We start from the raw sequence: 115,343 nt of genomic DNA, 5'->3' as shown, positions 1-115,343 counted from the left end.
AAAGGATCGGCTTTATGGCCCCGCCTTTAATTATGAACAACGGCTTGTCGGCCCCTGTCCTGAGAAAGGGCCGCTTTGGCGGGTATTTGTCCGTTGTCATGGCGGTGATCCTGCTGCTTTTCGTGTGGAGTCCGGCGATGGCGGCGCCCTTGACCATCGGGGTGGTGATGGATGGCCCCTGGGCCGGGAACGAACCCCTGCTGGAACTCTTCAAGCGGGAATTAACGGTATTGACTCGGGGTGAGTTTCCACTGCATTTTCCATCGGACAAGACCCTCGTTGCCGACTGGACCATGGAAGGAGTCGAAAGAAAGGTCGATACCCTTCTGAATGATCCCAAGGTTGATCTGCTGCTGGGCATCGGTGTTCTGACGTCCCACCACCTGGCCCATCGGGGCCCCCTGCCCAAACCCACTGTGGCGCCCTTTACCGTCGACCATCTCATACAGGGCTACCCGAAAAAAGGAGACGGGAGCGGGGTGAGCAACTTTACCTATCTCGCCTCACCTTCGCCGATTCTTCGCGACCTGCGATACTTCACCGACCTCGTGAATTTCAAAAAACTGGCGGTGCTGACCTATCGTCCCTATCTGAACGCCATTCCGGAACTCAGCGAAAACCTTCGAACCGAACTTCACAGCCGAGGGATTGCCATGACCGCCGTCCCTGTCGAAGGCAAGGCTGCGGACGTTCTGGCCGCACTTCCCGAGGATACGGATGCCGTCTATGTAACACCCCTGCTCGGGCTTGCTCCAGAGGAATTCCAGGTCCTGATCGAGGGCTTGAAACAGCGCCGCCTGCCAAGCTTCTCTTATTTCGGACAAAAGGAGGTCGAGCAGGGAATTCTGGCCGGAGTGGCCTCGGAATCCGACTTTTCACGCCTGGCGCGCCGTACGGCCCTTACCCTTCAGAGCATTCTTCTGGGCGATGCACCCGGCAAGCAGCCGGTGCTGTTCTCCAGCGACGACCACCTGGTCATCAATATGGCCACGGCCCGCGCCATCGATTTTTCACCGACCTGGGCCCAGCTGGTGGAAGCGGAACTTGTCGCGGAAGATGTCAATCGCCAGGCACGCCCGCTGACACTGGCCAAGGCAGTCCACGAAGCGATGACTGCCAACCTCGAGCTGGCGGCAGCCGAGCGCCGCATCGCGGCAGGTGAAGCCGAGGTGCGCAAGGTCCGGGGCGCCCTCCTCCCCCAGCTCGGCATTGCCGCCAACGGACTGCTGATTGATGAGGACCGGGCGGAAGCGAGCTTCGGCACCCAGGCGGAAAGATCGCTGACCGGCGCTTTGGTCCTGGAGCAGTCCCTCTATTCAGAGCGGTTGAGAACCGGCTTCGACGTCGAGCGCCATCAGCAAAAGGCCAGGTTGCAGGAGCAACGGGAGCTGCGCCTCGACATTGCCCAGGCGGCTTCGACCGGTTACCTGAATGTCCTGCGCGCAAAAACCCTGCTATCCATCCAGAAAAACAATCTGCGCGTCACCCGTTCCAACCTGGAACTGGCCCGCCGCCGCCGGGATGTCGGCTTTTCCGGACCGGCCGAGGTCTATCGATGGGAAAGCCAACTGGCGACCGATCGCAATGAAGTCGTGCAGGCGGCCACCCGGCAATCTCTGGCCGAGATCGAGCTCAATCGGCTGTTGCAACGACCTGCGGAAGAGGCATTTTCCACCGAGGAAGTCGATTTGTCGGACTCCGATCTGCTGATCTCCGACCGCCGCATGGAGCCTTATCTCGCCACTCCAGCCGCCTACGCCCGCTTTCGCGACTTTATGGTCGAGGAAGGCCTGGCCGAGGTGCCGGAACTGCAGCGTATCGACCAGGCCATTGCCGCGGCCGAAAGGGTTCGGGTTGCGGCCCGGCGCTCCTTCTGGGCCCCCGACCTGACTCTGGGCGCCTCCCTTGGCCAACGGTTCTACGAGGGCGGCGAAGGTACCGATTCCCCCTTCGGCGACTTCCCCCTGCCTGTTGAAATTCCCGAAGACGACGACACCGACTGGAGCGTCGGGCTCAATCTCTCCCTGCCTCTGTTCGCCGGCGGCGCCCTGCGTGCGGAACTGGACCGGGCCAACCATGAGCTGGACCGGTTGCGACTCGATCGCCGGGCCCTGGCCGACCGTCTGGAGCAGCGGATCCGTTCGGCCCTGCAGCTGGCCCGCGCCTCCCACACCGGGATCGGCCTGGCCCGCCAAAGCGCAGCCGCTGCCGGCAAAAACCTCGAGCTGGTCACCGACGCCTATTCCCGAGGGGTGGTTTCCATTATCGAGCTTCTCGACGCCCAGAATGCAGCCCTGGTCGCCAACAGGGTCGCGGCCAACGCCGTCTACAACTATTTCATCGACCTGATGGCGGTTCAGCGAGCCACCGGGCGTTTCGATTTTTTCCTCGATGCCGATCAGAGGGAAAACTGGTATCAGCGCCTGGAAGAATTCTGGCGCCAGGAATCGTCCTCTACTCCCTGACCCCACTCTAACCCGGAGCCTTTGTACCATGTCAATGCGCCACCTGCCTGTCCTGTTTCTGGTTCTGTCCCTTCTCGCCTGCAAAAGCGAGCCTCCGGCCGAGCAGACATTGATCCGGCCCATCCGCTTTCAACGGGTGCAACCGGCGGAAAACCTGCTGACCAGGACCTTTTCCGGAACGGCCCAGGCCGGCCTTGAATCCCGGCTCAGTTTTCGGATACCGGGAGCGGTGGAAGAGGTTGCCGTCAAGGTCGGAGACCGGGTCAGAGCCGGGCAGGTTATCTCTCGTCTGGATGATACCGACTATGTGCTGCAGGCCCAGGAAGCCCAGGCCGCCCTGGCCAATGCCCGGGCCCAGGCCCGCAATGCCGAAGCCAATTACGAACGGGTCCGGGCTCTCTATGAAAACAGCAATGCCTCGCTGAATGATCTGGATGCCGCCCGTGCCGCCAGTGAATCGGCCAATGCCTCGGTCCGGGCCAGCAGTACCCGCCTGGAGCTGGCCCGCTCCCAACTGCGCTACACCCGTCTTTCGGCCCCCGCCGATGGCGCTATTGCCAGCGTGCCGATCGAAGTGAATGAAAACATTGCCGCCGGGCAGATGGTGGCCCTGCTGACCTCGGCTGACTCCACCGAAGTCGATTGCACCATTCCCGAAAGCTTCATCACCAAGATCAGCCGGGACATGCCGGTCAGTATCACCTTCGATGCCCTGTCTGGCAGAGAGTTTGTCGGAAGGGTCACGGAAGTCGGGGTCGCAGCAACCAGGCAGGCCACAACCTATCCGGTCACCGTACGCCTGGAAGACAACTCCCCTCAAATTCGGCCGGGGATGGCCGCCGCCATCACCTTTCGCCTGCCAAACGGAAGCGGCGACCAGGCGATGCTGGTGGCGCCGGAAGCCGTAGGCGAAGACCGGCAGGGCCGCTTCGCTTTCGTGGTCAAGCCCGGAGAGAACGGTATCGGCATTATTTCGCGGCGGTCGGTTACCGTGGGCGAATTGAAGTCCAGGGGGCTCGAAGTGTTGAGCGGGCTGCAGGCAGGTGAACTGGTTGTGACTGCAGGAATCAGCCGGGTGAAGGAAGGGCAGCAGGTCAGGATTCTCGCTTCCAACGAGGTCGCACCATGAATATCACCCGGGCCGCCATTGAAAAGAACAGGATCACCATCATTGCCCTGCTGGTCGTGGCTCTGGCCGGCCTATTCTATTTTTCGTCTTTGCCGCGCGCCGAGGATCCCGGCTTCGTGGTCCGGGTGGCCCAGGTTCTGACCTATTTTCCCGGAGCCAGCCCGGAGCGGGTCGAACAGCTGTTGACCGACAAGCTGGAAAAGGCCATTCAGCAAATTCCCCAAATCGACTACATAACCAGTGAATCGAAACCGGGCGTTTCCGTCATCTGGGTCAACATCCTTGAACGCTACGATGAGATGCGGCCTATCTGGGACGATCTGCGTCGCAAGGTGGACCGTGCCACCGCCGAACTGCCGGACGAGGTGATCGGTCCATTCGTCAATGACGAATTCGGGGATATCTTCGGCATCATCGTAGCCATCAGCGGCGAGGACCACAGCTACGCCGAACTCAAGGAGATTGCCGACGACTGCCGCAACGAACTGCTGCTCAATCCGCAGATCGCCAAGGTCGACATCCAGGGGATCCAGCCGGAACGGATCTTCGTCGAATACAGCAACGCCCGCCTGGCCGAACTCGGTCTTTCCCCATATCAGCTCAAAAGCATCCTCGAAGCCCGCAACATCATCATTCCCGGAGGAGAGATTTTTACCGACCGGGAGCAGATCGTGCTCGAACCGACCGGTAACTTCGATTCGGTGGCCGACCTGAAAAAAACCGTCATCACCCTGCCGGAAGGCAAGGGCGTTCTCTATCTGGAAGACATTGTCGATATTTCCCGCCATTATATCGATCCGCCTACCGCGCTGGTTCACTACAACGGCAAACCGGCTCTGACGCTGGCCCTGAATCTCCGCGAAGGCGGCGACATGCTGGCTCTCGGTGAAGACGTCAAGGCGGCCCTGGAACGTTTCCGGCAGGTCTATCCCATCGGGGTGGACTTCGATATCGTCGCCTTCCAGCCCGACCACGTGGAACGCAAGGTGGATGAATTTCTGTCCAATCTGCTGCAGGCCATGGCCATCGTTCTGGCCGTCATGCTGCTCTTCCTCGGCTTCCGCACCGGCATGGTGGTCTCAGCGCTGATCCCCATGGCCATGATCATGGCGGTTATGGTGATGGGTATGCTCGACATCGGTATCGACCAGATGTCGCTGGCGGCCATGATCATCGCCCTGGGGATGCTGGTCGACAATGCGATCGTCATGTCGGAATCGATCATGGTGCAGATGGCCGAGGGGAAGCCGGCCGTGCAAGCGGCGATCGATTCGGCCCGGGAATTGAAGATCCCCCTGCTGACCTCGTCCCTGACCACTGCCGCCGCCTTTCTCCCTATTTATCTGGCCAAATCCTCGACCGGGGAGTACACCGCGCCGCTGTTCAAAGTGGTGACCATCACCCTGCTCTCCTCCTGGGTTCTGTCTCTGACCATGACGCCCCTGTTCTGCGTTCGTTTTCTCCGCGTCCGTCACAGTCCGGAGGCCGGCAGCTTCGACACCCGTTTCTATCGCTTTTACCGGCGCCTGCTGCTCGCCGTCCTGCGCCACCGCCTGGTGACCGTAGCCGTTCTGACTTTTGCCCTGGCCGCCTCCCTGGCCGGGTTCACTCAGGTGCCGAGAAAGTTCTTCCCGCCCCACGACAAGGCCATCTTCAGCGCTGAGCTGCGCCTGCCGGTGGGAACGCCGCTGGAGCGGATGGAGCAGGTGGTGAGTGAAATCGAGAATTTCATGCTGAAGGAGATGATGGCCGATCCCGAAGAGAACAGTGATGGGCTGGTGAACTGGGTCAGTTACATCGGTTCCGGGGCCCCCCGCTACATGCTGCCCTACTCTCCCGAAGCTCCGAGTTCCGAATACACTTACATGCTGATCAATGGAACCAACCGGGAACACTGCCTGGAAGAGATGATTCCCCTTCTGGAGCGGTACTGCCTCAACCATTTCCCGGATCTGACGCCGAAGATCCGGCCCCTGATTCTTGGCCCGCCCATCGAAAATCCCATCGAAGTGCGACTTTCGGGAAAGGATGTCGATCGGCTTTTCGACCGGGCCGAGGGTGTGAAAGCCGAACTCGCCGCGTTTCAGGGCACCCGCAATATCACCGACGACTGGGGCGCACGCACCAAGAAGCTGGTGGTGCAGGTCAACCAGCCCCGGGCCCTGCGCGCCGGGCTGACCAGCCGGGACATTGCCATATCCCTGCAGACCATCCTCAGCGGCATCCAGACGACGGAATTTCGGGAGGAGGATGAACTGATACCGGTGACCCTGCGTTCGGTGGCTGCCGACCGCAAGGATATCGGCAAACTGGAAAGCCATAACATCTACGTGCAGCAGACCGGTCAGTCCGTTCCCCTGAAACAGGTGGCTGACATCGAGATCGCCTGGCAGCCGGGCAAGATCATTCGCCGCAACCGGGTGCGAACGGTCACCATTCAGGCCAATGTGGACGAGACGGCCAATGCCATCGACATCGGCGAGAAGATCGGCGACTGGCTGAACAAGCAGAGCTCCAGCTGGCCCTTCGGCGACAAGTACCAGCTTGGCGGCGAAATCGAAACTTCGGGGGAAGCCAACGCCTCGATTGCCGTCAACCTGCCCCTGACCGGGTTGCTCATTCTTCTGTTGCTGGTTGCCCAGTTCAACTCCTGCCGGCGGCCGCTGATCATTCTGCTGACCATCCCCCTGGGGATGATCGGGGTGACCTTCGGTCTGCTCGTTACAGGCTCGTATTTCGGCTTCATGACACTGCTGGGCATCATTGCTCTGGCCGGCATCGTCATCAACAATGCTATCGTCCTTATCGACCGCATCAACATTGAAATCGAGGAAAACGGGCGGGAACCGGCAGAGGCCATCATCGAATCGGCCCAGCGCCGCTTGCGGCCGATCCTGCTCACCACGGGGACAACCATGGGCGGCCTCCTGCCCCTGTGGCTGGGCGGCGGACCGATGTGGGAACCCATGGCGATCACCATCATCTTCGGCCTGGCGTTTGCGACCGTTCTGACCCTCGGGCTGGTTCCGGTTCTCTATTCGCTGTTTTTCCGGGTGAGATTCGATTGAGCCTTGCCGAGGATGCCGGATGGCCCCGGACGCCTTGACACACCGCACTCGAAGTATTAAAAGTATAGGTGTTTTTATCACTGACTTGGGGAGACATCTGCAACGATAACCAAAAAGGAGGAGTCCTATGCCGGGTTTCAGCAGTTCCTTTGCAGGCAACACCATCGGCCGCAAGATAACCGATGCGGAACTCATCCGGGCCATCAGGTTCCAGATTGCCGCGGAATATGAAGCCGTACAGCTCTATATGCAGCTTGCCGAGGCGACCGACAACGTTCTGGCCAAGGAAGTTCTGGTCGATATCGCCAACGAGGAAAGGGTCCACGCCGGAGAATTCCTGCGCCTGCTTTACCATTTGGCGCCCGACGAAGAAAAGTTCTATCAGGAAGGATTTTCCGAAGTCGAGGAAATCATGGCTGAATTGGGCATCCAATCCGGCAAGGCCGCATCTGGAAAATAAGTCGAAGGTGAATCAGCCCTCCCAGCAAACAAACGGCCGTCCTGATCCCTGTTTAGGGGAATGAGACGGCCGCCGTTCACTCGTCTCCAGGATCTTTTCAACCCATTCCTTTCCGCAACTCGCCCAACAAAAGGCTCCCCTTTTCCTTGAGGGATTTACTTAATCGTGCTATTTTGGCGGCGGTTTTTCTTATTAAAAACAAAATTGATGCTTTCGCAAGAAAGCAAAATTGTGAGTGGCTCCGCAAAAAGCGCCAAAAACAGGGTGATCAATTGGTCGCGGGATGAGGCATATTCCGGTCGTCGGCAGTGACGAGAGCAATTGTTTGCGACGCCATCACAGTTGTCAGGAGAGCAGATGAAGAGCGCAGAGCATTCCATGGTCCTCGGGACAGGCCATGCCGTTCCCGACAGGATTCTTACCAATGCAGATCTGGAGAAAATGGTTGACACTTCTGATGAATGGATCCTCGAGCGGTCCGGCATCCGTCAACGACACATTGCCGAAAAAGGTTCCGCCCTGTCCCAACTCGCCGCGGAGGCGGGACGCCGTGCGCTGGAGGATGCAGGGGTGGAAGCGAAAGACCTCGATCTGATCATTCTGGCCACGGTCACCGGCGACATGAAATTTCCGGCCACCGCCTGTTTTATTCAGGAGCTGCTCGGAGCCAAGAACGCTGCCGCTTTCGACATTTCCGCAGCTTGCTCCGGATTCATCTATGCCTTGCAGTTGGCTGACAGCCTGATCCGCAGCCAGGGGTATCGACGCGTTCTGGTACTGGGCGGGGAAATACTCACGTCCATCGTGGACTGGGAGGATCGCGGCACCTGCGTCCTGTTCGGCGACGGGGCCGGAGCGGTCGTCCTGGGGCCGGGACAGGGCGACAGGGGGATTCTGTCGACCTATATCCGCAGCGACGGCGGCTTCAGCAATCTGCTCTACAATGCCGGGTGCGGCTGCATCAATCCCCCCACGGTTGAAAACGTGAAGGACAAAATTCACACCCTGCGCATGGAAGGCAGGGAAGTATTCCGCCACGCCGTGGTTTCCATGACCACAGCCATGAAAAAAGCCCTGTCCCAGGCGGACCTGTCCATCGAACAGCTCGACCTGGTGATTTCCCATCAGGCGAATTTGCGCATCATCGAGGCTCTCGGCAAAAAGCTCAACCTGACCGAGGCACAGACCTATGTCAATGTCGATCGTTTCGGCAACACCTCGGCCGCTTCGATTCCGATCGCCCTGGACGAGGCGCGGCGCAACGGACGCATTTCGTCGGGGTCTCTGGTCGGTTTGGTCGCCTTCGGCGCCGGCTTCACCTGGGCGGCGGGCATTTTGCGTCTTTGAAAACCTTTATTTAACCGGGAGGGCCGAAATATTCAGGAAAAAATTCAAAATTTGAAGTTTCGACATCAGTCCCCTCTATCCTGAATATCCCTGGTTTTTGGATTTACACAGTCTCAGTGACGAAAAAGGGAGCCGGCGAATGCCGACTCCCTTTTTTGTTTTCCTTTTTGCCTCTTATCTTAGAAGGGCAGAGGCTTGCCGGCCAGCAGCATGAAGGCCGGATAGAGCAGACCGCAGGGAACCCAGATGATCAGGGACCAGGCCAGGGCCTTGGCGGAGAACTTGCCGTAAGCGTTCAGCCACACTTCGAGGGTCAGGACAGTGTAGCCGGCAGCGGCGAAGGTGAAGTAACCGTTCTTGATGACGGTGGCATAGAGAATCATGTAAACGAAGGAAATAATGGCAACGGTCAGGCTGACGTTGCCGACTGAAGCCAGGCTTTCCAAACCGGCCAACAGAGCGTAAGCGACCACACAGTACAGCAGACCGTGGGCAATCAGCAGACCGCCGGTGAAAGCATCCCCCTGAATGGCATTGACGAATGCACTTACAACAACGCAAATCCCTACAAATGCGGTAATGGCACCGGTACCCTTGGCTTCACCGAAGCCAAGGAAAAGAAGCGCAACAGGAAGCCACATCAAAGAGATCGCGATCAAAATTACCAGAGTCATTTCCTTCCTCCATTACGAGAAAAATGTTGATGGTGTGAAAACCAGGTTTGGTTTTGACGAAACACACGCAACTTTTCGCCACCGACGGATCTCATTGAGCATCAGCCGGCAGCCTCCCCATTCCGCCCGGCTTAACCTGCGACGACCGGGCAACATTTAAATAAACTGCCATTTTAAAGAACAATCCTAAAAAGAGGTGTCTCCCAAAAACCTGCACTGGCGACAGGATCCGTTCCCGTACCCGGTAGGGAACTTTTCCGAAACCGCCCGTACCTGCCTCGGGAGCTCCATCTTTAAAGGCTGCAGGCCTTACTGTCTGGCTCCGGACGAACAGAATGAAAAAAGAACACGAGCCTGCAACTTTTTCCTTCAGAATTTAGTCAAGGTGAAAACACGTGATGATTTTTCACTGGGTGCCGACTTCTGATGGCTCACCTCCTTTTCTACACCCCTTACCGCCCGGAATAAACTGTTGTTCTATTTGCACGCAATTTCAATGCCACAAAGACCTGGCTCCCGCAACCTCCAAGACAGCGAGAGTTTCCCCCTTTTTTATCAAAACCCGGAAAGGAGGTCCGTTGCCCGAAAGTCTTCTTATGGCACACATAGCTCCATTTCCTAACTATTCGTGTCTTTTCGTAACGTCCTTTCGTCTTCCTCTTTCCTGATACCGCTTGAGGGAAGTTTCTCTTTTCCGCTCCACGCTTCCCGCTTTTCTTCCGATGAGGTTTTTCAAACCGGAAAAGACACTGTTTCAAAAAATTGCGGCCTGCCCTTTTTGTTAACCGCCTCTATTCGACGGCCTGATGGTCCGCGTTGGCGGACAAATCGCGGGTTTTATCGCGGGGAAATTCACGTTTGCCTGGTCATGGACCTGTGCTATAGTTTTCCCGTTGAAATTACTTTTTGTGAATAGTTTTCAGGAGGTCAGCGCCTGCATGAAAATCGTCGTTATCGGGCTGATTGCAGCCATTCTGGGATTAGGTTGTGCCATGATAACCAGCTGGAAAGCCATACCGCCCCCCGGCGGTTGTGACCAGTGTCACTCCCTGCCCATCTCCGCCAACTGGGAGGTGGTCTATTCCCCACCGATCCTCAGTGAGGAAATGGGACGGTACACCTGGCAGCAGGAGACCTCGGTATCCTCTCCTGGACCTTCCCCCCTGGAGCAGCAGAAAGTTTCGGGAGAGCCCTGCTTCCGCTGCCATCGCGGCCCCAGCAAAGCGCACACCGAGCGGCTTGGCCGCTTTCACCATTGATTTAACCGAATCCGACCGGGGATTTGAAACTGCCCGGAGCAAGACCATGTTTATTTTAACAAAACCAAAAGGGTCCTGCCCGTCCGCGGGAAGGATCCTTTTCCGCTTAGGGTTTAAAAACCTTCTTTAAAAAAAAGGAAGAGGCGGATGAACAACCCCTTTCGCCATACGAAGATAATCGCCACGATCGGACCTGCGAGCCAGACCAGCGAAAAACTGGCGGCATTGATGGATGCCGGCACCGACCTGTTCAGGCTGAATTTTTCTCATGGCAACCATGCGGAAAAAGCGGCCGTAATCAGGGAAATCAGGTTCTTGTCCCGGCAGAGGCGCCAGGCCATGGCGATCGTGGGCGATCTGCAGGGACCGAAGATCCGGGTGGGGCAGATCCCCGGCGACACTGCGACCCTGATCCCCGGTCAACCCGTCAATCTGACGACCCGTCAGGATGCGGACGAGCCGCCAGGGAACATTCCCGTGGTTTTCCCTGCACTGCCCACAGTCAGTGCACCAGGGGATAAAATTCTTCTCGACGACGGCCTGCTGGAGCTGGAGGTGGTGCGGATTGCCGGTCCCAAGGTGGAATGCAAGGTTGTGACAGGCGGAGTTCTCGCCAGCCGCAAAGGGGTGAATCTTCCCGGAGCCGCCCTTTCGCTGCCGAGCATTACCGAGAAAGATTGGGAAGATGCCCTTTTCTGTATCCGGGAAGGGGTGGACTACCTGGCTCTGTCCTTCGTCCGCCAGGCTTCGGATATTGCCAAATTGAGGGACTTCCTCTCCTCCAACGGGGCCGACATCCCCATTCTGGCCAAAATCGAAAAACCCCAGGCGGTCGACAATTTCACGGAAATCCTGCATGTCGCCGACGGCATCATGGTTGCCCGGGGAGACCTGGGTGTGGAGATCGGTCCGGAACAGGTCCCGCTGATCCAGAAACGGATCATCCGTAAATGCCGGGAAGCAGGCAAGCCGGTGATCACAGCGACCCAGATGCTGGAAAGCATGGTGAGCCACCCGCGCCCGACGCGGGCGGAAACCTCCGACGTGGCCAATGCCATCATTGACGGCAGTGATGCCGTCATGCTTTCGGGAGAGACGGCCGTGGGCAGCTATCCGGTGGAAGCGGTCTCGCTCATGGCCGGGATCGCCCGCAGTGTCGAAGGGGATCCCATGCTTGCTTCCAGAATCTTCCACTACTATCCTGCTACCACCGGCCCCAGATCCCTGTCCGATGCCATTGGCGAAGCGGCCTGTCGCACGGCGGAAAATATCGGCGCGGCCGCCATCCTGGCCTTTACGCAAAGCGGCTCCACGGCTGCCCTGGTGGCCAGGAACCGCCCCCCGATCCCGATTTTCGCCGTCACCCCTTCCCGGGCTGTCCGTCGCCGCATGGCCCTTTATTCGGGGGTACGCTCCATCCAGGTCGACTTCCAGGGCAGCACCGAAGCCCAGATCCATTCCATGGAAGAATCGGTCATCGAAGCCGGGGTACTGCAGCGGGGCGACCTGGTCGTCATCACCATGGGCAGCCCTGTCGCGGCCAAGGGGACCACCAACCTGATGAAGGTGCACCGTCTGGGCACCGGCCCGTTGTATGAGATTGAGTGAGGAGTGAGGAGTGAGGAGTGAGGAGTGAGGAGTGAGGAGTGAGGCGATTTTGGATTTTCAGCCCTTGCCTGTCAATTCCCCTGTGACGCAGCCGGAGCGGAGTGGACGGTGGGCGAAAAAGGCGGAAAAACTGTCTGAGGGAGCGCAGCGAGCGAGTTTTTTTCCGCCCGCCCGACGTCTGCTCCGCGCAGGGAACCCGCCGCAGGCGGGCAAGGAGCCGGGGCGCGTTTTTCTGCTTACTCTTTTGACGCGCATCAAAAGAGTAAGGCGTCGTGCGGGGACGCAACCCCGCGGTGTTAGTCCGCCCCGCGGTATTGGTTTCTCTCTTTACCAACGAAAAAAGACCGGTATACGCCCGGTCCATGCAATCAAACGTGTGGACACCTTATCACGCCCCACCCAACCGAAGCAACCGCTACAACACCCCCCGATCCGCCAAACTGACATACCCCTCATCGCCGATGATGATGTGGTCCAGGACCCGGACCCCCATCAGCTCCCCAGCCTCCTTCAGTCGAATCGAAATCTCCCGATCCTCCCTGCTGGGGGTCGGGTCGCCGGAGGGATGATTGTGCACCAGCAGCACCGCCGCCGCCGAATCCCGCACCACTGCCGCAAAAACCTCGCGCGGGTGGACGATGCTCGCCGTCAGGCTGCCCTCGGAAATACAGACCTCCCTCAGTAAACGGTTCTTGCTGTCGAGCAGCAGGGCCAGAAATACCTCCCGCTTATAATCTCGCAACCGGGGCAGGAAGTGGCGGAACACCTCCTCCGGTGAGGTGTACCGGTCGCCGGGGCGCAAACGCTCCTCACTGAAGCGGCGGGCGATTTCAAACACTGCCTGGAGCTCGGCGGCTTTGGCCTGCCCGACCCCCTTGACCTTTTGCAATTCGGAGGCGGAGGCGGCGGACAGGGTGCGAAGAGAGCCGAACCGATGGAGCAACAACCTCGCCTGGTCGATGGCGGTCGTCTTGGAAGAGGCATCACCAGTGCGCAGCACGAGTGCCAGAAGCTCGGCGTCGCTCAAGGCCTGAGGGCCCTTCGCCAAAAGTTTTTCCCGCGGCCGCTCTTCGGCCGGCCATTGCTTGATGCCCCGCATGATCTCCTCAGGCTCTTTTTTAGGGTTTATTAAATTAAATGAAATTTATCACAGACGGCAGATCGAACCAATCAGAATTTAATGGCATAGAAGGAATCGATCTGATTTAATGTTCCCGTTATGAACGGGTAACCGGATCTGAGGGCTGTTTCTTGGGGGGCAGGAATCATGTTCGGCAGGTGTAAAATCGGACTCGCGCTGGGAGGAGGAGCGGCGCGGGGTTTATCGCACATCGGCGTGCTCGAAGCTTTTGAGCGGTACGGCATTCCCATCGATTGCATCGCCGGTACCAGCATGGGCGCCATCATCGGCGCCATGTATGCGATCGAGCCTGATGCGGCAGCGGTGAGACGGCGGTTCACGGCTTTTCTTGAAAGCAAAGCCTTTCGGGAATCCCGTTTCAATTACATGGTCGAAAAAGATCTCGCCGAAGCGAATCTGTTCGACCGGCTTTCCCAATTTGCAAAAAAAAGCATATTCTACACCCTGCTCATGACCCGCCGGTCGTTCATTGAACAGGCGGCCACCACAGAGAATTTCGCCTTTCTGATCGACGATATTCCTATCGAGAAAACCCGCATACCCTTCTGCACCTCGACCCTTGATCTCATTTCCGGAGAGGAGCACGTCATTCGGCAGGGCCCGCTGCAGCTTGCCGTGGCGGCCAGTTGTGCGATTCCGGGGGTTTTTCCCCCTGTTGAACTCGACGGACGACTGCTGGTGGACGGGGGCTGGATCGATGCCGTCCCGGTGCTTCCTGTCCGTAATCTGGGAGCCGATCTGGTCATTTCCGTCGACGTCAACAGCGACCTCGATCCTTTCCGATCTCCCGACAGCGCCTTCGACATTGTGGCCCGCGCCGAAACCATCACCCGATGGGCCCTGGGCACACGGGAAAGCCTGAAGGCCGATCTGCTCCTGAGACCGGAGACCGGAGGCAGCCACTGGGCCGATTTCTCTCTTTTCGAAGAGGCCATTGCCAATGGCCGGGAAGAGGTGGAACGGCATCTGCCCCAACTGCGGCGGCTGATCAGAAGGCGGCGCTGGCGGTCCTGGTTTTTGCCCTGACGATAAATGAGATCAGGCCCGGCGGGTTCGCTCACGGTCCTGCTCGTGTCCCATCAGCCTGACCAGATCGGTAAGCTGTTCGGCAATCAGATCGATCAGGTCGTCCACCGTCAGAATTCCGATCAGCAAACCGGCCTCATCCACCACCGGCAACCGGCGAATCCCCTTGTCCCGCATGCGCTTGATAGTGGGGAAAAGTTCGTCGTTTTCCCTGGCCGTGACCAGGTCGAAGGACATGCAGTCCCCAACGAGCATAAGGCCTACGTCCACCTCCTCGGCGATCAGTTCGACAACGATATCCCGATCGGTCAGGATCCCGATCGGATAGCGCCCTTCCGGTCGATCATCGACCACCACGACATCCCCGACATGCTTTTGGCGCATCAGCTTGGCGGTTTCCAGCAGAGTGGCGTTCCTGTCGGTGATCACCACCTCCCGGTTACAGACTTCTCCTACCCGCATCACCAACTCCTTTCCGGCAGATTCGTCGAGGTCTCGGGCTGGAATAATCTGCCTGTATAAATGCTAATCATTCCTTGCCTTGCGGTCAACGGCTCCGCCTGCCTTGACAGCATGAGCCAAAGAACCTACCCTGTTCGAAACCCTTCTTTTCACCAGAAAATGATTTGGGAAACTCTCATGCAATATCGCAAACTGGACCGCGCTGGAAATGAAGTCTCTATTCTCGGTCTTGGCTGCATGCGCCTGCCGGTCGTGAACGGGGATGAAGGACAGATCGACGAGCCACGCGCCACCCGTCTTCTGCATGCCGCCATTGAGAGGGGCATCAATTACCTCGATACCGCCTATCCCTACCACAAGGGAACCAGCGAAACCTTTCTCGGCAGGGCTTTACAGGGGGGGCTGCGACAGAAGGTGCGGATTGCCACCAAGCTGCCTTCCTGGGCGGTGGAAACGGCTGCCGATTTCGAGCGTTATCTCAACGATCAGCTCGAGCGACTGCAAACCGAGCACATCGACTTTTACCTTCTGCACGCCCTGAAATCGGACTGGTGGACAAAGCTCTACCACCTTGGCGTCCTCACCTTTCTGGATCGGGCCATTCGCGACGGCCGTATTGGTGCTGCCGGTTTCTCTTTTCATGACGAATTGCCCCTGTTCAAGCGCATTGTCGACGCATACGATTGGAGCTTTTGTCAGATCCAATACAACTATATGGACGAACAGATCCAGGCCGGCCGGGAAGGGCTGGACTATGCGGTTGCCAGAGGTCTTGGCGTAGTGGTCATGGAACCTTTGCGAGGCGGCCATCTGGCTCGGGAGAGTGCTGCGGACGTTCAGGCCTTGTGGAACAGCGCCCCGGTCAGGAGGAGCCCCGCCGAGTGGGCGCTGCGCTGGGTCTGGGATCACCCTGGGGTGACTTCGGTGCTGAGCGGCATGAACGATCTGGACCAGGTCGAGGAAAACTGCAGAATTGCCAATGAGGCGCTGCCAGAATCTCTTGCCCCGGAGGAGTTGCAGATTGTCGAACAGGTGAAGGACAAGCTGAGGCAGCGCATCAAGGTGCCCTGCACCTCCTGCGGCTACTGCCTGCCCTGCCCGGCAGGCGTCAACATCCCCCGCATTTTCGGCATCTACAACGACCGTTTCATTTATGGAGACGTCCGTTTTCCCCACCGCATTTACACCATCACGATGAATGCCACCGCATTGGCCTCCAACTGCATGCGGTGCGGCCTGTGCGAAAAACATTGTCCCCAGCAAATCCCGATCATGGATATGCTGGAGGAAAGCCACCGGGTTCTTTCAGAAAAACAGGAGGAATAAATATCGGTTTCACGATTCATCCTCATTCCTCACTCAAAAAGACTACTCCCTTGACATTCCTACTATTTTTCCACAGATGAAAACGAATTTCATTTTGGATTTATGGATAAGAGGGGGAAAGATGACGAATTCCGGGAAAGTGCGGCTCTGCCAGCTGAGGTTGATGATCCCTGCCGCTGCCTGATTCGTCAAGACCTCGAACACGCGGCGTAAAAAAGGGCCTGTCGCAGGACAGACCCTTCCAGTTATTTTCCACCTACCGCAGGTGCTTGCCGGCGGAATGAATACCGAGAGAATAGCGATGGGGCCCTGGAACTCCGGTGGAGATGAAGGCGACCTTGTCACCGGGATGGACGACTTCATCCAGCGATCGGGCGAAATTGTTGATGAATATCCCCTCGATCTTGTCCAACGGCAAGTCCAGCTCGTAAGCGATATCGAGCCCTGAACGGCCCTCCGGGGGAATGCACATCTCTTCGAAGGGGGGAAGACCCCGCTCTCGGCGGATCGTATGAAGGGCTCCGAACATGCGCACCGTGGTATTGGGCTGGCACTGGCAATTTTCCATAGGCATTTCTCCTCTTCCTTGACCTACCGGTGCTGCGGTAACGCCTGTTTCCGGACAGGATCAAAAGATCGAATGCGTTACCTGCGAATAGCGATGCGGCCCCGGTACGCCGGTGGAAATGATAGCGACCCGGTCGCCGGGACGAATCAGCGCCTCCAGCGAATAGACGAAATTGTTGATGAACACCCCCTCGATCTTGTCCAGCGGCAGACCCAGTTCCGCAGCGACGTCGAAACCGGTCCGCCCTTCCGGGGGAATACAAAGCTCGGCGACAGGGGCAAGACCCTGGTTTTTGCGCAGAGTGTGAAGGCTGCCGAACATGCGGACTCGGGTATTGGTTTCCTCTCTCATGGCTTTCTCCCTTACAATAAAAACAATGGCTCCTTCAAGTCAAATGATTTAAACTGATCGAAACTATCAACAAAAATGATATCGGAGCCCTTTATGGATGTTGGCAGTTTGCGCATTTTTATCGCAGTGCTGGAAGAAGGAAGCGTCTCCAGGGCTGCCGAACGACTGAACTATGTTCAGTCCAACGTGACCTCCCGCATCCGCAGCCTGGAGACTGAACTCGGCACCCCGCTCTTCATACGCACGGGCAGGGGCATGATTCCCACCAGTGCCGGAAAGACCCTGCAAAATTACGCCCGGCAGATTCTCAGAACAATCGATGAAGCCCGCCTGGCGGTCAAAGGGGAATCCCGGCCGAGCGGACCTCTGGCCGTCGGCACCATCGATACCGTGGCGGCAGTGCGCCTGCCTGCGATCCTCGCCCGCTACCACAGCCGCTATCCCGAGGTCGAGATCGGGATCGAAACCGGAGCCAGCCTGGAGCTGGTTCAGCAGGTTCTGAACCGAGAGCTGGAAGGGGCCATCGTCGGCGGCCCTGTTGCCAATGCCGAGATCGTGCAGGAGCAAATTTCCGAGGAGGAGATGGTTCTGGTCACCGCCCCGGGTGGTGCCATGCCGGAACCGGGAAACTTCAGCGCCATCCTTGTGTATCGCCCCGGGTGTTCCTGCCGGCGCAATCTGGAACACTGGCTGCGGGACCAGGGTATCACTCCGGTCAAGGTCATGGAATTCGGCACCTTCGATGCCATCCTTGGTTGTGTCGGTGCGGGCATGGGGATCACCATGCTGCCGCGCTCCTTTGTCGACCGCGAGCCTTTCCGCTCCATGGTCCGCATCCACACCCTGCCCGAGGTTTTTGCCCGGGTCCCGACCCTCTTCGTCCGCCGCAGGGAAATGAAGCCCTCGCCGGCCCTCAAGGCTTTTCTCGAACTCTTCGCAGCAGGGCAGGAGGCTTAACCCCGGGTGAGAAGTGAGGGGTATCCCCAGCAGGGGCGATTCATAAATCTCCCATACGCCTTTTCGTTGTCGTAGTCGTAATCGTAATCGTGCTCGCTTCAAGAGTGACTTTTTTCGATTACGACAACGACAACCGTTTCGCTATCGCTTCACTGACAACGAAGCTTCACTGACAACGAAAAGTAAGGCGCGCTGTGTGAGTCCCGGCAGTTTTGATTTTTTATTATGGTCAGATACTACTCTGGTGAGGCGGGCTGGGCATTGACGAGGATCAATTCCCAGCGGTCTTCGGAATTTTCGTAGCGAATGATATAGAGGATGCCGTCATCTCCCAGGAGTTTGAAATACCGGTGATCCGGCGCCAGCCAACGATCCAGGATCTCCGTCACTTCGACCTGCTTCCGGTCCAGGAAAAACCTGCGGGGCGTTTCCCGGCCCCGATAACCCTCGTAACATTCGACGCGGATCTCAATCAAGGCGCTTCAGTCCGGCGGCTTTCGCCCACCCGCGGGCGCGTTGAAACTCGGCTCCGGTCAAACGGCGATCCAAGGGAGGATGGCGTCCGGCACAATAGCAGGGCCGGTATTGATCCATCAGATTAAGGTAGGTTTCGGGGGATACTTCTTCGGCCAGAAAGGCGACGATGCGGTCGGTGCCGGCCAGGTTATCGGGGAGCACCAGGTGGCGCACCAGCAATCCGCGCACGGCGATACCCTGGTTCAGTACCAGGTCGCCGACCTGTCGATGCATTTCGAGCACCGCTGCCCGGTTGACCTCCGCATAGCCGGCCACGCCCGTGTATCGCCTGGCCGCCGTCGATTCGGCGAATTTCATGTCCGGCATGTAGATGTCGATCACCCCGTCGAGCAGGGCCAGGGTCGGCAGGCTGTCGTATCCTCCGCTGTTATAGACCAGCGGCAGTCTCAAACCCCGACGCGCAGCGATGGCCAGGGCTGCCAGCACCGGCGCCACCACATGGGTCGGGGAAACCAGGTTGATGTTGTGGCAGCCCTGCTCCTGCAAGGCGAGCATGATGGACGCCAGTCTTTCGACGGAAACCTCCTGGCCCCGGTCCTGCTGACTGATGTCCCAGTTCTGGCAAAAGACACAGGCCAGATTGCAGCCGCTGAAAAATATGGTGCCCGAACCGTTCCGACCGACGAGGGGGCGCTCTTCTCCGAAATGAGCACCGTAACTGGCGACCCTTGCCTGGCGGGAGGTCCGACAAGCTGCCCCCTGCCGGCCCATGATACGATTGGCCCGGCACCGATTCGGGCAGAGGTCGCAATTACCAAGATGCTGAAAGGTCTGCCTCACCCGGGAGGCCAGCTCCCCGGTGCGAAACAATTTCTGATATCCTGGAACAAAAATCTCCAAGATTCCCTTTCATTTCGACTGGATCAGTCCACCCGCACGAATTCATACCGCTCGGTCAGATTTTTGGTGATCCATCCGACTCCGCAGCGATCGCCGATGGTTTCGATGGCCACCACTACATCCGAATCCTCGAAATTTACCTGAGCGGAGTGGCCCATATCCGCCAATTCGTCAAGGATGAAGGCATCGAGGGCCTGTTCGACATCCGGAGAAACAATTTCTCCCTTCAATCCCCGCCGTTCCAACCGGACGTGGAAGCGGCGGTCCACCAATTGTTCCAGATGCGGTCGAATGACCTGACAAAGCTGGGGAAGGAAATCGTCAAGCTCGAAGGTGAAAACCGTTTCCAAGGGCACTATTCGGCCCAAATCCTGAAAGGCGATGAGTCGCTCCTGCCGTCTTTTGCGAATCGCCTCCAGAAACGGCTCAACCTCCTCCACTTGCCCCAAAATCACTCCATGAAACGTGGTCTTGTGAAACTCGCCCAGCTCGGACAGCTCATGCAGCAACTGGCCATATCGCCCTTGCTGGGCCATGGTCGCCAGGATATTGAATTTCCACATGGTTTCCTCCCCCGATGTGTCCTTTGAGTTTATCCAAGGGGGAGTGAAATGGCAACTTGGCGTCGCCTACCCGATCTCCTTGCCGATGGAAAAAGCCTGGCCGAGATAGTCTCCGATGCCGTGATAGGTCCGGATCACCGGGGTGAAGATCATCGGCCGCACCTTTTCGATATCGGGAAGACCCTTTTCCGTGAGGACCCCCGGATCGGCCTTGACGTCGACGATTTCGCCGATGAACTGTGTGTGGCCGCCGACCTCGACCGTCTGCTGCAGCCTGCATTCGATGATCAGGGGAAACTCGTCGACATAGGGAGCATCCACCAGATCGCTTTTGACGGCGGTCAGGCCCGCAGCGGCGAATTTATCCACATCCCGGCCGGAAGAGATGCCGCAGTAATCGGCCTGTTTGGCAAAGGCCACTCCGGGCACATTGACGGTAAAGGCCTTGCGGGCCAGGATACTGGCGTGGGAATGGGTGGCGGGCCGCAGGGAAATGGTCACGCAGGGCGGCTTGGAACAGCAGATGCCGCCCCAGGCAACGGTGGCCAGATTCGGCTTGCCCTCAGAATCGTAGGAACCGACGAGCCAGACCGGACAGGGCTGGGCCAGGGTCTGCACGCCGAGAGATTTTTTCATGAATTCCTCCTTGAGAATGTTTCCAGCACACGTCTGCTCCGCTCACCAAAGCCCAAAGTTAGGCCATGATTTTCTCTGTGTCCTCGGTGTGCTCTGTGGTGAAAGCTTTTGATCTTGAAGTAAAAATTCAGGGAACCAGCTTGCTCAGCGGCACTCCCCCCACACCGATGTTTTCCCGCGGGGTTTCGTCGATGACCACGATGAATTTCTCGGCGGGGATCCCCGTCACCTCGGCGGCGGCAGCGGTCAGGCGGGCGATAAGCTGTTCTTTTTTCTCTGTCGTCTGCGGGGAAATCCCCAGGGTGATGATCGGCATGGCAGCCTCCTTTGCAAAAGGTTTTCATCGGTATCGAAATCGCTATCGAAATCGGGATCGGACTGTGAGGGTCTCGGGGCACCCGCTCCAAGGGGCCGCATAAACCCATCCTTGGGGCTTGACTGTCGCCATCCAGGCGACAGACACCCCTTTACGCGGGCACCCCGAGACCCGCGCGTAGCGCAAGAACCTTCATCTCCGCTCGGCCAGCAGCACCGCCCGCAAGGGAGCGGGATAGCCCTCGACCGTCCGCCGGGGATCGGCCGGGTCGAGAAAATCGCTCAGAGTTTCGGTCTGAATCCAGTCTGTCTTCCGCTGCTCCTGTTCCGTGGTCCAGGTTCGGTCGACACAGCGGATATTGACGAAACCGGCCCTGGCCAACCAACCGGCCAGGCAGGAGACCGTCGGCAGAAAAAAGACGTTGTTCATTTTGGCGTAGCGGCCTGAGGGCGAAAGAGCGGATTCCTCCTCCCCCTCGATGACCAAAGTTTCCAGCACGAGTTCGCCTCCGGGCCGCAGCAGCCCGGCCAACTGCTTCAGGGCATCGAGCGGCGACCGCTGGTGGTACAGGACTCCCATATGGAACAGTGTGTCGAAACAGTCCTCGATCGCCGGCATCTCTTCCAGCTTCAATGGCAGGCAGTGAACGTCCGGATGGCGGATCATGCGCTGCAGGAGAAGATACTGGCAGAAAAAAGGGGCATAGGGTTCGATGCCGAGAGCCAGTCGCGGACCATGGGCGGCCATGCGAAACAGATAATAGCCGCAACTGCTGCCGACATCGAGGATCCGGCGGCCGGCAAGGGGAGCGATATGGTCCTTGAACCGGTTCCATTTGAGATCGGAACGCCACTCACTGTCCAGCTCAATGCCGAAGATGTCGAAAGGACCCTTTCGCCAGGGCTGAAAGGCCAGCAGAAGGTTTCTCAGCTCTTCTCTCGCTCGGGTCGAAAGGTCCTCCGCCCGGCCGATGCAGATCCGGTCCTCTCCCAGTTCGATCCGGGACGGTACGATATCGCCCAATTCCTCCAACAGCCGGAGCCGACGTTTGGCATTGCCGTCCACTTCTTGAAGAAAGCGGGCCTTTTCCTCGAGAAGGGTACGGAAATCCCCTTCCCAGGCAGATAGCCCCAACTCTCTGCATCTCTCCATGAAGCGATGCATCAAGCCGGCTCCTTGCGGCAGATCAGGGCGGCGAAATTGAACCACTTGAACCAGACATCGATCTGCCGGAACCCGATCTTCTGCAGCCGCTGCAGGTGCCCTTCGAGGCTTTCCGGGATCAGCACCCTTTCCAGGGCCTCCCGTTTCCGGCTGATCTCCAGTTCGGAATAACCCCTTTCCTTTTTGAAGCGATAATAGAAATCCTGCTGCAGGGCGTTCAGATCGGCATTTTCATGGACCACCTTTTCCGTCAGCAGCAGAATCCCGCCGGGCAGCAGAGCATGAAAAACCCTGTTTAACAGGTCTTCCCGCCCCTCCACGGGCAGAAACTGGAGGGTCAGATTGATCACCACCACCGAAGCCGGCGACAGCTCCAGAAGACCCAGATCGCCTTCGACCAGGCGAATGGCCTTCCCGCATGGCATTGCCGCCAGGCGTTCCCGGTAGACTTGCAGCATGGCCGGGGAGTTGTCCACCGCAATCATGGAAAAATCCCTGTTCCCCATTTCCTGACAGAGGCGAAAGCCGAAATTACCGTTGGAACAGCCGAGGTCGTAAATCAGGCTGTCAACCTGATAGAACAGGGCTGTCAGCTGGGCCTGCCGCCGAAGAATTTCCTCGTAGCCGGGGACCGAGCGGTGAATCATATCGTCAAAAACCCGCACCACTCCCTCGTTGAATTCGAAAGGCGGAACGGGATCCTTCATTCGGGTGAAAATATCGTCTTTATCCATGGTTCCTTGCTGATTTTGCCTGATTGCGAAGTGGTGGGATTATAGCAGAAGCAAGCGCTCAGGGCACTTACAAATAGGGGGAGAAGAGCTTGGCCACCCCGTCCCTGACCTGACCCGCCAGACCTTGCCGGTTCAGCTCATCAAGGGAAACCAGGCTTGACCGCTCGCAGGCTTTGTCGAAGTAATCGGCCAGTGTCTGGTTGAGGCCCCGGTCGTAAACCTCCAGGTTGAACTCGAAATTGAGCCGCAGGCTGCGGGGGTCGAGATTTGCGCTTCCGATCAGCACATATTGTTCATCGATCAGCGCCAGCTTGCTGTGGACAAAGGGGGGCGGCTGCAGGTACAGGCGAACACCGTATTCGATCAGTTCCCGGTAATAGGCTCGCGAAGCCCAACTGACATAGGGCAAATTGCTTTTGGCGGGCAGCAGCAGGATGACTTCCGCACCGCGCAGAGCCGCGGCATTGAGAGCTGCCATCAAGGTTCGATCGGGAATGAAATAGGGGGTCATGATGCGGATTCGCCGAAGGGCGCAGTTGATGGCGCCAAGATAGATCCAGCGCAGCTTTTCGAAGTCCTCATTGGGTCCCGCGCTGATGCCCCGGCAGAGCGCCTCTCCTCCCGGAAGAGGCGGGCGATAGGGGATGGAGGGGAAAACGTCTCCCGTCACGAACTGCCAGTCTTCCATGAAGGCTTCCAGCATCTGCCCGACAACCGGACCTTCCACCTGAAAATGGATATCGAGGGCCTGACGGCGGCCACTCAGGCCGGCCAGATGCCGGTCGCCGATATTCATGCCGCCGGTGAATCCTTTCTGACTGTCCACGATCAGCAGTTTGCGATGGTTCCTCAGATTGAAGTGAAGGCCCCGGCCGGACAGAGAGGGAGGAAGAAAGCGTGCGAAATGCACCGGGCTGTGGCGAAACAGACTTCGGGCCAGGGGCAGGGAATAGAGCTCTCCCAGGCCGTCGATCAACACCCGCACATCGAGCCCGCGTTCGGCCGCCGCGATCAGGACGTAGGCCAGGGCCCGTCCGCTGCTGTCGGTATCGTAGATATAGGTTGAAAGGTAGACCGATTCCCGGGCCCCGCGAATGGCCTCCAGCATGGCCGGATAGACGTCTTCGCCATTATGCAGGAGCGCAACCCGGTTCCCGGCCTGCAGGGGCCTGCGGGTAACCTTGTCGGCCAGGGCCAGCAGCGAGGCGTAATTTTCGTCACGAAGGGTGATGGATTCCTGCCGGCGGGAGGACCAGGAACAGTAGCCGGCCGGGGCGACGGTGCGGCTATCCCGGAGTTGGGCCTGCCAGTCCCGGGCCCGGGTGCGGATCCGGTTGACGCCCAGCAGCCAGTAAAACAAAGGCCCGACGATCGGCAGGGCGAAACATACGGCAACCCAGCCCAGAGCCGATCGCGGGTCCCGTTTGTGCAACAGGGCATGGCCGGCGGAGAAAAAGGCTGCTGCAGTGACCAGAACCGTAAAAACGATTTTCAGCAAGGGCAGCATTCCTGGAAGGCACCCCTGTTTAATGAATGGTTAGGGAAGGCGGTGGATGAAAATCAGCGCTGCAGGGTGGTGCCGCAACGCGGGCAGGTCAGCATACTGGTTGCCGGGACCTTGTGGCCGCAGGTGGGGCAGTTGAACCAGTGCTTGCAATATTTGCACTGGATTTCGGAAAGACCCTGTTTTTTTCCACATTTGGGACACTGGCGATACATCTTGCGATTCTGAATATAGTCCCGGAACAACAGGCCGCAGCGGGGGCAGGATTCCGCGTCTCGATTACGGATGACCGCACCGCAATTGGTCATGGGGCAGACAAAGACCGTTTTGCAGGCACTGCACCAGTATTTTCCCTTTTTGACTTCCTTGCAAACAGGGCATTTTTCCATGATCGAGAAGTGACTCCGCTTTTTTTCCACCCCAAAAAGACTCCGGGAGGACCCTCAGGGTCCTCCCGGAGTCGGTGATTGCTATAGGTATCGATCAAACGATTTTTTTGAAAGCCTTGGGAGCGGCGCCGCAAACCTCGCAGGGTCCCTGAGGTTCGGCCTCCAGGGTATGCCCGCAGACGCTGCAGACAAAGTAATCGACCGGCTCGGCATTTTCCAGGTTGTCGAGCATCTTCTGATAGAGGCCGGCATGCACTTCCTCGACGGCATTGGCAAAGCGGAAGGTGCGCTCGGCCGCTGCAAAACCCTTGGCCGCAGCCTCCTCGATCATGGGAGGATACATTTCCTTGAATTCATGGGTTTCCCCGCCCACTGCTTCCTTGAGGTTGTCGATGGTCTTGCCGATCCCGCCCAGGGCTCGTAGATGGGCATGGGCATGAACCGTCTCCGCTTCGGCGGCAGCCCGGAACAGCTTGGCGGCCTGCGGGTATCCCTCCTTTTCCGCCTGCAGGGCGAAAGCAAGGTATTTGCGGTTGGCCTGGGATTCCCCGGCAAAGGCTTCCTTGAGATCTTTTTCCGTCTGGCTGTTCTTCAGATCAGGCATGTCAACATCCCCCTTTTTTCAATAAATAAACGTAGTTACCGGCACAATGCCGCCATTTATTGTAACGCTTCCTACGGCGATGTCAACCGTGGTCCTCTCCCCCCGAGTCACGGTCACTTTTCCCGGCAGGCTTTTTCCACGTCCTCGGCCTTGCCGATCAGAACCAGCAGATCACTGTCCTTGATAATGTGGGTGGGGGAAGGGAGGGTGATAAATTCCCCGGTCAATACATCCTTGATCCCGATGACTGTCACATGGAACTTCCGGCGCAGATCGAGAGTGATCAGGTTTTTGCCTATGAAGTGGGCCGGTGGGCCAACCTCGGTAATTGAATAGTCCTCAGCAACAGGGATGAATTCGAGGATGTTGGAACTCGACAGACCTTTCGCCGTCTTGATGGCCATATCCTTTTCCGGAAAGATGATGTCGGTGGCGCCGACTTTTTCCAGAATGCGGCCATGATCCTCGTCTACCGCCTTGACCAGGATCCGCTTGAGATTCATCTCCTTCAGGTGCAGGACGATTATGGTGGAAAGGTGGGAACGCTCCCCTGTGGAAATGACCACCGCATCCATTTCCCCGACCCCCTGGTTCTTGAGGAAATCCTTGCTCGAGGCATCGCCGATGATCGCCACGGAAGAATAGTTTTTGATCCGCTGAACCTTGTCCCGGTCGAGATCGATGGCAATGACTTCGTGACCCTCCTGGTAGAGGGTTTTGGCAACATGAAACCCGAAATTTCCCAAACCGATGACACAGAAACGTGACATGACGAATCTCCTTGAAGCGAGCCGCCGCAACCTTGGCCGGACCGCTATCTGAATGAGCAGACGGCTAACCGATCATGATGTTTTCTTCCGCATAGCGAACGGAATAATCCCTGGAGCGCCGCAACATGGTAAAAGCGACCGTCAGCAGACCGACCCTGCCAATGAACATGAGCAAAATAATCAGCAATTTGCCGGCGGGCACCAGCTTGGTCGTCGCTCCCAGAGACAAACCGACGGTCGCGAAAGCCGAAACCGCTTCGAAAGCGTATTCAATAAAAAGTCCGCGGCTCGATCCGGCGGACAACCCCTGCAACTGCACGGCAAGCAGAAGAAAAATCGAACCCACCAGCACCAGCAGGGCGGTCATCACCAGGGTCATCACCTTTGACGCTGCCGCTTCCGGCAGGGTACGGCGAAAGACGTTGGTATGGGGATTTCCCTTCAGCCAGCTGTGCAGTACGGCGATGACCAGGGCCAGGCTGGTGGTTTTGATCCCTCCTCCGGAGGAACCGGGGGAAGCGCCGACGAACATCAGGAACATGATCAGAAACAGGGTCGGCACCTCAAGCAGATTGAGATCGATGGTATTGAACCCGGCCGTCCTTGCCGTTACCGATTGGAAAAAGGCTGTCCACAGGCTTTCCGCGACCCCCATTTCGATAAAAGAGGTGCGCCATTCCAACAATCCGATCAGGCCGGCCCCCCCGAAAATGAGGATGACGGTGGTCAGAAAAACCAGCCGGGTGTGCAGCGACAGCCGGCGACGGCCCTGACCCGGCTTGAGCAGATCAAACACTTCCTTCATCACCAGAAAGCCGATGCCGCCCAGAATAATAAGACCCATGATTGTCAGGTTGACCAGCGGGTTGGACCGGTAGGTGATCAGGCTGTCGGGAAAAAGGGAAAACCCGGCGTTGCAGAAAGCGGAGACGGCATGAAAAACGGCGTAGTAGATGCCTTTCCCCCAACCAAGATCGGGGATGAAAGCGAAGGCCAGCACCCCGGCGCCGATACCCTCGATGATCAGGGTCAGAACGAAAACCGCACGGATCAGATCCCGCATCGATTCCACCTGGGTGTGTACCAGGGTTTCCTGGAGCATCCAACGATCACGGAGTCCCACTCCCAATCCCAGATAGAAAAAAAGATAGACCGAAAAAGTGGTTATTCCCAGGCCGCCGACCTGGATCAGCGCCAGCACCACCCACTGTCCGAACAGGGTCAGCTTGGTCCCGGTATCCACCACCACCAGGCCGGTGACGCATTGGGCGGAGGTGGCCGTAAAAAGAGCGTCGAGGAAGGAGAGGGGTTCGCCGTTGGCGGCAATCGGCAACGAAAGCAGGACACCGCCAATGAGAACGGCTGCGGCATAATACAGGATCAGAGCCTTGCCGGGTTCCAGGTTTTTCATGCGCTTGGCGATTCTGTTCATGGTCTACCTTTGGACAACGGGTAAAAAATCGACACGTCAGACAGGCTATAGTTTCAGGAGCGATCGCAAGTAGCGTCCGGTATGGGACGCAGTCACCCGGGCCACATCCTCCGGTGTGCCGACAGTCACAATTTCGCCGCCCCGGCTGCCCCCCTCCGGCCCCAGATCGATAATATGGTCGGCGGTCTTGATGACGTCGAGATTGTGCTCGATGATCAGGACCGTATTCCCGGTATCGACCAATCGGTGGAGGACATCGAGCAGTTTCCGGATGTCGGCGAAATGCAGGCCCGTGGTCGGTTCGTCCAGAATATAGATGGTGCGCCCGGTCGCCCGCTTGCCGAGCTCCTTGGCCAGTTTGACTCTCTGGGCCTCCCCTCCGGAGAGGGTGGTGGCGCTCTGCCCCAGATGAATGTATCCCAGGCCCACATCCCGCAGCATCTCCAGCTTGCCGCGGATCCGGGGAATGTTTTCGAAAAACTTCAGCGCCTGGTTGACCGTCAGGTCCAGCACCTCCGCAATGTTCATCCCCTTGTAGCGCACTTCCAGGGTCTCCCGGTTGTAGCGGGCACCCTTGCACACCTCGCATTGAACATAAACGTCGGGCAGAAAATGCATCTCGATCTTGAGGATTCCTTCCCCCTGGCAGGCCTCGCAGCGCCCCCCTTTGACGTTGAAGGAAAACCGCCCCGGCTGGTAACCGCGCATTTTGGCTTCCGGAAGCTGGGCGAACTGGTCCCGGATATCGGTAAAAACCCCGGTGTAGGTGGCCGGGTTGGAGCGGGGCGTGCGACCGATCGGGGACTGATCGATATCGATCACCTTGTCCAGCATCTCCACACCGACGATGTCTTCGACCTTGCCGGCCTTTTCCCGGGAACGGTAGAGGCGCTGGGACAGGGCGCGGAACAGGGTGTCGATGATCAGGGTCGACTTGCCCGAACCGGAGACCCCGGTGATGCAGGTCATGACCCCAAGGGGGATGGCGACGTCCACGTTCTTCAGATTGTTTTCCCGTGCTCCCCGGATCTGAATAAAGCGCTCCCCCGTGCGGCGTTCAGCCGGAAGCGGAATGGTCAGTTCCCCGGACAGATAGCGTCCGGTCAGGGACTGGGGAGAGGCCATGATCTCCGCCGGTGTCCCCTGGGCGACCACCTCTCCGCCATGGATGCCGGCCCCCGGCCCCATGTCGATGACATGGTCCGACTCGAGAATGGTCTCCTCATCGTGTTCCACCACCAGCACAGTATTGCCGAGGTCGCGCAGGCGCTTGAGGGTGTCGAGCAGGCGCCGGTTGTCCCGCTGATGCAGTCCGATGGAGGGTTCGTCGAGGATGTAGAGCACTCCGACCAGGGACGAACCCACCTGGGTGGCCAATCGGATGCGCTGCCCCTCGCCGCCCGACAGGGTTCCGGAGGTGCGATCGAGACTCAGGTAGTCGAGACCGACGTAGGTCAGAAAAGACAGCCGCTGGCGGATCTCCTTGAGAATCCGGCGGCCGATTTCCGCCTCCTTTTCCGTCAGTTCCAGATGGGCGAAGAACGCCTCCGCATCGCGGATCGACAGGGCACAGATCTCGCGGATATTCTTGCCTCCCACCCGCACGAACAGGACCTCCTTGCGCAGACGGGCGCCGTCACAGGTCGGACAGGGCATCACGTTCATGAACCGGCCGAGATTTTCCCGCACCCGGTCCGAGTCGGTTTCGTGATAGCGGCGTTCGAGGTTGGGGATCACTCCTTCAAATGTCTTTTCATAGAAATGCCGCCGGCCGCCCTGATCAAAAAAGAATTTCACCTTCTCCCGGCCGGACCCGTACAGAAGAACACTCCGCAGCTTGTCGGGCAGGCTTTTAAAGGGGGCGTTGATGTCGAACTGGAAATGATCGGCCAGGGCCTCGAGCAGCTGGTGATAATAAAAACCGGTGCGGGTCTCCCAGGGAACGATGGCCCCCTCCCGCAGGGACAGGTCGGGATTCGGCACCACCTCTTCCGGATCGAAGTACATGCGGGTGCCGAGGCCGGCGCAATCGGGGCAGGCGCCGTAGGGATTGTTGAAGGAGAACATTCGCGGGGTGATTTCCGGGTAGGAGATACCGCAGTCGGGACAGGCGTGCTGTTCGGAATAGAGCCGGCTCTCCCCGTCCACCTCCTCCACCCGCACCACTCCCGAAGCCAGCCGCAGAGCCGTTTCCAGGGAATCGGCCAGGCGTCCCTCGATGCCCGGCTTGATCACCAGACGGTCGACTACAACCTCGAGAGTATGCTGTTTGTTCTTGTCGAGGCTGATCTCCCCGCCCAGTTCGTGCAACTCCCCGTCGATCCGTATCCGGACGAAGCCGTCGGCCTGCAGCTGGCGCAATTCCTTGCGATATTCTCCCTTGCGCCCGCGCACGATCGGTGCCAGGACCAGCAGACGGGTCTTTTCCGGCAGGGTCATGATCCGGTCGACCATCTGCTGCACCGTCCAGGACGCGATCTCCTTGCCGCACTCGTAACAGTGGATGCGCCCGGTCCTGGCGAACAGCAGGCGCAGGTAGTCGTAGATTTCGGTGACGGTGCCAACGGTAGAGCGGGGGTTCTTCGAGGTGGTCTTCTGCTCGATGGAAATGGCCGGCGACAGACCCTCGATGCTTTCCACGTCGGGCTTGTCCATCTGCTCCAGAAACTGCCGGGCGTAGGCGGAAAGGCTCTCCACGTAGCGGCGCTGGCCCTCGGCGTACAGAGTGTCAAAGGCCAGGGTACTCTTGCCGGAACCGGACACCCCGGTAATGACCACCAGCTTGTCCCGGGGGATCTCCAGATCGATCCCCTTCAGGTTATGCTCTCTGGCGCCCTTGATAAAAATGCTTTTGCTCATAATAAGAAAATCCCGGGTCCCGGGTCCCGGGTCCCGAGTCCAAGGCTCACTCCTTACCCCTCACTCCTCACCCCTCACGCCTCACTGCCTTACAGCCATCCCCGCCGCCATTCTGACCGCCGCCACCAGGCTGGCACTATCGGCGCGGCCAGTGCCTGCCAGATCGTAGGCAGTGCCATGGTCCACGGAGGTGCGGATAATCGGCAGGCCCAGAGTCACATTGACCCCATCGCTGAAATGCAGCAGCTTGAGAGGAATCAGGCCCTGGTCATGGTACATACAGATCACCGCGTCGTAATCCCCCCTGGCGGCGAAATGAAACAGGGCATCGGCGCTGTGCGGACCGCTGGCAAGAATGCCCTCGCGGCGCGCCGTCTCGATGGCCGGTGCGATGATGCGGGTCTCTTCGTCGCCGAACCGCCCGCCTTCGCCGGCATGGGGATTGAGGGCCAGTACCGCCAGTCGAGGACGGGACAGGCCGAAGAACCGCCGCAGGGAGCTGTCGGTGATCCGGATGGTTTCCAGAATGTCCGGTGTATTCAGCGCTCCCGGCACATCCCTCAAGGCCAGATGGGTCGTCACCAGACAGACCCTGAGACGTTCCCCGGCCAGCATCATCACCACCTTGCCTGCCCCGCAGCGGCTGGCCAGCAGCTCGGTATGGCCCGGAGCCTCGCAACCGGCGGCGAGTATGGCCTGCTTGCTGATCGGCGCCGTCACCATGCCCGACGCCTCCTCCGCGAGGCAGCGATCGCAGGCCCACTCGATGTACTTCACCATGGCCGCGCCGCAGGCCGCGGTCGGGCGCCCCCAGGCCGGATTTTCGACTGATAGATCCGAAAGGGCCCGCAGAGCGAGAAATCGCTCCCCGGCGCGCATTTGATGTGTAGCCAGCCCCGCCTTGTTTTCTTCAACCCTGATTTCTGCCTTCAGCACTTCGGCTGCACGACTCAGCACAAAGGGGTCGCCGGCCACCAGCAGGGACCCGGCCCACGCATCCAGCTGTCCCGCCAGCCAGGCCTTGAGAATGATTTCGGGACCGACCCCGGCAGGATCGCCCATGGTCAGAATCAGGGATTTTTTCATGTCCGCCTCGCCAAATGCGCAGTATAACTCCAAATCCCGACAAGGCTCAATTGGAAAACAGCAGGGAGTGTAAACGGCAGGAGTTAGATTTTCATCCAAATCGAAATCGGGATCGGGATCGAAATCGGCCTTTGGCTTTTGACTTGGGTTCGGACACCAAAACCCAGCCAAAACGAAAAGGCTTACACCCGATTTCGATTTCGATAGCGATTTCGATTTGGAAAAACCTAATCCCTCACTCCTCACCCCTGAATAAAAAAACCCGCCGGGGGGCCGGCGGGCGGGAAACCGGCTGAAGCCGGTCATTACAGCTTGATTTCGATATGGGCTTCCTTTTTCAGGTTTTCGGCCCAGCCCTGCAGAGCCTCCTCCCGCTTGCGCTCGAGGATCATTTTGCTGAGCTGGTCCCGAACTTCCTCAAAATCGGGAACTCTGCCCGGATTTTTTTCCTCCACATAGAGGATATGGAAACCTGCAGGGGTCTCGATCACCTCGCTGACCTGCCTAACCTCCAGATTTCGCACTGCCCCGGCAAAGGGCTCGGTCAACTCTCCCTCGCCGAAAGTCCCCATGGCGCCGCCATCGCCGCCTTTGTCCCTGGTGAACTTTTCCAGCACATCCCCAAAGGGAGTCCCAAGGCGCAACTCCTGCCGGGCTTCCTGGCAAAGGCTGCGCAGGGCCGCGATCTGGTTGGCGTCGGCCCCGGACGGAAGGGGGAAACTGAGCCGGCTAAGCCGAATAAAAGGCGCTTCCCGGTATTCGTCGATGTTTTCCTGGAAATAATTCCGCAATTCCTGGTTGGTCACTTCGACTTCGCTGCGAATCTCGCGTCCCACAAGCTTGAAATTAAGCAGCTGCCTGGCCAGTTTGGCCCGGTACTCCGGGAAGGTCATTCCCTGGGCAGTGAGGGCGGCTTCGAGCTGCTCCCGGTCGATGCCGTTCTGCCGCTGGACATCGGCGATGGCTTTGTCGATCTCCTCTTCGGCAACCGCAATGCCTATCTTTTTGGCCCGCTGGTCGACCAGCAGGTCGTCAATCAGCCTGGAAAGCAGTTCCCGACGAAGTTCCTGGCGTTTTTCTTCAGTCAGGTCCTCCTGCGGGTTTTCGGCCAGCATCCGGTCCAGTTCGCGATCGAGCTGTCCGGTTGTGATGATTTCGTCATTGACAATAGCGGCGATGCGACTGACGACCTGAGCTTCGGCATACGGGACGGCCGTCAGCACGGCAATTATCGCCATCAGAACAATACGCTTCATGTTTGATTCCTTGTTTTTTCCAGAAATTCCCAAGACCCAGTGACGGTCTACAGTAATGACCAGTCGACCTCTATGGATGCCTGGCTGCGAAGAGCCTGCAACCAATCCTGATAGGCTTTTTCCTCCTTGGTCTCCCGCAGTCTGGCGATGATTTCGTCACGAACCTCGGCAAGCGACATGCGACGGGCGGGACGGCGCTCCTCGACCAGGAATATGTGGAATCCGTATTCGGAGTGGACCAGATCGCTGATCCGTCCCGGCGGCAGGGAGAAAACGACCTGATCGAATTCGACCGGCATTTCTCCACGACTGAAGAAACCGAGATCGCCGCCCTGCTCGGCATCGGGCGAACGGGAGAACTTCTGAGCGGCGTCGCCGAAATCCATTCCCTGATGCAGCAGGCCCAGCACCCGCTGCCCTTCGTCCTCGCTGCCAACGGCTATCTGCCGGGTCCGCACCTGCTCGGTGTGGTTAAACTCCTCCCGATGCTCCCGGTAATAGTCGGCTATCTCCTGTTCGGTGATCGTAATCCGGTCGTAGGCCAGGCGCCGGGCGGCCGCTTCGATACGCAGATTTTCCTCCAGCTGCCTGCGCCACTCTTCGATGGTCAGGTGCTGTTCCCTGAGCATCTGTTCGAAATCTCCGGCCGAGTATTCAGCCAGATTCTCCTCAACAACCGACTGCAGCTGTTCCACCGGAATCTGGATACCGGCCTGGTCCGCCTGTTCCAGGACGATTTCGCGGTCGATCTTCTGCGCCAGCAGCGATCGCTCCAGCTCCTTGCGTCGTTCCTTGGACATACCGTTTTCCGCTGACATAAGGCGGGATACTTCCCCCTGGAACTGATCGAGCGTGGTTATCCGCCCATTGACCCTGAGCAGGACCGAGGACTCCAGCTTATCGGGCTCCTGGCAGGCAGCAAGAAGCAGGGCGAACAGAACGAGAAGGATCAGATAGGGGTTTCTGCCGCGAGACATGGCGAGGGGGTTCCTTGATTGGACGTTGTTCATAATAACCAGCTCGTGCCTGAGCTTGAAAAGCCGGTAAAAAATTTTCCGCCGGTTGCATGGGAAGGGCAAAAGCCGGCGAAAAACAGTCGAAAATGGGCCGGACAACGGGTAGAAGCTATCACAGCTGAAGAAAACCATGCAATTCTTTTTTGGCCGTTTCCAAAACCCCTTCCCCGGCCAGACGACCGCTGCGGACCGTCAGACGATAGTCCGGGGTAAAACGGTAGCGCCCGTCCTGCGCCCGCATCAGCCCCAGAATCTGATCGGGCGTCACGGGGGTGTCGGCACGGAATCCGAAAATCAGGTTGTGACCGTCGTATTCGGCCAGTTCGATCCGCAGCCGCTTCATCAGAACCCGCAGTTTCATGACCTCGAGCAGCAGCATGGCCGGAGGAGGCAGCTCCCCGTAGCGGTCCCGCAATTCGTCGGCGGTTTCGTAAATCACCCGATCATCGACGGCAGCCGCCAGTTTCTTGTAAAAAACCAGGCGCTGATTGGGATCAGGCAGGTATTTTTCGGGCAGGAAAGCCGAGAGTCCGAGCCGGATTTCGGGATCGATTCGTTCTTCCTTGTGCTGTCCCTTGAGCTCGAGGATGGTCTCCTCCAGAAGCTCGGCATACATTTCGAATCCGATGGCGGCGATCTGCCCGGACTGCTTGGCGCCCAGCAGGTCCCCGGCACCCCGCAATTCCAGATCGTGGCTGGCGATACGGAAGCCCGCTCCCAGTTCGGTCAGTTCCTGCAGTACCCGCAGCCGCTCCCGGGCATCCCGGGTCAGGGTGCCTTCACCTGGAATCAGCAGATAGGCGTAGGCCCGCTGATGAGAGCGGCCGACCCGCCCGCGCAGCTGGTAGAGCTGGGCGAGGCCGAAACAGTCGGCCCGGTTGATGATGATCGTATTGGCCCGGGGGATGTCGAGACCGTTTTCGATGATGGTGCTGCAAACCAGCACGTTGCTGCGCCCCTCGATGAAATCCATCATCACGTCCTCGAGGGCCTTCTCTCCCATCTGACCGTGGCCTACGGCGATTTTTGCCTCAGGCACCAGGGTGCGCAGAAAGCCGGCCATCCCCTCGATCGACTGCACACGGTTGTGAACGAAAAAGACCTGTCCCCCCCGCTGCAGTTCCCGCAGAATCGCCTGACGGATCAGATCGTCATCGAACCGGGTCACATAGGTGCGGATCGCCTGGCGGTCCACCGGCGGGGTATCGATGACCGACAGATTGCGCAGGCCGAGCAGACTCATGTGCAGGGTGCGGGGGATGGGAGTCGCGGTGAGGGTCAGCATGTCGACCTCGGCCCGCAGCTTTTTCAGGCGTTCTTTGTGGGTCACCCCGAAACGCTGTTCCTCATCGACAATGACCAGCCCCAGGTCCTTGAAGCGCACGTCCCGCTGCAGCAGTCGATGAGTGCCGATGAGGATGTCGACCTTGCCCTCGGCGGTTTTCCTGAGGGTTTCCTTCTGCTCGGCGGCGGTGCGGAAGCGGGACATCATGTCAACGGTGACCGGATATCCCTGAAACCGTTCACTGAAGGTCTGCAGGTGCTGCCGGGCCAAAACCGTGGTCGGCACCAGCACAGCCACCTGCTTGCTGTCCAGCACCGCTTTGAAGGCTGCCCGGATGGCGACTTCGGTTTTGCCGTAGCCGACATCGCCGCAGACCAGACGATCCATCGGCCGTGCGGACTGCATGTCGGCCAGCGACTCGTTGATGGCCACCAGCTGATCGGGGGTTTCCTCATAGGGAAAAGCGGCCTCGAACTCCCGGAACAGGTTGTCGGGCGGAGAATAGGCGAAGGCCTCGCCCATCTCCCGCCGCGCATAAATGTTGAGCAGGTCCCGGGCCAGCTCCTCGACCACCATCCTGGCCCGAACCTTGGCCTTTTCCCAGGCGCCGCCCCCCATGCGGTCGAGACGCGGAGCGTGCCCCTCGCCGCCGACGTATTTCTGGACCTTTTCGATCCGCTCCACGGGCAGATAGAGCTTGTCCTCCCCGGCATATTCCAGATGCAGAAAGTCGCCCTCGGTCTCTCCCGCCCGTAAGTGCAGCAACCCCCTGTAGAGGCCGATCCCCTGGTCGGCGTGGACGATATAGTCCCCTTCCCGCAGTTCGGCCAGGGAAGAAAGCATGGCCCGGGCCCGGGCCTCCGAAACCCCCCGACGATGGGTCCGCCGTCCGAAGATCTCCTCCTCGCCAATCACCGCCAGGCGTTCGTCAGGCAGGCGGAAGCCGGCCGACAGTTCGCCCAGGGTCAGGGCAACCTGTCCGGGATTCAGATCCGAGGGACGCAATCCCGGTACCAGGGTCAGGGAGAGGCCATGCGGTTCGACCAGGTCGCGCAGGCGGTCGGCCTGCCCCTGCTGGTGACAGACCAGCAGGACGCGCCAGTCCTGCCGGCGCCAGTCCCGCAGGCGATTGGCCAGCTGCGCAGCCAGACTGCCCGCCGCGTCCTCCCCCCCCTCCCGAAGATCGCCGTTGCCATTCACCTGAAAGCGGAAATGAGGCCTTTCCTCGTCGATTCTGAAAACTTCAAGCGATGCAAAATCGGTGCGGGGCTGGCGGCTCAGTTCCTGCTCAATCGTTGCTGGATCGAGGAACAGATCGGCGGCAGCGACATGGATCTCCCCCTTGTCGGCCATCCGCCGCTCCCCTTCCCGAATTTCGGCCGAAAAACGGTCGATGGCCTCCTCGACAGCGGGGGGATCGAGCACGATCCAGTGCCCCTGTCCGGAATAATCGAAGAAACTGTCCAGACCGTCGTAATTCAAGGGCATGAGAAAAGAGTGTCCCGGAGACAGGATACCGTCCCGGGCCTCTTCGAGAACCGCCTCCCTCTGGGGCCGGGCGATGTCCAGGGCGTCACAGCGCTGTTTCAGACAGCGGGCGAAGGTGTCGAGACATTCACCCGCCAGAATCATCTCGCGGGCGGGCAGTAACTCGAGGGTTTTCAGGGGGGTGTCCGTAGAGCGCTGAGAGGCCGTATCGAAGGGACGTATCCGCTCGATCTGATCGCCGAAAAATTCGATGCGGACCGCCGCCGGCTGGTTGGGCGGATAGATGTCGAGGATGTCACCCCGGACGGAAAAGGTTCCCTGATCCTCCACCAGAGGTACGGCTTGATAGCCGAGCGACACCAGCTGCCGCAGAAGATCGTCCCGCGGGAATTCCCCGCCGGCGATCAGTCTTCGGCAAAGGCGGTCCAGCACGTTGCGCGGGATGACCCGCTGCATCAGACTGCGCACCGTCAGCACCACAGCTTTGGCCTTGCCGACCCTAAGGGCGGCAAGGGTCTTCAGACGATCGGCTTCGACGTCGGGATGGGGGGTCAGGGCCTGGTAGGGACCGACGTCCCAGTGGGGGAAAAAATGGATCTCTTCGGGACGACCGTGATAGAAAGCCAGGTCTGCTGCGAACTGCCGGCCCTGTTTCTGATCCGGGGCCAGGATCAGCAGAAGGTCCTCGCGCTGCGTCAGCAGGTTGGACAGCAAGAACGCGCCGCTCGAACCGATCAGACCGTACACCTCACTGTGATCCGCCGGGCGTCCGGAGACGAAGGAATGGACCGTGGCGTGCAGAATTTCGGTATCGTGCAGATTATGTTCCATGCATCGCAAAAGGCCGGGGCGAACAAACGCCCCGGCCGGAAGAGTTTCTGGAGAGTAGGGTCAATCGCGGGGAACGGCCAGCATCCGTTCGAGAGCGAGTCTGGCCCCCCGGGCAACCTCCTCCGGGACGGTCACCTGCGGGCTGAGGGTCTGCAGACATTTCAGAACGTCTTCAAGAGTAGCATATTTCATGCTCTGGCAGAACAGCAGGGAGTTCGGCATGATGAACTCCTTGTCCGGATTTTCCCTGCGCAGACGGAACAGGATGCCGACCTCGGTGCCGAGGATGAACTGTTTCGCCGGACTTTTGGCGACGTAGTCGATGATCCCGCTGGTGGAGGCGACGTGATCGGCCAGCTTGAGGATCTGCGGACGGCATTCGGGATGGGCCAGGAACAGAGCCTCGGGATACCGCTCCTTCGCCGCCAGCACGTCCTCTTCCGGCAGTTGGTCATGGTAGGGGCAGTAGCCTTCCCAGAAATGGCATTTCTTGTCGCTGTTGGCGGCGATGTAGCGCCCCAGGTTGCGGTCCGGCACCAGCAGAACCTCGTCGGCCTCGAGGGAATTGACCACCTTGACCGCGTTGGCGCTGGTACAGCAGATATCGCTTTCGGCCTTGACCGCGGCGCTCGAATTGACGTAGGTCACGACCGGCCGTCCGGGAAACCGGGATTTCATCTCCCGCAGCTTTTCCACGCTGACCATATCGGCCATGGGGCATCCGGCATCGGGCCGGGGCAGCAGCACGGTCTTTCCGGGGGCGAGAATGGCCGCGCTTTCGGCCATGAAATGGACCCCGCACAGAACGATGACCTTGCGCCCGGTGCGGGCGGCCTCGATCGCCATGGCCAGGGAATCCCCCGTGATATCGGCTATGTCCTGAATCTCGTCGCGCTGATAGAAATGGGCCATGATCAGAGCGTCGCGCTCCTCGGCCAGGCGGCGGATCTCTTTTTTGAGCTGTTCCGGATTCATCCTCAACCTTTCTCAGACAGGGTTCAGTCTCGACTGCCGAATCATAGAGTAAAAGTCCTTTTATGTCAAACCCTTATCGGCTCCGCCCGATCTTGACAGAAACTCCGATTGGGGCTATTGTCCTAGGACCCAATGCCGAATACAAAATTCTGTATCCGGTTTGTCGTTCATTCCCTTTCCAAGGATTCATTTCATGTTCAACATGGGTATGACCGAGCTGCTGGTGATCCTGGCCCTGGCCCTGATCGTCATCGGCCCGCGCAAACTGCCGGAACTGGCACGGTCCCTCGGCAAGGGACTGGCCGAGTTCAAACGGGCCACCCGCGACCTGCACGAAACCTTCGACCAGTCGTATCAGGACCGGGACGATCCCGCGGAAAAATTACCTCCCCGGCCAACGCCGGCAACCTCCCCCGACGACGAGATCGACGGCGCCCCCGGAGTCACCGGTGACAAAACCGATGGATGAGCTTCCGGTCACCTCCCATCTCGAAGAATTGAGGCGCCGGCTGATTATCTGCGTCTGCGCCTGGCTTGTCGCTTTTCTGGCCTGCTACGGCTTCGCCGAGCAGCTGTTCCAGTTCGTGGCGCAACCGGTCAGGGCCGTGCTCCCCGAGGGGAGCTCGCTGGTCTTCATCAACGCCACGGAACCCTTTTTCACCTATCTGAAGATCGCCGCCTTTGCCGGCCTGCTGCTGTCCCTGCCGGTCATCCTGTGGCAGGCCTGGGCCTTTGTCGCGCCGGGGCTCTACGGGCACGAAAAACGTCTCGCGCTGCCCTTCGTGCTCTCCAGCTGCGCCTGTTTCGCCACGGGCACCTGGTTCGGATTTCTCTACGTCTTTCCGCTGATCTTCCGCTTCCTGATCGGGTTCGGCACCGGCACCGGGGACATCGACGCGATGCTGTCGATGGCGGAATACCTGTCCCTGTCCAGCAAGCTGCTGCTCGCCTTCGGGGCGATCTTCGAGCTGCCGATCGTCATTTTCTTCCTGGCCCGCCTGGGGATCGTCGATCACCACTGGCTGGCCAAAAACCGCAAGTACGCCATTCTGGTCGCTTTCGTGGTCGGCGCCATCCTCACGCCCCCCGACGTCATCTCTCAGCTTGCCCTGGCCATACCCTTCATCGTGCTGTACGAGGTGGGCATCATCGTGGCCCGCCTGTTCGGAGCGCCGCCCGTCGATGCCGTGGATGGTTCTGAGCAGAGCACGGATTAAGGACCTTAAGCCAAAAACATATCGAACGCAGATAAAGGCGGATTCTCGCAGATAGAGTCAAACCATAAAGATACTATCCGCCTTTATCCGCAGTTATCTGCGTTCCCAATCAGGTTTTGGCTTTAGATTATATTCCTTGCCATGCGCAGCGTTGATCCTTGTCAATCCTGGCCCGGCGATTGATCTTTAGTCCTCGGGGGAGTATAGTTCCGGCCATGGAACCTGCACTGGAAATAATCGATCTCTGCAAAAGCTTCGGCGGAACGCCCGCGGTCGACAACCTCTCCCTGGCCATCCAGCCGGGTGAAATCTTCGGCCTGCTCGGGCCGAACGGCGCCGGCAAAAGCACCACCATCAACATGGTCAGCGGCGTCAGCCGCATCGACCGGGGAGAGGTGAAGATCTTCGGGCACGACAACCGCCGGGAATATCGCCTCACCCGGAGACTCACCGGTGTGATGCACCAGGAGATCGTCACCGATCATTTCTTCACTATCGACCGGGCGCTGAAAATCCATCCCGGCTACTATGGGGTGCCCCGGGACGAGGCCTGGCGCCGTCTGCTGATCGAGCGTCTGGGGCTTGGTCCACACCTGCAAAAACCGATGCACAAGCTCTCCGGCGGACTCAAACGCCGCTTCATGGTCGCCAAGGCCCTGATCCACAAGCCGAGCCTGCTGATCCTCGACGAACCGACGGCGGGCGTGGACGTGGAACTGCGGCGCACCCTCTGGCAGTTCGTCCGGGAAATCAACCGGGCCGGCACCACCGTCCTGCTGACCACCCACTACCTGGAAGAGGCCGAGCAGATGTGCGGCCGGATCGCGATCATGAATCACGGCCGGCTGATCGCCCTGGAAAAAACCGCCGATCTGCTGGCCCGACTGGAAAAACGGCAGATGATCATTCACCTCGAGCACCCCCTGGAGGAGCTGCCTGCCGCATTGGCTCCCTGGCAGGCCTGTCTGGAGGAAGGGGGCCTGCGGCTGAAACTGGCTTTTCCCGAACAGGCCGGCATGAAGGAGCTGCTGCAGATGCTCGGCAGGCTGGAACTCCCCATCCGCGATATGGAACTGCCCCGTCCCGGCCTGGAGGAGGTATTCATCGAGCTGACCGGCCTGCGCAGCGACGCCGGCAAGGAGGAAAGCCCATGATCGGCCGTTACCGCAGTCCCGACCGGTTTGTCGGCTGGCTCCCCTTCGCCACCCTGCTGCAGAAGGAGGTCCGGCGCTTCCTGCGGGTCTCCTTCCAGACCCTGCTGGCCCCCATCGTCACCGCCTCCCTCTATCTCTTCGTCTTCGGCGCCACCCTCGGCGAGAGGATTTCCGTCCTCGAAGGCTTCAGCTACGCCCAGTTCGTCATCCCGGGCCTGATCCTGATGGGGGTCATCAACAACAGTTTCGCCAACACCTCGTCCTCGCTGCTGATCTCCCGCTATCTGGGCAACATCGTCGACCTGCTGGTGACGCCGATCACCCCGGCCCAGTTCATCATGGCCTATACCCTCGCCGCCATGCTGCGCGGCCTGCTGGTCGGCGGGGCGGTACTGTTCATCTCCGTCTTCTTCTCGCCCCTGCCCTGGGTCAACCCCTGGGCCGCCTGCGCCATGGCCGCCCTGGCCAGCTTCCTGTTCGCCCAATTCGGCCTGATCGCCTCCATCTACGCCAACACCTTCGATTCCCTGTCGATGTTCAACAACTTCCTGATCCTGCCCCTGATCTACCTGGGTGGGGTCTTCTACCCCATCTCCATCCTGCCACCGGTCTGGGCCAACGTCTCCCGCTTCAACCCGATGCTCTATCTCATCGACGGCTTCCGCCACGCCATCCTCGGCGTCGGCGATATCCCTCTCACCGTCTCCTTCGCCATCAGCGGCGGCATGGCTGTCGTCCTCTTCTTCTGGGCCGCCCTTCTAATCGGCAACGGCTACAAAATGCGGACGTGAATTGCCGCGCAGAAGAGATAGAATATTTCTATAGAAGGTAGAAGGGGTCAAATCTGCCGTTGACCCACGACCGTGGCCTGCTTGGGCCTGGTTTCCCGAAAAATTAATCCAACCTTTCCCTTTCTTCCCTTATCTATATGAAGTACACTCTTTAAGTATTTACAAAGGCGGACAAAAAATGAAATCAGCGGACATGACTCGTGACATCGTCGTTATCGGCGGGTCCATGGGAGCCATCGAGGGTTTGAAATCCCTGCTGGCCGAATTGCCGCCCGATCTTCCCGCCGCCTTCTTTGCCGTCATTCATACCGCGGCTTCGAGTTCCGGCGACCTGGGGGCGGTCCTGAGTCGGCGAAGCCGGCTGCCGGTGCGGTCGGCTCGTACGGGAGACGTTTGGCAGCCGGGCACGCTGACGGTCGCCCCGCCCGATCACCATCTGCTGATCCGCAACGACACCGTGCTGCTGTCCCGCGGCCCCAGGGAGAACAGAACCCGTCCGGCCATCGACCCTCTGTTCCGGTCGGCGGCCGTGTGCTGCACCACGCGGGTGATCGGGGTAATCCTTTCCGGCTATCTGGACGACGGCGCCGCCGGCCTTGCGGCCATCAAGCGCTGCGGCGGTCTGACGGTGGTTCTGGAACCTTCGTCGACCCCCTATTCGGCAATGCCGCAAAGCGCCCTGCGGGCCGTGGACGCCGACCACTGTCTTCCCCTCGGAGGCATCGGCGAATTGCTGCCCCGACTAATCGGCCGGCCCGCTCCGCCGCCGCCGGAGGTTCCGGAGGAACTCAAACTCGAAAGCCGGATGATGGAGAGATCCATGGTTGGTTTCGGACGAAAGAAAGCCCCGGGCAAATCGACGGCCCTCAGCTGTCCCGAATGCGGCGGGCCGCTCTGGCAGATGGACGAAGAAGAAAAGATCGTGCGATTCCGCTGCACGGTCGGTCATGCCTACAGCGAGGAGAATTTGCTGGCGAGCCAAAGCGAAGCGGCCGAGCAGGCCTTGTGGGTCGCTCTGCGCACTCTTGACGAGCGGGCCCGCTTCCTGCGCGGGCTGGCCGAAAAGGCCCGGCTGCGGGACCAGTCTTGTGAGAACTGGGATGCCAAGGCCGCCGAAACCGAGCAGCATGTCGCGGCGATCCGCAAGGTTTTGCTGGGTAGCGACCCAACGTCTTTCGAAAGTTAACATTCAGGATGGACACAGAGATCTTGAAGCAACGGTTCCAGGAGTGAGTTCATGAAGGAAAAGGAAGAAAAACCCCAGTCCCCGGCGGAAGAGACCGAGGAGAAAAAGCCGAAAAAGGGCAAAAAGGCCGTGGAGGACAAGCAGGAAACATCCGAGGAGAGCTTTCCCGTCGTCGCCGTCGGCGCCTCGGCCGGGGGGCTGCACGCCCTGGAAGGATTCTTGCGCCACCTGCCCGAGTCACCGGGAATGGCTTTCATCATCCTGCAGCATCTCGACCCCCGGCGGGAGAGCATCATGGGGTCCCTTCTGCAGGAATACACCGATCTGCCGGTGGTGGAAATTAAGGAAAACCAGGAAGTCGAACCCGACCGGATCTACATCCGCCCGGCGAACCGATACCTCGAGGTCCGCGAGGGGAAACTGATATTAATCGAGATCGCCGGCCACCCGCTGCGGCTGATCGACAGGTTCTTCTTCAACATGGCCGAGGCCTTCGGAGAGAATTCCGTCTGCATCATCCTCTCCGGGGCCGGAAGCGACGGAGCCCAGGAACTGCGGGCGATCAATGCCGCCGGCGGCCTGGTAATGGCTCAGGAAGAGCAGCAGGCCCAATACGAAGGGATGCCTCACTCCGCCATAGAGACTGGCCTGGTGGACTTCATCCTGCCTGTGGAGGAGATGGGGCGCCAGCTGGTGGAGTTTCGCCTCCAATCGCGCAAGACCCGGCGGGAACTTATGCAGGCCCGGGCCGAAAATGCTCTGGAACAAGGGATCAATCAGATCCTCTACCTGGTGCAGAAAGCCACCGGCCACGATTTCTCCCGTTACAAGAAGAACACCCTGCGCCGCCGCATAGAGCGCCGCATGGCCCTGCACCGCTTCGAGCGCCTCGAAGACTACCTCAGCTTCCTGCGCCGCGACGGAGCCGAGGCCCAGGCCCTGTTCGTCGATCTGCTGATCAACGTCACCAGCTTTTTCCGCGATTTGGAGGCTTTCGCCACCTTGGAGAATGAACTGGAGGAGATGCTCAAGGAACATCCCGCCGACCGGCCGGTGCGGGTCTGGGTGCCGGGGTGTGCCACCGGCGAGGAGGCCTACTCCATCGCCATCGTGCTGCTGGAGCTGATGGACAGGATGGAGCGGCAGTTCCAGGTCAAGATCTTTGCCACCGATATCAACACCCAGAGCCTGCAGGTCGGGCGGGAGGGGGTCTACCCGGAGAGCATCGCCGGGGAGATGGATGAAACTCGCCTGCGCCGCTACTTCAGCCGCAGCTCCGGTTTGTACAAAATTTCCGGCCAACTGCGGGAAATGGTCATCTTCTCCCCCCACAACCTCGCCAGCGATCCCCCCTTCAGCAACCTCGATCTGGTGAGTTGCCGCAACCTGCTCATCTACATGGATCAGCAGCTGCAGAAAAAGGTTCTGCCCCTGCTGCACTACAGCCTCAGACAGGGGGGGCTTCTGTTTCTCGGCACCTCCGAGGACGTCGGCGAATTCCACGATCTGTTCAATGTCGTCCACCGAAAATGGAAGCTTTTTCGCGCCCGTCCCGCCAGTCCCGAACGGCACCACGAAGTCTTCACCATCCTCGGGCGCACCACCATCGCCTACCGCCCCGAAGAAAAACGGGAAGATTTTGTCCCGGGAAGGCCTGTTGAGGAAGAAAAGAAACAACGGGCTTCGGTGCGGGAACTGGTGGAAAAAGCGATCGTCGAGGAATACGCCCCTCCAGGGGGTCCTGGTCGACGGCGAAGGGCGCATCCTCTACTTCCACGGCGATACCGGCCGCTACCTGACCCCTCCCCGCGGGGAGGCGGTCTTCAACCTGGTGCGGATGGCCCGCAGCGAACTCGGCGGCGAACTGGAGACCCTGCTGGAGCAGGTCCGCAAGCGCAAAAACCGTGTCGCACGCAAGGGGGCGAGGGTCTTTCTCGACCACCGGCTGCTGCTCGTCGATCTGGCCGCCCGCCGGGTGCCCGGGGGTGCGGGAGAATTCTACCTGATCACCTTTCAGGAACAGGAGGCGGAGATCCTCCCCATCGGCGACGAGGAGTCCGACTCGAGGGTGGCCGCCCTGCAGCGCGAACTCTACTCCACCCGTCAGGATCTGCAGGCGACCATCGAGGAACTGGAGACCATCAACGAGGAGCTGCAGAGCACCAACGAGGAACTGCAGGCCAACAACGAGGAACTGCAGAGCACCAACGAGGAGATGGAGACCTCTCGGGAGGAACTGCAGAGCACCAACGAGAAGCTGGAGACGGTCAACTCCGAGCTGCAGCGCAAGAACGAGGAGATGGCCCGGGCCAACGACGACATCCACAACCTGTTCGCCGCTTCCGACATCTGCACCGTCATCCTCGACAGCCGGCTGCGTCTGCAGCGCTTCACCCCCGCCGCCACCCGCCTGTTCCGTTTCATGGAACGGGACTTGGGGCGCCCCATTACCGACATCTCTTCGGTCCTGAATTACGATGAGCTGACCCGGGATCTGGACGGGGTGCTCAAGACCCTGGAGCGGTGCAAACGGGAGGTGAGGTCGAAGGAGGGGCAGTGGTTCGAGGTGCGCATCCAGCCCTATCGCACGGCCAAAAACGTCATCGCCGGGGTGGTTATGAGCCTGGCCGAAATCACCCACAGCAAGGAGATGGAAGCCGAGGCCCAGGAAAGAAAAATTCTCGTCGAAAGCATCCTGGAGACCATGCGGGAACCGCTGCTGGTGCTGGAGGAGGACCTGACGGTGCGCGAAGCCAACCAGGCCTTCTACGATTTCTTCCAGGTTAAGAAAAAATCCACCGAAAAGATCAAGGTCTACGATCTCGGCGGCCGGCAGTGGGATATTCCGTCGCTGCGCAGCCTGCTGGAGGATGTGGTGCCGAAAAACACAGAAATTCGCGACTATAGGGTGGAGGCAGAATTTCCGGGCCTTGGCGTAAAAACCATGCTGGTCAATGCCCGCCGTATCGATCGGGGTGAAGAGAAGCGCAAGCTGATTCTCCTCTCCTTTGGCCAGACCCTGCAATCGACGGAGTGAAAGGCGTTATGAATAACCATGACGAGGGAACCAACCGCCGCCGGCGCATGCGCGAACTGGCCCGGCAGACGATTCGGACCCGGGAACCGGATCCCGCCGAACTGGCCGGCCTTTCTCCCCAGGGTTTGAAGGAACTGTTCCACGAATTCGGCGTCTACCAGGTGGAACTGGAAACCCAGAACGAAGAGCTGCGGGAGACCCGGGAGCGGCTGCGGGACACCGGCGACCGCTACCAGGCGCTGTACGATTTCGCTCCCATCGGCTATCTCACCCTCGACGGCGAGGGCTTCATCCGCCAAAGCAACCTGGCCGCCGCCCGTCTTTTCGGCATGCCCCGCTTGGAATTGATCGGCCGCCCGCTGCAGCGGCTGATCGAAAGTTCCGGTTCCGCCCGGCTGGCCGAGTTGCTGGAGAAGCGAATTCCCGGCACAGTGGAAGCCGGCGCCGCCGACCGCAAAACGCAACTGCGCTTCGACCTCGCGGTTGAACGGCAGCAGGCCAACGAGGGATTCTGGGTGACGATCATCGACATCACCGAGACCCGGCGGGCGGAAGAGGAAAGGAACCGCAGCCAGCGGCGTTTCCGCATTCTGGCCGAGGCGGCCCCTCTGGGGATTTTCGAAGCGGACCACGCTGGCCGTTTCTCCTTTGTGAACCGACAGTGGGAGAAGATCACCGGTCTTTCGGCGAAAAACTGTCTCCATTTCGGGTGGAGCTCCGCCATTCACCTCGAAGACCGCCGCCGGGTTATGCTCGAGTGGAGCGACAGGATCGGGGAAGGACCCTGGGCCCAGGAATTTCGCCTGAACCGCGGCAACGGGTCCGAAGCCTGGGCCAGAATGCTTTCGGCCCCCTCAGGAATGGAGGGGGAGCGTCCCACGGGGTATGTCGGAACCCTGGAGGACATCACCGCCCTGCGCCAGGCCGAAGAGGAGATGCTTCGTTCTAAAAGGGAGGCCGAGTCCGCCAACCGGGCCAAGAGCGAGTTTCTGGCCAACATGAGCCATGAGATCCGCACTCCGATGACGGTCTTCATGGCTGCCGTCGATCACCTGCTGGAGATCGACGGCGATGCCGAGCGCCGCAACCTGCTGGTCATGGCCGAGCAGTCCGCCCAGCGTCTTCAGGGGCTGATCGACGATTTGCTCGATTTCTCCCGCATCGAGGCCGGCAAAGTCGAGATCGAAAGGAAAACATTCGACCTGCGTTCCTGTGTCGCTTCGGCCGTGGACCTGTTCGCCCTCGCCGCCAGCAAGAAAAACCTCCGTCTCACAGTGGATGTGGACCCGGACACACCTGCCATGGTGGTCGGGGATCCCAACCGCCTCGGCCAGGTTCTGATCAATCTTATCGGCAATGCAGTCAAATTCACCGACGAGGGAGAAATAGCCGTCACCGTCCGGCCGCGGGGCCCCGTCCAGGAATTCCAGGTGGCCGATACCGGCATCGGCATCCCCGAGGAAAAGCGCCACCTGATGTTCCAGAGCTTCACCCAGGCCGACTCCTCTTTTGCCCGGCGTTACGGCGGGAGCGGTCTTGGCCTGGCGATCAGCAAAGGGTTGGTCGAACTCATGGGAGGGGAAATTTCATTTCGGAGCCGTAAGACGAAAGGAACCATCTTCACCTTCACCTTGCCCATGCAAACAACCGAGGAGTCATCAACAACCCCCGAAAGCTCCGAAAAGGATCAGAAAAGCAGGTCTCCGAAAGCCCGCATCCTGCTCGCGGATGATGACGCCATGATTCGGGAGATGCTCCAGTTGTTGCTGGAGCAAAAAGGTTGGCAGGTGGATATTGCCGAAACCGGAAAAGCAGCGCTCGAAAAATGGCAAAGCGGCCTCTTCGAGCTCATTTTCATGGACCTGCAGATGCCGGAAATGAATGGTCTGGAGGCCACCCGAATCATCCGGGAGCAGGAATCGGAAAAAAGCAGGCGAACCTGCGTGATCGGCCTGACGGCCCATGCGCGGCGAGAAATCCGCGAAGAATGCCTGCGGGCGGGGATGGATGGCGTGCTGACCAAACCGGTCAGAATGGGCGAACTATTCAAGGCCATCCAGACCTGCCTTTTCGAATAATCTCCTTCCCGTCTTTCGGCGAATCGAGACAGGGCAGACAGAGCCAATCGATGCTGCCGTCGATGCCATCAAGTGCCGCCGTTCGTATTTGCTGATGTTTTTTAGCGGTGTTTCTCTTCCATTTCAGGCCTGGTGTCCGCGGACACTTGCTCATTCTCTGCGCCAGGCGTGATAGCGCTCCAGCCATCCCAGCAACCGTTCCGGCACATGCTGTTTTTTCCAGGCTCCTGCCGCCATTTTGTTGGCTTCAGCCAGAGTGGGGTAGGCATGGATGGTTGCCAGGATCTTGTTCAGGCCGATACCATGCTTCATGGCCAGGACGAACTCGGCCAGCAGGTCCCCGGCATGGGCCCCGACGATGGTCACTCCGAGAATCTTGTCCTTTCCGGGCGGGGTCAGCACCTTGACCCAGCCTTCCTCTTCCCCTTCGGCAATAGCCCGATCGAGTTCCTCCAATTCGAAGCGTGCGATGTCGACATCGACCTTCTTCTCCCGGGCCTCGGCTTCGCTCAACCCCACCCGGGCCACCTCCGGATCGGTGAAGGTGCACCATGGAATGACGCTGTAATCGGCCCGAAATTTTTTGAACTGGCCGAACAGAGCGTTGACCGCCGCATACCAGGCCTCGTGGCTTGCGGTATGCGTAAATTGGTAGGGGGCGATCACATCCCCGGCGCAAAAGATATTGGGGATATTGGTGCGCAAAAAAGGGTCGGTCTCGACTGTGCCGCGCTTCTCCAGATGCACGCCCAGCTCCTCCAGGCCGAAACCTTTGGTATTCGCTTTCCGCCCCACGGCCACCAGAATGGCATCGAAGGCGATCTCTACCTGGCGGCCATCACTTTCACAGATCAGCACCTTCTGATCGCCTTCGAGCTTGATCCTCTTCGCCATATGTCCGGTCAGCACCCTCACCCCCTCGGCTTCGAAACGCTTGCGGATAAATTCGGAGACGTCTTCATCCTCCTTGCTCAAAATGCGAGGGCCCATTTCGACCTGGGTGACCGATGCGCCGAAGCGGGCAAAGGCCTGAGTCAACTCGCTCCCGATCGGACCGCCGCCGAGGACGACCAGCCTTTTGGGCAGCGTACGCAACTGCCAGAGGTTCTCCGAAGTCAGGTACTCAACCTGATCGAGCCCCTCGATGGGAGGGACCAGGGGGCTGGCGCCGGTGGCGACGACGATGGCACGGGTGGTGATCGCTTGCCCATTCAATTCGACGGTCCAGGGAGAGGTAATCTTCGCATCTCCCTTCAGGCATTCCACCCCCAGAGACGTGTAGCGCTCCACCGAGTCGTGGGGCGCGACCTTGCCGATCACGCGATGCACCCGGTCCATCACCCTGGCAAAATCGAAATCGGGTTCGGTCCTGCACAAGCCGAATTCCTCGGCCCGGCGGCCGTAAGCGAGCATCTTGGCGGATCGGATCAGCGCCTTGCTCGGTACACAGCCGGTGTTCAGGCAGTCACCCCCCATCTTGTGCTTTTCGATCAGCGCCACCCTGGCTTTCACTGCCGCCGCAATATAGGAGGCGACCAAACCGGCCGACCCTGCACCGATAACCACCAGGTTGTAGTCGAACCTGCTCGGCTTTTTGTAGGCTTTTAGCACGCGACGGGAGTTGTAAAAGTTCAATCCCTTCTTGGTGATCAGGGGAAAAAGCCCCAAAAGGGCGAAGGAGAGAATCAGATCGAGAGAAAGGATGCCCGAAAGGCTCTGGATTTCCCCGAGCTGGGTGCCGGCATTGACGTAAACCGCCGTACCCGGCAGCATTCCGACCTGGCTGACCCAGTAGAAGGTGAGAGTCGACATCGGCGTCATGCCCATGGCCAGATTGATGACGAAGAAGGGGAAAATCGGCACCAGGCGCAGGGTGAAGAGATAAAATGCCCCTTCCCTTTTCACCCCGGCGTTGATGGCCTGAAGACGCTTGCTGAAGCGCGCCTGCACCCAGTCGCGCAGCAGGAATCGGCTGACCAGGAAAGCCAGGGTGGCGCCGATACTGCTGGCGAAGGAGACGACGACGAGAGCGGGCAGAAAGCCGAACAGAGCTCCACCCGCCAGGGTCAGGACGGCCGCTCCGGGCAGGGAGAGGGCCGTGACCAGAACATAGAGGAGAAAGTAGGTGGAAAGGGCGATTGCTCTGTGAGCAGAGAAGAAGACCTGGAGGGTTTCCTGCCGGCTCTTCAGATATTCGAGGGTCAGAAAGCGATCGAAGTCCAGGGCGAAAAACAGACCGACCAAAATCAGTATCATCACAAGAAAAGAGATTTTCGTACTCAGCCTTTCCACGCTGCAGACTCCTTTTGAATGGGTGCGAAAGCTCATCAGATCGCTCCTTCATGCGGAAGAGCTAATTCTCAGCTCCAGAGTGGTTCTCAGGACATCCAGGCAGCGCGCCATCGGCTTCTCATCCTTGATCAGACGGGCTTGCATGATCCCTCCCTCGACGGCTGCCACGACGAATTCAGCCAACTCACGGGCCGGCAGGTCGCTCCGGACCTGACCCGTCTCCTGGGCCGATTCCACGACCTTCTGGATTCTGGAAATCCAGTCGGCAAAAATTCCGGCCACCAGCGCGGCAGCCTCGGGATCCGTGTCGCTGGCCTCAAGAGCGGTGTTGCCGAACAGGCAGCCGCCTATGAAACGGTTTTGACGGTGAAGTTCGAGAGCTTCGCGAAAGAAATGGTCGAGGCAGCCACCGGGGCTGTCACCGGAGAGGGTCCTGTCCAGAAAAGCCATGAATTGAAGGCCCGCCTGCCGCAACACTTCCAGACAGATATCCTGCTTGTTCGGAAAGTGAAAGTACAGGCTTCCCTTGCGCAATCCGGTGGCAGCCATCAGGTCATGAACTGTTGTGGCGGTGAGACCCTTGCAGAGAATGAGCCGGGAGGCCTCTGCGAGGATTCTTTCCCGCGTTCTGTCGCCTTTTGTCGCCACACCGCACCCCTTTTTGTTAAAAACCGACCGGCTGGTCAATTTTAAGGGATAGCTCTGCCTTGTCAAGCAGCCGGTCTCGTTGATTGAGCCGATGAGCAGACAGGAGGCTGCAACCTCTGCATCCATCGCTGCGGCGGCGGTTCGGAGCAGCCACAAGATCAGAACGGATCAACAGAATACAATTATCTTCGAAAAAGACTTGCACGCCGAGCGTCAATGTATTAATTCTTCCCTGCCGAGTTGCGCCTTCGTCAACCCGAACCTTTGAGAGCCGGAAAATGATCGAACCTTTCAAGATGGGCTACACAGTTCTGGGCGGATTGGGGATTTTCATCCTCGGGATGAAATTCCTGTCGGAAAGCCTGCAGATGCTTTCGGGAGGGCTGATCCGAAAAGCCATCTCTTCCGTCACCACCAACCGTATCCTGGCCGTGCTGGTCGGCCTGAGCGTCACCGCCTTTGTCCAATCCTCGTCGATCACCACAGTCATGGTCGTCGGCCTGGCCAATGCGGGCCTGATGCAGCTGAGCCAGGCGATCGGCGTCATTTTGGGTGCCAATATCGGCACCACCATCACCGGCTGGATTCTTGCGGTCAAGATCGGCAAGTACGGCCTGCTGCTGGTCGGCCTCGGCATCTTCCCGATGCTTTTCGTTAAAAACGAACGGGTTTCAGGCATCGCCAAGGTTCTCGTCGCCCTGGGAATGATCTTTTTCGGCCTGGAGATCATGAGCGACGCGTTCAAGCCGCTGCGCGACGCGGAAGGCTTCAGGAACCTGATGCTCCTTCTCGACGCCCGGACGCTGCCGAGTCTGCTCGGCTGCGTGGCCATCGGCTGTTTGATGACTATGGTCATCCAGAGCAGCTCGGCGATGCTCGGCATCACCATCGCCCTCGCTTCCACGGGGGCCATACCGATGCAGACCGCCGTCGCCCTGGTGCTGGGGGAGAATATCGGCACCACCATCACCGCCCAGCTCGCCGCCCTCGGCAGCACCGTTACCGCCCGGCGCGCGGCCATGGCCCACAGCATGTTCAACGTCCTGGGGGTCCTCATCATCATCTCGGTCTTTACCCCCTTCGTCCACATGGTCGAGGCCATGGTTCCCGGCGCGGCCGATTATGTAAACAGTTCCGGGGCCCGCCCCTACGTTGCCGCCCATATCGCCTTCGGTCACTCCTTTTTCAACATTGCGGCGACCCTGGTCATGCTGCCTTTTCTCCAGTATCTGGAAAAGGTGGTGGTCAGGATCGTGCCGGAAAACCTGAAGGGAGGAAAAGGGGCTTTCAAATACTTCGGCCCGCCCGGCAGCATGCCGGTCGCAATGGGTATTTCCATGGTCCATGAGGAACTCAAACGGATGCAGGGGGATGTCCACGAAGCCCTGACCCTTGTGGGCAACCTGATGCAGCGGGACATCAAAGGGCGGGAACGGTACTATCAGAAGATCAAAGCAATCGAAGATGAGACGGATATCATGCAGAAGGAGATCACCACCTTTACCGTCTCCCTGATGCAGGCCGGTCCTTCGGGGATGGACCAGTCGGATCGGGCCTATGCCTACATTCGCGCCGCCGACGAGCTCGAATCGATCGCCGACTATGCCCTGTCGATTACCAAATACATGAAGCGGCTGGAAAATAACGAACTCGATTTCAGTGAAGACGCATGGAATGATCTGGATAGATTCCACGCCAGAGTTCTTGCTTTTTTCACCCTGGTGGGAAAAACTCTCGAGAGCGAAGACAGCGACAGTACAAATGTCGTGCGGGAAGAGGCGGGCCGGCTCAACGAGTTGGCGGATACAATTCGCGACGCTCATCTCAGCCGGATAAAAGCGGGTTCCTGCGGCGCCCTGTCGGCTCTTATCTTCAGCGACATGGCCATCGCCCTGCGCCGGATCAAGAACCATTCCGTCAACCTGCAGGAGGCTCTGGCCGGCGAGGCCCGTTGAAAAAAGTTAGGCAGAAGCGACAAGGGGAACCGGTACCCGTCTGCAATTCCTCTTTATAGAAGAAGCCCCTGATTCGGCAATCAGGGGCTTCTTCTTTTCGGTCTCGATTCAAGCGGCGTTACGCGGTCCGCTGCATCGGTTCTTGCTGGCGTCCGGTCAGACCGGGCGCGAGGTCGAAGCGGTCGAGGTTCATGACCTTGTTCCATGCAGCGACAAAATCCTGCATGAATTTCTCCTGCGAATCCTGACAGCCATAGACTTCGGCGACGGCCCGAAGCTGGGAATTCGCTCCGAAGACCAGGTCGACCCGGGTGCCGGTCCACTTCAGCTCGCCGGTGACGCGGTCGCGCCCCTCGAATATGTCGGCGTCTTCGGCCGTTGCTTTCCAGGTGGTCCGCATGTCAAGCAGATTGATGAAGAAATCGTTGGTGAGCGCTCCCGGCCGCTTGGTGAAAACCCCGTGGGGGGACTGAGCGAAGTTGGCATTCAGAGCGCGCAGGCCGCCTATGAGAACCGTCATTTCGGGTGCGGTGAGATTCAACAGTTGAGCCCGATCGACCAGCAACTCCTCTGCCGATACCGAGTACTTGGCTTTTTGCCAGTTGCGGAAGCCATCGGCGACCGGTTCCAGCACCTCGAAGGCCTCGACATCGGTCTGCTCCTGGGAAGCGTCGGTGCGTCCAGGGGCGAAGGGGACCTGGACTTCGTTCCCGGCGTCCCGGGCCGCCTGCTCAATGCCTGCACAACCGCCCAGAACGATCAGATCGGCGAGGGAGACTTTCTTTCCGCCGGCCTGGCTGCCGTTGAATTCCTGCTGGATTTTCTCCAGGGCCTGCAGCACGGTCTGCAGTTGCGCCGGCTGGTTGACCTGCCAGTCCTTCTGCGGAGCCAGGCGGATGCGCGCCCCGTTGGCCCCGCCGCGCTTGTCGGAGCCGCGGAAGCTGGACGCCGAAGCCCAGGCGGTGGAGACCAGTTGCGGAATCGACAGGCCGGAGGCCAGGATCTTGGCCTTGAGCTCGGCAATATCGCTGTCATCGACAAGGTCGTGATCGACCGCTGGCAACGGGTCCTGCCAGATCAGGTCCTCTTTCGGAACCTCCGGACCGAGGTAGCGCGAACGCGGGCCCATGTCGCGGTGGGTCAGCTTGAACCAGGCACGGGCGAAAGCGTCGGCGAATTCCTCCGGATTCGCCAGATAGCGCCGCGCGATCGGCTCGTAGATCGGGTCGAAGCGCAGGGAGAGGTCAGCCGTTGTCATCATCGGCCGGCGTTTTTTCGACGGGTCGTGGGCGTCAACCACCATGTCCTCATCATCCACATCCTTGGCCAGCCACTGCTGCGCCCCGGCCGGGCTCTTGACCAGTTCCCATTCGTATTTGAAGAGGACCTTCAGATAGCCCATGTCCCACTGGGTCGGGTTAGGCTTCCAGGCGCCTTCCAGGCCGCTGCTGATCGTGTCGCCGCCTTTGCCGCTGCGGAAGCTGCTCTTCCAGCCGAGCCCCTGCTCTTCGATGGAAGCGGCTTCCGGTTCGGGACCGACATGGGTGGCCGATCCGGCACCATGGCATTTGCCGAAGGTATGGCCGCCAGCCACCAGAGCAACGGTCTCTTCGTCGTTCATGGCCATGCGGGCGAAGGTGATACGCACGTCCTTGCCCGACGCCACCGGGTCCGGGTTGCCGTCGGGGCCTTCCGGGTTGACATAGATCAGGCCCATCTGCACGGCCGCGAGGGGGTTTTCCAGATCCCGTTCCCCGGAATAGCGGCTCCCGGGCTTGTCGCTCGTCGCCAGCCACTCCGCTTCGGAACCCCAGTAAACGTCCTCTTCCGGTTCCCAGACGTCCTCGCGCCCCCCACCGAAGCCAAAGGTTCTGAAGCCCATCGATTCGAGGGCGCAGTTGCCGGCCAGGATCATGAGATCGGCCCAGGAGATCTTGCGGCCGTACTTCTGCTTGATCGGCCAGAGCAGACGGCGCGCCTTGTCGAGGTTGACGTTGTCCGGCCAGCTGTTGAGGGGCGCCAGGCGCTGAGAGCCGGATCCGGCGCCGCCGCGACCGTCGCCCATGCGATAGGTTCCGGCGCTGTGCCAGGCCATGCGGATCATAAGCCCGCCGTAGTGACCCCAGTCGGCCGGCCACCAGTCCTGCGAATCGGTCAGCAGGGCGTAGAGATCCTGCTTCACGGCCTTGAGGTCGAGGGTTTTGAACTCCTCGGCGTAGTTGAAATCCTGACCCATGGGATTGGACTTGGACGAATGCTGATGGAGGATGTTGAGCTTCAACTGGTTGGGCCACCAGTCCCGATTGGCGGTGCCTCTTCCGGTCATGGGCACTGCATGCTTGCCCAATACCGGGCTCTTGCTCTCTTCGCTCATTCTCATTCCCCTTTCTGGTTCGGGTTCTGCGCGGGAGTCCCCGGCAAAAACGTGAACTGCCTGATTCAGGTGCCGGTGGCTTTGCCTCGAAAGACAAATAGTAATATTTACTATTACCGTTTTTGGCCGAAAGTCAAGCGCATGCCTGAAGATTTTATCTCTTCTAATCTCCTGTCCTCTCGATGGTCACCTGCCCCAGATAGCCGTCGACCGTGACCCGGTCACCGGTTTTAATCCGTTCGGTGGCCGCTGGAACCCCGGTGACGCAGGGAATACCGTATTCCCGGGCGATGATCGCGCCGTGAATCAGCATCCCGCCGCGGCGTTCGACAATCCCTCCGGCCAGCGGCGCAACGAACGTCATGTTGGGATCAACGGCATCGCAAACCAAAATTTCACCTGTCCGAAAGGCGCGCAGATCGGTTCCACATAGGACGACCCGGGCCAGGCCCTGAGCCAGACCGGGGCCCGCCGGTTGCCCGACGATCTGACGGGCATAACGACGGGTTCCGGTCGGCCTATCCAGGTCCCTTGACCTGCGAGTGGCGAGATTTTCGGCAGAGGGCTTTTCGTTATTCCGCTCCCCACGCCGCCGGCCCGCTTCCCATTGGGCCGCTTCGAGCAGTGATACGAGTCGGCCGATAAACAGATTGTCGTTGTCGCGCAGCCGGTAAGCAGCCCGGCCTATCTCCAGTACTTCCCGTGCGAAGGGTTGTTCATCGACGGCAAAAGCCGCCAGATAATCCCCTTCGTCCACGTTCCTCGGCGCCGATGCGCGTCCTGCGACAGGAGTCCGACTCAGCTCAAAAAGCAGATCAACCCATTTTCCAAAGCTTTCGCCTGGCGCTCCCAGGACCGCTGACAGATCGCCAAATTCGGCTGTAAATCGCTTCAACTTCTGATAGAAGAGGCTCTCCGGGGAGGGCAGGTCACCGCCACGGAGCCGGGCTGCCAGCCGGGGATCATCCCGCAGCAGGCCGGCCAGATCAATCAGGGCCCGGTTGCGCTGCACAGCGACCAGTCTTTCGCTGGAAGCCAGCAGCTCCAGAAAAGCAAAGGGATCGGCGGGCCGCAGGCGGTCATTGTACAGTTGACCGAAAAGGCGGATGCCATGAGCCATCGGGATGCAGATCTCCCGATAGCGATCCTGCCACTCGGTCACGGCTGCAGCCCGTTCCCGGATGACCACCGCCAGAGATTCATCACTTAACTCCGTCGGATCGACCTTCTGCAACCGTTCTGCGTCCCGTTCCATCGCCGGGAGCAGTTCATCCTCGATGGTCTGCCGCAGCCCCTGAAGCGCCGCCAGGCTTTTGTGCAGGCTTAAATACCAGGCTCGATCCGTCCCACCTTCGCCACTGCCGGTTGTGATGGGGCGTGCCTGCAGCGCGAAAAGCTCGCCCCCCCGCATCGTCCACTCCAGGTCTTGCGGGGTGCCGAAGCATTCGTCCACCCGGCGGAGCAATGAAAAAACCCGAACGGCGGCATCATCGGACAGGGGCGGCACATCCTGTCTGTCAACCGGCAGCAGCTGTAAATCAACGCCTTCCCGAACTGCCCGGCAGAAGTGCTTCCGCTCGGGAACATACCTCTCGACGATCCGCCCCCGTTTGTCGAGAAGGTAACGATCCGGCTCCACATCACCGTCGACCAATCCCTGGTTGAGCCCCCACACGGCTTCGATGACAGCCAGTTCCGGTCGACCGGGGCAGCGGCTGAAGGCGACACCCGAGCAATCGCCGACGACCAGTTCCTGCACGATCACCGCCATGGTACTGGCGGCCGGATCCAGCCCCAGTTCCTGCCGGTAGAGCAGGGCCCGGTCGGACCAGAGGGAGGCCCAGACCAGTCGCAGACGATCAAGAATAGCCCTCTGGCCTTGAACGTTGACGAAGGAATCGTGCAGGCCGGCGAAAGAGGCGGTGGCCGAGTCCTCGGCTGGCGAAGAGGAGCGGACCGTCACCGGTCGGTCCGCAAACCGGGCCTCCAGGAACCGGGCCAATCGGGCGGCAAGACGATCAGGGATTGGGGTCTCCAGAAACAGGTGGCGAACCCGCAAGCCGAGGTCCCAGAGTTCCTCCCAGCGCATGTCACCGAAAGCTTTCCTTTCCAGCAGCAGCGGCAGCCGTTGCCGAATTCCGGTCCGATCGACATAATCATCATACAGTGTTGCGGTCAGACAGAGCCCGGGCGGAACCGGAACCCCTGTTTTTGCGAGGCGCCCCAGGGCCATGGCCTTCCCGCCCGCCCGGCTGCGATCGGCTTCGGTCAGTTCAATCAGACCGATGGCGAAATTCAGATCCTCATTCATGACGGGAAATGAAATTCGGTGACGTTCTGAAAACGGGTCACCAGGTAGATGCGCTCCACATCGACCCGAAAAAGAGTGCAGGTCGGAGCCGCAGAAAAATCGGCCAGGTGGGGATGGCGGGACAGAAAGACTTCCAGCCCCCGTTCCCGCTCTGTTCCTGTCAGTGCCTGGGCAACGCCGATGACCGTAGCTGCTGCAGCGCGGCTGAAATCGGCCACCTGGTTGCTGCGGTTGTCGAGGAGCAGGGCAATATGGCTGTTTTCGGAAAGGTTGGCCCATTTGCGGGTCGTACGAGGAGTGACGAAATACAGGCCCCTCAGATCCGAAGTGAAGGCGACGGCCACCAGACTGGCATAAGGCCAGCTGCCGGACTCAGTGGCCAGAACGGCAAGGTTCTGAAGTTGACAGAGTTCCTGCAGGATTTCCGATTCGACAGGGGATTTCATTTTCAGGGACTTCCTCCTCGACAGACTGTCCAACATCAGAATCGAAAGGGACCTTCACAGACGGTTCGGGCAACCGGCCTGCGATCGTTGGGCGATTCCTTGGCCCGCAGCATCTCCGGCAGCCATTCGATCGGTCCAGGAAGTCCGACGGCCGCCATTGCCTCAACATGGTAATCGACCGGCACACTAAGTTCCGTTCGGGCCCGGTCGTAATCGAAGCCCTGCATGCCGTGGGCGACGTAACCCCGCAGGGTGGCCTGCAGAGCCAGGTTTTCCCAGGCTGCGCCGGTATCGAAGGAGTGAGTGCGGGCCGGCTTGCCATTGTGATCGAAGGTGGTCTTGGAGATGAACAGCAGCAGTGCCGCCGCCTTGTCCGCCCAGGCCCGATTCGGCTCCACCAGCAAGCTGAGAAACAGCGGCCAGTGCTCACCGTCCCGGCGCGCATAAAGAATACGCCAGGGCTGGTTGTTGTAGGACGAAGGGGCCCAGCGGGCCGCCTCGAAAAGGACCATCAGATCCGATTCCGCTATTGGTTCTCCTGACATCGCCCGGGGCGACCAGCGGTCTGCGAACAGGCTGTCGATCGGGTGATCCACCCGTCTTGTTTCACTGCCTTTTACCATGTTCCCTCCTGGATTAATTCAGCAACTTCGGGTTTCATCAAATTATTACATACCGGAGGTTTTTTTCATTATGGGCATCCCGGTCAATCCTCAAGTGGCGCAAACGTCTGCAGAAATCTCCAACAGGACGAAAGGATAAAGAGCGGGAAACAGAAACGCACCGCTCGTCGCCTGGCCCTGATTTTGAGGCGGGGGCAGAAAGGTTCGTCACCTGGGTCAACAACGTCATTTAGGACTACTTTATTTTATTGGATGGCGGCGGCCCATTCTGTTAAAATTCTCATATTTTACAATTTCTCATCACGACTGATGCAGACCGTTCGACTTCTCATTTTGTTCACCAACAATAATCCTTTCGGAGTTTGCCGTGAATCGGTCAAGAACCGAGTCAAAAAACTCCAGCGCCCAAACGTCGCCGGGGCGGGAAACTGAACGCTGGCGTTCCATGGCCAAAATCACCCGCCCGAAAACATTGGGCGTTTATTACAGGGAGAGGCTTTTCAGGATCCTGGACGCGTGCCGGGAATCTCCCGTGATCTGGATTTCGGCTCCTGCCGGCTCGGGCAAAACCACACTGGCTTCGAGCTACCTCTCGGAAAGAAACCTGGAATCGATCTGGTACCGGGTCGATGAAGGCGATGGGGATATTGCCACCTTCTTCTATTACATGGGGCTGGCACTGAAAAAGACAAAGGGGAACGCTGATGCTACCCTCCCTCTTTTCACTCCGGAATATCTGCTTGGAATAACAACATTTACCCTGCGCTATTTCGAGAATCTTTACAGAGATCTCAAACCGCCTTTTGCCATCATCCTCGATAATTACCAGCATGTGCAGAGTCAATCCCAGTTTCACGAGGTTGTCAGCAAAGGGTTGGACATTACTCCTGAAGGAATAAACATCATCGTCATCAGCCGAGAAGAACCTCCACCCCCGTTTGCCCGTTTACGTGCCAACGGGAAAATCGCCTTTATGAAGAACGAGGATGTGAGTTTTGATCAGGAGGAGTGCCTGGAGCTGATCCGTTTGAAAGGAGGTGGACAGCTTACCGAATCCAGGGCTCGACGAATTTATCAAAGGACCCGTGGCTGGGCGGCCGGACTGGTCCTCATGGCGGAAAGCATGGCAGAAGACAATTTCCCGGAGGAAACCCTTTCCGGCCATAGTCGACAGGAAATCTTCGATTATTTCGCCACGGAAATCTTTTGCAAAGCCAACAGCGAAGTTCAGGAATTCCTGATGGAGACCTCGTTCCTCCCTTGGATGACTGTCCGCATGGCTGAAAGGTTGACCGGGAATGAGCACCCTGAACAGATTTTGGTGACCCTGCTCCGCAAACATTTTTTTATCGAACGGGATTCGGAACCGGATCATCCCATCTACCGGTACCATCCCCTGTTTAGCGAGTTCCTTATCTCCAGGGCCAAGGGGACACTGACCCCGGAGAGGATCGCCCGAATACAGCAGACCGCGGCCGAACTGTTCATGGAAGCCGGCCACCTGGACGAGGCGGTCTCGTTTTTATTGGACGCCGGGGACTGGAACACCTTTATCCCCTTTCTGCTCGACCATGCCCCGGCACTGATGGCTCAAGGGAGGGTCAAGACCCTCGGGGACTGGCTCGAGTCGGTGCCGAGGTCTCTGGTGGAAGACTCACCATGGCTGCTTTACTGGTTCGGTCATTGCGCGTTCGTTGTCGCTCCTGCCGAGGCCCGAACCTTCTGGGAAAAGGCTTTCGACCTGTTCAACGGATGCGGGGATGATACAGGAGCTCTTTTCACCTGGGCCTGCATCGCCAACACCTTTACCTATGATTTCGATAATTTTAAACCGCTCGACAGATGGATCGATTGGATGAATGAAAGGATCGGCAGGGATGAGTCGTTCCCTTCACCGGAAATCGAATCTGCCGTGGCATCCAGCATGATAGGGGCACTGATATGGAGACGCCCGGTCTACAGTGAGATACGGCAGTGGATAGCAAGGGCTCTTTCTTCTTCACGGGCGAGCGGAAACAGCGGGGTCCGCCTGCTGGCTTTGAGACGCGCCCTGCTTCATTACGTGTATGTTGGCGACCGGCCGGCCTGCCTTGCCGTTCTCAACGAGACGGGAAGGATCATAAAATCCCGATCGGCCCCGCTGATCGACCTGATTGCCGCCAGGATGATAAAGGCCCATTATCATTCCTGGATTGGCGACGACGCGGAACGGGCGCTCGAATTGGTTGAAGAGGGCTTTGCCATGGCCGAAAAGAACGGCATTCACGTGGTGGATTCCTTCCTCGCGGTTCAAGGGGCCTTTGCCGCCTTGAACAAGGGAGATGACACCGCGCTCCTCAGGTTTGTGGAAAAACTGGAGGCGATACTGCAAGCGGGCCGACGCTATGCCGTCTTCTATCACTTTATCCTGGCGCTCCGGTCTCTGTTCCTCGAGAAGCATGCCGAGGCCGAGGCGCACGCACTGAACATGCTGCAGCTGTCCGAAGACTCGGGGCTTCCCTTTCCCGAGGCTCGGGCTCGAACGTTGCTTTCCCAGGCGGCCTATGAAATCGGCGACCAGGAAAGGGCCGAGAAAGAGCTCGCCGCTTCGGAACTTTTTTATCGGCAGGCGGAAAGCCCTTACTTCCTCTTCTCGACCGGCCTGATACGGGCGTATTTCCTTTTTAAACAGGGGCTGAAAACCCCGGGACTGGAGATCCTCGGCGAAACATTGCAACTGGGACGAAAGAATGGGTATACGTTTTCCATTATGCTGTTACGGTCTTCTGTCTGGTCTCTGCTCTGTGCCAAGGCCATGGGGGCTGGGATCGAAATCGATTATGTTCGGGAACTTATAAACAGGAGAAAGCTTTCCCCTCCTTTGCCGACCGCTGAATACGAGTGCTGGCCCTGGCCGGTGAAGATTTATACCCTTGGCCGCTTTGAGATTCTGCTTGACGGAGAACATCTGGGATTCAGCGGCAAGGCCCCTCGCAGGCTCCTGTCGTTTCTGAAAGTCCTTGTCGCCTTCGGAACCAAAGGTACGAGCGAGGACCGTCTCGCGGACGTCCTCTGGCCGGACAGCGACGGCGACGCCGCCCACGTCTCCTTTTCCGTAACTCTGCATCGGCTCCGCCGGCTCCTCGGAAATGAGCAGGCGCTGCAGTTGAGGGATGGCCGTCTGCGACTGGATCCCGCTATCTGCTGGGTCGATGCCCTGGCCTTCGAAGAACTCCTTGCAAGTGCGGATCGGGAGACTCCCAGCCAATCTGGACGGCTCATGGAAGAGGCACTGAAACTCTATCAGGGCCAATTCCTGCCCGGACACGACGAATGGTGGGCGATCTCCTATCGGGAACGATTGCACACAATGTACCGCCAGGGCTTACGGTGCCATGGCAGGTTACAGGAGGACACCGGCCGTTTCAGGACAGTAGTCCCGGACGAAGAGGGACTGGATATCGATCCACCTGACTGATCATCCCTGTTGTCTCACCCACCGCAGTTCAAAAATTAATTTTTCTTTCCTGCAAAAAAAATCTCAATCCGTAAACAATCCGTAACCACCGATTTGGCAAACTGGTCTTGAAGATGGAGCAGACCCCGTTGCTGGCACATCGGCTGGCGGGAACAAACGCGCTTAGTTAAGCGTGCACATCAAACCGGACAACTCGAACAAAGGGGGTAGAATCATGACACAGTCAATCTTAACCGAGGTTCGCGAGGTCGTTTCGGCGGAGAACGAGAATTTCATGGAAGCCTTCAAGAGAGGCGATGCGGCTGGTCTGGCAGACCTGTATACGGAGAACGGACAGGTCTTGGCGCCCAACTGCGACTTGCTCACGGGCAAGAAGGCGATCCAGGCTTTTTGGCAGACCCTCTTTGATATGGGGATCAAAGGGATTAAGCTGAAAACCGTCGAAGTGGAGATCCATGGCGATACCGCCATCGAAGTATCGAATTACACGGTCCACGGCGAGGAAGGGCAGGAATTCGACAGGGGCAAATACATCGTCATTTGGAAGCAAGAGAAGGGGCGGTGGAAACTGCACCGCGATATCTACAACAGCAGCATGCCTGCACCCCAGAAGTAAGGCAGGAAGAGGTTCAGGGTCGGCGAAAGACTGAAGGACGATTGCTTTTTCTTAGCGATCCAGGTTATTCAACTCAGCCCGGGCTTGCGGTGAATTCCGTAAGCCCCTTGTAATTACGGATGAGGAAGAAAAACCAAGGCTAATGCCATGAAAAACGCTCAAATTTCGAGTCATTTTTCGGCCTTTTTGCTAAACCCGAAAGTCGGCAGCCTTTCGATTTCCACCAGGCGCAGGCCGAAGCTCTGCTGATTGATGATGGCCATGGTCTTGACCTGCGCTTTAATGGCCGTCTTTTCATGGAGCGGAGGCAGGGTCTCCATAGTGAAGACCAGGATTTCACCGCTGTCGTCCCGCAGGACGTATCCTTTTAGTTCCAGAAAGGGGATCTGGGTGACGTCCGTTACCTCGCCCCTGACTTTGATTGTTTTCCCTTCGAAACTGCCAGGGTTGCGAACGATTTCACCGATCGGGGTGAAGCCGAAGGGCAGATAATCGCATCCCGCCAGAAGGAACAGAAGACTGAAACAAAAAATCCACCCGATTCTGAATCGCATTGGAGAACCACTTTCTGCTGTCGGCTGAATGCCGCCTACCCGGTCAGACCCTGTAAATCTGGTCCTTGCTCAGGGTTTCCACTCCGGCATCGGTGAAAAGCTTCTGGGTGTGTTCGATATCCTCCACGTCGATGACCAGGATGGCGGTCTTCTGGTCGCCAAGGACGGTCCCGTAGGCATTCTGGACATTGATGCCGGCTTTGGCCAGCAGCACCAGCATGTCGTGCAGCGCCCCCGGGGCATCGGCCATCCGCACCACGACAATCTCCCGCAAGGCGGCCGGATGGCCGGTACCTTTCAGCACCTCGGCGGCTTCCTGTGGGCGATCCACCAGCAGGTTCAAAATCCCCCAGCCTGCGGAACTTGTGGACAGGGTCATGGCGCGGATGTTGATCCCCGCATCCTTCAGGACGGAGGTAATTCTTTCCAGCCGCCCCGGCTTGTTCTCGAGAAAAACCGAAACCTGATTGGCGATCATAGGGACTCCTGCCGGATTCTGCGATCTTCCACGCGGACCGCCTTGCCTTCGCTTTTCGGCAGGCTGCCCGGCTCGACCAGTCGGATGGTGGGGGTGACGAGTATTTCATCGCGAATCTCGTGGGCGATCTTCCTCGAGAGATTTTCCAGGTCGGCCATGTCGCCGGTAAACCCGTCCTTCTGCACCTCCACCTGGATGGTGATCTCGTCGCTCTCGTGGCGGGTTTCGAGAACGATCAGATAATCGGTGCCGACCTCGCGGAAACGCATCAGAACCTGCTCGATCTGCATCGGAAAGACATTGCACCCCTTGACGATGAACATGTCGTCGCTGCGGCCTGAAATCCGCGCCAGGCGGCGGTGAGTGCGCCCGCATGGGCAGGGTTCGGGCAGGATGCGGGTCAGATCCCGGGTGCGGTACCGGATCAGCGGCATGGCCCGGCGATCCAGGGTGGTCATGACCAGCTCCCCTTCCTCGCCGTCGGGTACCGGCTCCAGGGTGCGGGGGTCGATGATTTCCGCCACGAAACAGTCCTCCCAGACATGCAGACCGTTCTGCTCCTCGCATTCGAAGGCCACGCCGGGGCCGTTCATTTCGGACAGGCCATAGGAATTGTAGGCGCGGATGCCGAACAGCTCCTCGATCCGCCGCCGCTGGCCTTCGGTGTGGGGCTCGGCGCCGATGACGAACAGTCGGAGCTCGGTATCCTTTCGAGGATCGAGGCCGAGTTCGCCAAAGGCCGCATGCAGGCGGAACAGGTAACTGGGGATGGTGTGGACCACAGTAGTGCCGAAATCCTGCATCAGCTTGACCTGCCGCCGGGTGTTGCCGGCCGCCGCGGGGATCACCAGGGCCCCCAGCCGCTCGGCTCCGTTCTGGAAGCCGAGTCCGCCGGTAAACAGGCCGTAACCGCAGATATTCTGAAAAACGTCCGTGTCCCTCACCCCGGCGCAGTAGAGAGACCGGGCCACCAGATTGGCCCAGGAGGCCAGATCGTGACTGTCATGAAAGATCACCGTCGGATTGCCGGTGGTGCCGCTGGAGCAGTGCAGGCGGACCGCACCCTCTTTCGGGCAGGTAAGAAACCCGTAGGGGAAGTTGCCCCGCAGGTCGTCCTTGGTGGTAAAGGGCAGGCGGCGGATATCGTCGATATCCTTCAGCCCCTTTTGCATCAAACCGCTGTCAGCCAGCTGCCGGCGGTAGAAAGGCGCCCTCACGGCGAGTTCCATGGTTTCCCGCAACCTTTCGAGCTGCAGTCCCCGCAGCTCCTGCCGCGGCATCCCTTCAACTTCCGGTTCCCAGTACATATTTCTTTCCCTGGTCAAAGCATCGTCAATGCACACCATCTTCGCGCAAAGAAGATAGCAGATTCGATCAGGAATTGGTACCCGGATAAAGGATCCTGATTATTGATCCGACTCCTCTCGATCCAGCTTGCCCCGATGCTCCAGCCAGGTCGCCACCAGCCAGCAGAGCAGTGCCCAGACAGCTCCCATGGTCCAGCCGGCAAGGACGTCCGTCGGCCAGTGGACGCCCAGGTAAATCCGGCTGAGCCCCACGATAAGGGTCAGCAGGATGGCGACGCCCATCAAGTAGATTTTCAGGACCGCCTTGGGCTGGGTGCGGGCCAGGATGACCCCGATGATCAGGTAGGCGGCTGCGGCCTGCAGGGAGTGCCCGCTGGGAAAAGCGGAGAAAAGGGTTTCGGCCTGGGGAGCGACCAGATCCGGCCGGGGGCGATCGAAGCCGAGCTTGAGAAAAAAACTTAACAGGGAACCGCCGAGGATGGCCGTGACCATCAGCACAATGGTTCTTTTTTTGCCCACTAAAAACAGGTATCCGGCGGCCACAAGCAGAATGAAGGTGAGCACTCCCAGATCCCCAAAAGAGGTAAAATCCCGGACCATCTCTTCAAGCCAGGGCGGTCCGACGGGATCGTTCAGATCGCCGGGGGTCCGCAAGGCCAACAGGATCAGCCGGTCGAAAGTGCGCACTTCGCCTTCCATGACCTCATCGGCCAGTTCGGCGAAAGCCCAAAGCCCCGAGGCAATCAGCAGGATCACGACCAGAAACCAGAATTCGGGACGCCAGCGGACCAGGCTGTCCCGATCAACATTTCGCAAAAAGTCCCGAAGCCTCCCTGTCAAACGCATCCAGCACCTCTCCTTCTGCCTGATTCCAGGTCTCCTGCACCCGCTCTTCTATACTGCAGTCTATCATCAAAGCTGGATCCGGCCCCGCAACAGCCCTGCTGAAGAGAGGTTTTATGTTAGAGTAATTTCAGCAAAACCAGGACAACGACCGTTATTGGATGAGCGTTGCCGCTCGATGCCCTTATTCTTCTGGTGCCACCATGATTGCCTACCTTCTGCTGATCACTTCGATGACATGTCAGGCCGTGGCCGCATTTTATGCTTTGAGACTGGTGCCGGTGTCGCGGGCTCGCTGGCCCTGGATCCTTTTGACCGCCGCAATGGCGGTTCGTTTTTTCCGGGAAGGCATTTCCTTGTGGCTGGTTACGGCCCGGGATCACCCCCTGAGCATTCACGAGGAATCGACGGCCCTGGTTGTTTCCCTCCTGCTCCTGCTGGGTACGGCCCTGATGAAACCCCTCTTTCTGCAATTGAGAAACGCTTTGGCCGAACGGGAGCTGCTTCTCCAGGAAGCCCGCCAGGCCCGGCAACACTTGGAAGAGGAACATTTGCGCTTGAGGGCGGTCATCGACCATCTGCCAGTGGGGATCTTCATTATGGAAGAAGATGGCAGGATTGCCGAGGTCAACGAAGCGGGAAAACGCATCTGGGGAGGGGAAGCCCCTTTGGCTGCATCCATTGCCGAATACTCGGCCTACAAAGGCTGGTGGGTAGCGACCGGAGAACCGGTAAAACCCGATGAATGGGCGGCCGCCAAGGCCATCCGGTTAGGCCAGACAACATTGGGCGAGGCCATCGATATCGAACGGAGAAACGGCACCCGCGGGACGATTCTCAACTCAGCGGTCCCGATCCGCTCCCCAACGGGAAAAATTCTCGGCGCCGTCGTAGTCAACCAGGATGTCACCCAGCTTCGCCGGCTTCAGAAAGAGCTGGAGAGGGAGCACCTCGAGGCCCAACAGAAGGCGGCCGAACTCGAGGCGATCTTCCATGCCATGCCCGACGGTCTCATCATATACAACCGTGAGGGGCAAATTGTTCGAAGCAACCAGACCGCCGAACAGATCACCGGATTCAGTGCCATGAGCCACCACCTGTCGGTTCAGGAAAGATGGCAGCTGGTGACGATCGAAAAACTCGACGGAACCCCCTTGCATCTCTCGGACATACCCTTCATAAGAACCATGCAGGGGGAAGAGGTCAGGGGGAACTACCTTGTTTTCCGTCAGGAAGGGCGTCGGATATTTGTATCTCTGAGTGCCGCGCCCATTGTGATCGATGATCGAATGATCGGGGTAGCTGCAACCTTTACCGATATCACCCGCATTCAGGAGTTACAGGAACAGCAGCGCATGGTGGTGCAGATGATTTCCCACGATCTGCGCACCCCATTGGCAATAATTCAGGGATATGCGGAGATCCTGAAGGAAAGAAGCTCCTCCGAGGAGGATTTGAAATCTATCGCGGCCATCCTTTACGGCTGCGCTGCCATGACCCGAATGATGGAAAGTATTCTCGACATCGCCCGCCTGGAACACGGACATCTTGCCCTTGAAACCCGGCCCGTCGATCCGAGCGTTTTTCTGACCGATCTATTGCAAAGGCATACGATTACCATGGATGTCAGTCGGCTGCGGTTGGCATTGCCCGCGGGACTGCCTTTGATTCAGGCCGATCCAGGGGCACTGGAGCGGATTCTTGTCAATCTGCTGACCAATGCTCTTAAATATTCCACTCACAAAGTCAGGATCTCCGCCAGACGGATGGATGAGAAAGTCAGGTTTTCGATTGCCGACAGGGGGGGAGGTATCGAGGCCGCCGATCTGCCCAGGATTTTCGACCCCTTCTTCAGGGCCAATCTGGCTGCTGGGGAAAAGGGCCTTGGACTTGGCCTCTATATCAGCCGACTTTTGGTAGAAGCACAGAAGGGAAGGTTGTGGGCAGTCAGCAGGCTGGGCAAGGGGACCGTTTTCTTTTTCACCATTCCGATTGTTTCCCCAGGAACACCGTAAATTTGGCCCGCTCCTGCGAAATATATTGAAGACCATAACGCTTTCTGCAAAAATCGCTTCCATTGGAGCGGACAGGGACAATCAACTCCCCTGGAAGCATTGCTTTTACCCGGAAACCGAAGAAAGGATTGTGCAATGACCCGAGTTATCAACGCGGACCCCCATGGCAAAATTGCCCTGCAGGGCTATGATCCGGTGGCTTTCCACTCGGAAGGAAAAGCTCTGAAAGGCAATCCCGGCATCCTGGCGGAAAACAGCGGCTACAAGTTCGCTTTTGCATCCGAAGAAAACAAAGCGATTTTCGAAAAACAGCCGGAAAAGTACCTGCCCGCCTTTGGCGGCTACTGTGCCTTCGGCGTTTCCATCGGCGTGCTGTTCCCTGTTGAAATCGATACCTGGGAGATCATTGACGGCAGGCTGGTGCTGCAGTACACCAATGAAGTGAAAGGGATGTTCGAGGAGAAAAAGGCCGAAAACCTGCGCAAGGCCGATGAGAACTGGGCCCGAATGGAACCGGAACTGGCCGGTTGACAGGATTTTACTTGGTTGTTGGATAGAAAAAGGCTCCTCATACCGGGAGCCTTTAATTCAAACCGTCAATGTGGGTGCACGGCCAGAGGCACCGGTCAAAAGGCCACCAGGCACAACCCCTCCTGATGGCATACCATGCGGAAACCCTGGCAAGGAAGACCACCCCGACCATCGCGGCTTTTTCCCGCCCTGAGCCTCAAGGGCTGGCTATGCCTACCGCCCCCCCTTGGAATCTTTGCCCTTATTGGTTCTCACGATGCCCTTCTCATCAAGTGCCTGCTCCAGCCGGCCCAGGGCCTCGACAAGCTCTTGGATGGCGCCTCGCAGGGCCTCGGCCTCCTCCGCCGAGGCGGACAGCAGGGCGCCGGTTTGAACAGCGACGGCCAGTGAGTCGATCTGGTTTTCAAGCGACGCTTCGAATTCGGCCCGTTTCGAACTATTTTGGGCGACGGCCGACTCGAGCGGTTCAAGTCGGCTGTTCAAGTCGCCCAGAGCCTCGGTTTGGCGTTCAGAAAGCCGCTGTGCCTGGCGGTTCACCGTTTTTTCCAAGGCCGCCGTTCCTTCCTGAATCCGGACATTGATCCTGCGGTCAAACTCCTTGAGCTGCCGAGCCGTCGCCAGGGTCGCCAAACGATCCGCCATTTGAAGATCCAGAGACTTGAACCTGTCCTCAACCTGGAGAAAGCCATCCTGCAAAGCCGTATCTTTTTTCAGCAAATCTCCCCTGATCTCCTGTTGCGCGAGGAGGGCCGCCTCCAACTGGCGGCGGTGGCGAGGATTCACCAAGCACACCTGCCACAGGAGCAGCATGAGGAGGAAGATCGAAACCGCCAACGACAGCAGACGGGAAAGATTTCCAAAGCGCTGCCGGGTTCGGCGCAGTCGCTCCAATGCAGCCGCGTACCGGGGATTTTCCTTGTCCAGGTTACGGGCCTGACGCCAGCAGGCTTCGGCCTGCAGATACTGCCCTTGCTGGGCATGGATTCTGGCTTGCAGGTCAAGGGCCTCGATACCGGAACAGTCTCCGGCTTCCAATGCCGCCTTCAGCCGTTGCGCCGCCTCCTCGTAAGATCCCCTGCGTGCCAGGACAACGGCCTGAAGATAAAGAGAACCGTGTCCGAAAGGGGTGTCAGCCGCCTCCTGCCGAATTTCTTTAAAAAAAGTTGAATCGCTGTTTTCTCCCATGCTCGGCCCTGTTCAGTACAAAGTGCCGACGCGCCGGTCCACCTTGGCCTGCTCTACCTGCGGCAGCAGGGATCGCAACTGGCGGTTAACCGCCTTCAACGCGTCGATATCATTGTTGTTGATCGCCCGGTTGCCCTGCATCACAAGCTGCTCAGCCTGCCCGGAATTCTGCATGGTCGGGATCAATTCCTTCAGGTGGTTGAAACGGCCGACATGCCACCCGGGCTGCCTTTCGAGCACCTCAAACCAGAGACCGTCCAGGTCCGCGATTTTCCCCCGCAGCAGATCCGGGTCGCCGGAATCGATCGCTCCCTGCAGTTCTTTCATCAATGCGCCCAGACGGCTTTTGTCAGAAGAAGAACCGTATTCATTGACGACGGCCTGGGTATCGCTTTTGGACCCTTCCGCCCGCTCAAGCAGAAGCGGCCACTCCACCGAATCTTCCACTTCATCCACTGCGGCAGTCAGATCGCGCAGACGGCGGTCGAGCTGCTGTAAGGCATCGGGATCGTGCTGCGCCGATTCCATCAGATCGTCAACCTGATTGATCAGCTGATCGCTTTCGATGCGTGCCAGAGCGGCCTGTCCTTTGAGAGCGCCGGTCTGCTCGGTCTGCTGACGGGCATCGGCATAGCGTTTTTTCTGTTCCTCGACCTCCCGGTGCAGTTCTTCCAGGGAATCATTCTTCATGCGCATATCGAAATTGGCCTCGAAGTCCTCGTCCAGAATAGGTACGAAAACCTGGACGCGGACCTCCTGCGAGGGGTACATGATCATGGTGATCTCAAGCTGGCTGCCGGCCGGAAGGTCCCGTTTTACCTGGGACCCGTCAATAATCAACTCCCCGATGTAATGGTTCCTGGTCGCCCGGGAATGTTCACCTTCCAGAACCGGGATGCATATCTTGTCCCCGGCGTTGCCTGCCCTTAAGGAAACCGTTGTATGGTGATCGTGACCCCCACGCGTCCCATCAAATTTCAGCTTGCTTCCCTTTTTGATGTAGGTGCACATTTCGTCACTGGCCAGGCCGATGCCATAGCTGTGCGAAGCAGGCGGGTCGTCGGGCTTAACGCCGATGGTGTAAACAACGGAATCCGGTTGGGTCGGGATCAGCGTGCCGGTAGGGTCGCAAAGTTCTATGGCGTACCGGCATCTCCGCTTCTCCTCGGCGTACAGCTGGGTCATGAAGATACCATCGGTTCCGAGGGTGATCCTGCCGGAACGCCACTGGGTCTTGCTGTCGATAAACTCGATGGTATGTCTTTCCGGACTTTCCCCCTGGGGGGCGATGATCCGGCCGCCAACATCGGGCTCGGGGGTATTGTCGACGGGTTCGTGCTCGATCTGTATTTTCCAGGTTCCCTGCGAAAGATCCTTGCTCTCGTCGACGGGGATGGAGAGTTTCTGGGTGCTGGCGAAGATGGCGGCGCCTCGCGCCACCACAGTTACGGGATCGATGCTGAATTCCAGTTTGGCACCCAACTCCGCCGCCACCGCCTCCCGCACCCACGGATTCAAGGTGGTTCCGCCCACCATCAGGATACGTTCCAGATTGTCCCCGCTCAATCGTTTATCCTCGAGGGTTTTCCGGCAGAGATTCAGGGAGCGTTCGATATACGGCCTGCTGATCTCTTTCACATCCTCCGGCGTCAACAAATATGAGAAATCGACATCCTTGCCCTCCCCATCTTCACAAAGTTTCTCAATCCATATTTCAAATGGAGCCCTGGTGCGGCACACTTCGATCTTGGCCAGTTCGGCATGGTATTTCATTTTGCCGAAGGCCCCCTTCCAGCGGGGATTGTTCCGGTGGAAGTCGGGAAGATCAAGCTGCCGGGCAAGCGCTGGAAGCAGCCGCTTGGTGACGATATCCCAATCGATCAACTTGCCGCCCAGGTGGTTGTCGCCGTCGTGGTTGACCACCTGAATCAAGCCGTCCCGAACACGCATGACCGCCGCATCGAAGGTCCCCCCGCCGAAGTCGTATACCAGCCAGTAGACGTTTTCTCTTTCCGTCTGAAAGCCGTAGGCCAGGGACGCGGCGACCGGCTCCAGCAGCAGGATGCATTGCTCGAAACCGGCGCCATCGATTTTTTTTATTCCCAATTCCAATTCCCTCGCCGAGGTTCCGCAGCAAGCCCGGCGGGTCGCATTGGTCTGGGGCAGTTCGAAAGCGGCGGGCACCGTGACCACCGCAGTCCGCAGCACCTCTCCCATGTTAATCTGTACGTCGGTTTTCAGCGACTTCAGAACCTCGGCCGACAACTCCTCCGGCCACATCTCCATCCCACTGCGATTGAAGACCTTTTGCCCTTTTTCGTTCAAACCCATGCGCAGCTTGAACTCGACATCCGCATTATCCGGGTCCTCCATCAGAGCGCGAAGCTTGGCCTCATGTCCCACGTGGATGTTTCCCCGTTTATCCATCCAGACCGCGGAGGAGGTGATCCCGGAGCCGCCCTTGTTGAAAATCACTCGGGCTCCCGTATCATCAATCACGGCGATGGTGCTGTTGGTGGTCCCTAAATCGATTCCGAAATCTATGGTTGTCCGCTGCATCTGGAAACCCCTTTCATTTCAGCTAGTTAAATCACAATTTTTTTAATATTTCACGTTACCGGTCGACCATGTCATTCGTTGTATTACTGCTCTTCCCCGCCAGAGAACTCCTCGGCAGACCCGGTCAAATCAGCCGTTTCATGGTCGTGGCCTTCTTCGGGTCCCATCCCGGTATTTCCAGATGCCCGCGACTTCCGGGATCCGGATGCTTTGAACGACTCTCTGTTTCCCTTTTTCTCCTCGCTCTCTTCTGTCCCGGTTTTCAACACTTCGGGGGTTGAAACAAAAACCTCGCCACGCTGGATTAGCCGGTTGTCGCGATAGATAATCGGAAGAACTGTTTCCGAAACCCTCTCGAAGGTCAATCCGGGCGTGGGCTGCAATTGAATCGGTTTCATCATGTGCTCCCCCCCTTGGGGATAGCGCTTACCGGTAGGGTCCTGAATCTCCACATTTCCATGTCTTAGAGCATCGATCCCCTTCATCAGCCGGCCCAGCGCCCTTCGTACCCGCGGATCGTCATCGCTGGTATCGTCGCTGTCCCACTTCTGTTTAAAAAACCTGGTTTTGAGATACCACAAACAGGTACCGATCTCGGCAACGAGCCGGTCGGGAAGAATTTCGGGCGAGCCCTGAGCTGACGACGGTGAAACAGGATCCTGAACAGTCTTCGCGACCGGTCCGCATTGCTCCGGGATAATCACCGGCAACTCAATGCGAAACTCGGAAAAATGAAGCGCCTGCCTGAGATCCTCGGAAAAAGTCGATTTGAGAAAATCACTATCGGGTTTCTGCTTCAATCTGCCTTTGGTCTTTCGTTTCGGTTGCTTCATAGGCAAGTTCCTCTTCCACTCTGAAATATTTATCTGCTTTTCAGACTCCGGTCTTATGGTTATTGTCATAGTGGCGGATCATGTTTTTGGCCTTTTTTCGGACTTTACAGACAGGGCATTCGATAAATTCATCGTCATCCGTTTGCCGTATCAATTCAAGAAGCCGCTTTCTTTCCGTATCGGGTGCCGGGCTGGATTTTTTGACTGATGCCCTGGTGAGCCCACCTACCTCAACCGGGAGATCTTTTTCTTCGGCAGGACTACGCCCGAACTTCCACCCCTTTTCCCTGAATTCACAAATCCGGCGAAATTGCAGAAAATCGTTTTCAGACCGGATATTCGCAAGCAGTAACGGACGTGCATGGCTTCTTTCGAATTCCTCAATCGCCTTTTGTTTGACATGTTGAAGTTTCTGTTTCAAATCCCTAAGGGCGCTCGCGGCGGCCTGTTCTTCCTGACAGGCTTTTTCTATCTCTTTTTCCATTTGAGCTTTTTCCCGGTCCTTTTGCCGGATTTGAAGCTGCCGCTCCTGCTCCCACAAGCGGCGCCGCAATTTCCATTGCGGCCATTTCATCATCAGGAAAAGGATGCCGGCAGGAAGAACGGTGATGGCGGCACGCAAACCGCCCGGTTTGAAACTCGAAGTGTCCAGAAAGGGCAAATTCCATAACAGCAAATCAGCAGCGACGAAACAAAATGCCGCCAACGCGAGAAACCTTTTGTAATACCCGGGATGAAAAGCCTTGGGATGGCATTGGCGGCAGACCTGCCCTTTCCAAAATTTTTGGGAGCCGCATTTTTCGCATTTCGATTTAGGTTCAAAGGACGATTTGGAAGATTGCAGGGCTTCCAGTTTTTCCCGTAATGCCTTAACCGACCGCTGCTTCGCGGCGTGAATATTTTCAGCGGAACTCATCTGACTGTGCAGCGAGGGAAAGTGGCAGTCGTCGGCCGCAGCCAACCGGTCCTGTTCCCATTGCCGAACGCGTTCCGGGTATTGCCGGTGCTCGTCGCAGCAGCTCTGACAACGGGGCACGATCACATCGGCATAATGATATTCGTATCCCTCCTGGAAAATCAGATCCACAAGCTTTTTGTCGCCGCACATGGGAACAGTCAGCCGGCAGGCCGGCTCGGCCGGGTTATCACTACAGAAAAAGCAGATATTGTCTTCAGGAACGGTTTCGATTTCCAAAAGGCGTTCCCGATATTTTGCAGCGCACAATCTTTCTTTGAGATTCTTGGTTGCTGGAGAGCTGCAATTGAAGTTTCTCCCGGTTTCAGTGATGATTTTGAGATTTCTTTGGATACCCGGATCATGAGGATCGATTTCCTGGGCCAGAAGCAGGTATTCCAATGCCTTATGGATACTCCCTCTCAATGCTTTCTTCTGCTGTTCGATCTGCCGTTCATTCTTGGCGGAACACGCACTGCACATAAAAAGCGGGATGTCCTTGTACTTGAAATTCACCCAACTGTTGTAATAGGACCCGCCGCAGGATAAACAGGGAGGCAGCATATGCATGGAGGTTTCCGGCGTCGGACGGCGCATCAGCGTGAAACCCAAAGTTGTTTCATTCATTGAACGAAGTCTGTTCATAATTGCTTTTAATACATCGGTTTCGGTGTTGTACTCGCTGATGGCCTCGTTAAACAGCCGGATTCCTTTGATGCTGAGACAATGGGCCAGGCAGCGTTTCAAGGGCTGCCCTATCCCGGGATCGAGAACCGCCAGCGATTCAATCGCTTTGTCGAAATCTCCGCTTGCGGAAATCCGGCGGATGGATTCCAAACGTTCGAGAATCTCCGGGGGCAGATCCCAGTACCCCGGGCTGCACCAGTCGTTGGCGCTCTCCTGGTTTTCATTCAGAACTTTAATATTCTCTTCAAATTGCGCTCGAACCGATTCCCCTATCCCCAAACCGAGTGCCAGATTGAGCAGATCGATACATTCCGTCCAATCATTGGTCTTTTTCCCAAAAGCGACTTGGCCATCCAGCATGGCATTCGCGACCATCTCGTGCAAACCGGTACGAACGGAATGTCCCTCCGTCAATACCCGGTCCATTACCACCAGTTGAGCAAGGGCTTGGGAATGCAACTCACGAACATAACGGTTGCCGTGTACGGGATCATGAGACCAGCGGCTTTTGGCGTGGTCGATCATCGCCTTGATATGGTCACGGCTCGGTCTGAGAGCCTCCAAAAGGGCTTCCTCAACCAGGTCACTCCCCCAGGGACCGCTCTGCATTTGCCCGAGGCAGCGCTGAACCATGGCCAAATCACCCCGGTCGGCAGCGCTGCAGGCCATCCTGGCATTGATCATGAGCAGGGCTTTCGGCAGTGTCTTTCGGATGCGCCTCACGAATCCCGTTGTCAGACGGGCGTCATTAAGTTCTCTAACCCGCACTTTGACCCGATCCCAGAACTCCTCTCCTTCACAAACCCCTTGCCACTGTTGGAAAAGGTGCATCCAGCGCTGGTCCAGCGATTCCGCAAGATCCTTTTCCCGTTCGCAAGTTCCGAGTTCGTTTTCTTTATCCAGGATTTGCAAATGTTCCAGTACAGCTAGATTATGAACGGCGATCCGGGCATTTTGCTCTTGTTTCACCTGGTTGGTCCAAAGCGATCTGGCCTCCTCGATCCGTCCCTGCTCGATGGCCTCCAGGGCAGCATCCGGGCCATCGTTTTGAGCCGGCCAGAACCAGAAAATTTCGTCCAGCAAGCGGGTCTGCGGTTCATTCATGCGATCCAGCGCAGCATTGATCTCTTCTTTTGCAGGGGGGGGATTTAAAGCCAGAGGATGCTCTTTCCCCGGTCCGGAGTCGATTCCCAATTTGCGCTGCATCTCCTGACGCTTTTGCCGGCGCCGGACATCGGCGGCGGTCGCCGTAATGGACAATTCCAGGATGCGGAAAAGATTCCGCCGATAAAGGGAAGGAAACGCCAGGTCCACCAGTACCCTGCGCTCCTTATCGATCAGGTCCTGGTGGCTGTCGGCGGCACGTTTCAGCTTTTTACGAAGCGATTCGATCGCTTCACTGAGGTCGGACTCTTCCATCGGCCAATAATCCGTCTGCCGAAGCGAATCCAGCAAACCCTGCCATTCATCATGGGTCCAGCCGGCCACATGATCCTGCACCCATTTTTCCGCCTCGCCGCTTTTTTGCCACCGTTTGAGATTGTCCATACTCATAATTTGCCTCACCTTTTCGGTCCGCTATTATTCTCCTCACAACCTACTACTTCTTGCCACAGCGGATGTTGCGCGAATGATGATAAATTTTATGTCCTCGGAGATTTCTTCTCCGCAGTGCCGGTTTTATTGAAGAAACGCCCCAAGTCGGCAGTCGAGACGTGCATGATCCCCTTGCGCCATAGTTGCAGTTGCGATTCAAAGCGATCCCGCAGGGCCGGATCCTTGCTGATCGCCTCCTCAAGAAGATCCGCCGCGGACATCAGCATGGTGGGATCGCGGGCTATGTTCATAGCCTCTTTAAGGGCCTCTTGGGCCTCCTTTTTCAGGTCATGGCGGGAACGTGCAGAGATGGCGGATTTCTCCCCCGATGTTGTTTGACTGATTGAGGCAAAATAGGACTTGTAGCCGGGCTTCCATTTTTCCAGATCCTTCAGAAGCTCGGAGGCATTGGCATAGCGGTCGCCAGGCGCTGCTGCAAGGCAACGATAAATCAAGGACTCGAGGCCTGCGTCGACACTGACATTGTAAAGGCTCGGCGGACGGATCGGCCGCAGGAAGCGGCCGGCATCATCAATGTCCCGGTCATCAAGCAGGGGAAAGGGCATTTGGTCCGTCAGCAGCAGATAAAGTGTCGTTCCGATGGCCCAGATGTCCGCCGAGCAGGAATCGACGTTTTCCAGTGCCTCCGGCGGCTTGAATCCCAATGTCCCCTTTGCGCTGACCAGTAAGGTCAAAGGATTAACGGTCCTGGCCAGACCGAAATCGCTTAATCGGACATGAAGCCCGTCGCTGTTGAAACCAATCAGAATGTTCTGAGGCTTGATGTCCCGATGCACGACGGGAGGGGAACACGCGTGCGCCACAGCCAGCCCCCGGCAAACCTGTTTGACAATTTCCACGGCGTGGTTGACCGGCATCAAATCGCGGTCAAAAGATCGCCAATAGCGTTCCAGGGTTCCCCCGGGAACGTATGTCATGGTGAAATAAGCGAACTGCCCCCGCAGGGTAGTGAGGACATTGGCATCATAGACCTCGATAATGTTGGGATGTTTGATACCGGAAAGGAGCTGAGCTTCGGCGATATCGCGTTCGATGTCTTCGGCAGTGGCCCCTGGGAGCTTGAAAACCTTCAGGGCCTGACGCCCCATGAAGCGGTGCTTGACTCGATAAACCTCGGCAAAGGCGCCTTCTCCCAGGAGGCGCTCCACTTCATAGGTGTCCCGAATAATTTGTCCCTGCAATAGAATCTTTCTCATTGGGTTCTCGCAACATAACCGGCTTTCAGCACAAACATCGGAGGGAATCACGGATCAATTTCTGAATTCCGTCAGGCAACCAGGGGAAAGTCAGGCTGCGGTAAGCTTCGTTTTTAATCTCGAGGGGAGGCATTGTGGTAATGCAGGCTCTGTGGGTTGCCTGGGCTCTCAATATGGCAAGGATATAGAGCACCCTCCCGACCTCTTTGGGGAGATCGGAATCGTTTTTAACCGCGGCTTTGGCAAAATCCTTTATCCATTGCAGAACTTCAACGGATGGGGAGGGGTGCTGTAAAATATCCTGAAAGGTCCGGCAGGACAAAACGGAGAGCCGGCCGGCAACCCGCTCCGCCGGTTGCCGGCTTATTTCGCCGAACCGCTCGCTTTCCGAAATTAAAGGGGTGTGAAGCTGGTGTTCCAGGATGGCCTTGAAATCCCCTGCGGCCCAGGGAATGTTCGCATCGTGCTCGACATCAAGCAAAGCATACAGCAAGTCTTTGCTTGTTGCCGGCTCTTTGGTTTGTTTTTGACCCATGATGACTTCCTATATTCATTCGTAAAGAACTACTCCAGGAAACACATGATGTTGCGTCTCAACGTTGAATAATTTTTCTGAGGTCCGCTATCTCGTCCTCGATATCTATTCCCTTGCCGGCGTATTTCCCGACGGCCAGGCGAAGATTCCTGGTGAATGTGCGTTTGGCGGTGGCCAGAAGATTTATGGCCTGGCGAGGGGTGGAAATCCCGAAACGGGAGACAATCTCCCGGTAGTCCATGGGTTCTATGCCGTACAACATCGGATCGACAACACGCCGACTGAAAATTTCCCATATTTCCGTGCGATTACGGCAACGGCACTCTTCTTCCGTAAGTCTAACCGCGTCGCGCACTACCTGTTTAATCCACTCGAGGTCAAACAGATCCACCACCTCTGCTCCGGGGATTAAGGTATGTACCGACTCGTCGAACTCCAGTTCGTTATTTTCACGAGAGGCTCTCCGCGATAGCTTAGTCGCCGTATAATTATTAAGGGATTTAAGGATGAAATTTCGGAATTTGCCGCGTCCCTGATCCGCATATCGGGCAAGATCGCTTTTTAATACCTTATCGGCTATAAACCCCTGCAGGAGGTCTTCCGCGAAATCCGCCGGTAATCCGCGTGCCTTTATCAAAAAATTGAGAAGCCCGGGCCGATAGGTATGAAGAAGTTCGGAAAGCGCCTCTTGCCTTATGATTTCATCAGACCCTCCCGCCCTCTTTACCAGAGACCACTGTGTTTCAGGAAACCTTGTTTTTTTGTCCCTACCCATACAAAACCTGTTTAAACAAAAAAGCGGGCGGTCAATTCACCGGCCAGACCTCTCCCTGGAAGACATTTAATTAAACTTGTTTTTAACCTTTCAAATCCCCACCGTCAATCCATTTTATGGGATTAAGCTAAGATTTTTCACTTTCTCCAAAAGGGACAAACCACTGTCCGCCATTTCCCAAAAGAGACCTGAAAACACTCCTTCCATCCCTGCCGGGAATAATGGTAGCATTCCATCCGATTCTGACGTCGAGCCTTCCAAACAATTTTCCGGTGACATGATTCCATGAAAAGACAATTGCCTCCTTTCCTGCAATCCTACGGATTTTCCCTGCTTCTGGTCCTCTCCATGATTATCGGCGCTTCCCTAGGCATCTTCCTGGGGAAGGATGCCGAAGCCTTCAAGCCGCTGGGCGATATATTCCTGAATCTGCTCTTTACCGTCATCGTACCTCTGGTTTTCTTTTCCATTGCGTCCGCCGTTGCCGGAATGTCCAACCCCAAACGGCTGGGCAGGATCCTCTCGCTGATGCTCCTGCTGTTTGTGGCAACCGGCCTTGTCGCCTCGGCGGTCATGATTGCCGTCGTCGTCCTCTTTCCCCCCGCTGCCGGGATCGGCATCCCCTTGCCGGCAACGGTGGATGTGGACAATCTCAAGGTATCCGAGCAGATCGTCCGGGCCTTTACCGTCACCGATTTTCCTCAGCTGGTTTCGAAAAACAACATGCTGGCGCTGATCGTATTTTCGATGCTGACCGGCCTGGCCACCTCCGCCGTGGGCGAAAAGGGAAAAACCTTTGCCAAGCTTCTCGCCTCCGCCAACGAGGTGATGCTGAAACTGGTTTCCTTCATCATGTATTACGCTCCGATCGGCCTGGGAGCCTATTTCGCCTATCTGGTCGGGGTATTCGGTCCGGAGATGCTCGGCTCCTACGCCCGCGCCATGGCCGTCTACTATCCGACCGCCCTGCTCTATTTCGTCGTCGCCTTTACCCTTTACGCCTTCCTCGCCGGTAGAATCAAAGGCATGAAAAGGTTCTGGTGGTACATCATTCCGCCCTCTCTGACCGCGCTGGCCACCGGCAGTTCCATGGCGACCATCCCCGCCAATCTGCAGGCGGCGGACAAGATCGGCGTGCCCCGGGAGATCAGCGAAGTGATCATACCCGTCGGCGCAAGCATCCACATGGAAGGGTCCTGTCTCGCCGCCGTTCTGAAAATCGCTTTTCTCTTCGGGGTCTTTCAGATCCCCTTTACCGGACTCGAACCGATTCTCACCGCCCTGGGCATCGCGCTTCTGACGGGCGCGGTGGTCAGCGGCATTCCCGGCGGCGGCACCATCGGCGAGCTTTTGATTTTGTCCCTGTACGGATTTCCCCCCGAAGCCTTCCCGCTGATCACGATGATCGGCACCCTGGTGGATGCCCCCGCGACCATGATCAACGCCACGGGGGACAACGTCACCAGCATGCTGGCCGCCCGGATACTGGGGGGAAAGGGATGGATGGAATCACAAGGATGAGGGGGAAGGGCAAGAAAAGATGAAACAAAAAATTGGAAAACTCCCGGTTTGGGCGGCCCTCCTGCTGATCTGCCTGGTTTCCGCGTCCTGCGCTTTGCCGAAGCAGAAAGCCGCGCCGCAATGGACCCAGTCCTCTCTGGCAAACCTGCCGACCGAGACAAGCCAGGTCCTGCTGGTGACGAACGAAAATGCTGCCGGAACCCGGGGTCGGATGCATGTTTTGGAAAAGTCAGGCAACCTCTGGCAGGAGGTTTCTCCGCCGCTGCCCGTACTGATCGGCAGGAAGGGCTTTGCTCCTCCCGGAGAGAAAAAGGAGGGGGACGGCAGGACGCCATCGGGCGTTTTCCCCCTGAAACGCACCTTCGGTTATGCTCCGCAGGTCGACACCCGAATGCCTTACCGCCAGGCCGGAGTCGAGGATGTCTGGGTGGACGACGACGCCGCCCCCGACTACAACCGCTGGGTTCGCAGAGGGGAGACCGCGGCGGCTTCCTATGAACTGATGAAACGGGAGGACGACTGCTACAAGGTCGGCATCATCATCGAGTACAACACTGACCCTGTCGTTCCGGGAGCCGGAAGCGCCATCTTCATTCACGTGCGGCGGGGTGAGGACATCCCCACGGCGGGTTGCGTAGCCTTGGCTGAAAAGGACTTGCTGAAGCTGCTCGGCTGGCTGGACCCGGCGGCTGAACCGCTGGTCGTCCTGGGTTCGATGGGGGCGCTGCCGCATATCACTCCATAATGATACCTCTTTGCGGCTTTTCTCGTCGTTCGCTCCTAGGCGCCATCTCGGCTTGTATGCCCTTCAAGTTGGCCCAATCGCCGTGGCCATCATGAACTTCCCTTGACTTGCTTTACCTGTCAGCGGACCCCATGACCTTCATCGTTGGCCCTTTTGCCAGGGCGTTCGTATATTGCGGCAAGTTCGTCCTGCCTAAGTTCGAGCGTTGACATGCTTGATCGGTGAAGGTATGTTAAGTTCTCAATTTAATTGATGCCCAGAGGGTGAGATGTGGGGTTGGCAAATAAGCAGAAAGGATCGATGAGCCCGCTCGACGCCGATGAGGTGTGGGCGGCTTTTTTTGTAGAATGGGCAAAATCAAAAAATACGTCCCTTCGCCTCCTTGACGCGCAAGAGCTTACCTCTACCGCTTATCTCTCACCTCTCGCCTAATCACAACGCCGCGCCTTGCTGCCCGATGCAAACGGTGAAGATGAAATTGCCGACCGCTCGACAAAGCCCGGGCCGGCGTCCCTCTCAATTACATATTTAATGGGTGGAAGATTTTACTTGGCACGTCCTCAGCTTAGGTCGAGCAAAGCCTGATCAATTTCCAGCGGGGAAAACTCTCGCGACTATGCCTAATTATGACCAGAATCCGAAGCCTGTTTTTAGGAGTCACATAAATGGTTGACTTTAAAGCAATGGCCAACAAAATCTGGAGTGTCGCGGATTTGTTGCGCGGTGATTATAAGCAGTCCGACTATGGCAAGGTCATTTTGCCGATGACCGTTCTCAGGCGTCTGGACTGTGTTCTTGCCCCCACCAAGCAGGCGGTGCTGGATTACCTGCCGAAGGTTGAAAAGCTCTCCGACAGTGCCAAAGACCTGACCCTGAACAGGGTCGCCAAACTCAACTTTCACAACCGCAGCAAATTCGATTTCGCCAAGATCAAAGCCGACCCGGCCAATGTGGCGGCCAATCTGCGCAACTACATCAACGGTTTTTCCGCCGGCGCCCGTGAGATCGTCGAGTATTTCAGCTTTGACGACCACATCTCACGCATGGACGATCCGCACACCGACTTGCTGTTCAAGGTGGTGGAAGAGTTTGCCAAGATCGACCTGAAGAACATCTCAACCATGGAGATGGGCTACGTATTCGAGGAATTGATCCGGAGGTTCGCTGAGGCTTCCAATGAAACCGCAGGCGAGCACTTTACCCCTCGCGAAGTCATCAAGCTGATGGTGAACCTGCTGTTCAAGAGCGATAACGACATCCTCACCAGGGAAGGGATCGTCAAGACCTTGTACGACCCGGCATGCGGCACGGGCGGGATGCTCTCCGTTGCCGAAGAGTACCTGTTGAAGCTGAACCCCAAGGCCAAACTTGAGGTGTTCGGGCAGGAAATCAATCCGGAATCCTACGCCATCTGCAAATCGGACATGCTGATCAAGGGACAGAACCCGGCCAACGTAAAGATCGGCAATACTTTTACGGTCGATGGTCTGGAGGGTGAGCGATTCGACTACATGCTCTCCAACCCCCCCTTCGGCGTGGACTGGAAGAAGGCGGAAAAGATCATCAAGGCCGAGGCCGAGAAAAAGGGGTTCGCCGGACGGTTCGGGGCCGGTCTGCCGCGCATCAATGACGGGTCGCTCCTCTTTCTGCAGCACATGATCTCCAAGATGAAGCCGGACGGCAGCCGGATCGGCATCGTCTTCAACGGCTCGCCCCTTTTTACCGGACAAGCCGGGGGCGGCGAAAGCGAGATCCGCAAATGGATCATCGAAAACGACTGGCTGGAGGCGATCATCGCCCTGCCGGACCAGCTTTTCTACAACACCGGCATCTCCACCTATATCTGGATACTGACCAACCACAAGGAAAAGGAGCGCAAGGGAAAAATCCACCTGGTCAACGCCACTGGAACCAAGGACGAGGAGAATCCTGCCATCACGGAAAACCGCTTCTGGCGAAAGATGCCGCGCAGTCTGGGAAACAAGCGGAAGGAAATTCCGGAAAACGGCACCGGTAGGGGGATTGGATTTATCACCAACATCTACTGTGACTTTCAGGAAAACGAGTTCAGCAGGATTTATCCCAACGACTTCTTCGGCTTCTGGCGTGTGACCGTGGAGCGCCCGGAGCGGGACGCCAAGGGGAAGATCGTCAAGGGGCGCAACGGCCAGCCGAAGGCCGATTCGAGCTTGCGGGATTTTGAGAACATTCCTTTTTTGCGCAAGGATGCTAACGGCAAGCTGGTGAAGCAAACCATTGAGGAATACTTCGAGCGGGAAGTGAAACCCCATGTTCCCGATGCCTGGATTGACGAGAGTAAGACCAAGGTGGGTTATGAGATCAATTTCACCAAGTATTTTTACGAGTTCAAGCCGCTCCGATCGCTGGATGCCATCAAGGCCGATATCCTGAAGCTGGAAGAAGAGACGCTGGAGCTTGAAAAGCAGGTGCTGCTGTGATCCGGCGATACGAGAGGTACAAGGATTCCGGGGTGGAATGGATTGGGGAGATTCCGGAGGGGTGGGATGTAAAGAGGCTGAAGCTTGTAGTTTCAAAGGTCGGCAGCGGCGTGACACCCAAAGGCGGAGCCAATGCTTATCAACTTGATGGCATCCCGCTACTGAGAAGCCAAAACATTCATTTCAATGGACTTAAATTGGACGATGTTGCTTATATTTCGCAAGAAATCCATGACGAAATGCAAAATAGCAAGGTCATGGATGGTGATGTGCTCTTGAATATTACAGGCGCGTCAATCGGACGTTGCTATTTTTCTGATGGTTCTTTAGAGGAAGCAAACGTCAATCAGCATGTATGCATCATACGTCCAGCTTCCGCAATAGGCACAAAGTATTTGTATTATCTGCTTCGGTCCGATGTGGGGCAGAAGCAAATTGATGTCGACCAGACAGGGAGCGGTAGAGAAGGTCTTAATTTTGAGGTCCTGAAAAATTTCTTATTCCCATTAGCAGATACTGCCGAACAAACCGCCATCGCCACATTCCTCGACCGCAAAACTGCCGAGATCGACCAGCTTATAGCCAATAAGGAAAAGCTGATTGCGCTCTACGAGGAAGAGAAAGCCACGATCATCAACCATGCGGTTACCAAGGGGCTTGATCCAAAGGTAAAGACCAAACCTTCCGGCGTTGACTGGCTTGGGGATATTCCCGAGCATTGGGAGGTGAAGCGGTTGAAGTATGTAAAAGCTGAGGTTAAAAATTCTTTCGTTGATGGGCCGTTCGGTTCCAATTTGAAGACAGAGCATTTTGTCAACAATGGCGGTGTTTATGTTATTGACAGTGGCTACATCACCTCTGGCTGTTTTAATCAACACAAAGAATTCAAAACAATTACAGAAGAACATTTTGAGACCATAAAACGAAGTGAATGTGTTGAAAATGACATTGTTATTGCGAAAATAGGGGCAAATTTTGGCATGTCTGGAATTTTGCCGAAGCTGGACAAGCCATCTGTCGTGTCTGGCAACTCCCTGAAATTAACAATCGGCAATGGTTATAATCTGAAATTCATACATTATCAGTTGTTAAATCTTAAACAAAACGGTGTCATAGACATTGAAGTAAAAGGCTCTGCACAGCCCGCATTGTCAATGCAGCTGATGAGTGAAATGCCTTTTTTAAAAACAAATGAAGCAGAACAAACCTCTATCGGCGCTCACATAGAAGCCGAATGCGCACGGTTGACCACCATTATCGATAAATTTAAAAAACAGGTCGAATTATTCAAGGAATACCGGACCACCCTGATTTCTGAAGTTGTGACAGGAAAGATTGACGTTCGTGACGAGGTGGCAACATGACGCTTTGCACCGCATGGGTACGGCAGATCAACAACACGGATGAGCTTGTCTTCGCCACCGACAGCACCCTGACCGGCGGCGAAAAATGGGACCACGGCATCAAGCTATTTGAACTCCCCCGCAAGGATTGCCTGCTCTGCTTTGCCGGGGAGACCGGACGAGCTTACCCCTTGATCCTCAATCTCGTTTCGTCCTTGCAGTTCAACAAACAGCTGGAAAATCCTGAAACAAGCATTTCCGAGATTCTCAACCACGTTTCCGAACTCTTCACTAGCCTCATCAAAACGGTCGTCTCCGAAATCCGAAGCAACAACATCCACGAACTGCGCGGCAGCGCCCGATTCCTGTTTGGCGGCTGGTGCTGGCAGTCGAACTCTTTCCGCATCTGGAAGTTGTATTATTCACAGGATGCGGAAGGCTTTCTCTTTGATGAGCTTACCAATGATGCCAACAAAACCCGCTTCTATACTTTTATGGGAGGTGCGGCGATCGACATCGAGGAGGAGGCAAGGAAAAGATTCAAGTCGATCCTGCTGGACGAGGATCTTGTTGACTCAAAACTCGACATGGAACCATTACGGGTCCTGCGGGATGTCGCTCTCGATTCGTCCATTCGGGAAGTAGGCGGCAGCTTGCAAATCGCCAAGGTGTACAAGTCCGGGAAGTCGGAGTTCTTCGGAATCTACTGGCCATCCATCAAGGGGCATCCCTGTTTCCAGGGGCGAGAGCACAACGAATACAACAAACCTTCGGTCCGCTATTTCAGCCCGGACACTTTTGAAATAACCGATCTCGAACTTCCCGAAAGGCTGGCAGAGATCGCCGAAGAGACCTTCAAGCGCGACACGGAGTTTATGCGTGAATGCTATCCTGCAGGAGAAATCAGAGGCGAGCTCACCGACCGAGACAAGCAGAAAGTGAAAGCAATACTGAAGGAAATCGCTTACGCCAGGTATCTGCGGGAGCTGAAAACTGCTGGTGAGGTTGGCGAATGAAAACTGGCGCTCTCATCAACAAACTTCATGAACTCAGTAGCATGACGTCCGAAAATGAAGTCGTCGAGTTCAAGGAAGCCAGAAACGACTACTCCTTCGAAAAAATCGGCAAATATTTCAGCGCCCTTGCCAACGAAGCCAATCTGAAAGCAATCAAGCATGCCTGGCTTGTCTTTGGCATTCATGACAAGACCCGCCGAATTGTCGGCAGCAACTACAGGGCAGACGGCAGAGCCCTTGAATCCCTGAAAAAGGAGATTGCCGACAAGACGACGAACCGCATTACCTTCGTGGAGATCCACGAGTTGAAACTCCCCGAGGGCCGGGTGCTCATGTTCCAGATTCCGGCCGCACCCAAGGGAATCCCCATCGCCTGGGATGGCCATTACTACGGCCGCGACGGCGAATCCCTCTCGCCCCTCAACCTGGAAGAGATCGAACGCATCCGCAGCCACGGTCCGGATAGGGACTGGAGTGCCGTCATCTGTCATGGCGCAACGCTGGACGACCTGTCACCGGATGGCATCCTTAAAGCCCGGTCGGCGTACAAGACAAAGAACCCCAAATTAGCCGAAGAGATAGACGGCTGGGATGATCTGACTTTCTTGAACAAAGCAAAGGTCTGCATCAAAGGCAAGATAACCCGCGCGGCCATAATCCTGCTGGGCAAAGAGGAAGCGGAGCATTTTATCAGTCCGGCGACCTGCAAGATTACCTGGATCTTGAAGGACCGGGACAACATCGAAAAGGACTACCAGCATTTCAGCTGTCCGCTGATTCTCTCTACGGAGGCCGTGTACGGTAAAATCCGCAACCTGAAGTATCGCTATCTTCCCGACGGTACCCTTTTCCCGGATGAAGTGGATCAATACGAGCCGTATATCATCCGAGAGGCGCTGAACAATTGCATCGCCCACCAGGACTACTCTCTCGGCGGGAAAATAACCGTCGTTGAACGGGAGGATGGCTACCTGACCTTCAGCAATCCCGGCGCCTTCATTCCGCATAGCATCAACGAAGTCCTTTTCTCAGACGCTCCGTCGCCGTACTATCGCAACAAGTTTCTCGCCGATGCAATGGTGAACCTCAACATGATCGATACCATTGGCAGCGGCATCAAGAGGATGTTCCTGTTGCAGCGGAAGAAGTATTTTCCCCTGCCGGAATACGAGCTCAAGCCGGACCAGGTGAAAGTTACCATTGTCGGCAAAGTGCTCGACATGAGCTATGCACGAAAACTCGCGAACCTTCCGGATTTGCGCCTGGAAGAGATCATTCTCCTCGACAAGGTGGCAAAGAACCGTCCCCTGACCCATGACGAAATCAAGCTGTTGAAGGGAAAGGGACTGATCGAGGGAAGAAAGCCAAACTTCCACATCTCCGCGACCGTGGCCAAGGCGACAGGCGACCGAAGCGCCTACATCAGGCAGCGCGGCATTGATGACGATTATTGCAGGAAGGTTATTATCGATTATCTGAACGAGTTCGGAGAGGGGAAAAAAGTCGATTTTGAAAGGGTTCTGTTAGACAAACTTCCCGATGTTTTGGACGAAGAGCAGAAAAAGAATAAAATCAAGAACATTCTGCAACAGCTTAAAAACAAAGGGCTTATCCATCCAGAGGGCAAGGTTTGGAAAATGTCTAAGGCCAACTAGCTAGACATTTTTAGACATTTTTAGACATCCGCATAACGCGCTTCATCGACAAGGAACCCACGCGCATGAGCGATATCCGCACGGAAAAGACCTTTGAAACCGCCATCGTCGAAAGTCTGGTTGCCCGGGGGGGCTATGCCCAGGGGTGCGCCGGTGACTACAGCGTTGAACTGGGGATGTTCAAGGCCGACGTGATCGACTTCATCCGGTCAACCCAGGCGGAAAAGTGGACGAAGCTTGAAGCCGTGCATGGCGCCGACTGCCCGCACCGCATCATCCAGCGCCTGTACAAGGAACTTGATCTGCGCGGTGCACTGGATGTGCTGCGTAACGGCTTTGTGGATTACGGCATCCGTTTCCAGATGGCTTTTTTCAAGCCGGAGTCTGGCCTGAACCCGGATACTTTGAAGCTCTATGGCCAAAACAGCCTGAAGATAACCCGCCAGCTCTACTACAGCGACAAGAGCCGGAATTCGGTCGATCTGGCGCTGTCGCTCAACGGCCTGCCTGTTGCCACATTGGAACTGAAGAACCATTTCACCGGCCAGACAGCCGGCAACGCCAAGCGACAGTATGCTCGGGACCGGGACAACCGGGAGTTGTTGTTTGCGTTCAAGAAGAGAGCCCTGGTCCACTTCGCCGTCGATCCCGACGAAGTGTACATGACGACCCGGCTGGATGGGAACAGAACCTATTGGCTACCGTTCAACAAGGGGTGCGGCAACGGCAAAGGGAATCCTGCAAATCCAAGTGGTTACAAGACCTCCTACCTTTGGGAAGAAGTATTGACCAGGGATAGCTGGCTGGACATCATCCAGCGCTTCATTCATCTGCAAACCGAGGCGTATGAATTCGACGGGGTAGTGAAGAAGAGCGAGAAGATGATCTTCCCCCGCTATCATCAGCTTGATTCCGTCCGGAAGCTGACCAGCGACGCCAAGGCCACTGGTGCCGGCAAGAACTACCTGATTCAGCACTCCGCCGGCTCCGGCAAGAGCAACTCAATCGCCTGGCTGGCCTACCGACTTTCCAGTCTGCACAACGAAAGGGATGAGCGGATTTTCGATAGCCTCATCGTGGTGACCGATAGGAAAGTGCTTGATAACCAGCTCCAGAACACCATCTACCAGTTCGAGCATAAAACCGGGGTAGTGCAGAAAGTTGACAAGGACAGTTCTCAGCTTGCCGCTGCGATCGGCTACGGAACGCACATCATCATCACCACCCTGCAGAAGTTTCCTTTTGTAATTGAGAAGGTGGAGGATTTGCCGGACAGGAAGTATGCCGTCATCATTGATGAAGCCCACAGTTCGCAAGGGGGCGAGGCAAGCAAGAAAATGAAGGAGGTGCTTTCTTCCAGATCGCTTGATGCAGCGGTTGAGGATGAGCAGGACGATTTTGACGATGAAGACGCAATCAACGCCGAAGTAGAAAAATCATGCGCCGCCAGGGGCAGGCAACGGAATATCTCTTTTTTTGCTTTTACCGCCACACCAAAACACAAGACCCTCGCCGTGTTCGGCACTCCGGGCACCGAGGACAAACCGCAGCCCTTTCACCTTTACTCCATGCGCCAGGCGATTGAGGAGGGGTTCATTCTCGATGTCCTGAAAAACTATACGACCTATGACCTGTACTTCAAACTGACCAAGGCCATTGAGGACGACCCCCTGCTCAACAAAAAGAAGGCGGCGCAGGCGATAGGCAAATATGTGTCGCTGCATCCGCATAATCTTGCCCAAAAGACCGAGGTTATCGTTGAGCATTTCCGCCAGGTTGTTGCCAAGAAAATCGGCGGCAGAGCCAAGGCCATGCTGGTGACCGGTTCGAGGCTCCACGCCAAGCGATACTATGACGAGTTCAACCGATATATCAAAGCCAGGGAATACACAGACATCAAGGTGCTGGTAGCTTTTTCCGGAAGGGTTGTTGACGATGACTTCCCCGAGGGCGTTGCCGAGCCATCTCTGACAGGGTACGGCGAACGGGAGCTGCCGGAAATTTTTGCGAAGGATGAATACAAAATCCTGATTGTCGCGGACAAATATCAGACCGGATTCGATCAACCCCTGTTGCACACCATGTATGTGGACAAAAAGCTGTCCGGTGTAAAGGCTGTCCAGACGCTATCCCGGCTGAATCGAACCTGTCCCGGCAAGGATGACACCTTTGTTCTGGATTTCGTCAACGACCGGGAAACTATTCTCTCTTCATTCCAGCCGTACTATGAAATAACCACGGTTGCGTCCGAGCCCGACCCGAATCACCTTTACGATCTGAAAGGAAAACTGGACGAAAAGCAGATCTACTGGCAGTCGGAAATTGAAGCTTTTGCAAGGGTTTATTTCAAGGATAGTCGAAGGCTGACGGCCAAGGATCAGTCCTACTTGTATGCGTACATTGACCCTGCGGTTGATAGATTCAGGGCTATTGAGAAGGAGGACGAAAAGGACGAATTTAAGAAAAGTCTTCGAACCTGGACCAATCTCTATTCTTTCCTGGCCCAGATAATGCCCTTTACTGAGCCGGATTTTGAGAAGTTTTACGCCTATGCAAAACTGCTTCAAACCAAACTGCCGAAAAAGGATTTGGCGGAAACCTTGCGGCTCGATGATGAGGTTGCCCTGGAGTATTACCGCCTCCAGAAGATCTCAGATGGCAGCATTGAGCTGCAGAAGGATGAAGTTGGTGAACTTGATGGGCTATCAGAAGCAGGGATCAAGAGGTCAATGGAAGAGAAGGCCGTGCTGTCTGAAATTATCGACATTTTGAACGAAAGGTTCGGCACCAATTTCGAGCAAGCTGACAAACTCTTTTTCGATCAGATTGAAGCCGAACTTGTACTGGACGAAACCTTGAAAACACAGGCACAAGCCAATAAAATCGACACCTTTAAGTATGCATTCGAAGACCAATTCTTAAGCAAGCTGATTGAAAGAATGGATCAAAATCAGGAAATATTTGAAAAAATTGTCGAAGACAATGCATTTGGCGGACTTGTAAAGGAGTGGATGCTGAAAAAGGTTTATATTAAACTTAAAGATATTACTTCTTGATTCTTCAAGCCGCAGCCTATTATAAGGTCATTCAAACGCTTTTTCTCGCGGCTGTCAGCCCCGCAGCGCCAGTTCCTGCTTCTCCAGCACCAGCATCCGGTCGCGCAGTTCGGCGGCCTTTTCGAATTCCAATGCGGCGGCTGCTTGCAGCATCTCGGTCTTGAGGCGGGCGATCTGTTCATGCAACTGGCGGGGGGTCAAATACTCCTCCTGCTCCTCGGCCGCCAACGGCAACTCCACGTAATCCTTCTCGGCAATATCCTCCAGGATCGACCGCAGCGATTTCTTCACCGTCTGCGGCGTGATGCCGTGCTTTTCATTGTACTCCAGCTGGGCTGCGCGGCGCCTTTCGGTCTCCTCGATGCAGGCCCGCATCGATCGGGTGATCTGATCGCCATACATGATCACCCGCCCGTCGACATTCCGCGCGGCCCGGCCGCAGGTCTGGATCAGCGACCGTTCCGAACGGAGAAAGCCTTCCTTGTCGGCGTCCAGAATTGCCACCAGGCTCACTTCCGGGATATCGAGGCCCTCCCGCAGCAGGTTGATACCAACCAGCACGTCGAACACCCCCTGACGCAAGTCGCGAATGATCTCCATGCGCTGCACGGTATCGATATCCGAGTGGAGGTAGCGTACGCGGATGCGCAGCTCCTCAAGGTATTTTGTCAGTTCCTCGGCCATGCGCTTGGTCAGGGTGGTGACCAGAATCCTGTAGCCCCTCTTGACCTCCGCTCGAATTTCATGGATCAGGTCGTCGACCTGGTCCCGGGCAGACCGCACCTCGATGGGAGGGTCGACCAGGCCCGTGGGGCGCACGATCTGCTCGACCACCACCCCTTCGGCCCTGGTCAGTTCATAGTCCGCCGGCGTGGCCGAAACGTAGACGGTCTGGATCCCTTTGGCCTCGAATTCCTCGAATTTCATGGGTCTGTTGTCAAGGGCCGACGGCAGGCGGAAGCCGTAATTGACGAGTGTCTCCTTACGCGAGCGGTCGCCCCGGTACATGGCCCCGACCTGACTGACGGAGACATGGCTTTCGTCGATGAACATCAGGGCGTCTTCCGGGAAATAGTCGAACAGGGTGGCCGGCGGCTGTCCGGGCAGACGGCCGTCCAGAAAACGGGAATAATTCTCGATCCCCTGGCAATAGCCCATCTCCTCCATCATCTCGATGTCGAACAGGGTCCGCTGTTCGAGACGCTGGGCCTCGAGCAGCATGTTCCGTTCGCGAAACCAGACCAGCCGCTCCCTCAATTCTTCCTGAATCTCCTTGATCGCCCGGTCGAGGGTCGGTCGGGTGGCGACATAGTGACTTGCGGGAAAAATCGCCGTCCGTTCGATGCGATCGACGACCCGCCCCCGGATCGGATCGATTTCGCTGATCGTCTCGATCTCGTCGCCGAAAAACTCGATGCGCAGGGCGCGTTTCTCCTCATAGGCAGGAAAAACCTCCACCGTATCGCCCCTCACCCGGAAGGAGCCGCGGTGGAAATCGACGTCGTTGCGGGTGTACTGGATCTCCACCAGCCGCTTGAGCAGGTCGTTCCGCTCCAGTTCCTGCCCCTCCTCAAGGCGGATCAGCATGCCGTAGTAGGCTTCCGGCGAACCGAGGCCGTAGATGCAGGAAACCGAAGCGACGATCAGCACGTCCCGCCGGGAGAGCAGGCTGCGGGTGGCACTGTGACGCAGCTTGTCGATCTCCTCGTTGATGGAGGAGTCTTTTTCGATGTAGGTGTCCGTGGTGGGAACGTAGGCTTCGGGCTGGTAGTAGTCGTAGTAGGAAACGAAGTACTCAACGGCGTTGTGGGGAAAGAGCTCCTTGAATTCACCATAGAGCTGGGCGGCCAGGGTCTTGTTGTGGGCCAGCACCAGGGTCGGACGCTGCACCCGCGCCACCACATTGGCCATGGTAAAGGTCTTGCCGCTGCCGGTGACTCCGAGCAGCACCTGGTGGGTGTCCCCTCGCTGAATTCCGGCCACGAGTTCGTCGATGGCCTGGGGCTGGTCGCCGCGGGGAAAATAATCGGATTTGATTTCGAATCTGGCCATGGGACTTATTGTAGGGCAGACGGCCGCTGCCAGGCAATGCGTGGAATGGCAGGAGAGAGTTTTTATTGACAGGCGGACTCTAATGAATTAAAAACTCATGGAAATAGCGCCTTATGCAGCAGGTTAATGATTTTTACTCACGGGTAAACCCTGAGACCGGGAAACGGCAGAAAAGCAAGAAAGGGAATCATTTGAAAAGGGTCGCCTTTTTTTCCCTGCCCCATCATTGGCCTATCGTTCGGCCGGTATACGAAATAGCCCAAAAAAAATTCGATTGTTGGGCAAGCGATCAGGAAAAAGAAGTCATAGACTTCAAACCTCATGCCGTGGTCGCCGCAAGTGCCTGTCCGAAATCTATCCGAAAATCCATGCCTGAATCCTATGTCATATGGCTTCGCCATGGCTTCTCCGATAAAAATTATGCCAAAGTTTCCCTGGGACGTACGGATTTTGCCTGCGTCTCTTCTCAGTGGGCCATCGATGATTTTACTGCTAAAGGATATAAGCCCTTCCTGGGATATTGGATAACGGGCTTTTCGGCAATGGATCAGGTATACCACCGCATCGCTGCCTTGAGCAGTCAACCCAAAAAAGAAAAAGGGTTAAGTGTTCTTTATGCCCCAACCTACAATCCTGAACTTTCAGCCCAGGAGCAGTTGGGTGAGGGCTGGATCGAAAACTTTACGTTCATGTTCAAGGATTTCAATTTACTGATAAAACCTCATCCGCTGACGCAAAACTTTTCCCCTGAACATATCCGCTATTATAAAAAAATGGCCATTACTTTCCCCCGTGTCAAAATACTCGACCCCAATTCCGATTTTTATGAAGTCATTGATAAAGCTGATATGCTCATCTCCGACGCATCATCCGTAATCTTCTATTATCTGGCTCTCGACAGGCCTGTAATCCTGGTGGATAACGAAAAACGGTTCGAATGCAAAAATTTCAATCCCAATGGACCTGAATGGTCCTGGCGCGAAATAGGTGAGAGGGTATCGACCCAGCAGGATCTGTTGAGAGCGGTAAAAGAGGCTGTCGAAGCACCGCAGAAAGGTAGCTCCCTACGCTCAAAATATAGGTCCAAGGTCCTGGGAGATACCTTTGACGGGCGGGCATGCGAAAGAATTGTATCGAATATTCAGCAACTTCTCTCCCCTTCACCGCCACCGGATATTCTTTCAAGAACAATGCGCTGCAAGAAGATGCTGCACCCCTTGCGGATTAAAAAAACCATTCGTCCTTTGCTGCCAAAGGTCATATGAAAACAGTTGCGCTCATACCCGCAGCAGGATATGGCACGAGATTGGGCCGTGGACCGAAGGGGCTGCTTGAAATCGGCGGCAAAAAACTGCTGGTTCATCTTCTGGAGAAGGTTGTTCCGCTGGTGAACAACGTTTTGATAGGTGTCCCCGGGGAATTCCGCGAGGACTTCAAGCACCTCGAGCGTCACAATGTGGCAATTATGGTCGGCGGCCAGACCCGTCAGGAAACAGTTGAGATTCTACTTAAGCACACAGCCGGAGAGATTGTCCTGATACAGGATGCAGCGAGGCCTTTTACCAAACCTGCGTCGATTGCTGCGGTTATAGAAGCGGCGGGTATGCATGGAGCGGCCGGACTTTTCCTCGATCCGACGGTACCTGTAGCAATCATTGAAGGCGGCTTTGCCGTGAAATCCTACTCCCGCAATAATACGGGGGTCTTTCAAGCTCCCCAAGCTTTCAGGCGGGAAATTCTGTCCAAAGCGATTCAAAAAACCCAGGGTCTCCACTTCCAATCCACTGCGGAAATGGTTCTTGCGGCCGGGTATAAGATAAAATGTATTGAAGGAGATCCTTACAATATCAAAATAACAGACCAGTTCGATTTATCAGTCGCTGAGAAAGTTATAATGCAATCCGTCGGGATTCAATAAGGAGGATCTATGGCTACAGAAATATTGTCACATGACGACAGGAATTTTTTTGTTTGGAAAGATGATCTAGACAGGAATAGCTATATTTTTGTTTCTTACACGGTCTACACTTCTCATGATGCGGAAGCTGCTGCAATTGGTATTGCAAAAGAGCAGAGCTGCTCGACAACAAGGTTTTTTTCTCATCCCCCCATCGAGGGAATAAACGCGTTTACCGCAAGAGTTGTGAACGTATCTGTAAAAAATGAAAACCTGGAACCTTACATAGCCCCTTATTACCTGAATACTCCGGTGTACAAAAGTCAGACTTCCAGGGAAATGATCCAGGAACTGGAAATAACAATTGCGTATCCGAGAGCGATCTTTGAATCCGGAATGACTCGGATATGGAATGTTGTTTTTGGGGAAATAGCCCGATTGGGTTATCTGACCGGTTTCAGATGCAACGACATCAGTTTCCCCGAAGACTTGCTGGCCCGGTTTCCGGGGCCCCGCTTCGGAGTCAAGGGCATCAGGGAAAAACTCCGGGTTTTCGACCGACCCCTGTTCTGCAGGTCGATGCGACCCGCTGTCGGACTTGCCACCAAAGAGATGATTGCCATAAACAGAACTGTATTGACCGGCGGCTTTGACATCGTCAAGGATGACGAACTGACCTACGATACGGACTGCTCGGAATTCCTTGGCAGAATCCGTAAAATGGTCGATATGAAAAAATCGGTGGAAGATGCCACCGGCGAGAAAAAGATGTATGTCGCAAACATCATCGATGATCATTCCCGCTCCTTTCGCTATGCGGAACTGGCAGCGAAAGCGGGGGTGGACGCCCTTCTTGTCAGTGTCCACCTTCAGGGCATGTCGATTATAAGCGAAGTCTCCAATATCTCCGGATTGCCTGTTCTTTCTCATAACGCCTGTGGAGATATCTTGACGCGTTTGCCCTTCTGGGGGGTAAGCGATGAACTGATGATCAAGATTCAGCGTATGATGGGAGCGGATTTTGTCGTCACGCCCGGAGAATTTTCAACCCCTTATATTGCTCATGAAAAAACGAGACGTGTCATTTCGGCATGCCGGAACGACGAAGTGCCGTACAGAGCAGTCCTACCCATCCTTCAGGGCGGAAAGGTCTCCTCTCAACTTTACGATTATTTTGAGTCGGTGGGGTCCGCAGATTTCATGCTGATCGTTGCAGCCGCTGTAGACAATGCACCTCAGGGGCAGTTTGCGGGTGCCAAAGCGTTTCGCGAGGCTTGGGAGAATGAGTGCGGCTATGCCAAGCGCCAGTCCGCCTGCTCTTAGTGTAATTTCCACCCGGAGTTTACCGATGGCGGTTCGATTCGAACCGCCATCTATTTTTGTTTACTCTCGATTTTGCGGACCTCGAAGCCATCGAAGGTCACGACATAATAAACTCCACTGCCGAAGTCGTAAATCCAGTGTTCCTCGCCGCCGTCTATAATTTCCTCGTCGCCGATGGTCAAACCCTCTCCAAATTTTTCCAACGGTTCGCCGCACGACGCAAGCACCTCGAACTTGTTGCTTTGCTCACTGATCAGATCCGTTCCGCAGCGCATGCCACCGGTTGCCGGTCCCACTGGCACCGTTGAAAGCAGAATGATGACCCCTGCGGTCAACAGCTTTTTCATATTTTTTCCTCCCCCTCTCCTCTCCTGATGCCGGATCATCGCAATCTGCAAAATTGAATAGGGTGAGGTCGCGAAATAGGCTCGCTTCGATCTACTTTCACTTATTTTATAGTTTAGGCCAGGCAGCAGGGGCTGGAAAGCATCGGCGGGAATTTATGTGGCGAGCGTCAAATCAAACGCCGGCAGAGGACTGCCGGCGTTTGCCGTAAATCTTGAGTAGCATACTAAATCGACTTGACCTTCCAGTCCGTCCCCTGAGGCGTATCGAGCAGTTCGATTCCCCGGGCATCGAGCTTGTCGCGGATTTCGTCGGCGCGGGCGAAGTCCTTCTGCTGACGGGCCTCCCGGCGGGCTGCAATGAATTGCTCGATTTCGTCGGCGGTGATATCCAGATTGGCCAGAGCGGCCAACTTCTGCTTCTGCAGCCAGGCCGCCGGTTCAGATTGAAAGAGGCCGAGCACTTCGCCAAGGCGGATCACGGTCTGCCTGATGTCGCGCACCTGGGCCACCAGATCGGCCTTCTTGCGAAACTTCTTCTCGCCCGTCAGCCGGTTCATGGTCCTCACCCCGTCGAACAGATGGCCGATGGCGAGGGCGGTATTGAAGTCGTCATCCATTGCCTCACGGAACTTCTCTTCCAGGGCGGCCCCTTCGTTGGAAGTCCCCTCCGTCTCCGGTACCCCTTCAACCGCCGCTGCCGCAGCCTGCAGCGCTTCATAAAAGCGGCTCAGACCGGATCGGGCGTCCTGCAGGTTCAGGTCGGAAAAATCGATGGGGGAGCGGTAATGGGCGGTAAGGATGAAAAACCGCACCACCTCGGGATCATAGCTCTGCAGGATGTCCCTGATGGTGAAGAAATTGCCCAGAGATTTGCTCATCTTCTCCTGATTCACATTGACGAAACCGTTGTGCACCCAGTATTTGGCAAAAGGCTTGCCGGAAGCGCCCTCGCTCTGGGCGATCTCGTTTTCGTGATGGGGGAAGACCAGATCCTTGCCGCCGCCATGAATGTCGAAGGTTTCTCCGAGGTAGGTCATGCTCATAGCCGAGCATTCGATGTGCCAGCCCGGACGCCCCTTGCCCCAGGGCGAATCCCAGGAGGGTTCCCCGGGCTTGGCTCCTTTCCACAAGGCGAAATCCATCGGGTTGCGCTTCCGCTCGCCCGGCTGGATGCGGGCGCCCGCAAGCATTTCGTCCATGTTGCGCTTGCTCAGTTTCAGATAATCGGGGAATTTTTCCACGGCATAGTAGACATCCCCCTCGGATTCGTAGGCAAGACCGCGCTCCACCAGGCGCTGAATAATGTCGACGATCTGCCCGATGTGCTCGGTGGCCTTGGGCTGGCAGGTCGGCGATTTCAGGCCGAGATTCGCCATGTCCTCGTCGAAGGCGCGGATGAACTCCTCAGCCAGGGCGCCGCTTTCGATGCCCCTTTCGTTGGCCCGGTTGATGATCTTGTCGTCGACGTCGGTATAGTTGCGCACGTAGTTGACGTCGTAACCGGCGAACTGCAGGTAGCGATAGATGATATCGAACACGATGTTGGCTCGGGCATGGCCGATATGGCAGTAGTCGTAGACGGTGACGCCACAGACATACATCCCCACCTTGCCGGGCTGCACGGGTTCGAATACCTCTTTGCGGCCGGTCATGGTGTTGTAGACACGCAAGCTCATGAAAAAGCTTCTCCTCTATTTAAACGCAAATTCTTTGATGCCTTTGCAATATGCGTCGACCTGATGGTCTCGCAAAAACCACTCGTCATGCCCGAGTGCCTCGATCGGGCATCCATGATTTTAAGGACTTAATGTCTGGATTCCCGAACAAAATCGTCTCGAAAATGACTTTTTACGAAACTGCCAAACATGGCTGCGCCATCAGTCTTTATCTTCCATTTTGGCCCAGGAATCACGCAAGGTCGCCGTGCGGTTGAAGACCAGCCGATCCGGTCGTGAATCGACTCGGTCGACGCAAAAATAGCCCTGGCGCTCGAACTGGAACCGGCTCTCCGGCTCGGCTGCGGCCAGCCCCGGCTCCACCCTGCAGCCGGTCAGGATCTGCAGCGAATCTGGATTGAGGTGGTCCTTGAAGTCAACCTCCTTGTCGGCGGAGGGATTGGGGACCTGGAACAGCCGATCGTAGAGCCGCACCTCAGCCTCCAGGGCGTGGGCGGCGGAAACCCAGTGCAGGGTGCCCTTGACCTTGCGCCCGTCCGGCGCCGATCCGCCCCGACTATCCGGGTCGTAGCTGCAGCGCAGCTCGACGATCTGACCGGAGTCCGGGTCCTTGATTACCTCATCACAGCGGATGAAGTAGGCGCAGCGCAGCCTTACTTCCCGTCCCGGCCCCAGGCGGAAGAACTTTTTCGGAGGGTCCTCCATGAAATCGTCCCGCTCGATGTACACAACCCGGGAGAAGGGGACCAGACGGGTGCCCATGGAGGGATCGTTGGGATGCACCGGGGCTTCGAACTCTTCCACCAGATCCTCGGGATAGTTGGTGATCACAACCCGCAACGGGTCGAGGACGGCCATGGCCCGTGGAGCCGTGCGGTCGAGATCCTCACGCACGCAGCTCTCGAGAAATCCCATATCGACGCAGCTCTCCTTTTTGGAGACGCCGATCCGCTCGCAGAAACTGCGGATGGCGGCCGGGGTGAAGCCTCGCCGGCGCAGCCCCGACAGGGTCGGCAGGCGGGGATCGTCCCAGCCGTCCACATACCCGTCCTCGACCAGTTCCAGCAGTTTGCGCTTGCTCATCACCGTGTAGTTGATGTTGAGCCGGGCGAATTCGATCTGCTGCGGATGATGGATGTCCAACTGCTCGATGAACCAGTCGTAGAGGGGCCGGTGGTCCTCGAACTCCAGGGTGCAGATCGAATGGGTGATCCCTTCCAGGGAATCGGACTGTCCATGGGTAAAGTCGTACATCGGATAGATGCACCAGGTGTCGCCGGTCCTGTGATGGGCGGCATGCAGGATGCGGTACATGACCGGATCGCGCAGGTTGAGGTTCGGCGAGGCCATGTCGATCTTGGCCCGCAGCACCTTGCTGCCATCCTTGTAGTCACCATTTTTCATGGCTTCGAACAGGGCCAGATTCTCCTCGATCGAGCGATCGCGGAAGGGACTGTTTTTACCGGGTTCGGTCAAAGTACCGCGGTAGGCGCGAATCTTTTCCGCCGAAAGATCGTCCACGTACGCCTTGCCGGCCTTGATCAACTGCACGGCCCAGGCGTAGAGCTGATCGAAATAGTCGGAGGCGTAATACTCGTGCTTGCCCCAGTCGAAACCGAGCCAGCGGACGTTCTCCTTGATCGAATCGATATATTCCTGCTCTTCCTTCACAGGATTGGTGTCGTCGAAACGCAGATGGCAGCGGCTGCCGCCGGGCGCTCCGGCATAGTCACGGGCCAGGCCGAAGTTGAGGCAGATGCTTTTGGCATGGCCGATGTGCAGGTAACCGTTCGGTTCGGGAGGGAAACGGGTGACGACCGCGCCGCCGTTTTTGCTGGAAGCCAGATCGCGGTCTATAATCGTGCGGATGAAGTTTCCCGGCCCTGTGGGAGCAGCAGACTCGCTGTTTATGTCCTGTTTGTTATCCATTTCGCTGACATCCTGTAACGGGAGGATATGACTCGAAAAGAGGGCGCAAAAGCCGCTTTTTCAAGTGAAGAGACGTTGGCAGATTTTTTCAAGAAATGCAACCGGGAATTCCGCCCGGGAAAGCCGGAAAGCCGGGGTTACATCTCTTCCGGTTCGTGCTTCTGCAGCAGGACCACGGCGTGGGCGGAAATTCCCTCCTCGCGGCCTTCGAATCCGAGTTTTTCGGTCGTGGTGGCTTTGACATTGACGCGGCCGATGTCGGCGGCACAGGCCTCGGCGATATTCTCCACCATGGCCCTGATGTAGGGGGCCAGCTTGGGGCGCTGAGCGATGACCGTGGCATCGAGATTGCCGATGCCGTACCCCCTGGCATCGGCCAGAGCCATGACCTCCCGCAGCAGCTTGAGGCTGGAAATGCCACGATAGGCCGGATCGGTATCGGGGAAGTGGCGGCCGATATCGCCCTCGCCGATCGCCCCCAGAATGGCATCGCAGATGGCATGCAGCAGAACATCGGCGTCGGAGTGTCCGAGCAGCCCCAGGTGATAGGGGATGGTTACACCGCCAATAATGAGGGAACGTTCCGAAACCAGGCGATGAACATCGTAGCCGTGGCCGATTCTTATCATTTTTGCAGTTCTCCGCGATTTTCCAGAAAAGCCCTGGCCAGTATCATGTCCTCGGGCGTAGTGATCTTGATGTTCCGGTAACACCCCTCGACAATGGCGACCGGCTGCCCGAGGCGTTCGACCAGGGAGGCGTCGTCGGAGCCGGCAAATCCATCCCGGGCCGCCTGCTCGTAGGCATCCAGAAGCAGACCGTAGCGAAAGGCCTGGGGGGTCTGGGCCTGCCAAAGGAGACGTCGCTCCGGTGTCCGGACAATTGTCCCGTCGGCCACCTCCTTGATGGTGTCCTTGACCGGCACCGCAACCACACAGGCAGCGACCTCCTCCAAACGATCCAGCACCCGGTCGATGGCGTCGTTCGGCAGCAGCGGGCGAACACCGTCATGAACGAGAACAATATCTTCAGGTGCCGCCGGACAGGCGCGCAGCCCGTTGCGGACCGAATCCTGCCGCTCCGCCCCGCCCGCCACAACATCGCGAACCTTGGCGAATCCGAAAGGCTCCAGAACGTCCTTCCGGCAAAGAGGAATTTCGTCAAGAGGGGTGATCACGTAAATATGATCCACCCGCGGGTGGCGATCGAAAAGACCGATGGTATGAGCGAGAATGGGACGGTCCAGCAAGGGAAGGTACTGTTTGTTGATCGAGGCCTTCATACGCCGGCCCATGCCGGCGGCGGGAATCAGGACAAAAACACTCATGGCATTGAATTTATAGACTTATAGGTCAATATGGCGTCCCCCGTTCAGGTCTACCCCATACAGGATGATTATGCGGGAGGTCGATCGAGGCGGCAATAAAAATCAAGACCCGCTGGAAACGGGTCTTGGAGGTACCGGAAAACGACCGGCTTCAGTGAAAAAGGCTTTCAACCCTTTCCACTACCCGATCTTCGTCGGTTCCGGCGACCAGAGCCACTTCTTTGACCAGCAGCTTGCGGGCCAGTTCCAGAACCTTCTTTTCACCATAGGACAGTTCTTTTTCTTCCTTGATCAGATAAAGGTCCCGCAGCACTTCCGCCACCTCGAAAAGATCCCCAGATTTGATCTTTTCGTTGTAACCCCGTTGCCGACGGCTCCAGGAAGCCAATGAGTGGCCGTCTTCGGGCTTATCCCCCAGGATGTCGTATATGCTTGCTACCCGATCTTTTTCAATCAGGGTGCGCATGCCCACGGCTCCGGCGTTGTCAACCGGAATCATGATGGTCATATCGCTGTCCATGATCCTCAATACATAGAATTCGTGCCGTTCCCCGACGAATTCCCGGGACTCAATGGCCTCGATGATGCCTACTCCCTGAGCCGGATAGACAGCCAGATCACCTACCTTGAACATGTTTTCCTCCTTTGTCCAACTTACACAGATTAACATAATATCAGCCAATCCGTCAAGGCAGGGGGTGTTTTTAGAGGCTCCATAATGTTTGGTTTCCAAGGCTGGCCTATGGTAAATTCACGTCCTCAGGCTCAGCTTGTCGGGCCAATTGGCGAGATGTGGAGGAGGGTGAGAATATGCGAATTGCGGTTGTCGGGTCAGGTGCACTGGGCCTGTATTATGGCGCCATGCTGCAGCGGGCCGGTCATGATGTACGTTTCCTGCTGCGCAGGGATTACCAGGCCATCACTGAAAGAGGGCTGCAGGTGACTTCCCCGGCCGGCGACTTTCACCTGAAGGATATCAAAGCCTTCCGGAAAACGGATGAAATGGGACCTGTTGACCTGGTCCTGGTCGGACTCAAGACCTTCGCCAACAACCGCCTGATCGAACTGCTCGAACCCTTGATGGAGGGAAGCACCCCCGTGCTCACCCTGCAGAACGGGCTGGGCAATGAAGAGCTGCTCGCCGAAGCCTTCGGCCCTTCCCGGGTCCTTGGCGGCATCGCCTTTCTCTGTTCGAATCGGGGCGAGCCGGGGACGGTTCATCATCTGGGGGAAGGCCGCATTCGCCTCGGAGAGTTTGAACAGGTCCTTTCCGAGCGGGCCGTCACCATCGCATCCATGTTTCGAGAGGCCGGAGTTCCCTGCGAAGCGGTGGCCGATCTGCGCAGGGCGCGCTGGGAAAAACTGGTCTGGAACATCCCTTTCAACGGGCTCTGCGCTCTTACGGGGAGAGACGTGACAGGGCTGCTGACCCATGCACCGAGTCGCGACGAAATCGCGGCCATCATGCACGAAGTGATCGCCGCCGCCAATCGTCAGGACCTGAGCGCACCGATCGAGGCCGACTTCTTCATCTCTAGAATGATCACCGCGACCGAGGCCATGCATCATTACCGTCCGAGTATGATGATCGACCGGATCGAGGGCCGTCCTCTGGAACTGGAAGCCATCTACAAAGTTCCACTGCAAAGAGCGGCTGAAAAGGGTATGGACTTGCCGCGGGTCGCCATGCTTTACGCACTGCTCGATCTGGGAGAGCAGATCTGATTTTCGATCCACATCGAAATCGAAATCGGGTTTTGGCTTGGCCCTGAAGCGGTCATCATGGCTCCTGAGAAACCTCCGGCCAAAAACACGCACACCTCTAAAAAAATCCTTATACGACGAAGAGTTAAGACACAGAACGATTGACACAAGAGTGCCGGATGATAAAATTTCAGTCAACCGGCACTCAAGCAGGAGAACAGAAATGCCCCGCCCCATCTGGAAAGGCAGCATCTCTTTCGGCCTGGTCAATATCCCCATTACCCTCCTCCCTGCGGAAAAATCATCGGACCTGCACTTTCAAATGATCGACAGCCGCAACAAGGCCCGGGTCCGCTATCAAAGGGTCAACGAGGCCACCGGTGAGGAGGTGCCCTGGAACGACATTGTCAAAGGTTACGAATACCAGGAGGGGAATTACGTCCTGCTGAGCGACGAGGATTTCAAGCGCGCCGACCAGGAAGCCACCAAAACCATCGAGATCGAGGATTTCGTCGAATTCTCCGCCATCGACCATACCTACTTCGACAAGCCCTACTACCTGGTTCCCGGCAAGGGCGGGGAAAAGGGCTATGTCCTTCTGCGGGAAGCCCTGCAACGCACCGGACGGGTGGGCATTGCCCGTGTCGTCATCCGCACCAAGGAATACCTGACCGCACTGATTCCGCAAGGCGACGCCCTGATCCTCGAACTCCTCCGCTACCAGCGCGAACTGCGCAACCTTGAAGAGTACAATATCCCCCACGGCAGCCTGAAGGACTACAAGATCTCCGAGCGGGAACTCGATCTGGCGGAGACCCTGGTCGATTCCATGAAGGCCGAATGGCAGCCGGAGAAGTACCACGACGAATACCGCGATGCGCTCATGAAATGGATCGAGAAAAAGGTCAGCGAAGGACAGGTCGAAGCCCTGCCCGAGGAAAAAGAGAAAGAAGTTGCAGCCGAAGGAGGCAAGGTGGTCGACATGATGGCCCTGCTGAAAAGGAGCCTGGAAGAAAAAGGGGGCGGAGAAAGGAAGGGGGGAGGAAGAAAAACTTCGGGCGAGAGCCGCCGTCGTTCGGATAAGAGCAAGGCCGGCAAAAAGTAACCCTTATCATGGTTAAAAAACCCTCCCAACTGGAAATTTACAGGAAAAAAAGGGATTTCTCCCGCACTTCGGAACCCGCAGGAGAAGTTTCGGCAAGCGTCGATGGCCGCCTTTTCCTGATTCAGAAACATGCCGCCAGTCACCTTCATTACGACCTGCGGCTGGAGCTCGACGGGGTGCTCAAGAGCTGGGCCGTGCCCAAGGGTCCGAGCCTCGATCCCGAGCAGAAACGGCTGGCGGTCCAGGTGGAGGACCACCCCCTGGAGTATGCATCCTTCGAAGGGATCATCCCCAAGGGTGAATACGGAGGCGGCACGGTCATGATGTGGGACCGCGGGGAGTGGGAGCCCCGGGGAGATCCGGACAAGGGGTTGCGAAAAGGGCACCTGAGCTTCAAATTGCGGGGCAGAAAGCTGCAGGGGAGCTGGACTCTGGCCCGGATAGGGGGCCGGGAAGAGAACGGAGAAAAGAACTGGCTCCTGATCAAGAAACAGGACGAACAGGCCCGGCCCGAGGCGGAATTCGACGTCACCGCCCTGGATCTCAGTGTGATGAGCGGCCGCAGCATGGAGCAGATCACCCAGGCCGGGGATCTGGCCTGGCAAAACGGCGCGGCTGTTCCCACCGGCGATTCACCTGCAAAAGCCCCCTCCCTCGACGTCGATCCCGCCTCCCTGACCGGCGCCCGGCGCTCGGAAATGCCGAAAAACTTCCTTCCCCAGCTCGCAGTGAGTGTGGGCACGCCCCCCTCCGGCAAGGACTGGCTGCACGAGATCAAGTACGACGGCTATCGCATGCTCTGCTTCATCGATCGGGGCAAGGTGATTTTTCGCACGCGCCGCGGCCAGGACTGGACGGACAGATTTGCCGGAGTGGTACCGGCCGCAGCCTCCCTGCCGGTGGAACAGGCGATCCTCGATGGTGAAATGGTGGTCCTGGAACCGGGGGGAACCACCGATTTCCAGGCTCTGCAGAACCTTCTCCACCGGCGGGAGAACAAGGGGCTGGTCTTTTTCGTCTTCGATCTCCCCTACCTGAACGGCTTCGACCTGACCCGTGTGCCGCTGGTGGAGCGAAAAAAAATCCTGCAGGGATTCATTCCCGGCGCCGCTGCCAATGCCCCCCTCCGCTACAGTGAGCATCTGACCGGCCAGGGTGAGCGTTTCTTTCAGCATGCCTGCCGTTTCGCCCTTGAAGGGATTCTCAGCAAGCGGGCCGGCAGCATTTACCAGCAGAAGCGGTCCAACCATTGGCGCAAGGTCAAGTGCCTGAACCGGCAGGAATTCGTGGTCGCTGGCTTCACCCGGCCGGGAGGCGAACGGAAAGGCTTCGGGGCCCTGGTTCTGGGATATTTCAATGAATCAGGGCAGCTCGTTCATGCCGGCCGGGTGGGGACCGGGTTCAGCGAAGAGCTGCTGCTGGATCTCCATCAGACGCTTGCCGGGCTGAAGATGTCCGAATCGCCCTTCGCCGAACCCCCTCCGGCCAGCGAAGCACGGGATGTGACCTGGGTCAGGCCGGACATGGTGGTGGAGGTGGAATTTACCTCCTGGACCCGGGACGGACGGCTGCGCCACCCGTCCTTCAAGGGAGTGCGGGAAGACAAGGAAGCCGGCGAGATCCGCCGGGAGGTGACCAAGGAATTGCCCGGCAGCGACACCCGTAGGGGCGGACCCAGGTGTCCGCCCGTGACACCACCTCCATCCTCGGCGATTCGGCCCGCCACAGCCGAGGTGGCCGGGGTGCAGCTGAGCAATCCCGAGCGCATCCTTTACCCCGGACAGGGGGTCACCAAACGCGCGCTGGCCGAATTCTACCAGCAGGTCGCGGACCTGATGGTGCCCCATCTGGCCGGCCGGCCGCTGACCCTGTTTCGCTGCCCCCGCGGCCGGGGCGAGGACTGCTTCTTCCAAAAGCATTTTGCCGACACCCAGCCTGAGTTCACCCGCGCCGTTCCCATCCAGGAAAAAGAGGAAGTACAAAACTATCTGGTGGTGGACGACTTGCCGGGGATCATATCCCTGGTGCAGCTCGGCGTGCTGGAGATTCACCCCTGGCCAAGCCGGGAGGACAACCTGGAACGCCCGGACCGAATGGTCTTCGACCTCGATCCCGCCGAAAACGTCGGCTGGCAGGAGGTCATCGAGGGGGCGCTGGCGGTGCGGGAGCTGCTCGGGGACCTGGGGCTCGAAAGCTTCGTCAAGACCAGCGGCGGCAAAGGACTGCATGTGGTGGTTCCGCTGGCCCGCCGCTCCTCCTGGGACGAACTGAAGGATTTTTCCCGGGCCGTGGTCGAGAAACTCGTCCGCCGGGAACCGGGCAAATTCGTCGCGACCATGAGCAAGAGCAAGCGCCGGGGGAAGATCTTCATCGACCATTTCCGCAACAGCCGCGGTGCCACCAGCATCGCCACCTATTCTACCCGGGCCCGGGCGGGTGCTCCTGTTTCCACGCCCCTGCATTGGGATGAAATCGACGCCATACCGGGAGCTGATCATTTTACCGTCGAAAACCTGCCCCGGCGACTGGCCCGTCTGGGTGGAGATCCCTGGGAAGGCTTCTTTGAGATTAGCCAGTCATTGACCCGCAAGATGAAGGACCGACTCCTATAAAATAGGGGCGACCGCAGCTCCGGCCGCCCCCGTGGGTTTTTCCCCATGCAGCGGCGGGGATGGCCTTCCTGCCCCGCCGCCGGTCTCAACTCAATAGATGAGCGACCGTTGTTGGATCTCCTTCTTTCGGCGCAGATATTCATCTTGGTTGATCCGCCCCGCTTCAAGGTCATTTTCCAGGTCATCGAGGGCTTTCTTGTTCTGATATTCATAGGCCGCGCCGGCACCACCAGCGCCAATGGCCGCCCCGCCGACAAAACTGCGGCTGCAGCCGCTGGTGACCGCCAACATCAGAGCCAGGCTTAGCGTCAGCCAGATTCTATTCATGTTCGTCTCCTTACCATTTTCAATTTTTGGTCCTGAAGCTTTACTGAATTCCCTGCTTTTGTTCAGCAGGAGACGAAGGAGCGGATATTCTGGTCGCTCGCTTCAGCCCCTGTGAATCTCATTAACAAGTTTACCACTGTTCAGGGTACTTTCCCTGGGCGCTTAATGAAGAAATGGAAGATGGGGCAGGTTTGTTGGCCAATCGCAAACAGGGCTTCTTCCTTCTGTTCAGTCATTGATCTGCAGGAGGAAGGACTTCGATAAAAAAAGGGGCGACCGTAATTCCGGCTGCCCCGCTTTGGTTCTTTCTATTCATGCAGTCGGCTAGTGATGCCGAAGGGCGTCGATCAGTTCTTCCTTGCTCATCGAGGAACGCCCAGCGATGCCGACCTGCTTGGCCTTTTCATAAAGGTCGTCCTTGTTCCACTCCTCGTATTTCGGAGACTTTCCGCCCCTTTTGCCAGCCTCTTCACGAGGAGTGTTGGCGATGCGGGCGGCTTTTTCCTTGCTCATCCCTTTTTTGCGCAGCTTTTCGTATTGTTCATCATCCTTGATCTGCGGTCCATGGTCCTTGGTCATAGCCTGATTCCTCTCTCCCCCCGTTTTTCAACTGGACAGGAAATCGCCTCCATTGGGGTGCAGAACCTGCCCTGTCATGTAGGACCCGTCCTCGCAGGCCAGAAAAACGTAGCAGGGGCCGACCTCGGCCGGTTGTCCGGCCCGGCCCAGGAGGGTCGATTTCCCGAAATCCTCGACGGCCTCGGCGGGAAAACTGGCGGGGATCAGAGGGGTCCAGATCGGACCGGGAGCGACGCCGTTCACCCGAATGCCTTTCGACGCCAGGGTTTTGGCCAGGCTGCGGGTAAAGGCCACGATGGCACCTTTTGTGGCCGAGTAATCGACCAGATGACTGCTGCCCCGATAGGCGGTGACCGAAGTGGTATTGAGGATCACTCCTCCCTCCCGCAGATGCTCCAGGGCAGCGAGAGTGGTGTAGAAATAGCCGAAAAAATTGGTGCGGAAGGTTTTTTCCATCTGTTCGCCGGTCATCTCCCCAATTTCATCGGCCAGGTGCTGCTCCCCGGCATTGTTCACCAGTATATCAAGGCGCCCGAAATGACTGATGGTGGCATTCACGACATCACGGCAGAAATCCTCTTCACCCAGGTCGCCGGCCAGAAGCACACAACGCCGGGATTCCTGCTCCACCAGTTTCTTGGTTTCCTCGGCATCCTGATGCTCTTCCAGATACACAACCACCACGTCGGCCCCCTCGCGGGCAAAATGAATCGCCACCGAACGGCCGATGCCGCTGTCCCCCCCGGTTATCAGAGCGACCTTTCCCTCCAGCTTTCTGCTGCCGCGATAATCCTTTCGGATATACACCGGCTGGGGAATCATCTCCTCCTCCCGGCCCGGCTGCCTGTCCTGCTGCTGGGGCGGTCGCTCCTCCTGCAGCCTGCGATAATCGTCCTTCCCTTTTTCGGCCATGCCTCACCTCCCTAGAACCAACATATCCCCCTGAGGGGGTTTGTCAATGCCGGAAGTCGGTCCTTTTCCACCTGAGCAAAGAACGAAATAATGTGGTAAAATGTTGAAAAATAACAAGAAAGGAGCCAGAGATGAACTCTGACGAAATGAAAGGCCAATGGAAACAGATCAAGGGAGAAATCAGGAAACAATGGGGAAAACTGACTGACGACGAAGTCGATATGATCAGCGGAGAAAGGGACAAACTCGTCGGCAAGCTTCAGGAGAAATACGGCTACTCAAAAGAGGAAGCGCAAAGGCAGGTGGATGATTTCCGTCGGCATTAAGACCGGACAGGAAATCATTTTTTGCGACCCGGCCCCGTTGGGGCCGGTTTTCCTCCGGCACGGCATCGATCCCGCTAGTCTTCCCCGGGATCCAGTTTTTTCAGATTCTCATCGTAAAGAGCCACCAACAGCAGTTCCCCTTTGTCATCTACCCGAAAAAGCCCGTATTTGGCTGGTTCATAGATGTTTCCGTGGCCCTCCTGGAAGAAAAAAGCATTGGTGGCCAGCTTGACCAGGCCATTGCGAACCCGAAAACGGATGAGCAATTCATCTTCGGCCAGATCCTGATCCTCATAAAGACGTTCGAAGGAACCGACCTTCCGTTCATCCAGTTTCACAACCGCCCGGCCGTCAAATACTATCTCCTCATTCCGCCTCGATTCGGCCTCCTCCTTCTGCAGCAAGGCCCTGTAGACTTCGTCGGCCAGCCGAAAACGCAGGGCCATGTAGTCGCCCTGCATGAGCGAGCGCGGGTCCACGGGCGCCAGCTCCAGATAGACCGTGCCACCCGCGGCCAACTGCCTTTCCTTATGAAAAATGGACCAGTTCACCAGAAACAGGATGAGCACCAGGGAAACGATCGCAATGATTTTAGACATGGCCGTCCTCCTTCGCCATCGGCAGCAGAAGCGACATCAGCCATCGCAGAAGGAGGAGGACAAGGCCGACGACGAGAAGGTTGAGCGACTTGATCAGCAGGGTAGCATCGAGCAGGTAATAGTAGGTGGAAATGTAAAACAGCAGCGACAGGATGCCCAAACCCTGCAGCACGCGGTTGGAGCCGGCGAAGCCCAGCAGCAGCACCACCAGGCCGACGGAAAGGCCCTGGGCCTTCATCGATACGATGCAAAACAGGAGGGTTCCGGAGAGCGCAAAGATCGAAACCGGCTCGGATATCCGATGTCCATGACGGTGCAACAGTCGTCCGACAACGAAGAGGACCACGACGCCGGTCAACAGTTCTCCCAACCAGGGACCGGCCGAAAACCGAGCCTCCCGGACGTGCCAACCTGTCATTTCATAGCCGAAAATGGCTGTCCCCTTCAACAGAATCAGGGCCAGCACCAGGCCATAGCCGAAAGCCCTCCTCCTCTCCATCCAGCGGGGATTGCGGAATTCGTCGAGCCAGCAGACGGCGGCCGGGAACATGACCAGCCCGCCGACCAGTTGAGACCAACCCCAGCTTGTCAGGGCCATGCCGAAAGCGACGGCCGCAACCAGCGAAGAGAAGACCCGGTGAACGAAACTGGGCATAACGAAAGCCAGCAACGCCTGCAGCAGGGCCAGCAGAATCCAGACGATCTCCTCGTTGCCGTCTGCGGCTTTCACCAGGGCAAAAACGACCAGACCCTGTCCCGCCAGGCTGACCGCCAGGGAGAGGTGTTCGAGAAATTCGTTCTTCGGCGTACGCAAAACCGCAAAGGCTCCGCCGATCAACAGGCCGCCAGCGACGGAGGCAAGGAGGCTGCTGTCGAGTACGAACTGCAGGCCGACAGAGAAAAAACCGAGGAAAAACAGAGCCGCCAGCCAGCCGGAGAAGGCCAGCAGAAGCTTCACATACCAGGGAGACTCGGAATCGGTTTTTTCGGGCGGCGTTCCCCTGACCACACCCGCCTCGACCAGCCTGAACCAAAGCTGTTCGTTGCTGCCGCTCATGATTGGAAGTCCCGATGAACCTGTTTGAGCCAGACGGCCGCCCCGGCGCCCATGCCGATCACTGCAAGAGCGAGAAGAAGGAAGCCGCCACCGGAAGAATCGTCCAAAATAAATCTGCCCAGAAAAGTGATCGAAACCGTTATCCCGGCCAGACAGCAGCCGGCCAGCATGAAAAGATCCGGGATGATCCTGCGATAGAGATAGAGCATCGTTGCGAGCCATGCGGTCCAGATCAGAGCCGAAAGAAAATATTTGCCCATTCCCTCGAAAATGGCATGCAGGACCAGCCAGGTCAGAGGCACGCCGGCACCGATGGCCAGCAAACGGATGGCCCAACGCTCTGCCAGCCAGGGGCGCAACCGGGCCAGAAACTCCCAGGCGAGGTGAGCGAGCATGTTAAAAATAAACAGCAACCAAAGAAGCTCGATTTCAGAATCGAAACCAGCCAGGAAAACCCCCCGAAAGGTCTGGTGGTAAAGGATCAGGGAGATGTTCAGAAGAGCGACCCAGACGATCCAGACGGCGGGAAAACGGGCGATGATTGCCCAGGGCAGCATGAGAAGGGCCCAGGTGAAGAACAGTTGCCAGGGATCGGCGCCGGTTTGATAGGTTTGTCCGAAAAAGGCCAGCAGAACGCCGAGACAGATGGTGGCGGCGAGCAAAGCCGCCTTGCCCGGCATCGAATCGCCGAATCTGCAATAGGCTGCGATGCAAAGGACGATGGCGGCTTCAATCATCCCGAATTTGGCAAACCGCCCGATTTCACTCCAATTATAAGCGATGAAGAACAGGAGCGAAAAAGCCAGGGCCAGGCTGCCGAGCCACAGCAGCAGCTGATCGATGAATCTGCGCCAGGCCGGGCTGTCAGGGAAAACCTTCATCACTGTGAGGGCCTGGTCGATTTTTTCAACCGGGATCGCCCCCTGTTCGAAAAGTTCAATCAATTTTTTGCGATGGGAGGTCAATGGTCGAGTCCTTGAAGCAGGCTGGTTAAAGAAGGCGAACCATGGTCTCGAAATTAGCACCCTCTCGTTATCAACTCAAGACAAATGGCGTAAACAATTGAGAGTGATAAAGTGTGATGGGCTGTTCTGAAGACAGGAGGCTTCCATGAAAGAAATTCTTCCCGGAATTTTCCACTGGTCGAACTTCCACGAGGGGATCGGCCAGAGAGTCCATTCTTGTTATCTCGCAGGGGTCACCCCCCCGGTGCTGATCGATCCGAGGGTTCCGGAAGAAGGGCTGGACTGGTTTCAAAACCGGCCGAAACCGGAACATATCTATCTCACCAACCGCCTTCACTACCGGCACAGCGACCAGTTTGAAAAGGCTTTCCAGGCCCGGGTATGGTGCCACCGGGCGGGAATGCATCATTTCGGTGTCGGGAAAAAAGTTCACCCGTTTGATTTTGGCCAGGAACTTCCGGGGGGTCTTATAGCTCTTGAGGTGGCGTCGCTTTGCCCGGAGGAAACCGCACTTTATTCGGCCCTTTCCGGCGGCCTTCTCTTTATCGGCGACGCCATTATTCGAGAGGGCGACGATCTCGCTTTCGTGCCAGACGAACTGATGGGCGAGGCTCCTGAAGAAGTGAAAAGGGGACTGAAAAAAGCCTTTCTCGGTCATCTGAAACGAGATTTCAACCACCTGTTCTTCGCCCACGGGAAACCCTGGATCGGCGGGGCGAAGGAAGGGCTGCGGCAATACCTGGAAAGTTTACCGGATTAAGTCCGTCGAAGGTCCGGTCCCGGATCCAAGGTCCAAGGTCCTGAGTACTGGGTCCCGGGTCCTGGGTCTAAGCTTTTTGACCTGGGACTGTCTTTTGACTATGGACTCGGGACCGCTTTTCCGACCCGGGACTCGGGACCGCTTTCCTGACCCGGGACTGGTTTTTACGGTGTCGACCGGCTGGCCACAAGATTGTAGATCCAGGCAAAAACCGCCCCGACGACGGCGCCGTCGACCAGTGCGTAAAGTGTTCCGACGATGACTGAACCGAAGTTCGCTTCAGCGTGATAGCCGGGATAAATCGAGGCGGCGAGTTCGAGAAAAGCCTGGCCGTAGGGGGGCCAGAGCAGATTGGAGATGCCGACGAGAAAAACAGAAAGACTCCAGACCAGAGCGGCGGTTACAGCCAAAGCAGCGACGTTGAGACGCATAGAACCTCCTGAGACGAGGGCTGCCATAGGATCAGAAAAAGGGAACGGAACCGATATTAGTTATACAAAAGCTTTCAAAAAATGCTACCCCCCGATCCGTTTCTAGCTCTTACTCACCCACCTCACCCTCTGCATTCGACGCCCCTGACTCTTCCGGAATAATGGGATCGAGCATGAAGGGTCCGGCCTGGGGAAAAAACACCGGACCGTTGGTTGGATCGGGACTGGAAAGCGAGGTTTCATCTTCCGTAGCCGGGTCCAGACTGTCGAATTCCGCCTCATTCTCGCCGGGAATGGGTAAAGCAACCGGCAGTTCCTGCAGGGCTTCTCCCGGGTGTTCCGGGCAGTAGTCTCTCGGCTCTGTGCCAAGGACAAAAAATTCATCCTTCAGCTGCGGACACTCGATGGTGGCCGGCATTCCCGTAAGGGGATCGATGGTGAGACTGACAACAGTTTCCGGCTGGATGAAGTCGGGCACCTGTCGACCGGCAAGGGCCTTGCGCATGAAGCTTTCCCAGATGGGCCCGCTGACCCGGCCGCCGGTAAAACCTGGGCCGCCCGGCTTGGGCTTGTCATGCCCCACCCAGACTCCTGTAATCAGATTCGGAGTGTAGCCGACGAACCAGGCATCCCGGTAGTCGCTGGTCGTCCCGGTTTTTCCGGCCGCAGGATATTGCTCGGCAAATTGCTTCAGGTTCTTGGCCGTCCCGTAGTTCATCACATCCTGCAGCATCCGGGTGGTGACGAAGGCGGTTGCGGGAGAAAGAACCGGCGTGGGAACCGAGGGCATTTGGGTCCACATTTGGGTTTTCTTGTTGTAGATCCTGATGATGGTCCGGGGCTGAACCTTGAGCCCTCCGTTGGCCAGGGGGGCGTAAGCCGCAACCAGTTCGTTCAGGGTGACTTCTTCCGTCCCGAGGGCCATGGAAAGATCATGGCGGGCCTTCAGATTGATGCCGAGACTGCCGGCAAAATCAGCAAACCAGGGGGCGCCGATCGTTTCCAGCACCTTGACCGCGACGATGTTGTTGGAATAGGCCAGGGACTGACGCAGACTCACCTGCCCGTGGCGCTCATTGTTGTAATTGCGAGGCTGCCAGAGCTGGCTGTCTCCCCGACGGTAGGATACCGGATCATCATTCCAGAGGCCGGCGGCCGTCAGCCCCTTGTCAATGGCGGCCGCGTATATGAGGGGCTTGATGGCCGATCCCGGCTGCCGTTTGGCAAAGAAGGCACGATTGTACGCACTCTGCTTGAAATCAACCCCTCCGGCAGCGGCCAGCACGTCCCCGGTCTGGGGATCGAGACAGAGCAGGGCGCCTTGCAGGTCCGGGGCGATTTTCTGCACCCCCTCCCGCAGGGTCTGTTCCGCCAGGGCCTGGAGTTTCAGGTCCATGGCCGCCATCACCTCCAGCCCGCCCTGTTCGATGATCTTCGCACCGTATCTTTCCACCAGTTTATTGCGAATATGGGTAAGGTACCAGGGTGCCTGCCCGGGCTTGACGCCGGTTATGGGACTGGCCGACAAGGTCTGTTTCTGCTTCGGGGTGATCATCTTGAGTTCGAGCATACGTCCCAGCACCAGGTCCCGCCGCGACTTGACCTTGGCGGGCTCCCCCCTCGGGTTGTAGCGGTTCGGCGCCTTCGAAACCCCGGCCAGCAGAGCGCATTCCGCGTCAGACAGCTGGGCGGGAGTCTTGTCATAGTAGAGCCGGGCCGCCTGAGCGATCCCCCAGGCGCCGTTGCCGTAGTAGATCTCGTTGAAATACATCTCCAGAATCTGCTTCTTCGTGTATTTCCGCTCGTATTCCATGGCCATGCGCGCTTCGGTCAGTTTCCGATCCAGGGTTTTTTCTCCGGACAGGTATTTGTTCTTGATCAGTTGCTGGGTGATGGTCGATCCCCCCTCGGCCATCTCCCCCTTCATGACATCCTTGACCAGGGCACGGGTGATCCCTTTGAGGTCTATCCCTCCATGCTGATAAAACCGGGCATCCTCGATAGCCACAACGGCATCCTGCAGGAATTTGGGGATCTGGGCGATGGACACCCAGTACCTTCCCTCGGCGGGGATCCGGCCGACGAACCGCCCTTCCCGGTCGAAAACCTTGATGGAGGAATAGCCGGACGAAAGCAGCGGATGGGTTGCGAACGTTTCTTTCCCAAAGACCTGGAAAACAAAAGTCAGGGACAGGCTGAGTATAAGGACCAAAACAAGCGTGGGTTTTTTCAGAAAAGGGCGAAATGACAGCGTGGCCACGGCTTTTTTACTCCTGACAAGGGTTGAACTCGAAACCTCCCCTCTCCTGAAAGAAGGGTTGCCCAAAATGGAGGGACGGCAATCTTATACACCTTCCCATGTTTCTTGTCATTGCTCTTTTTATTGCAACCCTATTGTTGTCTTCAGATCTGATCAGTCTATCCCAGTTTTTTCAAAGATTTAATTTAAAGAGATCTGGACAAAATAGATCAGAGATTACCAAAACAAACTTTTCATGAATCAGAGGATGTTGTTCGAGCGAGCGTCTATGATATTTTCGATAATTTGACAGAGGCGAAAGTTACAGTACCATTAAATCCGCAAGGTTGATCGAAGGCAGAAAGGATGGTCGAGGATTAGGCTTTTGTTAAACGGGAATAGAATCAATGGAGGAAATCATGAGAGTTCAAGTCAAATGTTTTTCAACCCTCTCCAAGGAAGATGTTTGTGATTTTCACGATGCAAAATCATATGAATTAAGTGAAGGGGCAACCGTTAAGGACCTGGCCGGAAAGATTGAAATCGAGCCGGAAGAAGTAAAAATTATTTTCGTAAACCATAAAAGTGCTTCAATGGGTGATGTGCTCAAAAATGGCGACCAGGTAGCCTTCTCTCCCAAGAGTGGCGGAATGTAATAGAAAAATAAGTCTATTTAACATTACCTTCTTGTTTTATTCAGCCCGATCCTTTCGGGCTTTTTCTTTGAAGGAATTTTCCTCCGGACTTCTTTGCACTCAGAAGAAAACAGCAAGCCAAATCGTCGGTTTGTGCTTTTCAGTCCACAACACCTTATGCCGTGCATGGGCGGGAATATAGAGATGATCCCCTCTATTCAGGACAACCTGCCTTCCATCCTCGAACAAAATCGATCCGGAGCCCTCCAGCACGATCACCCACTCGTTTTCGTCCTGATCGTACCAGCCCTGAGCGGGTGAGGCGTGACCCATTGAGAGGATCCTTTCGATCCTCACCGAAGGGG

General features: G+C 57.3%; 96 protein-coding genes. 38 read left to right on the top strand and 58 right to left on the bottom strand.

Features of this window, described 5'->3' with window-relative positions; all coding sequences use genetic code 11:
• The first annotated feature begins 14 nt into the window (after positions 1-14).
• The 5 genes from R2940_15965 to R2940_15945 all read left to right on the top strand — a co-directional run bounded on the left by R2940_15965 (position 15) and on the right by R2940_15945 (position 8,469).
• A complete protein-coding gene (locus R2940_15965) occupies positions 15-2,465 on the top strand; it encodes a TolC family protein (protein ID MEZ4601287.1) in 2,451 nt (816 codons plus the stop codon).
• Between the two features lie 28 nt (positions 2,466-2,493).
• Positions 2,494-3,594, top strand: coding sequence for an efflux RND transporter periplasmic adaptor subunit (locus R2940_15960; GenBank protein MEZ4601286.1), 1,101 nt, complete (start codon positions 2,494-2,496; stop codon positions 3,592-3,594).
• On the top strand, positions 3,591-6,662 hold the full coding sequence (locus R2940_15955; GenBank protein MEZ4601285.1) for an efflux RND transporter permease subunit: 3,072 nt from the start codon (positions 3,591-3,593) through the stop codon (positions 6,660-6,662). The genes R2940_15960 and R2940_15955 overlap by 4 nt, the downstream gene beginning before the upstream one ends.
• A 127-nt stretch (positions 6,663-6,789) precedes the next feature.
• Positions 6,790-7,122 carry a ferritin family protein gene (locus tag R2940_15950; GenBank protein MEZ4601284.1) on the top strand — a complete coding sequence of 111 codons (333 nt, stop codon included), beginning with the start codon at positions 6,790-6,792 and terminating at the stop codon, positions 7,120-7,122.
• A gap of 357 nt (positions 7,123-7,479) precedes the next feature.
• Complete coding sequence (locus R2940_15945; GenBank protein ID MEZ4601283.1) at positions 7,480-8,469, top strand: beta-ketoacyl-ACP synthase III; 990 nt, start codon at positions 7,480-7,482, stop codon at positions 8,467-8,469.
• 179 nt (positions 8,470-8,648) lie between these two features.
• Here the strand turns inward: R2940_15945 and R2940_15940 are convergent, their stop codons facing one another.
• Positions 8,649-9,143, bottom strand: a complete 495-nt coding sequence (locus R2940_15940) for a transporter (GenBank protein ID MEZ4601282.1) — start codon at positions 9,141-9,143, stop codon at positions 8,649-8,651.
• 938 nt (positions 9,144-10,081) lie between these two features.
• Here R2940_15940 and R2940_15935 point away from each other — a divergent pair.
• On the top strand, positions 10,082-10,402 hold the full coding sequence (locus R2940_15935; protein MEZ4601281.1) for a cytochrome C: 321 nt from the start codon (positions 10,082-10,084) through the stop codon (positions 10,400-10,402).
• 147 nt (positions 10,403-10,549) lie between these two features.
• On the top strand, positions 10,550-12,010 hold the full coding sequence (gene pyk / locus R2940_15930; protein ID MEZ4601280.1) for a pyruvate kinase: 1,461 nt from the start codon (positions 10,550-10,552) through the stop codon (positions 12,008-12,010).
• Positions 12,011-12,425: 415 nt separating this feature from the next.
• On the opposite strand, the gene radC is transcribed toward pyk, so the two are convergent.
• Positions 12,426-13,109, bottom strand: a complete 684-nt coding sequence (gene radC / locus R2940_15925; protein MEZ4601279.1) for a DNA repair protein RadC — start codon at positions 13,107-13,109, stop codon at positions 12,426-12,428.
• A gap of 168 nt (positions 13,110-13,277) precedes the next feature.
• On the opposite strand from radC, the gene R2940_15920 reads away from it, so the two are divergent.
• On the top strand, positions 13,278-14,177 hold the full coding sequence (locus tag R2940_15920) for a patatin-like phospholipase family protein (protein MEZ4601278.1): 900 nt from the start codon (positions 13,278-13,280) through the stop codon (positions 14,175-14,177).
• A 12-nt stretch (positions 14,178-14,189) separates the two neighbouring features.
• Here the strand turns inward: R2940_15920 and R2940_15915 are convergent, their stop codons facing one another.
• A complete protein-coding gene (locus R2940_15915; protein ID MEZ4601277.1) occupies positions 14,190-14,639 on the bottom strand; it encodes a CBS domain-containing protein in 450 nt (149 codons plus the stop codon).
• A 177-nt stretch (positions 14,640-14,816) separates the two neighbouring features.
• On the opposite strand from R2940_15915, the gene R2940_15910 reads away from it, so the two are divergent.
• Entirely contained in the window at positions 14,817-15,965 is a 1,149-nt protein-coding gene (locus tag R2940_15910; GenBank protein ID MEZ4601276.1) for an aldo/keto reductase, read from the top strand.
• Between the two features lie 256 nt (positions 15,966-16,221).
• On the opposite strand, the gene R2940_15905 is transcribed toward R2940_15910, so the two are convergent.
• A complete protein-coding gene (locus R2940_15905; protein MEZ4601275.1) occupies positions 16,222-16,539 on the bottom strand; it encodes a MoaD/ThiS family protein in 318 nt (105 codons plus the stop codon).
• A 54-nt stretch (positions 16,540-16,593) separates the two neighbouring features.
• Positions 16,594-16,884, bottom strand: coding sequence for a MoaD/ThiS family protein (locus R2940_15900; GenBank protein ID MEZ4601274.1), 291 nt, complete (start codon positions 16,882-16,884; stop codon positions 16,594-16,596).
• A gap of 93 nt (positions 16,885-16,977) precedes the next feature.
• Between R2940_15900 and R2940_15895 the strand changes: the two genes are divergently transcribed.
• Positions 16,978-17,841, top strand: coding sequence for a LysR family transcriptional regulator (locus tag R2940_15895; GenBank protein MEZ4601273.1), 864 nt, complete (start codon positions 16,978-16,980; stop codon positions 17,839-17,841).
• 236 nt (positions 17,842-18,077) lie between these two features.
• On the opposite strand, the gene R2940_15890 is transcribed toward R2940_15895, so the two are convergent.
• From R2940_15890 to nadA, 18 genes are all read right to left on the bottom strand, one after another.
• A complete protein-coding gene (locus R2940_15890; GenBank protein MEZ4601272.1) occupies positions 18,078-18,317 on the bottom strand; it encodes a hypothetical protein in 240 nt (79 codons plus the stop codon).
• Entirely contained in the window at positions 18,310-19,188 is an 879-nt protein-coding gene (locus tag R2940_15885; GenBank protein ID MEZ4601271.1) for a radical SAM protein, read from the bottom strand. The genes R2940_15890 and R2940_15885 overlap by 8 nt, the downstream gene beginning before the upstream one ends.
• Before the next feature lie 53 nt (positions 19,189-19,241).
• Positions 19,242-19,781: a THUMP domain-containing protein gene (locus tag R2940_15880; protein MEZ4601270.1), complete on the bottom strand. Its 540-nt coding sequence runs from the start codon at positions 19,779-19,781 to the stop codon at positions 19,242-19,244.
• 66 nt (positions 19,782-19,847) lie between these two features.
• The gene (locus R2940_15875) at positions 19,848-20,417 is read right to left on the bottom strand and encodes a flavin reductase family protein (GenBank protein MEZ4601269.1); all 570 of its coding nucleotides are present in this window, start codon (positions 20,415-20,417) and stop codon (positions 19,848-19,850) included.
• 127 nt (positions 20,418-20,544) lie between these two features.
• Positions 20,545-20,733 (bottom strand): 4-oxalocrotonate tautomerase DmpI, encoded by a 189-nt coding sequence (dmpI, locus tag R2940_15870; protein ID MEZ4601268.1) that lies wholly within the window; start codon positions 20,731-20,733, stop codon positions 20,545-20,547.
• Positions 20,734-20,925: 192 nt separating this feature from the next.
• Complete coding sequence (gene cmoB / locus R2940_15865) at positions 20,926-21,897, bottom strand: tRNA 5-methoxyuridine(34)/uridine 5-oxyacetic acid(34) synthase CmoB (protein ID MEZ4601267.1); 972 nt, start codon at positions 21,895-21,897, stop codon at positions 20,926-20,928.
• Positions 21,897-22,631 carry a carboxy-S-adenosyl-L-methionine synthase CmoA gene (gene cmoA / locus R2940_15860; GenBank protein ID MEZ4601266.1) on the bottom strand — a complete coding sequence of 245 codons (735 nt, stop codon included), beginning with the start codon at positions 22,629-22,631 and terminating at the stop codon, positions 21,897-21,899. Before cmoA ends, cmoB begins: the two co-directional genes overlap by 1 nt.
• Before the next feature lie 67 nt (positions 22,632-22,698).
• On the bottom strand, positions 22,699-24,138 hold the full coding sequence (gene cls / locus R2940_15855; GenBank protein MEZ4601265.1) for a cardiolipin synthase: 1,440 nt from the start codon (positions 24,136-24,138) through the stop codon (positions 22,699-22,701).
• Positions 24,139-24,191: 53 nt separating this feature from the next.
• A complete protein-coding gene (locus R2940_15850) occupies positions 24,192-24,524 on the bottom strand; it encodes a hypothetical protein (protein MEZ4601264.1) in 333 nt (110 codons plus the stop codon).
• 94 nt (positions 24,525-24,618) lie between these two features.
• On the bottom strand, positions 24,619-25,128 hold the full coding sequence (locus tag R2940_15845; GenBank protein MEZ4601263.1) for a rubrerythrin family protein: 510 nt from the start codon (positions 25,126-25,128) through the stop codon (positions 24,619-24,621).
• 113 nt (positions 25,129-25,241) lie between these two features.
• Complete coding sequence (locus R2940_15840) at positions 25,242-25,898, bottom strand: TrkA family potassium uptake protein (GenBank protein ID MEZ4601262.1); 657 nt, start codon at positions 25,896-25,898, stop codon at positions 25,242-25,244.
• 64 nt (positions 25,899-25,962) lie between these two features.
• Positions 25,963-27,330 carry a TrkH family potassium uptake protein gene (locus R2940_15835; GenBank protein MEZ4601261.1) on the bottom strand — a complete coding sequence of 456 codons (1,368 nt, stop codon included), beginning with the start codon at positions 27,328-27,330 and terminating at the stop codon, positions 25,963-25,965.
• 45 nt (positions 27,331-27,375) lie between these two features.
• Entirely contained in the window at positions 27,376-30,189 is a 2,814-nt protein-coding gene (uvrA, locus tag R2940_15830) for an excinuclease ABC subunit UvrA (GenBank protein ID MEZ4601260.1), read from the bottom strand.
• Positions 30,190-30,270: 81 nt separating this feature from the next.
• A complete protein-coding gene (gene pdxA, locus R2940_15825; GenBank protein ID MEZ4601259.1) occupies positions 30,271-31,275 on the bottom strand; it encodes a 4-hydroxythreonine-4-phosphate dehydrogenase PdxA in 1,005 nt (334 codons plus the stop codon).
• Between the two features lie 305 nt (positions 31,276-31,580).
• Complete coding sequence (locus R2940_15820) at positions 31,581-32,564, bottom strand: SurA N-terminal domain-containing protein (protein MEZ4601258.1); 984 nt, start codon at positions 32,562-32,564, stop codon at positions 31,581-31,583.
• 14 nt (positions 32,565-32,578) lie between these two features.
• A complete protein-coding gene (locus R2940_15815; GenBank protein ID MEZ4601257.1) occupies positions 32,579-33,508 on the bottom strand; it encodes a peptidyl-prolyl cis-trans isomerase in 930 nt (309 codons plus the stop codon).
• Positions 33,509-33,659: 151 nt separating this feature from the next.
• Entirely contained in the window at positions 33,660-37,151 is a 3,492-nt protein-coding gene (gene mfd, locus R2940_15810) for a transcription-repair coupling factor (GenBank protein ID MEZ4601256.1), read from the bottom strand.
• Between the two features lie 60 nt (positions 37,152-37,211).
• Positions 37,212-38,126: a quinolinate synthase NadA gene (gene nadA / locus R2940_15805; protein MEZ4601255.1), complete on the bottom strand. Its 915-nt coding sequence runs from the start codon at positions 38,124-38,126 to the stop codon at positions 37,212-37,214.
• A gap of 193 nt (positions 38,127-38,319) precedes the next feature.
• On the opposite strand from nadA, the gene R2940_15800 reads away from it, so the two are divergent.
• From R2940_15800 to R2940_15780, 5 genes are all read left to right on the top strand, one after another.
• Positions 38,320-38,595, top strand: a complete 276-nt coding sequence (locus R2940_15800) for a twin-arginine translocase TatA/TatE family subunit (GenBank protein MEZ4601254.1) — start codon at positions 38,320-38,322, stop codon at positions 38,593-38,595.
• Positions 38,576-39,343, top strand: coding sequence for a twin-arginine translocase subunit TatC (gene tatC / locus R2940_15795; protein MEZ4601253.1), 768 nt, complete (start codon positions 38,576-38,578; stop codon positions 39,341-39,343). Before R2940_15800 ends, tatC begins: the two co-directional genes overlap by 20 nt.
• Positions 39,344-39,558: 215 nt before the next feature.
• Positions 39,559-40,497 (top strand): ABC transporter ATP-binding protein, encoded by a 939-nt coding sequence (locus tag R2940_15790; protein MEZ4601252.1) that lies wholly within the window; start codon positions 39,559-39,561, stop codon positions 40,495-40,497.
• Positions 40,494-41,288 (top strand): ABC transporter permease, encoded by a 795-nt coding sequence (locus R2940_15785; protein MEZ4601251.1) that lies wholly within the window; start codon positions 40,494-40,496, stop codon positions 41,286-41,288. Before R2940_15790 ends, R2940_15785 begins: the two co-directional genes overlap by 4 nt.
• A gap of 178 nt (positions 41,289-41,466) precedes the next feature.
• Positions 41,467-42,474: a chemotaxis protein CheB gene (locus R2940_15780; protein MEZ4601250.1), complete on the top strand. Its 1,008-nt coding sequence runs from the start codon at positions 41,467-41,469 to the stop codon at positions 42,472-42,474.
• A 426-nt stretch (positions 42,475-42,900) separates the two neighbouring features.
• Here R2940_15780 and R2940_15775 read toward each other — a convergent pair whose 3' ends face one another.
• Complete coding sequence (locus R2940_15775; protein MEZ4601249.1) at positions 42,901-44,151, bottom strand: hypothetical protein; 1,251 nt, start codon at positions 44,149-44,151, stop codon at positions 42,901-42,903.
• Between R2940_15775 and R2940_15770 the strand changes: the two genes are divergently transcribed.
• Both R2940_15770 and R2940_15765 read left to right on the top strand, forming a co-directional pair.
• On the top strand, positions 44,132-45,511 hold the full coding sequence (locus R2940_15770) for a PAS domain-containing protein (GenBank protein ID MEZ4601248.1): 1,380 nt from the start codon (positions 44,132-44,134) through the stop codon (positions 45,509-45,511). The two genes, R2940_15775 and R2940_15770, sit on opposite strands and share 20 nt — an antisense overlap.
• Positions 45,512-45,519: 8 nt before the next feature.
• Positions 45,520-47,589: an ATP-binding protein gene (locus R2940_15765; protein ID MEZ4601247.1), complete on the top strand. Its 2,070-nt coding sequence runs from the start codon at positions 45,520-45,522 to the stop codon at positions 47,587-47,589.
• A gap of 150 nt (positions 47,590-47,739) precedes the next feature.
• Here R2940_15765 and lpdA read toward each other — a convergent pair whose 3' ends face one another.
• Together lpdA and R2940_15755 are read right to left on the bottom strand one after the other, a co-directional pair.
• The gene (gene lpdA / locus R2940_15760) at positions 47,740-49,917 is read right to left on the bottom strand and encodes a dihydrolipoyl dehydrogenase (GenBank protein MEZ4601246.1); all 2,178 of its coding nucleotides are present in this window, start codon (positions 49,915-49,917) and stop codon (positions 47,740-47,742) included.
• A gap of 12 nt (positions 49,918-49,929) precedes the next feature.
• Complete coding sequence (locus tag R2940_15755) at positions 49,930-50,529, bottom strand: TetR family transcriptional regulator C-terminal domain-containing protein (protein MEZ4601245.1); 600 nt, start codon at positions 50,527-50,529, stop codon at positions 49,930-49,932.
• Positions 50,530-50,807: 278 nt separating this feature from the next.
• Here R2940_15755 and R2940_15750 point away from each other — a divergent pair, with 278 nt between their 5' ends.
• A complete protein-coding gene (locus R2940_15750; protein ID MEZ4601244.1) occupies positions 50,808-52,484 on the top strand; it encodes a Na/Pi cotransporter family protein in 1,677 nt (558 codons plus the stop codon).
• Between the two features lie 118 nt (positions 52,485-52,602).
• On the opposite strand, the gene katG is transcribed toward R2940_15750, so the two are convergent.
• The 5 genes from katG to R2940_15725 form a co-directional block, all read right to left on the bottom strand.
• The gene (gene katG, locus R2940_15745) at positions 52,603-54,858 is read right to left on the bottom strand and encodes a catalase/peroxidase HPI (protein ID MEZ4601243.1); all 2,256 of its coding nucleotides are present in this window, start codon (positions 54,856-54,858) and stop codon (positions 52,603-52,605) included.
• 163 nt (positions 54,859-55,021) lie between these two features.
• Positions 55,022-57,169, bottom strand: a complete 2,148-nt coding sequence (locus R2940_15740) for a PEP/pyruvate-binding domain-containing protein (protein ID MEZ4601242.1) — start codon at positions 57,167-57,169, stop codon at positions 55,022-55,024.
• A complete protein-coding gene (locus tag R2940_15735; GenBank protein MEZ4601241.1) occupies positions 57,166-57,615 on the bottom strand; it encodes a pyridoxamine 5'-phosphate oxidase family protein in 450 nt (149 codons plus the stop codon). The genes R2940_15740 and R2940_15735 overlap by 4 nt, the downstream gene beginning before the upstream one ends.
• A 35-nt stretch (positions 57,616-57,650) precedes the next feature.
• A complete protein-coding gene (locus R2940_15730; GenBank protein MEZ4601240.1) occupies positions 57,651-58,238 on the bottom strand; it encodes a nitroreductase family protein in 588 nt (195 codons plus the stop codon).
• A gap of 300 nt (positions 58,239-58,538) precedes the next feature.
• A complete protein-coding gene (locus tag R2940_15725; GenBank protein ID MEZ4601239.1) occupies positions 58,539-58,685 on the bottom strand; it encodes a hypothetical protein in 147 nt (48 codons plus the stop codon).
• 85 nt (positions 58,686-58,770) lie between these two features.
• Between R2940_15725 and R2940_15720 the strand changes: the two genes are divergently transcribed.
• Together R2940_15720 and R2940_15715 are read left to right on the top strand one after the other, a co-directional pair.
• Positions 58,771-61,695, top strand: coding sequence for a hypothetical protein (locus R2940_15720; GenBank protein MEZ4601238.1), 2,925 nt, complete (start codon positions 58,771-58,773; stop codon positions 61,693-61,695).
• A gap of 214 nt (positions 61,696-61,909) precedes the next feature.
• Positions 61,910-62,311, top strand: coding sequence for an SgcJ/EcaC family oxidoreductase (locus R2940_15715; protein ID MEZ4601237.1), 402 nt, complete (start codon positions 61,910-61,912; stop codon positions 62,309-62,311).
• A gap of 170 nt (positions 62,312-62,481) precedes the next feature.
• On the opposite strand, the gene R2940_15710 is transcribed toward R2940_15715, so the two are convergent.
• The 4 genes from R2940_15710 to R2940_15695 all read right to left on the bottom strand — a co-directional run bounded on the left by R2940_15710 (position 62,482) and on the right by R2940_15695 (position 65,496).
• Complete coding sequence (locus R2940_15710) at positions 62,482-62,865, bottom strand: hypothetical protein (GenBank protein ID MEZ4601236.1); 384 nt, start codon at positions 62,863-62,865, stop codon at positions 62,482-62,484.
• Positions 62,866-62,908: 43 nt separating this feature from the next.
• A complete protein-coding gene (locus R2940_15705; protein ID MEZ4601235.1) occupies positions 62,909-63,343 on the bottom strand; it encodes an ACT domain-containing protein in 435 nt (144 codons plus the stop codon).
• Positions 63,340-64,650, bottom strand: coding sequence for a phenylacetate--CoA ligase (locus tag R2940_15700; GenBank protein ID MEZ4601234.1), 1,311 nt, complete (start codon positions 64,648-64,650; stop codon positions 63,340-63,342). Before R2940_15700 ends, R2940_15705 begins: the two co-directional genes overlap by 4 nt.
• Before the next feature lie 99 nt (positions 64,651-64,749).
• On the bottom strand, positions 64,750-65,496 hold the full coding sequence (locus R2940_15695) for a phosphatase PAP2 family protein (protein MEZ4601233.1): 747 nt from the start codon (positions 65,494-65,496) through the stop codon (positions 64,750-64,752).
• 200 nt (positions 65,497-65,696) lie between these two features.
• Between R2940_15695 and R2940_15690 the strand changes: the two genes are divergently transcribed.
• Positions 65,697-67,508 carry a PAS domain S-box protein gene (locus tag R2940_15690; GenBank protein MEZ4601232.1) on the top strand — a complete coding sequence of 604 codons (1,812 nt, stop codon included), beginning with the start codon at positions 65,697-65,699 and terminating at the stop codon, positions 67,506-67,508.
• Positions 67,509-67,643: 135 nt separating this feature from the next.
• A complete protein-coding gene (locus tag R2940_15685) occupies positions 67,644-68,039 on the top strand; it encodes a YHS domain-containing (seleno)protein (GenBank protein MEZ4601231.1) in 396 nt (131 codons plus the stop codon).
• 213 nt (positions 68,040-68,252) lie between these two features.
• Here R2940_15685 and R2940_15680 read toward each other — a convergent pair whose 3' ends face one another.
• From R2940_15680 to R2940_15650, 7 genes are all read right to left on the bottom strand, one after another.
• Positions 68,253-69,224, bottom strand: coding sequence for a hypothetical protein (locus R2940_15680; GenBank protein ID MEZ4601230.1), 972 nt, complete (start codon positions 69,222-69,224; stop codon positions 68,253-68,255).
• Between the two features lie 12 nt (positions 69,225-69,236).
• Entirely contained in the window at positions 69,237-71,783 is a 2,547-nt protein-coding gene (locus tag R2940_15675; protein ID MEZ4601229.1) for an Hsp70 family protein, read from the bottom strand.
• Between the two features lie 83 nt (positions 71,784-71,866).
• A complete protein-coding gene (locus R2940_15670) occupies positions 71,867-72,616 on the bottom strand; it encodes a hypothetical protein (GenBank protein MEZ4601228.1) in 750 nt (249 codons plus the stop codon).
• Between the two features lie 40 nt (positions 72,617-72,656).
• Positions 72,657-75,812 (bottom strand): hypothetical protein, encoded by a 3,156-nt coding sequence (locus R2940_15665; protein ID MEZ4601227.1) that lies wholly within the window; start codon positions 75,810-75,812, stop codon positions 72,657-72,659.
• 89 nt (positions 75,813-75,901) lie between these two features.
• Positions 75,902-77,071, bottom strand: a complete 1,170-nt coding sequence (locus R2940_15660) for a serine/threonine-protein kinase (protein ID MEZ4601226.1) — start codon at positions 77,069-77,071, stop codon at positions 75,902-75,904.
• 25 nt (positions 77,072-77,096) lie between these two features.
• Positions 77,097-77,606: a hypothetical protein gene (locus R2940_15655; protein MEZ4601225.1), complete on the bottom strand. Its 510-nt coding sequence runs from the start codon at positions 77,604-77,606 to the stop codon at positions 77,097-77,099.
• A 58-nt stretch (positions 77,607-77,664) separates the two neighbouring features.
• Positions 77,665-78,381 carry a hypothetical protein gene (locus R2940_15650; GenBank protein MEZ4601224.1) on the bottom strand — a complete coding sequence of 239 codons (717 nt, stop codon included), beginning with the start codon at positions 78,379-78,381 and terminating at the stop codon, positions 77,665-77,667.
• 285 nt (positions 78,382-78,666) lie between these two features.
• On the opposite strand from R2940_15650, the gene R2940_15645 reads away from it, so the two are divergent.
• The 7 genes from R2940_15645 to R2940_15615 all read left to right on the top strand — a co-directional run bounded on the left by R2940_15645 (position 78,667) and on the right by R2940_15615 (position 90,176).
• Positions 78,667-79,902, top strand: a complete 1,236-nt coding sequence (locus R2940_15645) for a dicarboxylate/amino acid:cation symporter (protein ID MEZ4601223.1) — start codon at positions 78,667-78,669, stop codon at positions 79,900-79,902.
• A gap of 19 nt (positions 79,903-79,921) precedes the next feature.
• Positions 79,922-80,647 (top strand): L,D-transpeptidase family protein, encoded by a 726-nt coding sequence (locus R2940_15640; GenBank protein MEZ4601222.1) that lies wholly within the window; start codon positions 79,922-79,924, stop codon positions 80,645-80,647.
• A 665-nt stretch (positions 80,648-81,312) separates the two neighbouring features.
• The gene (locus R2940_15635; GenBank protein MEZ4601221.1) at positions 81,313-83,106 is read left to right on the top strand and encodes a class I SAM-dependent DNA methyltransferase; all 1,794 of its coding nucleotides are present in this window, start codon (positions 81,313-81,315) and stop codon (positions 83,104-83,106) included.
• A gap of 32 nt (positions 83,107-83,138) precedes the next feature.
• Positions 83,139-84,470: a restriction endonuclease subunit S gene (locus tag R2940_15630; protein ID MEZ4601220.1), complete on the top strand. Its 1,332-nt coding sequence runs from the start codon at positions 83,139-83,141 to the stop codon at positions 84,468-84,470.
• Positions 84,467-85,465, top strand: a complete 999-nt coding sequence (locus R2940_15625) for a hypothetical protein (protein MEZ4601219.1) — start codon at positions 84,467-84,469, stop codon at positions 85,463-85,465. Before R2940_15630 ends, R2940_15625 begins: the two co-directional genes overlap by 4 nt.
• A complete protein-coding gene (locus R2940_15620; GenBank protein MEZ4601218.1) occupies positions 85,462-87,120 on the top strand; it encodes a putative DNA binding domain-containing protein in 1,659 nt (552 codons plus the stop codon). The genes R2940_15625 and R2940_15620 overlap by 4 nt, the downstream gene beginning before the upstream one ends.
• Before the next feature lie 191 nt (positions 87,121-87,311).
• Positions 87,312-90,176 (top strand): DEAD/DEAH box helicase family protein, encoded by a 2,865-nt coding sequence (locus tag R2940_15615; protein MEZ4601217.1) that lies wholly within the window; start codon positions 87,312-87,314, stop codon positions 90,174-90,176.
• Positions 90,177-90,230: 54 nt separating this feature from the next.
• Here the strand turns inward: R2940_15615 and uvrB are convergent, their stop codons facing one another.
• A complete protein-coding gene (uvrB, locus tag R2940_15610; GenBank protein ID MEZ4601216.1) occupies positions 90,231-92,228 on the bottom strand; it encodes an excinuclease ABC subunit UvrB in 1,998 nt (665 codons plus the stop codon).
• A gap of 113 nt (positions 92,229-92,341) precedes the next feature.
• Between uvrB and R2940_15605 the strand changes: the two genes are divergently transcribed.
• Genes R2940_15605 through R2940_15595 form a run of 3 tightly spaced genes read left to right on the top strand, consistent with a single transcriptional unit; the run spans position 92,342 to position 95,448 of the window.
• On the top strand, positions 92,342-93,493 hold the full coding sequence (locus R2940_15605) for a CDP-glycerol glycerophosphotransferase family protein (GenBank protein MEZ4601215.1): 1,152 nt from the start codon (positions 92,342-92,344) through the stop codon (positions 93,491-93,493).
• Entirely contained in the window at positions 93,490-94,146 is a 657-nt protein-coding gene (locus tag R2940_15600; protein ID MEZ4601214.1) for a 2-C-methyl-D-erythritol 4-phosphate cytidylyltransferase, read from the top strand. Before R2940_15605 ends, R2940_15600 begins: the two co-directional genes overlap by 4 nt.
• Before the next feature lie 9 nt (positions 94,147-94,155).
• Complete coding sequence (locus R2940_15595) at positions 94,156-95,448, top strand: RuBisCO large subunit C-terminal-like domain-containing protein (protein MEZ4601213.1); 1,293 nt, start codon at positions 94,156-94,158, stop codon at positions 95,446-95,448.
• 50 nt (positions 95,449-95,498) lie between these two features.
• On the opposite strand, the gene R2940_15590 is transcribed toward R2940_15595, so the two are convergent.
• The 6 genes from R2940_15590 to R2940_15565 form a co-directional block, all read right to left on the bottom strand.
• A complete protein-coding gene (locus R2940_15590) occupies positions 95,499-95,795 on the bottom strand; it encodes a DUF2845 domain-containing protein (protein ID MEZ4601212.1) in 297 nt (98 codons plus the stop codon).
• A 224-nt stretch (positions 95,796-96,019) separates the two neighbouring features.
• A complete protein-coding gene (cysS, locus tag R2940_15585) occupies positions 96,020-97,471 on the bottom strand; it encodes a cysteine--tRNA ligase (GenBank protein MEZ4601211.1) in 1,452 nt (483 codons plus the stop codon).
• A gap of 201 nt (positions 97,472-97,672) precedes the next feature.
• Entirely contained in the window at positions 97,673-99,400 is a 1,728-nt protein-coding gene (locus tag R2940_15580; protein ID MEZ4601210.1) for a glutamine--tRNA ligase/YqeY domain fusion protein, read from the bottom strand.
• A 137-nt stretch (positions 99,401-99,537) separates the two neighbouring features.
• Positions 99,538-100,029 carry a 2-C-methyl-D-erythritol 2,4-cyclodiphosphate synthase gene (gene ispF / locus R2940_15575; GenBank protein MEZ4601209.1) on the bottom strand — a complete coding sequence of 164 codons (492 nt, stop codon included), beginning with the start codon at positions 100,027-100,029 and terminating at the stop codon, positions 99,538-99,540.
• Positions 100,026-100,727 (bottom strand): 2-C-methyl-D-erythritol 4-phosphate cytidylyltransferase, encoded by a 702-nt coding sequence (ispD, locus tag R2940_15570; GenBank protein ID MEZ4601208.1) that lies wholly within the window; start codon positions 100,725-100,727, stop codon positions 100,026-100,028. The genes ispF and ispD overlap by 4 nt, the downstream gene beginning before the upstream one ends.
• A gap of 151 nt (positions 100,728-100,878) precedes the next feature.
• Entirely contained in the window at positions 100,879-101,361 is a 483-nt protein-coding gene (locus R2940_15565; GenBank protein ID MEZ4601207.1) for a CarD family transcriptional regulator, read from the bottom strand.
• A 176-nt stretch (positions 101,362-101,537) separates the two neighbouring features.
• On the opposite strand from R2940_15565, the gene R2940_15560 reads away from it, so the two are divergent.
• From R2940_15560 to ligD, 3 genes are all read left to right on the top strand, one after another.
• Positions 101,538-102,452, top strand: a complete 915-nt coding sequence (locus tag R2940_15560; GenBank protein ID MEZ4601206.1) for a putative 2-dehydropantoate 2-reductase — start codon at positions 101,538-101,540, stop codon at positions 102,450-102,452.
• 202 nt (positions 102,453-102,654) lie between these two features.
• Positions 102,655-103,536 carry a Ku protein gene (locus R2940_15555; protein MEZ4601205.1) on the top strand — a complete coding sequence of 294 codons (882 nt, stop codon included), beginning with the start codon at positions 102,655-102,657 and terminating at the stop codon, positions 103,534-103,536.
• 8 nt (positions 103,537-103,544) lie between these two features.
• Positions 103,545-106,148 carry a DNA ligase D gene (gene ligD, locus R2940_15550; protein ID MEZ4601204.1) on the top strand — a complete coding sequence of 868 codons (2,604 nt, stop codon included), beginning with the start codon at positions 103,545-103,547 and terminating at the stop codon, positions 106,146-106,148.
• Between the two features lie 90 nt (positions 106,149-106,238).
• Here ligD and R2940_15545 read toward each other — a convergent pair whose 3' ends face one another.
• The 3 genes from R2940_15545 to R2940_15535 all read right to left on the bottom strand — a co-directional run bounded on the left by R2940_15545 (position 106,239) and on the right by R2940_15535 (position 107,966).
• Entirely contained in the window at positions 106,239-106,475 is a 237-nt protein-coding gene (locus tag R2940_15545; protein ID MEZ4601203.1) for a hypothetical protein, read from the bottom strand.
• 324 nt (positions 106,476-106,799) lie between these two features.
• Complete coding sequence (locus R2940_15540) at positions 106,800-107,054, bottom strand: Rho termination factor N-terminal domain-containing protein (protein MEZ4601202.1); 255 nt, start codon at positions 107,052-107,054, stop codon at positions 106,800-106,802.
• Positions 107,055-107,081: 27 nt separating this feature from the next.
• Positions 107,082-107,966 (bottom strand): SDR family oxidoreductase, encoded by an 885-nt coding sequence (locus R2940_15535; GenBank protein MEZ4601201.1) that lies wholly within the window; start codon positions 107,964-107,966, stop codon positions 107,082-107,084.
• Between the two features lie 131 nt (positions 107,967-108,097).
• Here R2940_15535 and R2940_15530 point away from each other — a divergent pair, with 131 nt between their 5' ends.
• Complete coding sequence (locus R2940_15530) at positions 108,098-108,292, top strand: CsbD family protein (protein ID MEZ4601200.1); 195 nt, start codon at positions 108,098-108,100, stop codon at positions 108,290-108,292.
• A 74-nt stretch (positions 108,293-108,366) separates the two neighbouring features.
• On the opposite strand, the gene R2940_15525 is transcribed toward R2940_15530, so the two are convergent.
• From R2940_15525 to R2940_15515, 3 genes are read right to left on the bottom strand one after another with little or no spacing between them, the layout of a single operon-like run.
• Positions 108,367-108,891, bottom strand: coding sequence for a GDYXXLXY domain-containing protein (locus tag R2940_15525; protein MEZ4601199.1), 525 nt, complete (start codon positions 108,889-108,891; stop codon positions 108,367-108,369).
• Complete coding sequence (locus tag R2940_15520; GenBank protein ID MEZ4601198.1) at positions 108,884-109,948, bottom strand: DUF4401 domain-containing protein; 1,065 nt, start codon at positions 109,946-109,948, stop codon at positions 108,884-108,886. The genes R2940_15525 and R2940_15520 overlap by 8 nt, the downstream gene beginning before the upstream one ends.
• Positions 109,945-110,913: a DUF2157 domain-containing protein gene (locus R2940_15515; protein ID MEZ4601197.1), complete on the bottom strand. Its 969-nt coding sequence runs from the start codon at positions 110,911-110,913 to the stop codon at positions 109,945-109,947. Before R2940_15515 ends, R2940_15520 begins: the two co-directional genes overlap by 4 nt.
• A gap of 145 nt (positions 110,914-111,058) precedes the next feature.
• On the opposite strand from R2940_15515, the gene R2940_15510 reads away from it, so the two are divergent.
• Complete coding sequence (locus R2940_15510; GenBank protein MEZ4601196.1) at positions 111,059-111,673, top strand: hypothetical protein; 615 nt, start codon at positions 111,059-111,061, stop codon at positions 111,671-111,673.
• Positions 111,674-111,837: 164 nt separating this feature from the next.
• Here the strand turns inward: R2940_15510 and R2940_15505 are convergent, their stop codons facing one another.
• Together R2940_15505 and R2940_15500 are read right to left on the bottom strand one after the other, a co-directional pair.
• Entirely contained in the window at positions 111,838-112,104 is a 267-nt protein-coding gene (locus R2940_15505; GenBank protein ID MEZ4601195.1) for a hypothetical protein, read from the bottom strand.
• A 109-nt stretch (positions 112,105-112,213) separates the two neighbouring features.
• Positions 112,214-114,364, bottom strand: coding sequence for a PBP1A family penicillin-binding protein (locus R2940_15500; protein MEZ4601194.1), 2,151 nt, complete (start codon positions 114,362-114,364; stop codon positions 112,214-112,216).
• Positions 114,365-114,762: 398 nt separating this feature from the next.
• On the opposite strand from R2940_15500, the gene R2940_15495 reads away from it, so the two are divergent.
• The gene (locus R2940_15495; GenBank protein ID MEZ4601193.1) at positions 114,763-114,999 is read left to right on the top strand and encodes a hypothetical protein; all 237 of its coding nucleotides are present in this window, start codon (positions 114,763-114,765) and stop codon (positions 114,997-114,999) included.
• A gap of 99 nt (positions 115,000-115,098) precedes the next feature.
• Here the strand turns inward: R2940_15495 and R2940_15490 are convergent, their stop codons facing one another.
• A complete protein-coding gene (locus R2940_15490; GenBank protein MEZ4601192.1) occupies positions 115,099-115,311 on the bottom strand; it encodes a cupin domain-containing protein in 213 nt (70 codons plus the stop codon).
• Positions 115,312-115,343: the final 32 nt, after the last annotated feature.

This window comes from Syntrophotaleaceae bacterium, from assembly GCA_041390365.1.
Taxonomy (GTDB): domain Bacteria; phylum Desulfobacterota; class Desulfuromonadia; order Desulfuromonadales; family Syntrophotaleaceae; genus JAWKQB01.
This window is presented reverse-complemented; position numbering and strand designations above follow the sequence as displayed.

Coding starts and splice junctions, on each gene's coding strand:
- R2940_15965 (MEZ4601287.1), top strand. CDS start 15: ATGGCCCCGCCTTTAATTATGAACAACGGCTTGTCGGCCCCTGTCCTG.
- R2940_15960 (MEZ4601286.1), top strand. CDS start 2,494: ATGTCAATGCGCCACCTGCCTGTCCTGTTTCTGGTTCTGTCCCTTCTC.
- R2940_15955 (MEZ4601285.1), top strand. CDS start 3,591: ATGAATATCACCCGGGCCGCCATTGAAAAGAACAGGATCACCATCATT.
- R2940_15950 (MEZ4601284.1), top strand. CDS start 6,790: ATGCCGGGTTTCAGCAGTTCCTTTGCAGGCAACACCATCGGCCGCAAG.
- R2940_15945 (MEZ4601283.1), top strand. CDS start 7,480: ATGAAGAGCGCAGAGCATTCCATGGTCCTCGGGACAGGCCATGCCGTT.
- R2940_15940 (MEZ4601282.1), bottom strand. CDS start 9,143: ATGACTCTGGTAATTTTGATCGCGATCTCTTTGATGTGGCTTCCTGTT.
- R2940_15935 (MEZ4601281.1), top strand. CDS start 10,082: ATGAAAATCGTCGTTATCGGGCTGATTGCAGCCATTCTGGGATTAGGT.
- pyk (MEZ4601280.1), top strand. CDS start 10,550: ATGAACAACCCCTTTCGCCATACGAAGATAATCGCCACGATCGGACCT.
- radC (MEZ4601279.1), bottom strand. CDS start 13,109: ATGCGGGGCATCAAGCAATGGCCGGCCGAAGAGCGGCCGCGGGAAAAA.
- R2940_15920 (MEZ4601278.1), top strand. CDS start 13,278: ATGTTCGGCAGGTGTAAAATCGGACTCGCGCTGGGAGGAGGAGCGGCG.
- R2940_15915 (MEZ4601277.1), bottom strand. CDS start 14,639: ATGCGGGTAGGAGAAGTCTGTAACCGGGAGGTGGTGATCACCGACAGG.
- R2940_15910 (MEZ4601276.1), top strand. CDS start 14,817: ATGCAATATCGCAAACTGGACCGCGCTGGAAATGAAGTCTCTATTCTC.
- R2940_15905 (MEZ4601275.1), bottom strand. CDS start 16,539: ATGCCTATGGAAAATTGCCAGTGCCAGCCCAATACCACGGTGCGCATG.
- R2940_15900 (MEZ4601274.1), bottom strand. CDS start 16,884: ATGAGAGAGGAAACCAATACCCGAGTCCGCATGTTCGGCAGCCTTCAC.
- R2940_15895 (MEZ4601273.1), top strand. CDS start 16,978: ATGGATGTTGGCAGTTTGCGCATTTTTATCGCAGTGCTGGAAGAAGGA.
- R2940_15880 (MEZ4601270.1), bottom strand. CDS start 19,781: ATGTGGAAATTCAATATCCTGGCGACCATGGCCCAGCAAGGGCGATAT.
- R2940_15875 (MEZ4601269.1), bottom strand. CDS start 20,417: ATGAAAAAATCTCTCGGCGTGCAGACCCTGGCCCAGCCCTGTCCGGTC.
- dmpI (MEZ4601268.1), bottom strand. CDS start 20,733: ATGCCGATCATCACCCTGGGGATTTCCCCGCAGACGACAGAGAAAAAA.
- cmoB (MEZ4601267.1), bottom strand. CDS start 21,897: ATGCATCGCTTCATGGAGAGATGCAGAGAGTTGGGGCTATCTGCCTGG.
- cmoA (MEZ4601266.1), bottom strand. CDS start 22,631: ATGGATAAAGACGATATTTTCACCCGAATGAAGGATCCCGTTCCGCCT.
- cls (MEZ4601265.1), bottom strand. CDS start 24,138: ATGCTGCCCTTGCTGAAAATCGTTTTTACGGTTCTGGTCACTGCAGCA.
- R2940_15850 (MEZ4601264.1), bottom strand. CDS start 24,524: ATGGAAAAATGCCCTGTTTGCAAGGAAGTCAAAAAGGGAAAATACTGG.
- R2940_15845 (MEZ4601263.1), bottom strand. CDS start 25,128: ATGCCTGATCTGAAGAACAGCCAGACGGAAAAAGATCTCAAGGAAGCC.
- R2940_15840 (MEZ4601262.1), bottom strand. CDS start 25,898: ATGTCACGTTTCTGTGTCATCGGTTTGGGAAATTTCGGGTTTCATGTT.
- R2940_15835 (MEZ4601261.1), bottom strand. CDS start 27,330: ATGAACAGAATCGCCAAGCGCATGAAAAACCTGGAACCCGGCAAGGCT.
- uvrA (MEZ4601260.1), bottom strand. CDS start 30,189: ATGAGCAAAAGCATTTTTATCAAGGGCGCCAGAGAGCATAACCTGAAG.
- pdxA (MEZ4601259.1), bottom strand. CDS start 31,275: ATGAAAAAATCCCTGATTCTGACCATGGGCGATCCTGCCGGGGTCGGT.
- R2940_15815 (MEZ4601257.1), bottom strand. CDS start 33,508: ATGTCTCGCGGCAGAAACCCCTATCTGATCCTTCTCGTTCTGTTCGCC.
- mfd (MEZ4601256.1), bottom strand. CDS start 37,151: ATGGAACATAATCTGCACGATACCGAAATTCTGCACGCCACGGTCCAT.
- nadA (MEZ4601255.1), bottom strand. CDS start 38,126: ATGAATCCGGAACAGCTCAAAAAAGAGATCCGCCGCCTGGCCGAGGAG.
- R2940_15800 (MEZ4601254.1), top strand. CDS start 38,320: ATGTTCAACATGGGTATGACCGAGCTGCTGGTGATCCTGGCCCTGGCC.
- R2940_15790 (MEZ4601252.1), top strand. CDS start 39,559: ATGGAACCTGCACTGGAAATAATCGATCTCTGCAAAAGCTTCGGCGGA.
- R2940_15785 (MEZ4601251.1), top strand. CDS start 40,494: ATGATCGGCCGTTACCGCAGTCCCGACCGGTTTGTCGGCTGGCTCCCC.
- R2940_15780 (MEZ4601250.1), top strand. CDS start 41,467: ATGAAATCAGCGGACATGACTCGTGACATCGTCGTTATCGGCGGGTCC.
- R2940_15765 (MEZ4601247.1), top strand. CDS start 45,520: ATGAATAACCATGACGAGGGAACCAACCGCCGCCGGCGCATGCGCGAA.
- lpdA (MEZ4601246.1), bottom strand. CDS start 49,917: ATGAGCTTTCGCACCCATTCAAAAGGAGTCTGCAGCGTGGAAAGGCTG.
- R2940_15750 (MEZ4601244.1), top strand. CDS start 50,808: ATGATCGAACCTTTCAAGATGGGCTACACAGTTCTGGGCGGATTGGGG.
- katG (MEZ4601243.1), bottom strand. CDS start 54,858: ATGAGCGAAGAGAGCAAGAGCCCGGTATTGGGCAAGCATGCAGTGCCC.
- R2940_15740 (MEZ4601242.1), bottom strand. CDS start 57,169: ATGAATGAGGATCTGAATTTCGCCATCGGTCTGATTGAACTGACCGAA.
- R2940_15735 (MEZ4601241.1), bottom strand. CDS start 57,615: ATGAAATCCCCTGTCGAATCGGAAATCCTGCAGGAACTCTGTCAACTT.
- R2940_15730 (MEZ4601240.1), bottom strand. CDS start 58,238: ATGGTAAAAGGCAGTGAAACAAGACGGGTGGATCACCCGATCGACAGC.
- R2940_15725 (MEZ4601239.1), bottom strand. CDS start 58,685: ATGGAACGCCAGCGTTCAGTTTCCCGCCCCGGCGACGTTTGGGCGCTG.
- R2940_15715 (MEZ4601237.1), top strand. CDS start 61,910: ATGACACAGTCAATCTTAACCGAGGTTCGCGAGGTCGTTTCGGCGGAG.
- R2940_15710 (MEZ4601236.1), bottom strand. CDS start 62,865: ATGCGATTCAGAATCGGGTGGATTTTTTGTTTCAGTCTTCTGTTCCTT.
- R2940_15705 (MEZ4601235.1), bottom strand. CDS start 63,343: ATGATCGCCAATCAGGTTTCGGTTTTTCTCGAGAACAAGCCGGGGCGG.
- R2940_15700 (MEZ4601234.1), bottom strand. CDS start 64,650: ATGTACTGGGAACCGGAAGTTGAAGGGATGCCGCGGCAGGAGCTGCGG.
- R2940_15695 (MEZ4601233.1), bottom strand. CDS start 65,496: ATGCGTTTGACAGGGAGGCTTCGGGACTTTTTGCGAAATGTTGATCGG.
- R2940_15690 (MEZ4601232.1), top strand. CDS start 65,697: ATGATTGCCTACCTTCTGCTGATCACTTCGATGACATGTCAGGCCGTG.
- R2940_15685 (MEZ4601231.1), top strand. CDS start 67,644: ATGACCCGAGTTATCAACGCGGACCCCCATGGCAAAATTGCCCTGCAG.
- R2940_15680 (MEZ4601230.1), bottom strand. CDS start 69,224: ATGGGAGAAAACAGCGATTCAACTTTTTTTAAAGAAATTCGGCAGGAG.
- R2940_15675 (MEZ4601229.1), bottom strand. CDS start 71,783: ATGCAGCGGACAACCATAGATTTCGGAATCGATTTAGGGACCACCAAC.
- R2940_15670 (MEZ4601228.1), bottom strand. CDS start 72,616: ATGAAGCAACCGAAACGAAAGACCAAAGGCAGATTGAAGCAGAAACCC.
- R2940_15665 (MEZ4601227.1), bottom strand. CDS start 75,812: ATGAGTATGGACAATCTCAAACGGTGGCAAAAAAGCGGCGAGGCGGAA.
- R2940_15660 (MEZ4601226.1), bottom strand. CDS start 77,071: ATGAGAAAGATTCTATTGCAGGGACAAATTATTCGGGACACCTATGAA.
- R2940_15655 (MEZ4601225.1), bottom strand. CDS start 77,606: ATGGGTCAAAAACAAACCAAAGAGCCGGCAACAAGCAAAGACTTGCTG.
- R2940_15650 (MEZ4601224.1), bottom strand. CDS start 78,381: ATGGGTAGGGACAAAAAAACAAGGTTTCCTGAAACACAGTGGTCTCTG.
- R2940_15645 (MEZ4601223.1), top strand. CDS start 78,667: ATGAAAAGACAATTGCCTCCTTTCCTGCAATCCTACGGATTTTCCCTG.
- R2940_15640 (MEZ4601222.1), top strand. CDS start 79,922: ATGAAACAAAAAATTGGAAAACTCCCGGTTTGGGCGGCCCTCCTGCTG.
- R2940_15635 (MEZ4601221.1), top strand. CDS start 81,313: ATGGTTGACTTTAAAGCAATGGCCAACAAAATCTGGAGTGTCGCGGAT.
- R2940_15625 (MEZ4601219.1), top strand. CDS start 84,467: ATGACGCTTTGCACCGCATGGGTACGGCAGATCAACAACACGGATGAG.
- R2940_15620 (MEZ4601218.1), top strand. CDS start 85,462: ATGAAAACTGGCGCTCTCATCAACAAACTTCATGAACTCAGTAGCATG.
- uvrB (MEZ4601216.1), bottom strand. CDS start 92,228: ATGGCCAGATTCGAAATCAAATCCGATTATTTTCCCCGCGGCGACCAG.
- R2940_15605 (MEZ4601215.1), top strand. CDS start 92,342: ATGCAGCAGGTTAATGATTTTTACTCACGGGTAAACCCTGAGACCGGG.
- R2940_15600 (MEZ4601214.1), top strand. CDS start 93,490: ATGAAAACAGTTGCGCTCATACCCGCAGCAGGATATGGCACGAGATTG.
- R2940_15595 (MEZ4601213.1), top strand. CDS start 94,156: ATGGCTACAGAAATATTGTCACATGACGACAGGAATTTTTTTGTTTGG.
- R2940_15590 (MEZ4601212.1), bottom strand. CDS start 95,795: ATGAAAAAGCTGTTGACCGCAGGGGTCATCATTCTGCTTTCAACGGTG.
- cysS (MEZ4601211.1), bottom strand. CDS start 97,471: ATGAGCTTGCGTGTCTACAACACCATGACCGGCCGCAAAGAGGTATTC.
- R2940_15580 (MEZ4601210.1), bottom strand. CDS start 99,400: ATGGATAACAAACAGGACATAAACAGCGAGTCTGCTGCTCCCACAGGG.
- ispF (MEZ4601209.1), bottom strand. CDS start 100,029: ATGATAAGAATCGGCCACGGCTACGATGTTCATCGCCTGGTTTCGGAA.
- ispD (MEZ4601208.1), bottom strand. CDS start 100,727: ATGAGTGTTTTTGTCCTGATTCCCGCCGCCGGCATGGGCCGGCGTATG.
- R2940_15565 (MEZ4601207.1), bottom strand. CDS start 101,361: ATGTTCAAGGTAGGTGATCTGGCTGTCTATCCGGCTCAGGGAGTAGGC.
- R2940_15560 (MEZ4601206.1), top strand. CDS start 101,538: ATGCGAATTGCGGTTGTCGGGTCAGGTGCACTGGGCCTGTATTATGGC.
- R2940_15555 (MEZ4601205.1), top strand. CDS start 102,655: ATGCCCCGCCCCATCTGGAAAGGCAGCATCTCTTTCGGCCTGGTCAAT.
- ligD (MEZ4601204.1), top strand. CDS start 103,545: ATGGTTAAAAAACCCTCCCAACTGGAAATTTACAGGAAAAAAAGGGAT.
- R2940_15545 (MEZ4601203.1), bottom strand. CDS start 106,475: ATGAATAGAATCTGGCTGACGCTAAGCCTGGCTCTGATGTTGGCGGTC.
- R2940_15540 (MEZ4601202.1), bottom strand. CDS start 107,054: ATGACCAAGGACCATGGACCGCAGATCAAGGATGATGAACAATACGAA.
- R2940_15535 (MEZ4601201.1), bottom strand. CDS start 107,966: ATGGCCGAAAAAGGGAAGGACGATTATCGCAGGCTGCAGGAGGAGCGA.
- R2940_15530 (MEZ4601200.1), top strand. CDS start 108,098: ATGAACTCTGACGAAATGAAAGGCCAATGGAAACAGATCAAGGGAGAA.
- R2940_15525 (MEZ4601199.1), bottom strand. CDS start 108,891: ATGTCTAAAATCATTGCGATCGTTTCCCTGGTGCTCATCCTGTTTCTG.
- R2940_15520 (MEZ4601198.1), bottom strand. CDS start 109,948: ATGAGCGGCAGCAACGAACAGCTTTGGTTCAGGCTGGTCGAGGCGGGT.
- R2940_15510 (MEZ4601196.1), top strand. CDS start 111,059: ATGAAAGAAATTCTTCCCGGAATTTTCCACTGGTCGAACTTCCACGAG.
- R2940_15505 (MEZ4601195.1), bottom strand. CDS start 112,104: ATGCGTCTCAACGTCGCTGCTTTGGCTGTAACCGCCGCTCTGGTCTGG.
- R2940_15495 (MEZ4601193.1), top strand. CDS start 114,763: ATGAGAGTTCAAGTCAAATGTTTTTCAACCCTCTCCAAGGAAGATGTT.
- R2940_15490 (MEZ4601192.1), bottom strand. CDS start 115,311: ATGGGTCACGCCTCACCCGCTCAGGGCTGGTACGATCAGGACGAAAAC.